Genomic DNA, 90603 nt, shown 5'->3' with positions numbered 1-90603 from the left:
GAGGTCAGCAGGCGCGGTTTGAAGTCAAGGGAGGGCCAATGCATGCGCGGTTTTCAGATCCAGGGTGGAGGGTGATTTTGCTCCCAACGGTTTCAACCGCAATGCCGCTGAATTGGTCGGCGCGCGTCTCCCTGTTGGGTCAACGGTACGTCTGAGGCAGACGCGGGGCGATGCGACCCGATCGGATGTCGTGCAGAACCGGACCCCAGAACAACACGGCCAACAACAGAGCCAGGGGCACGCTCGTGACGTAGCCCCAGGTCTTGAAGCCCACGGCACCGACCACGCCCCCAATGAAGAAGCAGCCCACCAACGTGAGGTGAATGCGCAGCTTTCGGCGGTTTGCCACAATCTTGGTCGGGGCATCCGCCCCGTTGAAATACAGCAGCTTGCCCAATTCGATGCCGATATCGGTCACCAGGCCGGTGACATGGGTGGTGCGGATCTCCGCATTCGATATCTTGGTGATCAGTGCGTTCTGCAGACCCATGATGAAGCACAGCAGCAGCACGGTCAGGGGAATGAAGAGGCCCGATGACAGGTTGATTGCCGCCCCGAACAACCCGAAGACCAGCAACAGTCCTGCTTCGACGACGAGAGGGCGGGCGAAGGCGCTGCGCAATTGCCGCCGCAGGCTCCAGTTGACCATCCACGCGGTGGTGACGGCCCCGCCGACGAAAGCCAGCAAGGCCACCAGCCCCGCCAGTGCCAGCCGGAGTTCGCCCAAGGCGAGATGGTCCGTGATCGACGACAGCATGCCCGTCATGTGTGACGTGTATTGCCCGACGGCCAGAAAACCACCGGCGTTGATGGCACCGGCAACAAAGCTGAGGCTGGCTCCGAGCCGCAAGTTGACCTGGGCGGATCGGTGGCTGTCGGTCCACCAATGGGGGTGATGGGCGGGATGGGGAAAAAGCATGGGTCGGAGCCGCCATTTCTGCTGGGCCGGGGGGCCGGCACACACGGTGGCGAGCCTTGATTCTAGGCCTCGCCCTGACTGCTCGGTCGCGTGGCAACGGGTGGGATCGCCGAATCGATATCAGCCTGTCCTCGCCAGGGAGACTGCTACAGTCGACAAAAAATCAGAGGTCAACGAGTGTGAACATCCTGCGCTTGTGTCTGGTGTTGCTGATGCTGGCGGGTCTGGCGGCGCCTGCCAGCGCGGAGGGTCGCCTCTGGGATTCCGGCGACACGCTCACCGGACAGGTCCTGGTCGACCCTTCGGGACAGATGGGGCCGGATGAAGCCCTGAATCGTCTGCGCGCAGGAGCGGGCCAGAACTATTCCCCGAAGGTCTTTTATCCCACCAGCGGTTCGACGGCAGTGTGGTTTCTGCTGGACGTGCCCGCACAGCAAAGGGCGTCCTCCGTGCTGCTGATTCCGTACCCGGGCCTGAACTCGTTGCGCCTGTACGAGGCGGGCAGCGGCGGCACGCCCTGGCGGGTGCTCGCCGCAGGCGATGACCTGCCCGTGGCGAACTGGGCCGTGCCTCACCTGTTTCCAGCCATGCCGCTTGAAGCGGCAGACGGAGCCGGACGCGCGCTGCTGCTGCGGGTCCAGAACTCGCATCCGGTGACCTTCCCCTGGCGCATCGAGGAGCGAGCGGCGTTCGATGCCCGCCATCAACGCCTGGTGCTGGTGCTGGGCATGTATCTCGGGCTGGTGGCGCTGGTGGTGATCCTGGCTGCGACCAATGCTTACACCCTGCGGGAGCCGGTGCACGCGGTCTACGCCTTCCATGTGCTGACACTGGCGTTGACGCAGAGCACGCTCACCGGCGTCTCCGGCCTGTTTTTCTGGCCGGACAGCCCGCGCTGGAACGATGCCTCGGCCACGGTGCTGCCGATGTTGAGCCTGGCGGCGGCTGCCTGGTTTGTGCGCACCGTGGTGTCTCCGCCGCCGCGGCCCTGGCTGGGCTGGCTGCTGTGGGCTTATGCCGCCGTGGCGGTGATCCTCGCGATCTCGTTCGGCACGCTGGGGCGCGACCCGGTGTTCCGGCTGGCCAACTACTTTTTTCTGGCGGGCATTCCGCTGCTGGTCGGCACGTTGGTCTGGCATGCCCGGTTCCGGTCGGTCCATGGCTGGTGGCTCGTGGCCGGGCTGTCGGCCTTGTTTGCCGGGGCGATCTTCACGGCCATGCGCAATCTCGGCGTGTTGCCGATGAACACGGTCACCCAGTACGGGGCGCAACTGGGCGCCGCGGTCGAGATTCCGCTGCTGATGATCGGCCTGTACCTGCGCAGCCGCGACCGGCGCGATGCGTTGGTGAGGCGCGCTGCGCTGCAGACCCGCGATCCGGTCACCGGGCTGGCCAACGACCGGGTCACCCGCGAGCGCGTCGACCATCTGGTGGAGCGGCTGGCGCTGCAGCCGGGCAGTGCCTGCGTGATGCGGGTGCGGGTGGGCAACCTCAGGGACATTTTCAACGCCCACGGCATCCAGATCATGGCCGGCGCCACCTTGCATGCGGCCTCTTGCCTGGCGTTGATCACCCGCGAGGGCGACACCACCGGGCGGCTGAAGGACGGCGATTTCGTGCTGATCTTGGAGCGGCCCCTGACCGAAGAAAAGGCGATGCAGGAGGCGGCCCGGGTCGTTGCACGGGGATTGGCCTACTCGAAGCGCCTACCGCCGGAGGTCACGATCCGCTTCCACATCGCGCTGAGCCTGACAGCACAGACCGCGGGCCACGGCGACCGGCTGCTGGATGGACTCGGCGCGCTGCTCAACGAGATTGCACGGGCACCGCAACGGGTGATCCGGATCGCGCCGCCGTTCAGTGCACCCGCATCCCGGGCTGGGCTCCCGGCCAAGGGTTGAGCACGTAGATGCCAGGGGCGGTTTTTTCGTCGGCATGGCTGGCGGCCAGCACCATGCCTTCACTGACACCGAACTTCATCTTGCGCGGCGCCAGATTGGCCACCATCACGGTGAGCTTGCCGACCAACTCCTCGGGCTTGTAGGCGCTGGCGATACCCGAGAACACGTTGCGGGTGCGACCCTCGCCGACGTCCAGCGTCAGGCGCAACAGCTTGGTCGAGCCCTCCACCGCCTCGCACGCGACGATCCGGGCGATGCGAAGGTCGATCTTCGCGAAGTCGTCGATGGAGATGACGGGCGCGATTTCCTCGCCGCCCGGCAGGATCTTTTCGGGCTCCGGCGCAGGGGGTGCCTCGAAGAGCGCGTCCAGCTGCTTCTGCTCCACGCGCTGCATCAGGTGTTTGTATTCGCCGATGGCGTGGCCGGCGGGCAGGCGTTGCGTGGCCGAATCAAACGTCAGCGGCGCCACATTCAGAAACGCCTCGACCTGAGCGGCCAGCGCCGGCAGGACCGGCTTCAGGCAGGTCGTCAGCAGCCGGAAGGCCTGGATGCAGGTGGTGCAGACGTCGTGCAGGCGCACCTCCATCCCGGACTGCTTGGCCAGCTCCCAGGGCTTGTTCTGGTCCACGTAGGCGTTCACGCGGTCAGCCAGCAACATGGTCTCACGCAGCGCCTTGCCGTACTCGCGTTCGGCATAGAGCTCGGCAATCGCCGGCAAGGCGTCGTGCAGGTGCTCCAGCAAGGCATCGCCGTCGGCCGACACCTCGCCGAGCAGGCCGCCGAAACGCTTGCTGATGAAGCCGGCCGAGCGCGAGGCAATGTTGATGTACTTGCCCACCAGGTCGGCGTTGACGCGCGCCATGAAATCCTCGGGACTGAACTCCACATCCTCGTTGCGGCTGTTGAGCTTGGCGGCAATGTAGTAGCGCAGCCACTCGGGGTTCATGCCGAGCGCCAGGTACTTCAGCGGATCCAGCCCGGTGCCGCGGCTTTTGCTCATTTTTTCCGCATTGATGGTCAGGAAGCCGTGCACGAAGACCGAATTGGGCGTCTTGCGGCCGCTGAAGTGCAAAAGAGCCGGCCAGAACAGCGTGTGGAAGGTGACGATGTCCTTGCCGATGAAGTGGTACTGCTCGGTGGCGGGGTCGGCCATGAAGGCTTCGTAGTCCAGGCCGATCTTGCCGAAGAGGTTCTTCAGCGAGGCCAGGTAGCCGATCGGCGCGTCCAGCCAGACGTAGAAGTACTTGCCCGGCGCATCGGGAATCTCGATGCCGAAGTAGGGCGCGTCGCGGCTGATGTCCCAATCGGCCATTCCGTGGCCGACCACGCCGTCGGCGTTCTCGGTCGGCAGCAGCCACTCCTTGATCTTGTTGTAGACCTCGGTCTGCAGGTGGCCGCTGCCCTGCGTCCACTGCTCCAGGAATGCCACACAGCGCGGATCGGACAGCTTGAAGAAATAGTGCTCCGAGTGGCGCAGCTGCGGCGTCACGCCGCTGAGCGCCGAGTAGGGGTTTTTGAGTTCCGTCGGGGCATAGACCGCCCCACAGTTCTCGCAGTTGTCGCCATACTGGTCCTTGGCGCCGCACTTGGGGCATTCCCCCTTGATGAAGCGATCGGGCAGGAACATGTTCTTTTCGGGGTCGAAGAACTGCTCGATGGTCTTGGTGGCGATGAGTCCTGCGGCCTTCAGGTCGCGGTAGATGGCCCGGGCCAGTTCATGGTTTTCCACTCCGTCGGTGGAATGCCAGTTGTCAAAGGCAATATGGAACCCGTCCAGGTAGGGCTTGCGGCCGGCGGCGATGTCGGCCACGAACTGCTGAGGTGTCTTGCCGGCCTTTTCGGCGGCAATCATGATCGGCGCGCCGTGCGCATCGTCGGCGCAGACGAAAAACACCGTATGGCCCTGCATGCGCTGGAACCGCACCCAGATGTCGGCCTGGATGTATTCCATGATGTGGCCGATGTGGAAATTGCCGTTGGCGTACGGCAGCGCGGTAGTGACGAAAAGCTGCCGTGCGGCGGGCTTCGGGGGCGTGGGGGACATTGCGTGCTTTTTTCTAGGGGAATCCCGGATTTTATAAGTTGTGGCTAAACTGCGCGCCACTTCCCTCGTTTCTCCGAAAGATCCCTGAATGGCCACACCAGACCAACTGCTGCAAGCCCTGCAAACCGTCGTCGATCCCAACACCGGCACCGATTTCGTCACGACCAAGGCACTCAAGAACCTTCAGGTCTCGGGCGGAGATGTCGCCTTCGACGTGGAGCTTGGCTATCCGGCCAAGAGCCAGATCCCGGCGCTTCGCCGGGCCTTGATCGCCGCAGCCAAAGGCGTCGCCGGCGTGGAGAACGTGTCGGCCAACGTCACCCAGAAGATCGTGGCCCATGCCGCCCAGCGCGGCGTGGCCCTGCTGCCGCAGGTCAAGAACATCATTGCGGTCGCTTCCGGCAAGGGCGGCGTGGGCAAGAGCACGACGGCGGTGAACCTGGCGTTGGCCCTGGCGGCCGAGGGGGCCTCGGTCGGCTTGCTCGACGCGGACATCTACGGCCCCAGCCAGCCCATGATGATGGGCATCGAAGGGCGCCCCGAGTCGTCCGACGGCCAGACCATGGAACCGCTGGAGAACCACGGCGTGCAGGTGATGTCGATCGGATTCCTCGTCGACAAGGATGAGGCCATGATCTGGCGCGGTCCCATGGCCACTCAGGCGCTGGAGCAGCTGCTGCGCCAGACCAACTGGAAAGACCTGGACTATCTCATCGTCGACATGCCCCCCGGCACCGGCGATATCCAGCTCACGCTCTCCCAGCGCGTGCCCATGACCGGCGCCGTGATCGTGACCACCCCCCAGGACATCGCGCTGCTGGACGCCCGCAAGGGCATCAAGATGTTCGAGAAGGTCGGCGTGCCGATCCTGGGCATCGTGGAGAACATGGCCGTGCACGTGTGCAGCCAGTGCGGCCACGTGGAGCACATCTTCGGCGCGGAAGGCGGCAAGAAGATGGCGGCGGAATACAGCATGGACTACCTGGGCGCGCTGCCGCTGGACATCCAGATCCGTCTGCAGGCCGACAGTGGCAAGCCCACGGTGGTGGCGGACCCTGACGGCGAGGTGGCCGGCATTTACAAGGCCGTGGCGCGCCAGGTGGCCATCAAGATCGCCGCCAAGGCCAAAGATTTTTCTTCGAAGTTTCCGGCGATCAAGATTTCGAAGGATACGTAAGGGTTGGAGACTGATTTCTAAGGGAATTTGGCCTCTTCCCAGCGTGGGATGGTCGTTGTTTGCTATCCATTTTTAGTTTTTCTTGAGGCCGGTGGCCGGGTCTCGGCCCGGCGGCCGACTCACTTTTGGCGAAACCCGCCATGCGGGTTTTCTTTGTTGGCCAAAGGCGCGCTGCACGCGCGGGGTTTGCTCACTTTGCGCAGCAAAGTTACGCAAACACCAAAAGTAAGCAAAAGAAAGGCGAGCCGGGCGTCCGGTCCGCTGCGCGGTGCCTTGCGCTGCTCGAAACCGGCGGGAGGCTCAGAAACTCGGGCCTTTGGCCCTCAGACATCTGAGCCTCTTGATCCGCCGGCTTCTGCGCTGCTCAGCCCGGCCGCAACGGCATGGGGAGGAACATCCGGACATCCTGACATCCAGCAGCCAAAAAGCCAGCCGGACACCGGCTCGCGCGGCTTCTAGGGCCAGCGCCTCCAAAGTCGCGTCGTGAGAAATCCGCCCGGTACAGGCGCGCTGCGGCACCCGGTTTTCTTCCCACGCCATTATGCGGAGGCGAGTAGCGCAGATATGGGCGGATCAGGGCTGGCGTTGTCTGAGCGAAGCGAGTTTAGCCAGCCCCCGCACAAATCGAGCAACGCAGCATGCCCGTAGCGCAGCGAAGGGACGACGCATCCGGCTCGCCTTTTCTTTGCCTACTTTCTTTTGGCGAAGCAAAAGACAAGTAGGTCGCCCGCCGGGGCGAGACCCAGCTTGTATCAAAACCCGGCCAGACTACTTAAATAAAAGTAGCAATCCAGGACCATCCCACGCTGGGAATACTCCCAAGAATCTCAATTTCCTCCCGCAGCGGCTGCCCGCCCGGCCGCTCGGGCTCAAAGGCCGGCCGCTTCCTTCTCCCGCAACCTGAACCGCTGAATCTTGCCCGTCGCCGTCTTCGGCAATTCGCTGACGAACTCGATGAAGCGCGGGTATTTGTACGGCGCGAGGTGTTCTTTCACGAAGGCCTTGACCTCGGCCTCGGTCAGCGACTGGCCGGCTTTCAGGACAATGAAGGCCTTGGTCTTGATCAGGCCGTCGGTGTCCTGCTTGCCGACCACCGCGCATTCCAGCACGGCCGGGTGCTGCATCACCGTGGCTTCGACCTCGAACGGCGAGACGTAGATGCCGCTGACCTTGAGCATGTCGTCATTGCGCCCGGCGTAGGTGTAGTAGCCGTCGGCGTCGCGCGTGTACTTGTCGCCGCTTTTGGTCCATTCGCCCTGGAAGGTGTCGCGGGACTTGTCACGGTTGTTCCAGTACATCAGCGCCGAGCTCGGGCCCTTGACGTACAGGTCGCCGATCTGGTTGGGGTGGGTCACCACCGCGTGGTTTTCGTCGCGCAGCTCGATCTCGTAGCCGGGCACGGGCTTGCCGGTGGTGCCATAGCGCACGTCGCCCGGCCGGTTGGACAGGAAGACGTGCAGCATCTCAGTGGAGCCGATGCCATCGATGATCTCGCAGCCGAAGTGGCGGGTCCAGCGCTCGCCGATGTCGCGCGGCAGCGCCTCGCCGGCGGACGAGCACAGACGCAGGCGGACCTGGGATTTCGCGGGCAGATCGGGCGAGGCCAGCATGCCGCCGTAGCCCGTGGGCGCGCCGTAGAACACCGTGGGTTGGTTTTCCGTCAGACGTTTGAAAGTGGCCTGCGGTGTCGGCCGCTCGGCCATCAGCAGCACGCTGGCGCCCACGCTCAGGGGAAAGGTCAGCGCATTGCCCAGGCCGTAGGCGAAGAACAGCTTGGCCGCCGAAAACACCACGTCGGACTCGCGCAGGCCCAGCACGTGGCGCCCGTACAGCTCGGCGGTCCAGTACAGATTGCCCTGGGTGTGGACCGTGCCCTTGGGCTTGCCGGTGGAGCCTGAGGAATAGAGCCAAAAAGCCGCCTCATCAGCCAGGGTGTCGACGGGTTTTGCCAGTGGCGGGTGGCCGCTGACCAGAGCCGCGAAATCCACCGCGCCTTCGGGCAGCGCCGCGGCAGGGCGGGAAACGACCAAGGCCTTGAGTTCGTGCGGCCCCTGCGACATGGCGGCCTGCAGGGTGGGGAGCAACGCGCCTGACACCAACGCAGCCTGGGCGCGGCTGTGGTCCAGCATGAAGGCGTAGTCCTCTGCGGTCAGCAAGGTATTGAGTGCCACTGGCACGACGCCGGCGTACAGGGCGCCGAGAAAGGCCACCACCCAGTCGCAGCTGTCGTGCATGAGCAGGAACACCCGGTCCTCACGGCGCAGGCCCAGGGACTGCAGGCCGGCGGCCATGCGCTGCACCTGCTCGGCCAGCTCGCCGTAGCACAGGCTGCCCAGGTCATCGGTCAGCGCGGTTTTGGCGCTGCGGGCCGCGTTGAGGTCGATCAGGTGCCGGGCGAAGTTGAACCGGGCGGGCGGTGGCAGGACATTGGCGTGCATGGTGTGGGTTCCGGTGCGTTTCAACAGGCGGCTGAGCGGGCTGCATGCATGCTCAGCGGGCATGAACAGGTCAAATAATTCAATCAGAGCAGCCCCAGGCGCCTGACTTCCTTGTATAAATGCATTATTGTGCGTCTTACGATAATATGCATTAAAGTGCATGTCAAGCACAACAAGTGAATGCGAGCCCCGGGGTTTTCCCGGTCGCCAAGGTGGCTGGAGTGCATGCGAGATGACAACAGAGTGGATTGATCAGGGTGAAGTGGCGGCCGAAGCGCAGGCCGATCCGGCCATGGCCGTGGGCGAGCCGCGCAACCCCTTTCTGGTGGCACTGGGCGAGCGGGTGCGCACCCTGCGTTCGCGTCAGGGCATGACCCGCAAGGCGGTGGCGCGAGCGGCGGACGTCTCGGAGCGCCACCTGGCCAACCTCGAATACGGCACCGGCAATGCCTCCATCCTGGTGCTGCTGCAGGTGGCGCAGGCGCTGCACTGCACGCTGGCCGAATTGCTGGGCGACATCACCACCTCCTCGCCCGAGTGGTTGCTGATCCGCGAATTGCTGGAGCACCGCAGCGAAGCCGACCTGCGCCGGGCCCGCCAGGCATTGGCCGAACTGCTGGGCGCCGGCGGCGATGCGCGGGCGCGCCATGCCCGCATTGCCCTGATCGGTTTGCGCGGTGCGGGCAAGAGCACGCTGGGCAAGCGCCTGGCCGATGACCTGGGCTACGCCTTCATCGAACTGAGCCGCGAGATCGAGAAATTTGCCGGATGTGGCATCAGCGAGATCCACAACCTCTACGGCGCGCACGCCTACCGTCGTTACGAGCGACGGGCACTCGAAGAAGCGATCCAGATCTACCCCGAGGTGGTGATCGCCACGCCGGGCGGGCTGGTGTCGGATTCCGCCAACTTCAACCTCATGCTGTCGCACTGCTTCACCGTCTGGCTGCAGGCCGATCCGGCCGACCACATGTCCCGCGTCGCCGCGCAGGGTGACCTGCGCCCCATGGCCGGCAACAAGGAGGCGATGGAAGACCTGAACCGCATCCTGGAAGGGCGATCGGCCTTTTATTCCAAAGCCGATCTGGCCTTCAACACCAGCCAGTACGCGCTGGACGACTGCTTTGCCGCCCTGCGAGCCCAAGTGCGCAAGGAACTGGCGCTGCCCGCCTGACGCGGCCCGGCGAATAAAACTGGAAGATGCATAAAAATGCATTTGACAGGCGAAAGGACATGCATTATTATTCATATCACTGCAGCCCGCTGCACTGATTGAGTCCCCACTTCTTCCCAACCTTTCCCGTCAGGAGCCCGCCATGTCGTCGAACCCGATCGTTGAATACCAGACCAGCCCGTCCCAGTACAAGCACATCAAGCTGGCCTTCGAGGGCGCCATCGCGACCCTGTTCATCGACATTTCCGAAGACGGCGGCATCCGCCCCGGCTACAAGCTCAAGCTCAACTCGTACGACCTCGGTGTCGACATCGAGCTGTATGACGCCCTGAACCGCATCCGCTTCGAGCACCCCGAAGTGCGCACCGTGGTGGTCACCAGCGCGCGTGACCGCACCTTCTGCTCGGGCGCCAACATTTTCATGCTGGGCCTGTCCAGCCACGCCTGGAAGGTCAACTTCTGCAAATTCACGAATGAAACCCGCAACGGCATCGAGGACTCCAGCCGCCATTCCGGCCTGAAGTTCATCGCGGCGGTCAATGGCGCCTGCGCCGGCGGCGGCTACGAACTGGCCCTGGCCTGCGACGACATCGTGCTGGTCGACGACCGCTCCTCCGCTGTTTCGTTGCCCGAGGTGCCGCTGCTGGGTGTGCTGCCGGGCACCGGCGGCCTGACCCGCGTCACCGACAAGCGCCATGTGCGCCATGACCTGGCCGACATCTTCTGCACCACGTCCGAAGGCGTGCGCGGCCAGCGCGCCGTGGACTGGCGCCTGGTCGATGCCATTGCCAAGCCGCAGCAGTTTCAGCAGGTGGTGCGCGAGCGCGCCGAGAAGTTCGCGGCGCAGAGCGACCGCCCGGCCAACGGCAAAGGCGTTGCGCTGACCCCATTGGCGCGCACGCTGGACGGCGACCGCGTGGCCTACGAGCACGTCACGGTCGAGATCGACCGGGCCCGGCGCTCGGCCACCTTCACGGTGCAGGCCCCCGCGGGTGCCCAGCCCGCCGACATTGCCGGCATCGAGGCCGCCGGTGCCGCCTGGTGGCCGCTGCAGATGGCGCGCGAACTCGACGACGCCATCCTGCACATGCGCACCAACGAGCTGGAAATGGGCACCTGGCTGCTCAAGACCAGCGGCGATGCCGCCGCCGTGCTGGCCTCCGACGCCGTGCTGCTGGCCAACAAGGACCACTGGCTGGTGCGTGAAACCATCGGCCTGCTGCGCCGCACGCTGGCCCGCCTGGATGTGTCCTCGCGCAGCCTGTTCGCGCTGATCGAAGAAGGCTCCTGCTTCGCTGGCACGCTGGCTGAACTCGCCTTCTGCGCCGACCGCGCCTACATGCTGGTCCTGCCGGACGACACCGAAAAGGCGCCCCGCTTGACGCTGAGTGAGATGAACTTCGGATTCTTCCCGATGGTCAACGACCAGTCCCGCCTGCAGCGCCGCTTCTACGAAGAAGCTGCACCGCTGGAAGCCGCCCGCGGCGCCATCGGCCAGGCGCTGGATGGCGACGCCGCGCTGGCCCTGGGCCTGGTGACGGCCGCACCGGATGACATCGACTGGGCCGACGAAGTGCGCCTGGTGCTGGAGGAGCGCGCGGCAATGTCGCCGGACGCGCTGACCGGCCTGGAGGCCAACCTGCGCTTCAGCCAGAAGGAAAACATGGCCACTCGCATCTTCGGCCGCCTGACCGCCTGGCAGAACTGGATCTTCCAGCGCCCCAACGCGGTGGGCGAAAAGGGCGCGCTCAAGGTTTACGGCAAGGGCGAGAAGGTCGCCTTTGACATGAACCGGGTCTGATTCAACTGTTGTGCCGCAGGTTTCCCGGTGGAGCCGGCGGCAACCGAACTGGAGTCCACCGTTGATCGTCAACACCTCAACCGACCAGGAAGCCCCATGAGCACCATCAACTACAGCGAGAAGATCCCCAACAACGTCAACCTGAGCGAAGACCGCACCCTGCAGCGCGCGCTCGAGCAGTGGCAGCCGAACTACCTGCAATGGTGGGGCGACATGGGCCCGGACGGCTCGCAGAACTTCGACGTCTACCTGCGCACCGCCGTCAGCGTGGACCCGCAGGGCTGGGCTCAGTTCGGCCACGTGAAGATGCCCGACTACCGCTGGGGCATTTTTCTGAATCCGGGCGAGACGGACCGCAAGATTCATTTCGGCGACCACAAGGGCGAGGCCGCCTGGCAGGACGTGCCCGGCGAACACCGCGCCAACCTGCGCCGCATCATCGTGACCCAGGGCGACACAGAACCCGCCTCCGTCGAGCAGCAGCGCCACCTGGGCCTGACCTGCCCCAGCCAGTACGACCTGCGCAACCTGTTCCAGGTGAACGTGGAAGAGGGCCGCCACCTGTGGGCCATGGTCTACCTGCTGCACAAGTACTTCGGCCGTGACGGCCGTGAGGAGGCCGAAGCGTTGCTGGAGCGCCGCAGCGGCAACGAAGACAACCCGCGCATCCTGCAAGCCTTCAACGAGAAGACGCCGGACTGGCTGAGCTTCTTCATGTTCACTTACTTCACCGACCGCGACGGCAAGTTCCAGCTCTGCGCGCTGGCCGAGAGCAGCTTCGACCCGCTGGCCCGCACCACGAAGTTCATGCTGACCGAGGAGGCGCACCACATGTTCGTCGGCGAATCCGGCGTGGGCCGCGTCATCAGCCGCACCTGCGCGGCGATGAACGAGCTCAAGACCGACGACGTGAACAAGCTGCGCGCCGCCGGCGTGATCGATCTGGCGACGATCCAGCGCTACATCAACTTCCACTTCTCGGTGACGATCGACCTGTTCGGCGCCGACCAGTCGAGCAACGCCGCCGCGTTCTACAGCTCGGGCCTCAAAGGCCGATATGAAGAGGGCAAGCGCACCGACGACCATGTGCTCAAGGGCAACACCTACAAGATCCTGGACGTCGTGAACGGCCAGCTGGTGGAGAAGGACGTGCCGATGCTCAATGCCCTGAACGAAGTGCTGCGCGACGACTACATCAAGGACTCCGTCGGCGGCGTGGACCGCTGGAACCGCCTGATCGAAAAGGCCGGCATTCCGTTCAAGCTGACTGTGCCGCACAAGGCGTTCCACCGCAGCATCGGCACCCTGGCCGGTGTCAAGGTGGCGCCGGATGGCCGTGTGGTCTCCGAGCAGGAGTGGAACGCCAAGGTCGACGAGTGGCTGCCATCCAGTGCAGACCGCGCCTACGTCGCCAGCCTGATGGGCCGCGTGGTCGAGCCGGGCAAGTTTGCCAACTGGATCGCGCCGCCGGTCATGGGCATCAACCGCCAGCCGGTGGATTTTGACTACGTGCGTTTCAACTGAACGGCCGGTTGTCCACGAGCTTTGATCGGTAGCGTGCCCTGATTCCGCTGCAGGGTGTGGGCGTGTGCCGCCGCTCATGTCCCCCGACCTGAGGCATGCGCCTCAGGTCTCCTCCTTGACTTCGCTCTGGCACACGCCCACACCCTGCAGCTGCGAACGTGATGGATTGCAGGTCCATCAATACGCGGCGCAGGATCAGGTGGTTGGGGTGTGCTGCGCAGTGAGGTCAAGGAGGAGGCCGAAGGCCGGGGGACACGAACGAAGCAGTACGCCCCAGCCGCCTGATCCGTCCACCCAGCCAACCGATCCTGCAGTAAAGTAGTCCCAAGAAATGAGAGGCATAACATGACCGAGGCCGTCATCAAGCAGCACCTGATCGACCCTGAAATCTGCATCCGTTGCAACACCTGCGAGTCCATTTGCCCGGTCAGCGCGATCACGCACGATTCGCGCAACTACGTGGTGGACGTGAGCAAATGCAACTGGTGCAACGACTGCATCTCGCCGTGCCCTACCGGCTCCATCGACAACTACCGCAAGGTGCCGCGCGCCAGGGCTTACTCCCTTGAAGAACAATTGGGCTGGGACGAACTGCCGGCCGAACTGTCCGTGGCCGAGCTCGCTGCGCTCGCGGGCGAAGCGGGTGACGACGCGGCGGCGGCTGCGCCGGCCGCCGAGGCCCTGGCGCCCGTGGCCGACCCCACTGGCCAGACCGCCTTCAACTCTGCGCAGTACGGCACCCTGCTGCCGCCCTGGTCTGCGGCGCATGCCTACACCAACCTCTACGGGCCCAAGGCGGCCGAGAAGACTGTCACCGCCACGGTGGCTGGCAACGTGCGCGTCACCGAGGTCGGCAAGGAGTACGACACGCACCACATCGTGCTGGACTTCGGAAGCATGCCCTTCCCGGTGCTGGAGGGCCAGTCGATCGGCATCATCCCGCCGGGCATCGATGCCGAAGGTCGCATGCACCATGCGCGCCAGTATTCGATTGCCAGCCCGCGCAACGGTGAGCGCCCGGGCTACAACAACCTTTCGCTGACCGTCAAACGCGTGCTGGAAGACCACCAGGGACAGCCGGTGCGCGGCGTCGGCTCCAACTACTTGTGCGACCTGAAGGTCGGCGACAAGGTGCAGGTGATCGGCCCGTTTGGCGCGAGCTTCCTGATGCCCAACCACCCGCGCAGCCACATCGTGATGATCTGCACGGGCACCGGCAGCGCGCCCATGCGCGCCATGACCGAGTGGCGCCGCCGCCTGCGTGCCAGCGGCAAATTCGAGAGCGGCAAGCTGATGCTGTTCTTTGGCGCGCGGACCCAGTCAGAGCTGCCGTACTTCGGGCCGCTGCAGAGCCTGCCGAAGGACTTCATCGACATCAACTTCGCCTTCTCGCGCACGCCGGGAAGTCCCAAGCGCTATGTGCAGGACGTGATGCGCGAGCGCGCTGCCGACCTGGCGCCGCTGCTGCAAGACCCCAACGCCTATTTCTACGTCTGCGGTCTGAAGGCCATGGAGGAGGGCGTCGTGATGGCGCTGCATGATGTGGCCCGCAATGCCGGCCTGAACTGGGAAGCGATCGGCCAGGCGCTCAAGCGCGAAGGGCGCCTGCACCTCGAAACTTACTGACCCCGTCGCGGGGCATGTGGCCCGGCCAACCCGGGCGGTGCATGCCCCTCGGCGAGGCATGTCGCCATGACCGCACCCACCATCCCCCTCGTCGAGCAGCCTCTGCGCCCGCTCGGGCGTGCCCGCGCCACACTCAAGGGGCGCCAGAGTGACGAGGCGGCCTTGCGCGAGGTGCGCGTGCTCATTGGCGCGCCACCCGAGGGTGGCCACCGGCGCGACCTGCTGATCGAGCACCTGCACCGCCTCAACGACGGGTTCCACGGCCTGTTCGAGCGCCACCTCGTGGCCCTGGCGGCCGAGATGCGCCTGCCCATGGTGGAAGTGTTCGAGGTGGCCAGCTTCTACCACCACTTTCAGATCCTGAAGGATGGCGCCACCGCCCCCGCACTCACCGTGCGCGTGTGCGTGGGCCTGAGCTGCGAGATGGCCGGCGCGCGCGAGCTGCTGGCGCGCCTGCCGGCGCTGCTGGGCGCCGACGTGCGGGTGGTCGAGGCGCCGTGCATCGGCCGCTGCGAACAGGCGCCCGCCGTGCTGGCCGGTCAGCAGGCCGTGCCGCACGCCACGCCGGCGGCCGTGGTGGCCGCGGTGAAGGCGCTGGGGGATCCGGACGTCCTGCCGGGCACCTCCGAAGGGCTTTCCACTGAGAAAATTGAAAAAATTAGCCATGATCCCAGCGCAGAATGGTCATTGACAGCTATTGAAACGATAGCGTACGACGCCTACCGCGCCGCCGGCGGCTACAGCCTGGCCGCGGCCGTGGTGAACGGCGAGCACGACCCCGAATCGGTGATCCAGGCGTTGGAGCACGCCGGCCTGCGCGGCTTGGGCGGCGCAGGTTTCCCGGCAGGGCGCAAGTGGCGCATCGTGCGCGAGCAGCCCTCCCCGCGCCTGATGGCCGTCAACATCGACGAAGGCGAGCCCGGCACCTTCAAGGACCGTTTCTACCTGGAGCGCGACCCGCACCGCTTTCTCGAAGGCGTGCTGATCGCCGCGCAGGTGGTGGGCACCGAGGCCGTCTACCTCTACCTGCGCGACGAATACCACGACTGCCGCCGCCTGCTGCAGCGCGAGCTGGACGCGCTGCAGGCCAACCCGCCGTGCCCGCTGCCTCACATCGAGCTGCGCCGGGGCGCGGGGGCCTACATCTGCGGCGAAGAGTCGGCCATGATCGAAAGCATCGAGGGCAAGCGCGGCGAGCCGCGCATGCGCCCGCCCTACATCGCGCAGACGGGCCTGTTCGGCCGGCCGACGCTGGAGCACAACTTCGAGACGCTGTACTGGGTCCGCGACCTCGTGGAAAAGGGCCCCGACTCCTTTGCCAATCACGGCCGGCACGGGCGCAAGGGCCTGCGTTCGTTCAGCGTGAGCGGGCGTGTGGCGCAGCCCGGTGTGAAGCTCGCACCCGCCGGCATCACGCTGCGAGAACTGATCGACGAATACTGCGGCGGCATGGCCGAGGGCCACGAACTCTATGCCTACCTGCCCGGCGGCGCCAGCGGCGGCATTCTCCCCGCCAGCCTGGCCGACGTGCCGCTGGATTTCGACACCCTGCAGCCCTATGGCTGCTTCATCGGCTCGGCGGCCGTCATCGTCCTCAGCCAATACGACCGCGCGCGCGACGCCGCACTGAACGTGATGCGTTTCCTGGCGGACGAGAGCTGTGGCCAGTGCACGCCCTGCCGCGTGGGCACGGCCAAGGCTGCGCGGCTCATGGAAGCCGAGCACTGGGATTCCGAGACGCTGGACGACCTGGCGCTCGTGATGGGGGAGGCCTCCATCTGCGGGCTGGGTCAGGCGGCGCCGAATCCGATCCGCTGCATCCACAAATACTTCCGCCACGAGGTGGGCGAAGCGCCCTGGCCCGGCGACCTGCCCAAACCCAAGGGCAAAGGCGCTGCCGCCCCGGTGGCCGCGCCCACCGCCCGACCGGAGCGCGCCCCATGAGCGCCCCAGCCAACGACCCCGGCATCACCTTCGAGCTGGACGACGAACTCGTCACCGCCCAGCCCGGCGAAACCATCTGGTCCGCCGCGCGCCGGCACGGTGTGCTGATTCCGCACCTGTGCCACAGCGACGGCCTGCGCCCCGACGGCAACTGCCGCGCCTGCGTAGTGGAGATCGAAGGCGAGCGCACGCTGGCCCCCAGCTGCTGCCGCACGCCGGCACCGGGTCAGAAGGTCCGCGCGCAAAGCCCGCGCGCCCGCAAGAGCCAGGATCTGGTGCTGGAGCTGCTGCTGGCCGACCTGCCCGAGCGGGGCCACAAATGGAACGACGGCCCGGTGGTCGTCGGCGCGCCAGCGCCGTCTCCGCAGTCCGGCCAACATGGCGAACTCAGCGCCTGGGCTGCGCGACTGGGCGTCAGGGTGCGCCCGGCGCTCACCGCATTGCGACGCGAGTCGCCCGCGCCGGACCTGTCACATCCCGCGATGGCGGTCAACCTCGACGCCTGCATCCAGTGCAACCGCTGTCAGCGCGCCTGCCGCGAAGCGCAGGGCAACGACGTCATCGGCCTGGCGTTTCGCGGCGCGCACACGCAGGTGGTGTTCGACCTGGCCGACCCCATGGGTGCCAGCAGCTGCGTGGCTTGCGGTGAGTGTGTGCAGGCCTGCCCCACCGGTGCGTTGATGCCCAAGTCGCTGAGCGGCTCTCAAAAGGTGGACCGCTCGGTGGACTCGGTTTGCCCCTTCTGCGGCATCGGCTGCCAGATCGCCTACAAAGTGCGTGATGAAAAAATCGTCGCGGTGGACGGCCGCCCCGGCCCGGCCAATGACGGACGCCTCTGCGTCAAGGGCCGCTTCGGCTTCGATTACGCGCACCACCCGGCGCGCCTGACGAAGCCACTGATCCGCAAGGCCGGCGTGACCAAGGACCCCGACCACCTGCACCGCGACCTGCACTGGAGCGAAGTCTTCCGCGAGGCCAGCTGGGACGAGGCATTGGACTTCGCGGCGGGCAAGCTCTTCGCCTTGCGCGACACATACGGCAAGAAGGCGCTGGCGGGTTTCGGCTCCGCCAAGGGCAGCAACGAAGAGGCCTACCTGTTCCAGAAGCTGGTGCGCACCGGCTTTGGCAGCAACAACGTGGACCACTGCACCCGCCTGTGCCATGCCTCCAGTGTGGCCGCGCTGCTCGAAGGCGTGGGCTCCGGCGCGGTGAGCAACCCGGTGCGGGACGTGGAGCATGCCGATTTCATCCTCGTCATCGGCTCCAACCCCACGTCCAACCACCCGGTGGGCGCCACGTGGATCAAGAACGCTGTGCGCCGGGGTGCCCGGCTGGTGCTGGCCGACCCGCGGCGCACCGACATTGCCCGCCACGCCTGGCGGGTGCTGCAGTTCCATGCAGACACCGACGTGGCCCTGCTCAACGCGATGCTGCACGTCATCGTCACCGAGGGCCTGATCGACGAGGCCTTCATCCGTGAGCGCGTGGACGAGTTCGAGGCGCTGAAGGCCAACGTGCAAGGCTACAGCCCCGAGGCCATGGCGCCAATCTGCGGCATTGCGGCTGAGACGATTCGCGAGGTGGCACGCGCCTACGCCACCGCCAAGGCCTCCATGATCCTCTGGGGCATGGGCGTGAGCCAGCATGTGCACGGCACCGACAACGTGCGCTGCCTGATCGCGCTCTCAAGCATCACCGGGCAGATCGGCCGCCCCGGCACCGGCCTGCACCCGCTGCGCGGCCAGAACAACGTGCAGGGCGCCAGCGACGCCGGGCTCATCCCCATGATGTACCCCAACTACCAGCGCGTCACCAACACCGAGGCCCACGACTGGTTCGAAGCCTTCTGGGGCCAGAAGCTGGACGACCAGCCGGGCTACACCGTGGTCGAGATCATGGGCAAGATCCTCGCCCCCGAGGCCGATCCCCACAAGATCCGCGGCATGTACATCATGGGCGAGAACCCCGCCATGAGCGATCCCAACCTGAACCACGCGCGCCATGCGCTGGCCAGCCTGGAGCACCTCGTCGTGCAGGACATCTTCCTGACCGAGACCGCGTGGCTGGCCGACGTGGTGCTGCCCGCCAGCGCCTGGCCCGAGAAGACCGGCACCGTCAGCAACACCGACCGCACGGTGCAGCTGGGGCACCAGGCCTTGACGCCGCCTGGCGACGCGCGCGCCGACCTGTGGATCATCCAGCAGATGGCGCAGCGCTTCGGGCTCGATTGGAACTATGAAGACGAGAGCAATTCAAGACCAGACGGCGCTGGGTATCACGGCGTGGAGCTTGTATTTGAAGAAATGCGCCAGGCCATGCACTCCGCCATCGAAGGCATCACCTGGCCGCGCCTGCTGCGCGAAGGCGCCGTCACCTACCCCTGCCTGAGCGCCGAAGACCCCGGCCAGCCCATCGTCTTTCACGCCCACTTCCCCACGCCCGACGGGCGCGTGAAGCTGGTGCCGGCCGACATCATTCCCGCGAACGAGCGGCCCGACGCCGAGTACCCCATGGTGCTCATCACCGGCCGCCAGCTGGAGCACTGGCACACCGGCAGCATGACCCGGCGCAGCGGCGTGCTCGATGCGCTGGAGCCTGCCGCCACCGCCAGCCTGCACGGCGACGACCTCGCCCGCCTGGGTCTGGCGCCCGGTGATGCGGTGCGCGTGGCCTCGCGACGCGGCGAGGTGGTGCTGACCGCGCGCCAGGACGACGGCACGCCACCGGGCACGGTATTCATCCCCTTCGCCTATGTCGAAGCCGCCGCCAACCTGCTGACCAATGCCGCGCTGGACCCGTTCGGCAAGATTCCGGAGCTGAAGTACTGCGCGGTGCGGGTGGCGCAGGCCTGATTGGTGCTCGTCCGCCCGCGCAACAGGCCTATGCGGCTCGCCTTGCCCCAGCCGAAGGGCTATCCCGGATGGAGAAACGCGCCGGGATGTCGCAGAATCTCCTGCGTTCGGGCACGTTCGTGGCGCATCCGCAGCCCACAGCCCACTGGAGATCCCAATGAAGCTCAAGAAAATCGCCCTTGGCACGCTCGCCGTGTTGGCCATCGCCGGCACGGCCGGCTGGTACAGCCTGGACAAGGAAACCCGGGGCCTGATTGCCACGGTCCCCACCAACAAAGACCTGCTGTTCTGGAGCCAGCCGCAGCGCGACGCGGCCTTCCGCGCCCTGGACCGCATCTCGCTGCTGGCCAAGTGGCACGACATCCCGGCCGGCAACGCGCCGTCGGCCCTGCCGCCGGGGCCGCCGCTGAAGCTGCCGCTGGACGTGGACGCTTACCTGGCCGGCCAGCGCAGCGCCGCGCTGATCGTGCTGCACGATGGCAAGCTGCGTCTGGAGCGCTACGGGCTGGACTTTGACAGCAAAGGGCGCTGGACCAGCTTCTCCGTGGCCAAGTCCATTACATCGACGCTGGTGGGTGCGGCACTGCGCGACGGTTCCATCCGGAGCATGGACGACAAGGTCAGCGACTACATCCCTGAGATGAAGGGCTCGGCCTACGACGACGTCAGCATCCGCCAGTTGCTGACCATGACCTCGGGCGTGAAGTGGAACGAGGATTACGCCGACCCGAAATCCGACGTGGCGCAGTTCAACAACCACAAACCCGAGGAGGGGGTGGACGCGCTGGTGAGCTACATGCGCAAACTCCCGCGTGAGGTGCCCGCCGGAACGCGCTGGCTTTACAGCACCGGCGAGACCAATCTGGTGGGCATTCTGGTCAATCGGGCCACGAAGAAGCCGTTGGCCACCTATCTGTCGGAAAAGATCTGGGTGCCCGCCGGCATGGAACAGAAGGCCACCTGGATTCTGAGCAAGACCGGGCAGGAGATCAGCGGTTGCTGCATCCAGGCCGCGCCGCGCGACTTTGCGCGCTTCGGCCAGTTCATCCTGAACGGCGCGACGGTGGGCGGCAAGCCCATCGTGCCGGAAGGCTGGCTGGAGCAGGCCACCACCAGCCGCACCCCCATCGGCCAGAGCGGGCGCGGCTACGGCTACCAATGGTGGACCTACGACACCGGCGCCTTCACCGCCCGCGGCATCTTCGGCCAGGGCATCTTCATCGACCCCAAGCGCAAGCTGGTGATTGCCTCCAACGGCGACTGGGGCGGCGGTGCCCGCGACCCGTCCGCCAGCGCCGCGCGCGAGGCGTTCTACCTGGCGGTGCAGAAGGCGGTGGATGATGAAGGGGCGGCCGGCGCTGGTGGCGGGGCGGGGAAATAGGCTGACGGGCGCGAGGGTGGGGGGGCTTCGGCCCGTTAACGTGAATCAGGATGCTCGGCGTAGTGCTGGCTCTGCAGCGTTTGTGGCCGTTCGCAGGCTCCTTCGTTGGGCGACAGCGTCAACGCAGACCCACCGGTCAGAGCATTGGCTTGCTCGCCAGAGTCACCAGCCATACAGTTGCACGGACTTCCTCCATCAACTCGCAAGAACATGGTCTCAATCACTCAAGTCGCCGACCCCGTTCAAATTGCTGGCGCGCAAGAGCTTGTGCGCGAGTATTTCTCCTGGTTCTTTGCGCTGGTTCCCGGCAGTGAGGCAGACCCGACGTTTCGTGGGTGGGAAGATGAAGTGGTGGCGATTCCCGGGGATTGCGTCCCTCCACGCGGGAGTTACTTGCTTGCAACGGTAGACGGGCAGCCTGCCGGCTGCGTGACCCTGAAACCTGTGGATCAGAACCGCTGTGAACTGAAACGGCTTTACGTCCGGCCAACTTTTCGCGGCCACAACCTCGGTAAACAATTGGTCGATGCATTCACGCAAACGGCGAGAACCTTGGGCTTCCAATATGCAGTGCTGGATAGCCACAAATCGATGACAGCGGCGCACGACATTTACAAGAATTCGGGCTTCAAGGTCGTGAAATCACCGCCTGACTTTCCCGAAGCATTGAAGCAGTCCGTGATCTTCATGCGATGTGTTCTGTGAGTGACGGCAGTCAGTCTGCTGTCGCGATCGCAGGTCATCGTGAGCCGAAGGGCTTCAGCGGGCCGCTTCCCACCTTTTTCGATTCGCGAATCCACAGGCTCGCCCCACGATGCATCTCACGCCCTTCGTCCAGGTGGACGACCTCCCGTTCAGCACCACCCGCGCTGCGTTGCTGCGGCGCAAGGGCCCACCTTTGCGCCGTTTCATCAATGACGTGGCGCTGGAGGTGTTCGATTACGGCGGGGTGGTGTTCCGTTTTCAGGCGTCGGGCCGGTTGGAGGAGGTGACGCAGCGCGCGCCGGTGATGCATCTGGGCGAGGTGGCGATTCCCTTTCGCGCGCTGCCGGCGTTTGTCGCGGCGCAGGACCCCGATGCTTTCGAGCGCGCCGGTTTTGTGGTCAGCCCGCGCTTCGGCCTGGCCTTTGTGCCGGCCGATCCGGACTGGGTCACCGCGCTGGCGCGACACTGCATCCCGACTTGGCGCGCGTTGGCACCGCCGGCGCCACCCGGGTGACGGCTGGCGAGCGGCGGTCAGCGGGGCTTCAGGCCGGTGGCCCGGACCAGTTCCTTCACCATCATCAGTGACAGGCCCCACAGCCGCGCGCCGCTGACCTCGATGGCAGGAAAAGGCAAGGGCAAGCCGGCCACGCGCCAGATCTGGGTGCGTTGCCGATCGGTGTCGACCAGGGTGGTCAGCGGCTCCCACCAGAGGCGGGCGGCCTCCGCGCCGGGGGCGACGGCGAGGGCGCGCGGCACCTGGTACACGTAGGGCGTCACCACCATTGGGCGCTGGCGGCCATGCTCGCGGGTCAGCAGGTCGGACAGGCGGCCGATGGGCACGAACGATGCGTCCGGCTGCAGCCCGGTTTCTTCGCTCAGCTCCCGCAGCGCCGCAGCGCGGGTGTCCGCGTCCTCCACCTGCACCCGCCCGCCCGGAAACGACACCTGGCCCGACCAGGGGTCCCCCGCGCGCTCAGCGCGGCGCATCATCAGCAGGGCAGGGGCTGCACCGCCGGGGCCTTGCTCGGCGATCAGCAGAACGACGCCGCAGCGCACCATCCAGTGCCGCCCGGGCAGCCGTCGGGCGCGGTGGGACTGCAAGCGGGCGGCGAGGGAATCGAGCCCGGACGGACCGGTACTGGGATCAACCGGCCTGGCCGGCGGACGGGTGGTCGGTTCGGGCATGGCGGCTCGGGGGTTCGTGGGGGGCTGCCTACCGCACCTGCGCCCGCACCACTGCTGCCGTCGCGGCGTCCGCGGCAAACATGTGCTCCACCTTCAGAGAGGCCAGGGTGATGTCCTGGGGCGTGCCGAAGGTGGTGAACATCCTGAAGAACGCCAGCTCACCATGTTCGGTTGCAAACCGCAACGTCAACACGGGGGCCTCCGGAGCGGGATGGGCCGTTGCTGGCAGGTGCCCTGTCAGCCGTTGGCGCAGCAAGGCGTCGAATGCCGAGACCTTGGGGGCCAGGGCGGGCTGCTGCACGGCCTCTGCACGCATCTGTGCCAGAAACGCCGGGCCTGCCTCGCGCAGGTTGATCAGCTTGCGGGTCAGACCCATCGGGTGCACCAGCATGTCCAGCAGGTTGGGCGGCCCGCCGCTTCCCGCCAGAGCCTCCGGTGCCATCAGGGTGGCCGCCAGCCATTCGCCCCCGCGGTTGAGTTGCAGCAGGTTCCATTGCGCGTCGAGCACCAGCGCCGGCATCGGGTCGTGCGCGTTCAACAGTTGTCGGAGCGCCGCCCGCGCCTGGGCCAGATCAGGGTCTTCAAGTGTGCTGGCGCGGAAGGCTGGCGCAAAGCCGGCCTGCAACAGCGCGGCGTTTCGCAGCGCCAGTGGCGCATCCAGTTCACCCAGCCAGCGGGTGAGCAGGTCGCGGCTGGGCCGGGCGCGGCCGTTTTCTACAAAGCTCACATGCCGCTGGGACACGCCGAGCCGCAGCGACAACTCCAGCTGGCTTACGCGGCGCGCCTGCCGCGTGCGCTGCAAGGTTTCCGGCAAGTTGTGAGAGGTCCCGTCCATGGCGCGATTGAATCACAGGCCTGTCTGAACTTGATTACCTCCAAGGTAGTTGCCTCGATAACCTGCGGTCCGGATACTGCCGCCATGCATTCAAAATGAAAGGATTGTTCATGGCGCGCATCCTGTTGGTGGTCACCCTGGTTCTGTTTGGCGCACTCACTTCGGTGGCGGTGTGGCATCACGGCTACCGGGGGATTTTTGAGACGATGTTCCAGAGCTGGGCGGGCGTCCAGGTGCTGGTGGACCTGGTGATTGCGCTGGTGCTCGTGCTGGTCTGGATGTGGCGGGACGCCCAGGTCTTGAAACGCAGCGTGTGGCCGTATGTGCTGATCACATTGGTGGCCGGCTCGTTCGGACCTTTGCTGTATCTGCTGACCCGCAAGACGCCGGGAAACGCCACCTGAGCGCGAACGGATCGATCATTGAGGCGGCGATTTCGGCGCTTCTTGCGCCCCCTTCCCGCTTGGCCCCGCCCCGTTCGACCTCTCGTACCGGCTCGTGACCCACGGGCCTCTGCCAGAGGCCTATTGCTCTCTTGGCGATAGCAAAGTATGACCGTCTCATGCTGGGATCAAGCTGGAATGAGGCAGAAACCGGTGGGCGCGCCGTCGAGCAGGCACCGTCCAGCCTGCGGAAGTGGTAATGTCCGTCAAACATGCGCCTGTTGCTGGTTGAGGATGACGATTTGTTGAGGGAGTCGCTGCGCCGTGATCTGCGGGCGGCGGGCTATGCGGTGGACGCCTGCGCCGATGGTGTCGAGGCGGCGCATCTCGGTGAGGTCGAGCCTTACGAAATGGTCGTGCTCGACCTCGGCCTGCCGCATCGCTCGGGCCTGGATGTGTTGCGTGACTGGCGCGCCAAGGGCATCACGGTGCCTGTGCTGGTGCTCACGGCCCGGGATGCCTGGTACGAGCGGGTTGACGGCTTTCAGGCCGGGGCCGACGACTATCTGGGCAAGCCCTTTCATTTCGAGGAACTCCTGGCCCGGCTGGCCGCGCTGGCCAAGCGCAGCCGGGGCCACGCGCCGGCGCCGCTTTCGGCCGAAGGCTGGCATCTGGACGAAGCGCGTCAGGTGGCCTGCCACCAGGACGGACGTGAGGTGACGCTGACGGCCATCGAGTTCCGCATGTTGCGCTGCTTCCTGCTGCGCCCCGGGCAGGTACTGTCCAAGGCCGTCCTGATCGGGCATGTTTACGAAGGGACGCACGATGCCGACAGCAACGTCATCGAGGTCTTCGTCAACCGCTTGCGCAGCAAGCTGGGGCGCGAACTGATCGCCACGCGGCGCGGCCAGGGCTATGTGCTGGTGACCGGCGCCGGGTCTGGGGGCTGACATGCGCTCGTTACGCCGGCAGTTGCTGCGCACGCTCACCCTGACGCTGCTGGCGGTGTTCATCACACAGGGCTTCGTGCTGTATGGCGCACTCGTGCACCTCGCCAATTCGCAGACCCTCCTGCACCTGTCCCACGACAGTGAAAGCGTGCTGTCCGCGATCGACGTGGACGGGAAGGGCCAGCTGACGCTGGACGAGCAGCGGGTGGAGTCGGTCTACCGGCATCCGGGCTCGGGCCAGTATTTCCTGGTGCTGATCCAGGGCGGTGGCCGCTTGGCTTCGGGCTCGCTGGGCACCCATGGGCTGGAAGCCCGCGTGCCCGGGCCCGGTCAGTCGCTGGACTATGAGGCCCGGGGCCCCGATGGCCACCCGTTGAAGGTGCTGGCCCGCAGCAGCGTGGTGCAGGGCCGCCCGGTGACCTTGCTCGTGGCTGAGGACATGAGCCTCGCGCGCCAGGAGATCTGGGAGACGGGCTTGCTCTCGCTCGCGGTTTTCGCGCCCTTGCTGGCGCTGGCGCTGCTGCTGCAGGGCCTGGCGGTTTCGCGCGCACTGGCACCGCTGCGCCGCGTGCGCGATGAGCTGGCGGAGGTCGGCGCGGGGCACCTGGCCCGCATCCAGGGGCCGGTCCCGCGCGAGGTCCGGCCGCTGGTGGACGAGGTCAATCGCCTGCTGGTGCTGCTGGAGCAGCGGGTGCGCCAGTCGCGCACCGCGGTCGGCAACCTGGCCCATGCGCTGAAGACGCCGCTGGCGGTGCTGTTGCAGGCCGGCGAGGCGCCCGGCGTGCCCGAGACCCTGCGCGAGGCGGTGCGCGCACAGGCCGGCGCCATCCATGAGCGGATCGATCGCGAACTGCGCCGGGCGCGCCTGGCGGGCCCCGGCGGCCATGGCGCCGGCGCGCACTTCAACCCGGGAGCCGAGTTGCCGGCGCTGGTGCGCATGCTCAAGAGCGTGCATCACGAGAAGGCACTCGGCATCGAGGTGCAGGCGCCAGACCGGCGCCTGCCGTTCGACCGCGAGGACATGCTCGAACTGCTGGGCAATCTCGCCGACAACGCCTGCAAATGGGCGCACCAGCGGGTGCGGATCGAACTGTCGGAACGCCCGGTGCGCGGCGAAAGGCCGGTGCTCGCAATCCGCGTCAGCGACGATGGTCCGGGGTGTTCCGACGACGCGCTGGCCAAGCTGCCGGCGCGCGGCGTGCGGCTGGACGAAAGCCGCAGCGGTCATGGCCTGGGACTGACCATCGTGCGCGACATCGCGGAACTGCTCGGCGGCACCTTGGCGTTCGGACGGTCCCAGGAGCTGGGGGGGCTGGAAGTTCGGGTCGATCTGCCGTTTCCAGGTGACGCCTCCCGGCACGCGCCCGGCTGACCGACGGCGCGGGGTGGAGTTGGCCACCTTTTTTGCGCTTGTTTTTCATCATGCGGAAGCGCATTGCGGAAAATCTGATGCAGGTCAGAACGCAGAAAGAAAAATCGGCCAACATGCCGCACGACCGACCGCCCCCTGGCGCAGCCGGCGGTGTTCCCATAAACAATCAATCCCAGGAGATAAACCATGAGCGAGCAGCAACCCACCATCATCTACACCCTGACCGACGAAGCACCGCTGCTGGCAACGAGCGCCTTCCTGCCCATCATCCGTACCTTCACCGCACCGGCCGGCATCAACGTGGACACCGGCGACATCTCGGTGGCCGCGCGCGTGCTGGCCACCTTCCCGGAATGTCTGACCGAGGCGCAGCGCGTGCCTGACACCCTGGCCGAACTGGGCAAGCTGACCCTGAAGCCCGAGGCCAACATCATCAAGCTGCCCAACATCAGCGCGTCGGTGGCCCAGCTCAAGGCCTGCATCAAGGAACTCCAGGGCAAGGGCTACGCCATCCCGGACTATCCGGAAGAGGTCAAGACCGAAGAAGACAAGGCCCTGCGGACGCGCTACGGCAAGTGCATCGGCAGCGCGGTGAATCCGGTGCTGCGCGAAGGCAACTCCGACCGCCGCGCCCCCCGCGCGGTCAAGGAATACGCGCGCAAGAACCCGCACAGCATGGCCGAGTGGAGCCAGGCCTCGCGCACGCACGTATCGCACATGCACCATGGCGACTTCTACCACGGTGAAAAGTCCATGACGCTCGACCGCGCCCGCGACGTGCGCATGGAACTGGTCACCAAGAGCGGCAAGACCATCGTGCTCAAACCCCTGACCAAGCTGCTCGACCGCGAAGTCATCGACAGCATGTTCATGAGCAAGAAGGCCCTGCTGGAGTTCTACGAACAGGAGATCGAAGACGCCCGCAAGACCGGCGTGATGTTCTCGCTTCACGTCAAGGCCACCATGATGAAGGTGTCGCACCCCATCGTGTTCGGCCACTGCGTGAAGATCTTCTACAAGGACGCTTTCGAGAAACACGCCAAGCTGTTCGAAGAACTGGGCATCAATGTCAACAACGGCATGGTGGACCTCTACAACAAGATCGCCACGCTGCCGCAAAGCACGCAGGACGAGATCAAGCGCGACCTGCATGCCTGCCACGAACACCGGCCTGAGCTCGCCATGGTGGACTCGGCCAAGGGCATCACCAACTTCCACTCACCCAATGACATCATCGTGGACGCCTCCATGCCCGCCATGATCCGCAACGGCGGCAAGATGTGGGACGCCAACGGCCGGCTCAAGGAGGTCAAGGCGGTGATGCCGGAGTCCACCTTCGCCCGCATCTACCAGGAGATGATCAACTTCTGCAAATGGCACGGCGCCTTCGACCCGAAGACCATGGGCACCGTGCCCAACGTCGGCCTGATGGCCCAGCAGGCCGAGGAGTACGGCTCGCATGACAAGACCTTCGAGATCGCCGAGGACGGCGTGGCCAACATCGTCGACATCGCCACCGGGGAGGTGCTGCTGAGCCAGGACGTGGGCGAGGGCGACATCTGGCGCATGTGCCAGGTCAAGGACGCCGCCATCCGCGACTGGGTCAAGCTGGCCGTCAACCGCGCCCGCAACTCCGGCATGCCCGTGGTGTTCTGGCTCGACCAGTACCGCCCCCACGAGGCGCAGCTCATCACCAAGGTCAAGATGTACCTGCACGAGCACAACACGGCCGGCCTGGACATCCAGATCATGAGCCAGGTGCGCGCCATGCGCTACACGCTGGAGCGCGTGGTGCGCGGTCTGGACACCATCAGCGCCACCGGCAATATCCTGCGCGACTACCTGACCGACCTGTTCCCGATCATGGAGCTGGGCACCAGCGCCAAGATGCTGTCCATCGTGCCTTTGATGGCCGGTGGCGGCATGTACGAGACGGGCGCCGGCGGCTCGGCGCCCAAGCATGTGCAGCAGCTGGTGGAGGAGAACCACCTGCGCTGGGATTCGCTGGGTGAATTCCTGGCGCTGGCGGTCTCGCTGGAAGACCTCGGCATCAAGACCGGCAACGCCAAGGCCAAGGTGCTGGCGCAGACACTGGACGCGGCCACCGGCAAGCTGCTGGACAACAACAAGGGCCCAAGCCCCAGGACCGGCCAGCTCGACAACCGCGGCAGCCAGTTCTATCTGGCGATGTACTGGGCGCAGGCGCTGGCCGAGCAGACCGACGACGCGGCCCTGGCCGCCCGGTTCGCCCCACTGGCCAAGCAGCTGGCCGAGAACGAAAAAGCCATCGTGGACGAGCTGGCCGCCGTGCAGGGCAAGCCGGTCGATATCGGCGGCTACTACCTGCCCGATTTCGCCAAGCTGGACCAGGTGATGCGACCCAGCGCCACGCTGAACAAGGTGCTGGCGGCAGCGGCCTGAACGCCCGGTTCGGGGCCCCGCCCGTCAAGAGCCCCCGGCATCCGTCGGGGGCTTTTTTTTCACCATCGTGATCACGTTGAACGGGCAGCGGACGGCGCATTTCCGGCACCCGGTGCAGGCCGCCGCGTCGCCCAGTACCGACGATTTTTTCCAGCCTTTGGTTTCCAGGCTCAACAGGTGGAACGGACAGGCTGCGACGCACCAGCCGCAGCCGGTGCAGCGTGCGGCATCAATCTGGGGCAGCAGGTCACGGTGAAGGACGGGCATGCGCGGGGCGTTTCTTTGGAATCGGCGGGGCCTGGGTTCGGCCGCCTCACTCTACCCGCGCTCGGCAAGAAGTTGAACGGCCCGCAGGCGCCCCGCACGCCGTGCAGAGGCCTTTGCGGGCCGCTTTCATGACCGGATGGGCGCTTCCCCAGCGTCCAGCGGTCAGAATGTGCTATCAAAACAGAACCGAATCAACCCACCTGAACCGGCACGAAGATCTTGTTCTCGCCGCGCTGGATCAGCAGGGCGACCGTCTTGCCATTCTTGCCGACCAGTTCACGGACCTGCTCCACGCTGCGCACCGGGGTGTCGTTGACAGCGATCAGCACGTCGCCGGGCTGCACGCCGGCCTTGGCGGAAGGGCCCGCCGCCTGCTCGATCAGCAAGCCGCCGCTGAGGCCGGATGACTGCTTCTCCTGCGGTTGCAGCGGGCGCAGCGCCAGGCCCAGCTTGCCTTTTCCGGGCTCGCCTTCGGCTTTGGCGGTCTGCGTCGCCTTGTCCTTGGCACCGCCCAGGGTCGCCTGGATCACCTCGTTGCGGCCCTGGCGCCAGACGTCGAGCGTGACCTTCTCGCCCGGCGTGGACTGGCCGATCGCGGCAGGCAGGTCACCCGAGGCAATGACGGGCTGGCCGTTGACCTTGCGGATCACGTCGCCGCTCTTGAGGCCGGCCTTCTCGGCCGGGCTTTCCGCCTCCACGCTGGAGATCAGCGCACCTTCGGGCTTGTCGAGCTTGAAGGAGTCGGCAAAGGCCTGGTTGACCTCCTGGATCGACACCCCAAGGCGTGCATGGCTGACCTTGCCGGTGCTCACGATCTGGTCTTTTACCTTGGTGGCGATTTCGATCGGGATCGCAAACGACAGGCCCTGGTAGCCGCCGGTGCGGCTGTAGATCTGCGAGTTGATGCCCACCACCTCCCCGCGCGCATTGAACAGCGGGCCACCGGAGTTGCCGGGGTTCACCGCCACGTCGGTCTGGATGAAGGGCACGAAGCTGTCGTCGGGCAGAGTGCGGCCCTTGGCGCTGACCACGCCGGCGGTTACGGTGTTTTCCAGGCCGAACGGCGAGCCGATGGCCAGCACCCATTCGCCCACGCGCAGGCTGCGGGTACTGCCCAGGGTGACGGTGGGCAAGCCCTTCGCCTCGATCTTGATCACGGCCACGTCGGTGCGCGGGTCGGAGCCCAGCACCTTGGCCTTGAACTCGCGCCGGTCGGTGAGCTTGACCGTCACCTCGGTCGCATCCTGCACCACGTGGGCGTTGGTCAGGATGGTGCCATCGGCGCTGACGATGAAGCCCGAGCCCTGGCCGCGCGTGGGCATGCCTTGCTGCGGGCCGCCGCGGCCGCGCGGGCCGGGGAACTGGCGGAAAAATTCGGAGAAGGGGTCGCTCGGGTCCAGTTCAAGGCCGCCGGCCGAGGCCTTGCTGGTGCCTGCAACGCTGATGTTGACCACGGCCGCGCCATGCTGCGCAGTGATCTGGGCGAAGTCGGGGGTGGTGACGGCCGGTGCGGCAGCAGCGGCGACGGGCGCCGGGGCGGTGGTCGCTGCGGAGCTGGCGTGCGTGCTGCTGAGCGCGCCGAAGCCCGCTGCGCCGATGACGCCAGAGGCCAGCATCGCCAGAACCAGACGGCTGGAGGAGAGCACGGGAGTTTTCATCGGGGATCCTTTCAAAGACAGGTGAATGCACAGGCTCTGAATATCGGGCCCCCGACTTAGGCGGGTCTTAAGTTTCGGGCGGGTCAGGCGGCGGGCAAGAAGCGGACCTCGACGCGCAGGCCGCCCAGGCTGGGCGAGGGCAGCAGGGCGAGTGTTGCGCCGTGCAGGACCGCGACCGCCTTGACGATCGGCAGGCCCAGGCCGCTGCCGCTGGCGTCGCTGCCGGCGATCCGGTAGAAGCGGTCCAGCACCCGCTCGCGTTCGTCGGGCGCGATGCCGGGCCCGCTGTCGTCCACGCGCAGCAGCGGGGCGCCGTCCACGCTGGCGATCTCCAGGTTCACGGTACCCCCCGGCGGGGTGTATTTGATGGCGTTGTCCAACAGGTTGCGCACCAGCATGTCCAGCGCATCGGGGTAGCCGCGGACCAGCGCCTCGTCGACGGATGTCAGGCCCAGGTCGATCTGGCGCGCATGGGCCGCCTCGGCCAGCTCCCCCACGGCCTGGCGGGCGATGGCGGCCAGCGCGACGCGCTGCGGCTGTGTTCCCGATGCGGCCGTGGCCTGTTGGCGCGCCAGCACCATCAGCTGCTCCACCAGGCGGGTGGCACGGTCGATGCCGGCCTCCAGCCGGCTGGCTGCGCGGGCACGGGTCTCGTCGTCGCCCGCGCGGCGCAGGGCCTGTACCTGCAGCTTCAGCGCCGCCAGAGGCGAGCGCAGCTCATGGGCGGCATCGGCCACGAAGCTCTTCTGCGCTTCAAAGGCCTCGCGCACGCGGTCAAAGAGCCCGTTGAGCTCGTGTACCAGCGGTCGGATCTCGTCGGGCAGACCGTCCTCGCTGACCGGCTCCAGGTCGGCACTCTGACGCTGGGCGAGCTGGCGCCGCACCCTCGACACCGGTGCCAGCGAACGGGTGACCACCCACCACACGATGAGCATCAGCAGCGGCGCCATCAGCGCGGTGGGCAACACGGTGCGCAACGCCAGCGTGCGCGCCATCTGGCGGCGCACGGCCAGGTCCTGCGCCACCTGCACCACCTGGCCGCGGGTCTGCACGGACAGCACCCGGTAGCGCGTGCCGCGCGCCTGCACCTCGGAAAACCCCAGCACCGCGCGCTGCGGCAGCGCCGCCCAGGCGCCGGACTGGTAGATGCGCAGGCCGTCGGCGGTCCAGACCTGCACCACGAATTCATCGGCGGCCCCGTCCGAGGCGTCCTCGCCGGGCACGCCCGCGCCGCTGACCGGCAGTCCCGCGCGCAGAGACAGCGCCATCTGCTGCATGTGGTAGTCGAAAATCTGGTCGGCCTCGGCCAGCGCCGTGCGGTAGGCAAACAGGCCTTGTGTGGCCGTGCCCAGAAGGACGGCGGCCAGCAGCAGCCACAGCAGCCGCGCGCGCAGCGAGTGCGAGGGGGAATGAGGCGCGCTCATGCTCGCGGCACCATGTAGCCCACGCCCCGCACGTTGCGGATGACATCGGCGCCCAGCTTCTTGCGCAGGCCATGGATGTAGACCTCCACCGCGTTGCTGCTGATGCCGTCTTTCCAGCCGTAGAGTTTTTCCTCCAGCTGGCTGCGCGACAGCACCATGCCGGGTCGCGCCAGCAGGGGCTCCAGCACGGCCCACTCGCGCGCGGACAGCACCACCGGTTCGCCACCCGCGGTGACCTCGCGCGTGACCGGGTTGATGCTGACCCCCTGGTGCTCGTACACGGGCTCGGCGCGCCCTGCGGCACGGCGCAGCAGCGCGCGGATGCGCGCCAGCAACTCGTCCAGGTCGTAGGGCTTGAGCACATAGTCGTCGGCGCCGGCGTCCAGCCCGGCAATGCGGTCGGGCTTGGCGTCGCGCGCGGTGGCGATCAGCACCGGCGTGCGGTCGAGCCGGGCGCGCAGAGTGCGCAGCACGCTCAGGCCGTCGCGGCGCGGCAGGCCCAGGTCCAGCACCACCAGGTCGTAGGCGTGGTCAAGCAGCGCGGTGTCGGCCATGTCGCCATCACGCACCCAGTCGACGGCGTAATGCTCGGCGCGCAACAGGTCCAGCACGGTCTCGCCGATCATCGGATCGTCTTCCACCAGGAGCAGGCGCATGGGCAGGCGAGTGGGTGCGGGTTCAGCCCGGCTCCATCCCGTTGCGGCGCTTGACTGCATCCATGGCCGGTAACGCCATGAAGGCCAGCAGCGCGCGCACCGCGTCCGGCCGGGCACACGTCACGGACACGGCGGCCGAGAAGGTGGTGATGATCTGGATGTCCTCGGGCAGCGGGCCCAGCACCTCGATGCCGCCCAGGTTCATCAGCTCGCTGAGCTGCTGAAAGCCCAGTTCGACCCGGCCCTCGGCCACCAGCTGGCCCACCGGTACGCCCGGTGGCGCCTGCACGATGCGGTCCTTGATCTGCTCGGCGATGCCCCAGCGCTCGAACTGGCGCGCCAGCTGCACCCCGCTGGGCCCGGTGGAGTAACCCAGTGTCTTTGCGGCGAGCACGGCGCGGCGCACCGCGTCGCCGCTGCCGATGTCAGGCCGCACGGCCCCGGCACGCACGGCAATGGCCACCCCGGAGCGCACCAGATCGACCCGGCTTCTGGGCACGAGGTGGCCGGCCTCGGTGAGCCGCTCGATGGCGTCGCTGGCCAGGGCGACGGCGTCGAAGGCCTCGCCGGCCTGCACGCGTTTGGCGGCATCGACGCCGCCGACGGATTCGACCTGCACCGCCTGTGACGACGTCTTGCGAAATTCGGCCACGAGATCGGCCAGCAGCTGGCGCGTCGCCATGGAGCAAATGATGCGGATCGGTTCAGCCATGCGGGGTCCTGCGAAAGTCGGTGGCAGCGGAGCGCCCGGCTGGCGGGCGCAAGCCGGCATTCTATTGACCCCTTGCGCCGACCTGCTTCGCGGGGGTGCCTTACAGTTCGCACTTTGCGCGTCACGCTCCATGAACCCGTCCGAATCCGCCGATCGTCCCCGCCTGCAGGTCGCGGTGCTCATGCGCCGCGAACGCGTGCCCGGCGCGATGAGCCGCTGGCAGACCTGGCGCTGGGTGGTGGCCGACGTGGTGCCCCATGAGTCCGGTTTCGGGTCTGAGGCGCGCTGCCTGCTGCAGACACCGGATGAGGAGCGCTGGTTGCACCCCGGCTTCACGGTCGAGCTGTTCCGTGACGACGCCGATGGCTATCTGCTGAACGTCTCGACCCCCGCACCCTGCTGGTTTGTCCTGTGGCGCATGGAAGAAGAACCGACCCAGGCCGACGAACCGATGGCCCGCCCGGCCATGGTTTCGCTGAGCTACCACGACGCCGGTCGCTGGCTGGACGCCCAGGAGACGGTGGACCAGGTGCCGGCGCCCCCCGATGTGATCGACTGGCTGCGCGCGTTTGCCGAAGCCCATCACGTGGACGAACCCCGGCGCCGGCAGCGGCCGCAGAGCTTCCGCGGCCTGCAGGACCGCTTCGGCAATCCGGCCGTGGTGAGCACCGGGAAGAAGTTCGGCGGCGGTCATGGTGGCGCGTCATGAGCGATGGTTTTCTGGGGCGCTGGTCGCGCCGCAAGCAGGCGGTGCGCGAAGAGGGGGTGGCGCCGCCAGAGCCCAAGCCTGTGGCCGCAGCGCCGGCCGCCACTGCGGCCCCGCCGGCGGACCCAAGCGCGGCCGGCCCGACGCCAGGCACGGCCGGTGGCACACCGGCGCGCGACGAGGCGCCCGCGCTCACGCTGGAGGATGTCCGATCGCTGGACCCGTCGTCGGACTTCAAACCCTTCATGGCGCGGGGCGTGACCACGGATGTTCGCAACGCCGCCGTCAAGAAGCTTTTTGCCGATCCGCACTTCAATGTGATGGACCGGCTCGACATCTACATTGACGACTACAGCCAGCCCGATCCACTGCCCGCCGCCATGCTGCGCCAGATGGTCAGCGCGCGCTTCCTGAACCTGGTCGAAGACGAGCCCGCAAGCGGCTCGAATGTCCCGGTTGCTGGGGATGATGCCGATAGCCCGCCCGCTGCGGACGTGGCACAGTCCGAGCTCCCGCCCGAATTACCGGCGCCGACCGACGGCGCCCCGACCCCTGGCGCCGAGCCAGGTTCCACGGACCCCGACGATGCCCACACTGATTTGCGATTGCAACCGGACGATGCCGCTGAGCGCCAAGGCGCTGGGCCAGGCCCTGCATGAAGACCTGACGCTGCACTCCACCCTGTGCCGCCGCGAGGCCGGGGCGTTCCAGAAAGCCATTCAGTCTGGCGACGACGTGCTCGTGGCCTGCACCCAGGAAAAGCGCCTGTTCTCCGAACTGGCAGAGCAAACCGAAAGCGCGGTCTCCGTCATCCGATTTGTCAACATCCGCGAGACTGGCGGATGGAGCCGCGATGCCGCGAAGGCCACGCCCAAGATCGCAGCCCTGCTGGCGGCCGCGCGACTGAGCGACCCCGAGCCGGTGCCCACGGTCAGCTTCAAGAGCGCCGGGCGCGTGCTGATCATCGGTGCCCTCGATGCCGCCGAGCGCGCGGCGGCGCTGCTGTCAGACGCGCTGGACATCACGATCTTCGCCACGGGCCCGGGCAGCGCCGGTGGCGCGCAGGCGCGGCAGTTTCCGGTGCTGGGCGGGCGCATCACCGCCCTGAACGGCTGGCTGGGCGCGTTCGACCTGCGCTGGGAGGCGAACAACCCGATCAACCTGGACCTGTGCACCCGCTGCAACGCCTGCGTGGCCGCCTGCCCGGAAGACGCCATCGGCCTGGATTACCAGATCGATCTGGCGGCATGCAAGTCCCACCGCGCTTGCGCCAAGGCCTGCCAGGTGGCTGGCGCCATTGATTTCACGCGCTCACCCGCGCAGCAGTCCGAGCGTTTCGACCTGGTGCTGGACCTGCGCGCCGCCAGCGCCACGCCCACCTTCAACCAGCACGCGCTGCCGCAGGGCTATTTCCGCTGGGACGGCCAGGACCTGCACACGGTGCTCAAGCTGCGCGAGCTGGTCGGCGAGTTCGAGAAGCCGAAGTTCTTCGTCTACAAGCAGAAGCTTTGCGCCCACAGCCGCAACGAAAAAACCGGTTGCAACGCCTGCGTGGACATCTGCTCGGCCGAAGCGATCTCCAGTGAAAAGAGCCGCCAGCAGATCAAGGTCAACCCCAACCTGTGCGTGGGCTGCGGCGCCTGCACCACCGTCTGCCCGACTGGGGCGCTCACCTACGCCTACCCGCGCGCCAACGAGCAGGGCGTGCGGCTCAAGACGCTGCTGAGCACCTACGCCGCCGCGGGCGGAAAGGACGCGGTGATCCTGCTGCACAGCCAGGAGCGCGGAAAGGCGCTGGTCGAGGAACTCGGCCGCGCGGCGCAGCTCAAGGTGGCGCAGGGCGTGCCGGCGAATGTGATCCCGCTGTCCCTGTGGCACACCGCCAGCTTGGGTCTGGACGTCTGGCTCAGCGCCATCGCGTACGGCGCCAGCCAGGTCGTGGTGCTGGTCACGGCCGAGGAAGCGCCGCAGTACCTGGACGGCCTGCAGGCCCAGATGGACGTGGCGCAAGCCATCCTGCACGGACTGGGCTACACCGGCACCCACCTGCAGCTGCTGCGCGCCGCCAGCCCCACCGACCTCGACGCCGGCTTGCAGGCGCTGGCCACTACCATGCAGAAGATAGCCACCGCGCCCGCGCGTTTTGCGGTCATGGCCGACAAGCGCGGCACGCTCGACCTGGCGCTGGACCACCTGATCGCCCAGGCGCCGCTGGCCGAGAGCGCGCGGCCCCAGGCCATCGCGCTGCCGGCGCCCGCCGCTCCTTTCGGCTCGGTCACCGTGGACAAGGACCGCTGCACGCTGTGCCTGAGCTGCGTCAGCGCCTGCCCGGCAGGCGCGCTGCAGGACAACCCGCATCTGCCCCAGCTGCGCTTCATCGAAAGAAACTGTGTGCAGTGCGGCCTGTGCGTGGTCACCTGCCCGGAACAGGCGCTGGCGCTGCAGCCGCGCCTGTTGTTGAGCGACGAACGCAAGGCGGCCCGGGTGCTCAATGAAACGCAACCCTATGCCTGCGTGCGCTGCGGCAAGCCGTTCGGCACGCTGCTGGCGATCGAAGCCATGCTGGGCAAGCTGGCCGGACACAGCATGTTCCAGGGTGCGGCGCTCGAGCGCCTGAAAATGTGCGGCGACTGCCGGGTCATCGACATCTACTCCGCCGACAACGAAACCAGGATCACCGACCTATGAGCCTCCCCCTTGCACCTGCCGGCGCGGACAGCTCCGCACTGGACGAGGAAACCGCCCGCGCCGAGGTCTACGGCCTGCTGGCCGCCTTGTACTACGCACCGCCCTCGTCCGAGCTTCTGGCCCAGCTGCGCGTGGCCGTCACCGAGGCCCCGGCGGCCGGCGGCTTCCTGGAGGAGCCCTGGCGTGCGTTGGTGGGCTCTGCACGTGCGCTGAGCGATGAGGCGATCCAGACCGAATACGACGATCTGTTCGGCGGCGTCGGCAAGCCCGAGATCTTCCTCTACGGCTCCCACTACCTGAGCGGCTTCCTCAACGAGAAGCCCCTGATCAAGCTGCGCGACGACCTGGCCGAACTGGGCCTGGCCCGCGACGAGGCCATGTCCGAGACCGAAGACCACTTCGCCTGCCTGTGCGAGGTCATGCGCTACCTGATCGCGGGCGACGACGTGGCCGTGGCCAACCTGGCCCGCCAGCAGGCTTTCTTTGCCCGCCACATCCAGCCCTGGGCCGGGGAGATGTGCGACGCCATCGCCGCCCATCCTAAGGCCCGCTTCAACGCCGACCTGGCCGGTTTCACCCGCGCCTTCCTCAGCGTGGAGGCGCAGGGCTTCGATCTGCTCGATTCCTGACAAAAATGGGCTGTTCCCAGGGTGGAATGGTCATTGGCTGCTATGCATTGCGAAGCCTTTGTCGCCAACGAGTGGCGTGCCGGAAGCGCGCGATGCCTCTGCCTTGGGCCTCGGCATGCTGGCAGCGAAGGCTGAATCTGTGCCGATTGAATATCAAATCCATAGCGCATCATGACCAATTGACGCTGGGATGAGGCCAATTTGGCTCAATAATGCCCCTGAAATGACCGCCCGAGCCCTCCCATGAGCCAGATCCTGATCAACGACTACCTCAAGCAGCTCGACCTCATCAAGCGGGCCAGCGGCAGCCAGCGCGAGACCATCGTGCGCGAGGCGTTCAAGGACCTGCTCAAGGCTTGGGGCCGCCAGCACGATCTGATCTTCCTGGCCGAGTACCCGCTAAAGACCGCCACCAAAACCAACATCGCCGTCGATGGCGCGCTCTTGCACGAGCTGCGAATGCCGCTGGGCTACTGGGAGGCCAAGGACGCCGCCGACGATCTGGACGAAGAGATCACCAAGAAGTTCAAGAAGGGCTATCCGCAGGACAACATCATCTTCAGCGACGACCGCACCGCCGTGCTCATCCAGCACAAGGAAGAGGTGCTGCGATGCGACATGGCCGACACCGTCCAGCTGGAGAAGCTGCTCAAGCTGTTCTTCGGCTTCGAGCGCAAGGAGATCGCCGATTTCCGCGCCGCGGTGGAGCAGTTCAAGGCAGACCTGCCCACCGTGCTGCAAGCGTTGCGCACCATGATCGACAAGCAGGAGACCGGCAATGCCGACTTCCGCGCGGCGCAGGCCAGGTTTCTCACCCACGCGCAGGAGGCCATCAACCCGGCGCTGGGCGAGGCCGACGTGCGCGAGATGCTGATCCAGCACATCCTGACCGAGGAAATCTTTGCCAACGTCTTCAATGAGAGCGACTTTCACCAGCACAACAACGTCGCCCGCGAGCTGTACGCGCTGGAAGGCGCCTTTTTCACGGGCGCGCTGAAGAAGAACACGCTCAAGGGCCTGGAAACGTACTACGCAGCCATCCGCGCCGCCGCCGCGCAGATCAGCAGCCACGGCGAGAAGCAGACCTTTTTGAAGGTGATCTACGAGAACTTCTACAAGGTCTACAACACCAAAGCCGCCGACCGCCTGGGCGTGGTCTACACGCCCAACGAGATCGTGCGCTTCATGATCGACGGCGCCGACTGGCTCTGTGAAACCCACTTCGGCAAGAACCTGATCGACCGCGACGTGGACATCCTTGACCCGGCCACGGGCACTGGCACCTATATCTGCGAGCTGCTGGAGCACTTCCGCGGCCAGCCCAAAAAGCTGGAGCACAAGTACCGCCACGAGCTGCACGCCAACGAGGTCGCCATCCTGCCGTACTACGTGGCCAACCTGAATATCGAATCGACCTACGCGGCCATCACCGGCCAGTACGCCGAATTTCCCAACCTGTGCTTCGTGGACACGCTGGACAACGTGGGCCTGCACACCGCCGCCAAAGGCACCACGGCCGAGCTGTTTGGCAGCGTCAGCGAGGAAAACGTCGCCCGCATCAGGCGCCAGAACAGCCGCAAGATCAGCGTCGTGATCGGCAACCCGCCCTACAACGCGAACCAGGCCAACGAGAACGACAACAACAAGAACCGCGAGTACCCGCAGATCGACCAGCGCATCAAGGCCACCTACATCGCCGAGAGCACCGCGCAGAAGACCAAGCTCTACGACATGTACGCGCGCTTCTTCCGCTGGGCCAGCGACCGCTTGAATGAGAACGGCGTGCTGGCCTTCGTGACCAACCGTAGCTTCATCGAGAGCCGCACCTTCGACGGCTTCCGCAAGACCGTGGCGCAGGAGTTTGCCGACATCTACGTGGTGGACCTGGGCGGCGACGTGCGCGCCAATCCCAAGCTCAGCGGCACCAGGCACAATGTCTTCGGCATCCAGACCGGCGTGGCGATCAGCTTCATGGTGAAGAAAGTCAGCGCCACCCGCGACAAGCGCCTCGCTCGCGTGCACTACGTGCGCCGGCCCGAGATGGAAACCGCCGAGGAAAAGCTCAGCTTCCTCGCCAGCCACCCGATGCGCGCCCTCGATTTCGACGAGGTACAGCCGGACAAGATGCACAACTGGGTGAACCTGACCAGCAACGACTTCCAGACGCTGATGCCGCTGGCGAGCAAGGCGACGAAAGCGGCGACGACGGCGGGGAAGGAGCGGGCAATTTTCAAGCAGCTTTCGCTTGGCGTCGTGACGAATCGTGACGAATGGGTTTACGACGAGTCCCGCGATGTTCTTCAAGCGAAAGTGCAGCACTTTGTTGACACCTACGAGAGTGAGCGCCTACGGTGGAGCTCTACGAAGAGGCCAGCTAAAACGGGTGAGTTTGTGTCCCGGGAAATCAAGTGGACATCCGAGCTCGAAGCGCACCTCGTGCGCGGAACCGCGCTTGCCATGGACCCGGTGCGAGTCCGGTCGGCCATGTACCGCCCTTTTTTCCGCCGCTGGACTTACTACTCCGACGTCATCACGCACCGGCTTTACCAGCAAGACTCCATTTTCCCTGTCGAGGGTGAGTGGGATAACAGGGCCATTGTCTATACCCAGCCCGGCTCGCAAAAGCCGTTCATGGCGTCTGCCGTTTCCAGCTTGCCGGACCTGCACTTTGTCGGTGCAGCGGCCGGAACCGAGTGTTTGCCGTTTTGGCGTTATGAGTCGGGCGAGCGAGTCGACAACATCACCGACTGGGCTCTCAAGCAGTTCACTGCGCACTACAAACCCCCCGTTCGCCCTGAGCCTCTCGAAGGGCTGGCAGAGCCTTCAGCGGGCTCAGCCCGAGCGGTGACGGGAACGGCGAAGGGCGTTGGAACGGGCGCCGGCAAGCCGAAAAAGATCACCAAGGAAGCCATCTTCCACTACTGTTACGCCGTGCTGCACGACCCCGTGTACCGCGAGAAATACGCGCAGAACCTCAAGCGCGAATTCCCGCGCATCCCGCTCTACGGCACGTCGCCGGCTGACTTCTGGCACTGGGCCGCTTGGGGCGAGGCCCTGATGGCGCTGCACATCGGCTATGAAGCCGTCGCGCCGTTCCCGCTGGCGCGCACCGACACCCCCGACGAAAAGGCCCGCGCCGCCGGCCTGCCCCCCAAAGCGATCCTGCGCGCCGACCCGGCCGCCGGTTGCATCACGCTGGATACTGAGACTACCCTGCGCGGCATCCCGCCCGAGGCCTGGACCTACAAGCTCGGCAACCGTTGCGCGCTGGACTGGGTGCTCGACCAGTACAAGGAAAAGAAACCCAAGGACCCCACCATCCGCGAGAAGTTCGACACCTACCGCTTCGCCGACTACAAGGAAAAGGTCATCGACCTGCTGGCCTGCGTCACGACCGTGAGCGTGGAAACGGTGCGCATCGTGGCGGCGATGAAGGCCGCGGGGCGCTGAGGCCGACTGGACGGGCGCGCCTCGGGACAATTCAGGTGAATAATCGGCAGTTTTCCGTCGGTGAATGGTTGTAGCTAGCTATAAATTTGGAAGCAAGGTGGTTCGAGGTGATCGATCAAATTCAACTCAAGAATGTGAAAGCTTGGCGTGAGAGTGGCGCTGTGACGCTGGCCCCGGTCACGATGCTGCTGGGCACCAACTCGTCAGGCAAGTCCACTTTGCTGCAGAGCCTGTTGCTGCTAAAGCAGACAGTGGCTTCGCCCGACAGGACCATTCACCTGAATCTTGGCGGAGACGAAGCCCATGACTTCTTCAACTTCGGTGATTTCGACAATGTGTTGACGCACGGCGCCAACGCACCGCGCCAGTTTGAGTTGGCTTTCAACTTCCGTCGACCCGGTGACGAACGAGTTCAAGAAGGTCAATTTGCCTGCAGTTATGGACAAACATCCAGCGGGGCCGTTGCTATTCAGGAGTTAACCCTTTCTACCGTTGCACGTCGTTTCCGGGCGATCCGCCGTGACAAAGGTGCGTATTCCCTGATGGTCGACGACGAAGCGCAACCGCGTGCAAAAGGACGCCTTTTGGCTCCGGAAAGATCAATCGCATTGCCGGCGGAGGCCATCGCCCTGCTTGGGGCTGACGGCGCACACTTGCAGGATTTGAGTTTGGCGATTCGTCGCGAGCTAGAGGCCATCGTTTATCTCGGGCCCTTGCGCCGTAAACCTGAGCGGGACTATGTGTGGAACAAATCCAAGCCGGGAGAGGTGGGTAGCGACGGTCACAAGGTGATGGAAGCCTTGCTGGCTAGCGCCCTGCTAAAGGCCGAGGATCAAGGCGAGACGCTTGATGGCGTTTCTCGCTGGTTGAAAAAAATGGGAGTTGCCGAAAAAATCGAAGTCCGGCAAGTGGGTCGCTCTAGCCGCTACGAGTTGGTCATCCACAAGGACGGTGTTGCGGCCAACTTACGGGATGTGGGCATCGGTATTTCTCAGGTATTGCCCGTACTGACCGTCGCTTACTTCGTCCCACGCGGTAGCACGGTATTGCTGGAGGAGCCCGAAATCCATTTGCATCCGCTGGCGCAGTCGGTCCTAGCTGAGATGTTTGTGGAAGTTAGCAAACAACGCGACGTGCAGTTTATTGTTGAAACGCACTCCGAGCATCTGTTCCGGCGCATGCAAACATTAATTGCTCGGCGCAAGACCAACACGCAAAAATGTCGAATGCTGTTCGTTGAGCGGCAAGGTGCCGACGCGGTCTTGCGTCTACTTGACGTTGACGAGTTTGGGACTGTCAAGAATTGGCCGCCAAACTTCTTTGGCGACAGCGTCGGCGAGGCGCGCGAGCAGGCGAAGGCCCGCGCACAGCGCATGCATGAGGTTGCGAATGGCTGAATCGCGAGTGGTGGACACCAATGTGTTGATCGTGGCCAGCGCGGCGGACGATGGATCTCCGTTTCGGCCCGGATCGACGCCTGTACAAGAGGAGGCATTGCGCAAAAGGGTCTTGGAGTGGATGCAGGAATTTGAACAAGATCCAGAGCGGCACGCTGTGCTGGACTGGGATTGGCGTATATGTGGCGAATACCTGAACAAGTTGACTGAGCAGGACTATGGGTGGCTTGCGCTGATGCGGAAAAAGGACAAAAACGAGGTCATTTGGGTTGGGTTGGAACTGGATGTTGATGGTCATGCCGTGCTTGTGCCCTCCCTGGCCGACAGCGTGACCGATCTGGCGGATCGGAAAATGGTGTCCGCTGGTCTTGCTGCAATCAGCGAAGGCCACGTCTGCAAGTTGACGAATGCCTGCGACACTGACTGGCTGGACTGTAAGGCGCCACTGGCGGCGGCGGGGCTGGAGGTAGAGCATTTGCTGGAAGACTGGCTCCGCGCAAAATGGCAAGAAAAACACAATAAATAGCCATGACCGCCTTCTTTCGCTTTCCCCACACACCGCACATCGCTTGGCTGGCTCCGGGGGTTCCGCGCGATGACAAGGTGCTGTCACCCGCCGATGCGGCTGAGGTACTTGCGGGCGAGGTGGTGGTTGAGGAAAAGCTGGATGGCGCGAGCCTGGGTTTTTCTGTCTCGCCGGAAGGGCAGGTGCGGCCGCAAAACAGGGGCCAGTACCTGGCGCCGCCGTTTCACGGACAGTTCGCACGGCTGGGGCCGTGGCTGGCGGCGCATGAAGACCGCCTTTTCGATGCGCTGGGCACGCACCTGATGGCGTTTGGCGAATGGTGCGCGGCGCGTCATTCGCTGGACTACGCGACGCTCCCTGACTGGTGGCTGCTGTTTGACATCTATGACCGCACGGAAGGCCGCTTCTGGAGCACGGTGCGGCGCGATGCATGGGCCAGGTTGCACGGACTGACCGTTGTTCCGCGCCTGCATTCCGGGCGGGTTGGCATGGCGCAGTTACGTCAATGGATTTCGAACGACCAGAGCCGTTTTCGGCCTGGCGCCCTGGAGGGGCTTGTGATTCGCCGGGAAAACGTCGACTGGTTGGAAGCGCGCGCCAAACTGGTTCGACCAGACTTCACTCAAGCGATTGATTCCCACTGGCGCAACCGCCCGCTGGAGTGGAATCAATTGGATCGAAAGGTGTCAATCAAATGGGGCCTACCAGTTGCTTGATGGGCCGAAGTGGGAAGGCCCGATCGTGCAACATCGGCGATAGGTTCGAAAGGTTCTTTGGCCACGGTCCTCTTGGTGCCAGGCGCTGATGGCGCTGCACATCGGCTATGAAGCCGTGGCGCCGGTCTTGCTCGCGCGCACCGACACTCCCGAAGCCAAAGCCCGCGCCGCCGGACTGTCCCCCAAAGCCATCCTGCGCGCCGACCCGGCCGCCGGTTGCATCACGCTCGATAGCGAAACCACCCTGCGCGGCATCCCGCCCGAGGCCTGGACCTACAGACTCGGCAACCGCTGCGCGCTGGACTGGGTGCTTGACCATTACAAGGAAAAGAAGCCCAAGGACCCCACCATTCGCGAGAAGTTTGACACCTACCGCTTTGCCGACCACAAGGAAAAAGTCATCGATCTGCTGGCACGCGTGACCACGGTGAGCGTGGAAACGGTGCGCAGCGTGACGGCGATGAAGGCAGCGGGGCGCTGAGGGCCGCTGGGGGCCTGAGACGGCCCGTTTGGGCTGAATTTCAAGGGAAAATAGCCTCATCCCGTCGTGGAATGGTCATAAATTGCTATGGTTTGTGAAGCGTCGATTCAGGGTAAGCCGGTGCAGGAAGCGCGACGCACCGATGGCACCAGTCGGGCGCGAAGGTCCTGCCTCGCTGCCGTCGTGGGCTTTGGTGGCGGGGATGCCTGAAATTTGACGGATGTCAGATTCGGGCGCTCAATGCGACGGCGGCGGTCCGATTGCAGGCCGTTGCTTCAACAGGAGAATGCGATGGCTCAGACAATGCTTCAGTACGTTTTCGCACCCACACCGGGTGCCGACCTTCCAGCCCTTCTGGGGTTGATCAAGGAGTCCGCCGACCTGTGGCGAAAGCACGGGGCGCAGGTCAGCGTCTGGTCGGTTCAGGTGGGCGAGGTTGGCAACATGGTCTTTGCCTGCCGGTTCGATTCCTCGGCCCAACTGGGAGCGACGCTGGATGCCGTCAATGCCGACCCGGCCTTTGCCGCCTGGCGAGTGAAAAACATCAAGGCGGGACTTGCGTCCTGGGTTCGGAGCAACCAGGCCTACGAGATTCCCATCTGATGCACCCGCTGTAAATTTTCTTGAGACGGCTTCATCACACGCTGGCTCACACGTTCGTTGCGTACCGTCTGAGCGTGGAAACGGTGCGCATCGTGGCGGCGATGAAGGCGGTGGGGCGCTGAGGCCGGCTGGGGGTCGTGGTAGGCCCGTTGGGGCTTGATTTCAAGAGGCGAAATATGCTGTGTACGGCCGGTTTTTCATGCCGGGCGGACTATATTGCGGGTGAACGAAAACCGGAGCCTTGAAATGCGATCAGTTTTGCGAGCCCTGACCGTACTGGTGCTGACCCTGCTGCTCATGGGGTCGGCCTGGTCCCAGGCCACGCCGTCAGCGAAACCCGCCAATGCCGAGCCATCGAGCGATGCGGCCACGCTGGTCATGTTCAACCGGCCCGTGGTGGTGTTTCGATCCAGTCTGCTGGGGGCACCGCCCAAGGCGCGTGTCGACAGGGCGCGTTTTTCGATCAATGAAGCGCTGAACCAGGGTGGCAAGCTCGCCGTGTCCGTCAAGAACAACCCGGAGGGGCAGTTGTTGATGATCGATGAGCGGCTGGCTTTCGTGGTGACGGCCGGCGACGTCGATCCCTTGCGGCAGGACGATGTGAAGGCAACGGCCAGCCAGGCTGCGCGTCAGCTGGAACTGATCATTGCCGAAAATCGCGAAGCGCGGGATCTGCACCTGCTGCTCACGGCGCTGGGTATCTCGGCCATCGCGACATTCGTCTTTGGGCTGATGGTCTGGCTGGTTGTGCGTTTGCGCGTCTGGCTGGACAAGCTCCTGGTTTCGAGCGTGGAGACGCGGGTCAGGAATCTCAAGATCGGCGGCACCCAGATCATCGAGGGGCATCAACTCGTGCCATTTCTTCAGCGTGTGCTGAAGGCGCTGCGCGGGCTGGTGATCCTGCTGTTGACCTATGAATGGGCGAGCTTCCTGCTTTCGCGTTTTCCCTACACCCGAGCCTGGGGTGAGCGGCTGAACGACTACCTGCTGAACGTCATCGGGGTGATCCTGCACAGCATGCTGGAGGCCGTTCCAGGTCTGGGCATTGCGCTGGCGATCTTCATGCTGGCGCGCGTCTTCATCGGGTTTCTGGGCCGCTTCTTCGAGCGCATGGTCCGCGCCGGCACGTCGATCAGCTGGCTGAGCCGCGAGACCATGCCCACCACACGGCGCCTGTTCAGCATCGGCATCTGGCTGTTTGCCATCGCCATGGCCTACCCCTATCTCCCGGGCGCCGAGACGGACGCCTTCAAGGGGCTGTCCGTGCTGCTGGGCGTCATGGTGTCGCTCGGCGCGTCCAGCATCGTGGGTCAGGGCGCGGCCGGACTGATCCTGACCTACACGAGCACGATCCGGCAGGGCGAGTACGTGCGCATTGGCGAGCACGAAGGCACCGTGGTCAAGATGGGCATGTTCACCACCACCATTCGCACCGGGCTGGGCGAGGAGCTGACGCTGCCCAATTCGATGATCACCGGCACGGTGACCAAGAACTATTCGCGCTCCGTGCAAGGCGACGGCTACGTCGTCGATACCACGGTCACCATCGGCTACGACACGCCCTGGCGCCAGGTGGAGGCGATGCTGGTCGAGGCGGCGAAGCGGACCCCCGGCATCCTTCAGTCTCCTGCGCCGACGGTTTTTCAGGTGGCCCTGTCCGACTATTACCCGGAGTACCGTCTGGTCGCGCAGGCCGTGCCCAGCCGGCCGCGTCCCCGCGCGGAAGTAATGAGCATGCTTCACGCCAACATCCAGGATGTCTTCAACGAGTACGGTGTGCAGATCATGTCGCCGCACTACATGGGCGATCCCCACGACGCGAAAGTGGTCAAGCCCGAGGACTGGTTTCCGGCGCCGGTGAAAAGGGATTCGTGAATTTCTGGCCATTCCCCAGCGTGAGAGGGTCGTTTCCTGCTACTGATTCAGGAGTTTCCTCGCGTTGCCGTGGTGCGCCCAGGAGACACGACTTCGCGTAATCCACCCTTGCCCGGATGGAAAGGCCTTGCTATATTGGTTCGCATATGCACAACGGTTCCTACGTGGAGCCCTTCAGGAGACATTGCATGAATCAACCTCCCAGCCCGGTGTCGCGCCGCACCGCCCTTGTCGGAGCGGGCACCGTCGGTGCCCTTGCTGCGGCCGCCAGCCTGTTGCCTGGGGTGCGTGAAGCCACGCCGGCGACCGCCGCGCTTCCCAAAGCGCCCCCCAACGGTGGGGGCTACAGTCTGTCCGATCACGTCCGTCAGTATTACCAGACCGCCCGCATCTAGGCCCGTCGGCCAGGAGTTGTCCATGTTGTTGACCAGAAAGTCCGGCACTTTGCCCGGTGGCACCCCGTCATCGCCCTTTGTGCACAGTCTTCGCCGCGGCCTCTCCGCGGCCTTGCCCACCATGGACCGCCGCAGTTTTCTGCGCCGCTCCGGGCTCGGCGTCGGGGTGGGCCTCGCGGCCGGCCAGCTCAGCCTGGTGCGCAAGGCGGACGCGGCCAGCGCCACTGCGGTGGGCACCGGCAAGGTCGAGGTGCGGCGCACGGTCTGCACCCATTGCTCGGTCGGCTGCGCGGTCGATGCGGTCGTGGAGAACGGTGTCTGGGTGCGCCAGAACCCGGTGTTCGACTCCCCCATCAACATGGGCGGCCTGTGCGCCAAGGGGGCGTCGTTGCGCGAGCACGGCCACGGCGAATACCGCCTGCGCTACCCGATGAAGCTGGTGAACGGCAAGTACCAGCGCATCAGCTGGGATGTCGCGCTCAACGAGATCACCGCGAAGATGATGGAGCTGCGCAAGGCCAGCGGGCCTGACAGCGTCTACTTCGTCGGATCGTCCAAGCACAGCAACGAGCAGGCTTACCTGCTTCGCAAGTTCGTGAGCTTCTGGGGCTCGAACAATTGCGACCACCAGGCGCGCATCTGCCACTCCACCACGGTGGCCGGCGTGGCCAACACCTGGGGTTATGGTGCGATGACCAACTCGTACAACGACATGCAGAACAGCAAGGTCGCCCTGTACATCGGTTCGAACGCCGCCGAGGCGCATCCGGTCAGCATGGTGCACATGCTGCACGCCAAGGAGACCGGCTGCAAGATGATCGTGGTGGACCCGCGCTTCACGCGCACCGCAGCCAAGGCCGACGAGTACGTGCGCATCCGCTCGGGCTCCGACATTCCCTTCCTGTTCGGCCTGCTGTATCACGTCTTCAACAACGGCTGGGAAGACAAGAAATACATCCATGACCGGGTCTACGGCATGGACGCGGTGAAGGCCGAGGTGATGGCCAAGTGGACGCCGGACAAGGTCGAGGAGGCCTGCGGCGTCAAGGAAGCGCAAATGCTGAAGGTCGCCACGATGCTGCACGAGAACAGCCCCGGCACCATCGTCTGGTGCATGGGCCAGACGCAGCACACCACCGGCAACGCGATGGTGCGCGCCTCGTGCATCCTGCAACTGGCGCTGGGCAACGTCGGCAAGAGCGGCGGCGGCACCAACATCTTCCGCGGCCATGACAACGTGCAGGGCGCCACCGACGTCGGCCCCAACCCGGATTCGCTGCCGGGCTACTACGGCATTGTCGAGGGCGCGTGGAAGCACTTCGCCAAGGCCTGGGGTGTCGATTTCGAGTGGATCAAGAAGCAGTTCGCGTCGCCCGCGATGATGTCCAAGCCGGGCATCACGGTGTCGCGCTGGATCGACGGCGTTCTCGAGAAGAACGACCTCATCGACCAGGACTCCAACCTGCGCGGCATCTTCTACTGGGGCCATGCGCCCAATTCGCAGACCCGCGGCCTGGAGATGAAGCGCGCCATGGACAAGCTGGATCTGCTGGTCGTGGTGGACCCGTACCCGTCGGCCACTGCCGCGATGGCGGCCATGCCGGGCAAGCCCGAGGACCTGAATCCCAACCGCGCGGTGTACCTGCTGCCGGCGGCGACCCAGTTCGAGACCACGGGTTCCGCGACCGCATCGAACCGGTCGCTGCAGTGGCGCGAGAAGGTCATCGAGCCGCTGTGGGACAGCCGCAGCGATCACATGATCATGTACCAGTTTGCCGAGAAGCTGGGCTTCGGCAAGGAGCTGGTCAAGAACTACAAGATGCAGAAGGTCAAGGGCCTGGATGAGCCGGTGCCCGAAGAGATCCTGCGCGAGATCAACCGCTCCGTCTGGACCATCGGCTACACCGGCCAGAGCCCCGAGCGGCTGAAGGCCCACATGCGCAACATGAATGTCTTCGACGTGAAGACGCTCAAGGCCAAGGGCGGCAAGGACAAGGAAACCGGCTACGACTTCACGGGCGACTACTTCGGCCTGCCATGGCCGTGTTACGGCACGGCGGAGCTCAAGCATCCGGGCTCGCCCAATCTGTACGACACCTCCAAACACGTGATGGACGGCGGCGGCAACTTCCGGGCGAACTTCGGTGTCGAGCGCGAAGGCGTGAGCCTGCTGGCTGAAGACGGCTCCTGCTCGCTGGGTGCCGACATCACCACCGGGTACCCGGAATTCGATCACATCCTGCTCAAGAAGCTGGGCTGGTGGAACGATCTGACCGATGCGGAAAAGGCAGCCGCCGAGGGCAAGAACTGGAAGACCGACATGTCCGGCGGCATCCAGCGCGTGGTGATGAAGGTCCACGGCTGCCATCCCTTCGGCAATGCCAAGGCGCGCGCCGTGGTCTGGAACTTCCCCGACCAGATTCCCCAGCACCGCGAGCCCCTGTATGGCACCCGGCCCGACCTGGCGGCCAAGTACCCGGCCGCGGCCGACAGGAAGGCGTTCTGGCGGCTGCCGACCCTGTTCAAGAGCCTGCAGGACAAGAACCTTGCGGACAAGCTGTACGAGAAATTCCCGCTGATCATGACCTCGGGGCGCCTGGTCGAGTACGAGGGCGGTGGCGAGGAAACCCGTTCCAACCCCTGGCTGGCCGAGTTGCAGCAGGAGATGTTCGTCGAGATCAACCCGAAGGTCGCTGCCGACCGTGGTGTTGTCAATGGCGGCCGGGTCTGGGTCACCACGCCCACCGGCGGCCGGCTGAACGTGCAGGCCCTGGTGACCGAGCGCGTCGGCCCCGACACCGTGTTCCTGCCCTTCCACTTCTCGGGACACTGGCAGGGCGCAGACCTGCTGGCCTACTACCCGGCCGGCGCGCACCCCATCGTGCGTGGCGAGGCGGTCAACACCGGCACCACCTACGGCTACGACGCCGTGACGATGATGCAGGAAACCAAGACGACGATCTGCAATATCGAGAAGGCATGAGGGGAACACGATGGCAAGAATGAAATTCATCTGTGACTCGCAGCGCTGCATCGAATGCAACGGTTGCGTCACGGCCTGCAAGAACGAGAACGAGGTTCCCTGGGGCGTCAATCGCCGCCGGGTGGTGACGCTTAACGACGGCCAGCCGGGGGAAAAATCGATCTCCGTGGCCTGCATGCACTGCTCCGATGCGCCCTGCATGGCGGTGTGCCCGGTCAACTGCTTCTACCGCACCGACGAAGGTGTCGTGCTGCACGACAAGGATGTCTGCATCGGCTGCGGCTACTGCTCCTATGCCTGCCCATTCGGCGCGCCCCAGTTCCCGTCGCAGGGCACGTTCGGCGTGCGGGGCAAAATGGACAAGTGCACCTTCTGCGCCGGCGGTCCGGAGGCCAATGGATCCGAGGCGCAGTTCGAGAAATACGGACGCAACCGCCTCGCCGAGGGCAAGCTGCCGATCTGCGCTGAGATGTGCTCCACCAAGGCCTTGCTGGCCGGTGACGGTGACGTGCTGGCCGACATCCTGCGCACCCGGGTCGTCCAGCGCGGCAAGGGCGCGGAAGTCTGGGGCTGGGGCACCGCCTACGGTTCCAAGGCCGGGGGCAAGGACGCAGGAGGCAAATCATGAAGGCGCTGTTTCTGGTTCTTTCGGCCGCTCTTCTGCTGGCCGCGTGCGGCGACAAGCCCCAGTCTCTCGGCGAAGGCCGCAAGAGCGTGGCGCCCTGGGCTGGCACCGGAGTGGCCGCGTTCACCGCGCCGGGCTGGAAAGTGGGCGACAAGACCAGCTGGGAAGGCGAGATGCGCGCCCGCACCCAGTATGGCCAGAATGAATACACGCGCGTCGGCAACTGAACCCGGGAGACGATCATGATCCGACCCCTGATTGCCGCCGCACTGCTGGTGCTGGGCCTGGGTGCGCAGGCCCAGGGCAGCCCCGCCGCGCTGCAGCCTGCGGCGGCAGCGCCCGCGGCCGCGGCCGAAGCCGGCGTGAAGAGCGCCAATGTGTTCGAGTTGGCGCCCGATGCCAGCACCGATCCGAATTACGTGAAGCAGAACAACGGCGAGCGCGCCCAGGTGCAGCCCGGCAACAACGCACCGATGTGGCGCCAGGTGGGCAGCGGCGTCACCGGCTACAGCAGCCTGCCCAAGAGCGAGGCGCCCGAGGCGGGCAACCTGATCCAGCCCTTTGTCCAGTACCCTGGCTCGCGCTTGACCAACGCCGGTGAGGCCTGGCGGCAGGTCCGCAACGGCTGGATCATTCCTTATGGTGGTGCCTTGCTGCTGATCGTGCTGGGTGGCCTGGCGCTGGCCTACTGGCGCGCCGGAACCATCAAGCTCAAGGGTGCGCCCACCGGACGCAAGCTGGAGCGCTTCACCCCGTTCGAGCGCTCGGCCCACTGGGCCAATGCCATTGCCTTCTCGATGTTGGCGATTTCCGGTCTGGTCATGGCGTTCGGCCAGTATGTGCTGCTGCCGCTCTTCGGCCACACGCTGTTCGGCTGGCTGGCCTATGCCCTGAAGAATGTGCACAATTTTGCGGGCCCGGTGTTCGCGGTCTCGCTGGTGGTGGTGATCGTGACCTTCGTGCGCGACAACCTGCCGGCCAAGGGTGACCTGACCTGGTTGCTCAAGGGCGGCGGCATGCTGTCCGGGCACGAGATCAAGTCGGGCCGTTTCAATGCCGGCGAAAAAGTGGTGTTCTGGGCCGGCGTGTTCGTGCTGGGCCTGGTGGGCGTGGCGTCGGGCCTGGTGCTCGACAAGCTGATTCCCGGCCTGGTCTACGAGCGCCAGACCATGCAGATCGCGCACATGGTGCACTCCGTTTCGAACATCCTGATGATGGTGATCTTCATGGGGCACATCTACCTGGGCTGGATCACCGAGGGCGCGATGGAAGGCATGAAGACCGGCTACGTGGACGAGACCTGGGCCAGGGAGCACCACGAGGGCTGGCTTGAAGACATCCAGGCGGGGCGCGTTCCGGCGCAACGCTCACAACAGACGGTCGCTGCCCCGACCGTCCAGGTTTGAACCCACACGGGAGTCCGACATGAAGTCCCTGATCATTCTGGCCGCCGCCGGCTTGCTGGCCACCGCGGCCCTGGCCAAGCTACCCCCTCCCACCGACGAGGCCAAGGCCAAGGCGGCCGAAGCCGCGGCCAAGACCGCCTGGAGCGGCAAGGTGGATGCCTGGCAGCTGTGCAAGTCGCAGGACCGCGTGGCGGCCTACTACTACAAGACGGCCAAGGCCGAGGGCAAGCCCACGGCAGCCGCCGCCGAAATGCCTGCGTGCGTCGATCCGGGCCCGTTTGTCTATCCGCCGCCCGCGGCTCCTGGGGTGGCTGCAGCCGCTGCGGCAGCACCGGCTCCCGCGCAGGCGGCCAAGAAACCCTGATTCCCTCGATGTCTGTCACACCGGAGGCCCGTGGGGCGGGCCCCACCGGCACCTTGTCATGCCCCCTTTTGTTGACCACGGCGCCGTGCTGCCGCGTCTGAGTCGCGCCCAGGCGCCCCTGACCCGGGAGGTCCTCGCGGTCAATGAGTTTGGCGAAACCGAGCGCCTGTCCATTCCGGCCGAGCGTGCGCTGACCGTCTACGTGGACAAGCGTGAGCTCGTCACCCTCATGACGCTGGGCGCGCACCCCGAACTGCTGGTGCTGGGCTACCTTCGCAACCAGCGCCTGCTGACGTCGCCTTTTGAAGTCGAATCCATTACCGTGGACTGGGACGTCGGCGCGGCCGCCGTCAAGACCCACCGCGGCATCGACCGGATCGAAGAGAAGACCGCCAGGCGAGTGGTCACCACCGGCTGCGGGCAGGGCAGTGTGTTCGGTGAACTGATGGACGAGATCGACGGGATCGAACTGCCCGCCGCCACGCTGAGCCAGGCCCAGCTGTATGGCATCGTCAACGCGATCCGGCTGCAGGAGTCCACCTACAAGTCGGCCGGCTCGGTGCATGGCTGCGCGCTGTTTCGCGGCGAGGAGATGCTGGTCTTCGTGGAAGACGTGGGCCGGCACAACGCCATCGACACCATAGCGGGCTGGATGTGGATGAGGCAGGAGGCCCCCACGGGGGCCACTGGGTGTGCGGCGCTGCCCCACGAGGGGGTTCTCGCGCCGTCGGGCGACCCTGCGGCGCCCGACGGCTTGTCCGAAATGGCCCTGTCCGGCGCCGACAAGGTGTTCTACACCACGGGCCGGCTGACCAGCGAGATGGTGATCAAGTCCGCGCAGATGGGCGTGCCGATCGTGGTCTCGCGCAGCGGCATCACGCAGATGGGCCACGAGGTGGCCCAGCGCCTGGGCCTGTGCGCCATCGGCCGGGCCACGAACCGGCGCTTCGTCTGCTACGCGGGCGCCGAGCGCCTGCAGCTGCAGCCGGAGCTGGCCGGCCCGCGCCTGCGCGCAGCGGCCTGAACAGCACGCCACGCTCGCCACTGCGGCCGCTTCGGCACCAGCCGATCGTGCAGGTGCTTCGCTGGACGTGCTGGCGCCAGAGGCGCGGCACCCAGCGCTGAAGGGGCCGCAGCCGGCTGGGGGTGGCCCGGCGTCGGCTGGGCGCTTTTGCAGGGGGAGTGCCGGGTCGCCCCATGGGTGCACTCGACATGCGCTAAGGTAGCGCCCATGAACACCCTGCACCGACCCTCGATCTGGGCCCTGAGCTGGCGCAGCCTGTGGCGCGACCTGCGCGCGGGCGACCTGCGCCTGCTGATCGTCGCGGTGGCGCTGGCGGTGGCCGCGCTGACGGCGGTGGGCTTTTTTGCCGACCGGATCAAGGGCGGGCTGCAGCGCGATGCGCGCCAGCTTCTCGGTGGCGACGCGGTGGTGTCCAGCGACAACCCGCCGGCCGCCGCGTTCCAGGAAAAGGCGCGCGCGCTCGGCCTGAGCACGGCCGAGACGGTGGGTTTTCCAACCATGGGGCGGGCGACCGACGTGCAAGGCGGCGCCAGCAAGCTCGTCGCCCTCAAGGCCGTGCCGCCCGGCTATCCGCTGCGGGGCCAGCTGACGGTGGGCCAGCAGCCTGGCGATGCGGGGAGGACCACGCGAGAGATTCCCGCGCCGGGTGAGGCCTGGGTCGATGCGCCGCTGCTGGACGCGCTGAACCTGAAGATGGGGGATGCGCTGCTGCTGGGTGATGCCAGCCTGCGCATCGCACGCCTGATCGTCAACGAGCCCGACCGTGGGGCCGGCTTCATGAACTTCGCGCCGCGGGTGATGATCAATGCGCGCGACGTCGCGGCCACCGGTCTGGTGCAGCCCGCGAGCCGGGTCACCTACCGCGTGGCGGTGGCCGGCGACGACCGGCGGGTGCGCGAGTTCGTGGCCTGGGCCACCGAACAGGTCAAGCAGGGCGAGGTGCGCGGCGTGCGTGTCGAGTCGCTGGAGAGCGGGCGCCCCGAGATGCGCCAGACGCTGGACCGCGCCGAGAAGTTCCTGAACCTGGTGGCCTTGCTGGCCGCCCTGCTCAGCGCCGTGGCGGTGGCGCTGGCCGCGCGGGGCTTCGCGGCCGGACACCTGGACGACTGCGCCATGCTGCGCGTCCTGGGCCAGAGCCAGCGCACGATCGCCCTGAGCTACACGCTGGAGTTCGCCCTGGTCGGGCTGGCCGCGAGCCTGCTGGGCGTGGCGATCGGCTTTGGCGTGCACCATGTGTTCGTGGTCTTGCTGGCGGGCCTGGTGGACAGCGCCTTGCCCGCGCCCAGCCTGTGGCCGGCCGCGTTCGGCCTGGGCATCGGGCTGACGCTGCTGGTGGCCTTCGGCTTGCCGCCGGTGCTGCAGCTGGCCAAGGTGCCGCCCCTGCGCGTGATCCGGCGTGATCTCGGCGGCCTGAAGCCGGCCTCGCTGGCGGTGCTGGGTCTGGGTGTGGCAGGCTTTGCCGCGCTGCTGCTGGCCGTCAGCTCCGACCTGACCCTGGGCCTGATTGCCGTGGGCGGCTTTGCGGGTGCCGTGGCGCTGTTTGCGGCGCTGAGCTGGCTGGCCGTCAAGCTGCTGCGCGCCAGCGTCAACGAGGCCACCGCGCCGCGCTGGCTGGTGCTGGCCACGCGCCAGATCGCCGCCCGGCCGGGTTACACCGTGGTGCAGGTCAGTGCGCTGGCTGTGGGGCTGCTGGCGCTGGTGCTGCTGGTGCTGCTGCGCACCGACCTGGTCGCCAGCTGGCGGCGCACCACGCCGCCCGATGCGTCGAACCGCTTCGTCATCAACGTCATGCCCGAGCAGGCCGATGCCTTCCAGAAGGCGCTGCGCGAGGCGGGCGTGCGCAAGTACGACTGGTACCCGATGATCCGCGGGCGGCTGGTGGCCGTGAACGGCCGCGCCGTCACGCCCGACGACTTCACCGATGACCGCGCCAAGCGCCTGGTGGACCGCGAGTTCAACCTGTCCAACGCTTCCACCCGCCCTGCGCACAACGAGGTGGTCGCCGGGCGCTGGACCGACGGCGAGGCCGGCGCGGTCAGCGTCGAGGAGGGCATCGCCAAGACGCTGAACCTCAAGCTCGGCGACAGCCTGCGCTTCGACATCGGCGGCGTGCCCACCGACGCCCGCATCACCAGCCTGCGCAAGGTGGACTGGGGCTCGATGCGCGCCAACTTCTTCGTGATGTACCCGGTGGCCACCCTGGCGGACGTGCCCGCCACCTACATGGCCTCGTTCCGCGCGCCCGAGGCGGCGGGTTTCGACAACCGCCTGGTGCGCGCCTTTCCCAACATCACCAGCGTGGACATGAGCAGCACCATCAACCAGGTGCAGCGCGTGCTGGACCAGGTGATCCGCGCGGTGGAGTTCCTGTTCGGCTTTGCGCTGCTGGCCGGGCTGATCGTGCTGTTTGCCGCCGTCACGGCCACCCGCGAGGAGCGGGCGCGCGAGTTCGCGATCATGCGCGCCGTGGGCGCGCGCGCCAGCCTGCTGCGCCAGGTGCAGCGCGCGGAGCTGGCCGGCGTCGGCCTGCTGGCCGGCTTCCTGGCCAGCACGGTGGCCGTGGGGGTGGGCTGGGCGCTCGCGCACTACGTGTTCGAGTTCGAGTGGACCGCCACGCCGCTGGTGCCGCTGCTGGGTTCGCTGGCCGGGGCGCTGCTGGCGCTGGCGGCCGGCTGGTGGGGCTTGCGCGACGTGCTGCGCCGCCCGGTGGTGGAGACGCTGCGGCGTGCGGCCGAGTAGCGATCGCAAGGTGCCGGGAGATCAGCGCCCGGAATGCTCCTGAGTTGATAGCTGACTACGACCATTCGACGCTGGGAAGAGGCCAAAATAACAATGGAAACCGAAGAAAACACCCCTGCGCAGACCCCCTTCGAGTGGATCGGCGGCGAAGCGCGTGTGCAAGCCTTGGTCGAACGCTTCTACGACCTGATGGACCTGGAGCCGGCGTACCGCGAATTGCGCGCCGCCCATGGTTCGGACCTGGCCAGTGCGCGCGACAAACTGTTCTGGTTTCTCTGCGGCTGGCTGGGCGGGCCGTCGTACTACACCGACCAGTTCGGCCACCCGCGCTTGAAGATGCGGCACATGCCGTTTTCCATTGGCATCGTGGAGCGCGACCAGTGGCTGGCCTGCATGGACCAGGCCATGGGCGAGACCGGTGTGCCCGACGATCTGCGCGAACGCCTGCGCGGCAGCTTTTTCCAGACGGCGGACTGGATGCGCAACCGGGGTGGGTAGGGCGACGGTGAAATTGGAGTCCAACGCTAATTTCTCCTAATTTCTCCATGTTTCATTCGCTACACCGCCGTACCGGCTTGAATTGTCCTCTTGTTCACCAGCAAATCTCCTTAAAACAACTGCAGATTTTTGGCGCCGCTGCGCAGAATCGTGTACCCTACTTCAGTTAAGGAAACCAGAGGTGGATCAAATGGTACAGGGGATCAGGAGCATCGCAGCTATGGCAGTAATGCTTATTAGTTTAGGCGTGCAAGCTCAGCAGAGTGCGCTGCTCGAAGCGTGCAACGCTATTGATGACAAAGAAAAGAGGCTTGCCTGCCTCAAAGAACTCACCAACTTAAATGCCACCAGAGCCAATGATGCGACTTCGATTAAGCGGGTTAAGGCGGGCTTTTCGGCAATTGCTGGCGCCGTAAATTCTGGATTATCTTATGAAAATTATAAATCAATGATCCTCGAACCGGCGAGAGAGTTGGGAATTTTTAGGCAGGAGAATCCAAACACAAAAACTGCGGCACTGGCGTTGCTTGAAAAATCGGTAGCCGCATACAACGATGCAGAAAGACTGTGGAGGGCATACATTTACAAAAGCCAAGATGGTGGTATTCTATTTGGCCGGATATTGAATTATCAGTTGCTCGGATTGACTGACATAATAAATACGTACAATCTTCCGACGACAGTTGTGTTGTTCAATCCGCATGTCCAAATTAGTACGGCATTACCTATAATTTGGCAATATGCTGAAAATTCGGCAAAGGAAGCTTTTGACATCATTGAAGGAAAAGAAAAGATAAAGAGCATTCCAGAGACCTATAATGGGCCGGTCGCACAAATTGCTCAGGTACGAGATTCGACTCCGGAGGAAATTCTAGTTGAAAATCTTGCCCGCGAAATGCAATGTAATACTCACCCAGTCGCTGCAAAAACTGCTGCGAAGGACGATTACACCGAATACTCTGTATATTGTTCTAAAGGGCATTCGCAACTATTCCATTGCAATAATGGAAGCTGTAAGCCATTAAAAAAATAGGTTTTTCTCTGCGGCTGGCTCGGCGGGCCGTCGTACTACACCGACCGCTTCGGCCACCCCCGGCTCAAGATGCGGCACATGCCGTTTTCCATCGGCATCCTGGAGCGCGACCAGTGGCTGGCCTGCATGGACCAGGCCATGGGCGAGACCGGTGTGCCCGATGATCTGCGCGAGCGCCTGCGCGGCAGCTTCTTCCAGACGGCGGACTGGATGCGCAACCGCGGCGGCTGACGCGGCTGGTGTTGGAGCTATCGAAAACGATAGCAATATATGACCGCTCGACGCTGGCTATTGCCGGTTTTTGTTCAACATTGCATTACCGGAGGCTTGCAGCAGCACCAGCAGCGCCCCGGCGCCGCCTTCGGCCGGCTTGGCCTGCACGAAGGCCAGCACCTCGGTCTTCTGGATCAGCCAGCCTTGCACCCTTGATTTCAGCACCGGTGCCTTGCCCGGTGAGCCCAGGCCCTTGCCATGCACCACGCGCACGCAGCGCAGACCTACCTTGACCGCCTCGCGGATGAAGGTGGCCAGCGCTTCGCGCGCGTCGTCGGTGCGCAGGCCGTGCAGGTCCAGCTCGCGCTGAATGCTCCATTCGCCACGGCGCAGGCGGCGGGTGACGTCCGGGCCGATCCCGGGGCGGCGAAAACTCAGTTGCTCGTCGGCTTCCAGCAATGTGCCGACGTCGAACTCGTCGCTGATGGCTTCGCGCAGCACGGCCTGGTCGTCGCGCTGCTGCTGCACCGCCACCGGCGCGGGCGGCGGCAGCTTCAGCTGTGCCTTGCGCGCATCCGGCAGCGCCTTCACCGCGCCCACCGCGCGGGTGAAAAGGTCGCGCTCGGCCTGCAGGCGTCGCTCGGCCTCACGTCGGGCGGCGTCCTGAGCCGCCGCCTGCGCCTGGGCCTCGGCCAGATGGCGCTGCATCGGTTGCAGGTCTTTCAGGGAGGTGAGTTTCATTGGGGCTTTCAGATCAGGCCGCGCTCGGCCATCGACAGGGCCTGCCCGGGTGCCACGATCACGTGATCGAGCACGCGCACGTCCACCAGCGCCAGGGCGGCCTTCAGCGTCTGGGTCAGCGCCTCGTCGGCGCGGCTCGGCGACACGGTGCCGCTGGGGTGGTTGTGCGCCAGCACCACGGCGGCGGCATGGTGGTGCAGGGCGCGCAGCACCACCTCGCGCGGGTAGACGCTGGTCTGGGTGAGGGTGCCGCGAAACAGTTCTTCCAGGGCGATCAGGCGGTTCTGGCTGTCCAGGAACAGCACCGCAAAGATTTCGTGCTGACGGCGCGCCAGGTGCAGCTGCAGGTAGTGCTTGACGGCATCGGGCGTGCTGAACACCTCGCGCTCGCGTAGCTGCTCGGCCATCGCGCGGCGCGCCAGCTCCAGCACCGCCACCAGCTCGGCGCGCTTGGCCGGGCCCAGGCCCTTGATGCGGTTCAGGTCTTCGGCGCTGGCGTGCAGCAGGCCGGCGATGCCGCCAAACCCTTCGGGTGGCGCGGCCAGCAATTCGGCGGCGAGCTGGAGAACGCCCTTGCCCGCCATGCCCGTGCGCAGCAGCAGCGCCAGCAGCTCGGCGTCGCTGAGCGCGCCGGGGCCGCGGGCCAGCAGCTTCTCGCGCGGCTGCGCGTCGGTGGGAAGGTCTTTGAGTGCCATGGGCGGCCCGGGCGTGGCCGGGTTTCTACAATGGAGGCCAGTTTATCGGGACTTCCATGGCAACTGTTCAACCGGGTTCTTTCCTGACCCTGCATTACCGCCTCGCCGGTCCGGCGGGCGACATCATCAACACCTTCGACGGCAAGCCGGCCACCCTGTCGCTGGGCTCGGGCGAACTGTCGCCGGCGGTCGAGCAGCGGCTGATCGGGCTGGACGAGGGCGTGCGCTCCACCTTCGAGCTGGCGCCGGGCGAGGCCTTTGGCGAGCGCAAGGCGGACATGGTGCAGTGGGTGGCGCGCAAGCTGCTCGATGCGCTGGGCGATCCGCAGGAGCAGTACGCCGTAGGCGAAGTCGTGCAGTTCCCTACGCCCGATGGCCAGGGCCAGTACGCCGGCGCGGTGCGCCAGGTGGGCGACGACGGCTCGGTGCTGTTCGACTTCAACCACCCGCTGGCCAGCCAGCCGGTGACCTTCGAAGTGCTCGTGATCGGGGTGCTGTGATGACAGCGGGATCGGAAATCCTTTTAGCGGAGCCCAGGGGTTTTTGCGCGGGCGTGGACCGAGCCATCGAAATCGTCGAGCGTGCGCTGGCCAAGTTCGGCCGGCCGATCTACGTGCGCCACGAGATCGTGCACAACACCTATGTCGTCAACGAGCTCAAGGGCAAGGGCGCGATCTTCATCGAGGAACTGGACGAGGTGCCGCCCGGCGCCACGCTGGTGTTCAGCGCGCACGGCGTGAGCCAGGCGGTACAGGCCGAGGCGGCGACGCGCGGCTTCCGGGTGTTCGACGCCACCTGCCCGCTGGTGACCAAGGTGCATGTCGAAGTCGCCAAGCTGCACAAGGAAGGCTTTGAATTCATCATGATCGGCCACAAGGGCCATCCCGAGGTGGAAGGCACCATGGGCCAGCTGGAGAGCGGCATCCACCTGGTGGAAGACGTGGCCGACGTGGCGCGCATCGAGCCCACGCAGACGCAGAAGCTGGCCGTCGTGACGCAGACCACGCTGAGTGTGGACGATGCGGCTGACATCGCCGCGGCGGTCAAGGCCCGGTTTCCGTTGGTGCGGGAACCCAAGCAGCAGGACATCTGTTACGCCACCCAGAACCGCCAGGATGCGGTCAAGCTGATGAGCCCCCAGGTGGACATCGTGATCGTGGTCGGCAGCCCGACCAGTTCCAACAGCAACCGCCTGCGTGAAGTGGCACACAAGCTGGGCACCGAGAGCTACATGGTCGACAGCGCTGACGAGCTGTTGCCAGCCTGGTTTGAAGGCAAGCAGCGCGTGGGCCTGACGGCCGGTGCCTCGGCGCCCGACATCCTGGTGCAGCAGGTCATCGAGCGCATCAAGGCGCTGGGCGCGGTGTCGGTGCGCAAGATGCAGGGCATCGAGGAGACCGTGAAGTTCCCGCTGCCCAAGGGCCTGCGGCTGGACGGACCCAACGCGACCCAGCCGGAGCACCTGCGGTGAATCGCTCTGAAATCGAGAGCGCCTCAAGACGCATTGGCGCTGGGAAAAAGGCATTTTTGCGTCAAACCCCGCTCTGGAAGCTGCCGGGCAGCGCCCTGGGCATCCACTGCGCCGAAGTCTGGCTGAAACTGGAGCACCTGCAGGTCGGCGGCAGCTTCAAGGCGCGGGGCATGCTCAATCGCCTGCTGGCCAACCCCATGCCGGACAGCGGCGTGATCGTGGCCTCCGGCGGCAACGCCGGCATCGCCACGGCGGCAGCGGCCCGATCACTCGGGGTGGCTTGCGAGGTGTTCGTGCCCGAGGTCTCGCCCGAGGCCAAGCGCGCGCGCCTGCGCGACCTGGGCGCGACGGTGGTGGTGACCGGCGCCAGTTATGCCGAAGCCTTCGAGGCCTGCGTGGCCCGGCAGCAGCAGACCGGCGCCCTGATGACCCATGCCTACGACCAGCCCGAGGTGGTGGCGGGGGCGGGCACCCTGGCACAGGAGATCGAGGCGCAGGGCGGCCGCGCGCCGGATTCGGCGCTGGTCAGCGTCGGCGGCGGCGGCCTGATCGGCGGCGTGGCGGCCTGGTTCGAGCAGCGATGCCGCGTCGTGGCGCTGGAGCCCGAAGGCGCGCCGACACTGTTCCGCGCCCGCGAGGCGGGGCAGCCGGTGGACGTGGCGGTGGGCGGCATCGCGGCCGATTCGCTGGGGGCGCGGCGCATCGGCGACATTGCCTGGGCCGTGACGCAGCAGCACGTAAAGGATGCACTGCTGCTGCCCGACGACGCCATTGCGGCGGCGCAGCATTGGCTCTGGAAGGAAATGAAGCTCGCAGTGGAGCCAGCCGCCGCGCTGGGGCTGGCGGCGCTGCAGACCGGCGCCTACCGGCCGCGTGCGGACGAAACGGTGGCGCTGATTCTCTGTGGCGCGAACCTGGATCCGGCGAAGCTGGCCTGAGCCCGAGCGGCTCGAAGCCGGTCCGATGGGGCTGGTCCACTAAAATTGGCGGATGCTAGACATCCTCTCCCTCCGTAAAGACCTCGACGCCGTCGTTGCACGCCTTCAACAGCGCAAAAACCCCCAGCCCTACCTCGATGTGGCCGCCTTCACGGCGCTGGAGAACGAGCGCAAGACGCTGCAGACCCGCACCGAAGATCTGCAAAGCCAGCGCAACAGCCTGAGCAAACAGATCGGTGGCCTCAAGGCCAAAGGCGAGAGCGTGGACGCCGTGATGGCGCAGGTGGCCGCGATCAAGGCCGAGCTCGATGGCTCCGCCGCGCGGCTCGAAGTCATCCAGAGCGAACTTGGCTCCTTGCTGCTGGGCGTGCCCAACCTGCCCCACGAGAGCGTGCCGGTGGGCGCCGACGAGTCGGGCAATGTGGAGGTCCGCAAGTGGAGCCCGGCCGGTGGCCTGGGCGGCAGCCCGGCACCGCTGGGCTTTCCGGCCCGCGACCATGTGGACCTGGGCGAAACCATCGGTCTGGACTTCGACACCGGCGTGAAACTGTCCGGCGCGCGCTTCACCTTCATGCGCGGCCCGATCGCACGCCTGCACCGGGCGCTGGCGCAGTTCATGCTGGACGTGCAGACGCAGGAGCACGGCTACACCGAGTGCTACACGCCCTATATCGTCAATGCCGACACCCTGCGTGGCACCGGGCAGCTGCCGAAGTTCGAGGAAGACCTGTTCGCGGTCAAGAAGGGTGGGCAGGAGGGCGAGGGCGAGACCCTGTACCTGATTCCCACCTCCGAAGTCACCATGACCAACCTGGTGCGCGATACCGTGGTGGCCGCCTCCGAGCTTCCCATCAAGCTGACCGCCCACACGCCGTGCTTCCGCTCCGAGGCCGGCAGCGCCGGGCGCGACACGCGCGGCATGATCCGCCAGCACCAGTTCGACAAGGTCGAGATGGTGCAGATCGTGCATCCGGATCAGAGCTATGAGGCGCTGGAGCAGATGACCGGCCACGCCGAGGCGATCCTGCGCAAGCTGGGCCTCCCGTACCGCGTCGTCTCACTGTGCACCGGGGACATGGGTTTTGGCGCATCCAAGACCTATGACCTTGAAGTCTGGCTGCCCGCGCAGAACACCTACCGCGAGATCAGTTCGGTGTCGAACTGCGAAGCCTTCCAGGCCCGCCGCCTGCAGGCCCGCTTCAAGAACGCCCAGGGCAAGAACGAGCTGGTGCACACCCTGAACGGCTCTGGGCTGGCCGTGGGCCGCACCCTGGTGGCGGTGCTGGAAAATGGCCAGAACGCCGACGGATCCATCACCGTTCCGGCCGTCCTGAGGCCCTATATGGGCGGTCTGGACACCCTGCGACCCTGATAGAATCGGCGCTTCGCCCAGTCGAAGCAATTTCAGGAGAGATGGCAGAGTGGTCGAATGTACCTGACTCGAAATCAGGCGTACCGCAAGGTACCGTGGGTTCGAATCCCACTCTCTCCGCCAAAGATGTGTTTTTGACTGTTCAGCACCGTCCTAGAAACATCCCTGAAAGCCCCGTCCCACGGGGCTTTTTTGTTTTCTAACGTCCAACGAGGGGTATTGCAAGCCGACGCCTGCTGGGGGTATCTTTGGGGGCATGGGGGTATTCAATTGGGGGTATCGCCGAAACTGAAGCCTTTGGAGCCCGCCATGCCACTGACCGACACCGCCATCAAGAAGGCCAAACCGGGGGGCAAGCCCGTCAAGCTGAGCGACGGGAAGGGTTTGTATCTGCTCGTCAGCCCGGCCGGCTCGAAGCTGTGGCGCTGGAAGTACCGGGTGCTCGGCAAGGAAAAGGTCATGGCGCTGGGCGCCTACCCAGATGTATCCCTGGCCCAGGCCCGCGAGGGTCTGGACAAGGCCCGCAAAGTACTGGCTGCCGGTAGCGACCCGATGGTCGTCAGGAAGGCCGACAAGGCGGCAACCCGGGCCGCCGCTGAAAACTCGTTCGAGTCCGTGGCCCGGATGTGGTGGGCGCATTGGAAGCCTGCTCGCAGCGAACAACATGCCGGGCAGGTGATTCGGCGCTTTGAAGCCGATGTCTTCCCGCACATCGGCGCGCGCCCGGTGGCAGAGATCCAGGCCCCGGAACTGGTCGCCATGGTCAAGGCCATCGCGGGACGGGGTGTCAATGATCTGGCCAAGCGGGCCCTGCAGACCTCTGGCCAGGTGTTTCGCTATGCCATCGCCCATGGGTTGGCCCAGCGAAACCCGGCAGCCGACATCAGGCCCAGCGATCTGTTGGCATCACGCCAGAAGCAGAACATGGCCAGGATCGACGGCAAGGAACTGCCGGAGTTGATGCGCCGCATCGACGCCTATCAAGGTACGCCGGTCACGCGGTTGGCCATGAAACTGATGGCACTGACCTTTGTCCGCACCTCAGAACTGATTGGCGCGCGGTGGGAAGAATTCGATCTTGACGGCATGCGTTGGGATATACCGGCCAGCCGCATGAAGATGAAGACCCCCCACATTGTGCCGTTGTCCACCCAGGCCGCGAGCGTACTCAGGACCCTGCATCTGGTAACCGGCCACAGCCCCATGCTGTTTCCAGGGGAGCGGGATCACGAAAAGCCCATGAGCAACAACACGATCCTGAAAGCCCTTGAACGCATGGGCTACAAAGGCCGTATGACGGGGCACGGATTCCGGGGCGTCGCATCGACGCTGCTCCACGAAATGGGTTTTGACCACGCCCACATTGAGCTACAGCTTGCACATCAGGAACGCGATGAGGTGAGCGCGGCGTACAACCATGCCACTTATCTCAAGCAGCGGGCCAAAATGATGCAGGATTGGGGGGACTACCTGGAGACTTGCACGTCGGGGAAGATACTATCGTTCCAGCGCAGAATCGCTTGACCTCTGCGACCGAAACGCAGCGGAAGTGGGTACTCGCCGAATCACATGACAGGCTACTCCCGGCCACTAGCAGGCGTCTGCTGGCACCTACCCACCATTCCTTGATGGAAGTACTCCTGATCAGCCGTCAGGGATTCAGCGATGCGATGGCTGCGACGACTTCCGTGACGCTTGGCGACACGAGGATGCGTATGGGAACACTCAACTCGCTGCAAACTGCCTCGGCTTGTGCGCGCTCTGCGCGCATGAATGTTGCAAGCCATTCGGTATCGCGTCGGAGGCCATCCCGGCTCTGAACACGATTTGCGACGACTTTAGGGTCCGCCTCTATCAGCAGAACTGCGCTCAAGTTCAATGTCTTAAAGACCTCTGCGCCCAGCAGGACGAACTCGCCGGCAGTGTTCAAGAGCACAAAATGCCCGTCGAGCAACAGTGCCGTGCCTAAGGCGTTACACCTCGCGACGGCCTTGGTCAATGCCACTTGATTCTTGTCAACGTCCGCCACGCGCTTGTCGGCGTTCCACTCTGGCAGGGCGAGCTCTTCTTTGATCAACTGGCTGGCCGAGGTATGCAGTAGGCCAATGCCTGCGGGCAGCTGGTTGGCCAAATAGGTCTTACCAACGCCGTGGATCCCCGCGACGAAGATATTCATAGATCTACTCCTGACGGAAACATGGCGGTCTTCACGCGCCGGTAGTCCTGTGGGCTCAAGTAAAAAAAGCCTTGGGGCGGAGTGAAGTTTGGAAACAGGTTATTCGGATCGACCGGAATTTCAGCTGGAAGAACACGTCCCAGCATGACGCCATAGGCCAGCTTCTTACTGCCAATGTACTCCTGTAAATCCTCATAGGTGACGCCGCCACCGTGGGCTTGCGAGACTTTCCAAAGCGTGTCGAAGTCGCACTCCCTGATCTCCCTAATCAGGGCGACGCCGGTCAGACGCTGCACAGGTGCTGACGAGTAGATGATCATCACGCCGATGTCGTTGGATGGCCAGCTGCGCCGCAGCTCGACCGTCTTGCTGCCGGCAAGGATCAGGTCGGCGTACTTTGGCTTTATCGACAGAAGGACGGCTCTACCCGTTGGCTGCTGCAAGGATTCTGGAAAAAGACTCATCGGTGATGTGGGTAATGGACTGGATGGAGCCGTTAACGATGCGTGGGTAAGTCATAAGCTGACCAAGCGGCACAGGATTCTCAAAATGCCTGATGAGCCGGAACAGCATGACCTTGGTTTTTTCGCGGGTCATCGACGCGATTTGCGCGTCGGTGTAGACCGTGCGTCGGCTAACCACCCGCGCGATTTTGTCGGCCTCACCCATCCATTCATAGCGCTCGACCACACCAAGTGTGGTGATGGCCTTCTGATCATGGCTTCGATAGAACAACACGAGATCGCCGGGACGTGGCAGCTTGCTGTTCGAGTTCGACAGATAGGCCAGCTTGATGGCGTTGCCAACATGCCGTTGCGGATGGTTGGCCGGTAACGCCTGACCGGGAGCCATCCAATCCGGAAAGAGGATGTCATGGAACACCGGCAGGATCGGGACAATGAACTTCCGTACCTCGAAGTTGTCAAGATAGTGCGGGTAGTAGCGCCGGACGTAATCGAACGGCGCCATCTGCACCGCTGGTGGCCGTACCGGATGTTCCTTCACGAACACTGCGTCGCGCATGTACGTGCCGACAATCCGGAAGCCGAAGTCTTCGATCAGGTTGGTCAGGTGAACTTGCTGTTCTTCATTTGCGTGGAGAAAAATGTGTTCACACTGGTGGTTGGTAGCGAACTGGAAGGCCGCGCGCAGGAATAACTCGCCGATCTTGCGACCTCGGACCGCATCTCCCACCTTAAAAGTGCACAGCTTAAGCGCCAGTCCGCCAAGCACCTTGCCATCGTCAGTGATCCTCTCGTCGGACTGCACCGTGAAGATGCAAATTGCCTGGACGCCATCCTGACCGGGCTCTCGATAGACCCACGCGCGGCGGCCTTCCATGGCGATGCGCTGGAACCATTGGTTGAAGCCAGGATAGTCGTTGCGTATGGTTTGGAAGAAGGCACTGCCGAGTTGTGGCGTAAGCGTGTGAAGCTCAACTTCCTCGATGTTTGGAAGGGTGACATCTGCGGGCTCGTGTAGCCTCTGAAGCCAGTCTTGGGCGGACTGAATGAAATAGACGCGATCGCCGAGTCCGCGATCCCGCGCTTTACGGTGCAGCTTCTGATCTTCGGTGACGAGCGCGTGCGCGGCGTTCTGCTCCAGCGCCCACAGGATCCGGTTGTCGCAGGCGTCGTTAACGGACGAGGCAGGCGTGTTCCAAGGACATGGGCCGCCTTCTTGGAGAAGGGTGTACTGAGGCAGTCGAGCCAGCGTCCGGCTGCGGCGCTCGGCGTTCGCATCGCGCTGGATGTCCTCAATAGAAGCTGGGTGATACAGCAACTGGTGCCCGTACGCGTTGCATAGCCGAACAAAATCCGTGAGGGCGGGTTGCAGCACCGCCATGGAGTCCTGCAATGGGATCAGAATGTTCGTGTCGAGCAGAAAACGAAGGCGAATCGGCACCGAAATCTCCCTAGGCGCGGCTATTGTTGGGCATCTCCACGAGCCGTTCCGTGGTGGCATTGGTCGCGCGCATCTTCAGTATGGACTGTGCCGTGCGGTCGATCGTCAATGGTAAGCGAATTCTGGCTTGATTCGCGTTGGCCAACGACCAAACGCAGGCGCCGGTGTCCGGTGAATAGATTCACGCGATGCTGTTCGATGCCGGAGAGTGCTGGACCGTCGATCCGATCATCCCAAGGGCGCGAGTGCATCTGAAGGCGGAGCGATTGCGTTGCCTGCCGTTCCAGATTCAGTTAGCTATGTTCTAACCGCTCGTAGTTCCGCGTTTATTCGGAAACGCCAGTGCACCTCCGCCGTACTTGTGTCCCAAATATCGTCTCCGGGTCGCGGCGCGCCAGTGATAGAAACGACCCGAACGCCCGATTCCGGTCGAGAGAGTCCTTCAGCGCAGTGAATTTCTGGTTTTCTTATGACAACTTCTGGATGAGGCTTGCCGTCAATAGTTGGCCGAACTAGCCGTGTTAGGCTGACGCCGCCCGCATCTCCCGCATCAACGCCTTCGCAAGCTCGCTGACATCCGGCTGCACCGCCACCTTCTGTGCCCCCAGCCCCCGGATGATCTGCCCCTGGCGGGGACTTTCCACCTGCCCATAGCTCAGAAAGGTCGTCAAGACCTTGTCATGCCCCAGGTTCTGGCTCCACGCCTTGAACTCCTCGGGGGTCTTGCAGACCGCCTGGCCGAGCCGCACCAAGGTGTTCCTGAAGCTGTGCGGGTTGAAGTACGGCAGCCCGGCGCGGGTGAATGCATCCCGGAAGATCGTGCGGATGCGCGCGGCACTGCTCCAGTGCGCCCGTTCCAGCCCGAGGGCCTCAAACTGCCGCGTCGCCCCCAGCCCTATGCGCGTCGCCGGGAACAGCGGATCGTCATTGCCCCACAGCATCTGCTCCCGCAGAAACGCAACCCAGTCCGCCACGATCTGGCGGATGTCATCGCCGACCGGGAAGAAGTAGGTGGTGAAGGTCTTGCTGAACTTCGTCTTGACCTCCCGTGCATCCTGATCCACGCAGCCCGCGATGAGGTTGACGTGCTTCAGCTTCATCGATGCAATCGCGCTGTCCCGCGCGCCGGTCAGCAGCGTGAAGGCGATCAGGGCACGATCGCGCCGCTCGATCTCGCTCTGCCCCGGCATCATGGCGATGACGTGCCTGGCCTGCTCCAGCGTCGGGCCAACCTGTTCCCGCCTGGCCGTCGCCACCCGCACATCCTTCTCCGACAGGTTGAAATAGTCGGCGTCTGAATACTGAAGCCGCGACTTGTAGCCCGGTTGGCCGGCCAGCCAGTGGAAGAACGCTTTGACGGCCGCCAGCGTCGAGTGCAGGGTCGCCTTGCTCAGCTTCTCGCCGGTCTGCTGGTTCTTCTGCTCGGTCAGGCGGCGCTTGAAAGCGATCGCCTGCTCGAAGTGGAACGCCTTGAAATCCCGGTGTTTCGTGTCGTTCTCGAAGCGGTCCAATGCCTTTGCGACCGCGTCTACCGTCGGCTCGCTGTGTCGCTTGGCCTCCTTCAGATAGGCGAAGTACTGGCGCTTGATCCGCTCGTTGTTGGCGTTGTGTGTTGTCATGGTCTGATGCCTCCTATTTCAAGTCACTGTTTACGCAGGGCTTAGTGCTCTCGCCTATGTGTGGCAGGGCTTGCGGCATCGTGATGTCCAGATTCGCGCCAACCTGCACCAGCTTGGCAAGATTGACTCGCCGGTACATCATGGAATCGCAACATGGGCAGATGCCAATCAGGTTCCCTGAGGTGCTGGTGATGGGCTGGTACTCGGCCATATCGCCGGCCGGTCGCTGCGCAGCGCGGCAGCGCATGCAATAGATCTCACCGGGCTGGCACGGGCGCTTGTTCTTCACCCTCCTGGCATGGAGGAACGCCACCAGGTCGCGGCCCAGGATCAGCATCGGGCGCCGGTCGTCGCTGGTCGGCAGGCCGCCCTTGACCCAGTTCCGCACTGAGTTTTTGTGCACGCCAAACAGGTTGGCGATCTCATCCACCGTGTAATTTCGATGGATCTTGGCCAGCCGGGGGTTGGGATGACGCTTGCTCATGGCATGCCTCGGCGCTGCTTATGCCGCCGACTTGCGTGCCGCTTCCAACTTCACGACCAGCGCGCGGATCTCCTCGTCTGTCTTGCCGGCAATGCGGGCAGCGTTCAGCGCCGAGATCTCGCTTGCCGGCCAACCGATGCAGCGCGGCCCCAGGCGGATCTGCTGGGTCCACAGACCCTGGGACATGCGGAGATAGATCGTGGAACGGGAGTAGCCCGACTCCGCTTGTGCGGTGGGAAGCCGCGCGATGGTGTGCGTGCCAGCGTTCGTGTTGGACGTATGACGGCCGGTCGCGGAAGTAACTTTGGACATGTCTGCACCTTGTAGAGGCGTGCGGAACCTCTCCGCACAACACTACGCATGACAAGACATGAAATCCCCCGGAGAGCTAGGCTGGGCGGGGAAAGCACCCATGACGAGCGGTCATGACAAATGCCGGTTTGTCAGGCTCGGGCGTCAGGATCGTTCTCCCTTAGCCAGGCGCTGGCGGCATCATCGTTATCGTCATTGAAGGGGCGCTCTGATCGACCAGAGGTGGCGAACTGATTGCCACGTTCAGTCAGCTCCTCGAACGATTCAGTGCGGCGTTCAGCTTCTCGCTTCGCACGCGCGTCCGCCGCCCCACGTTTGTCGGAGATCCGGAAGTGCGGCACCCATCCCCGACCCTTTCGGTACGCCTCGAAAGGGTCCTTGGCGATGCCCAGATGCACGCGGAAAACGTCTCGCAACCGGGACATTTTTCTCGCGTTCTGGTCGGTGCGCGTCAGAGTCTTCTTTTGCGCCATCCCCAACAGGATCACGCCTTGGCTGTTCAGGCAGCCGCGCCGGCGATCCACCAGATTCAGCCCCGCCAACGCAATGCGCCTGGTCTCACCCCGCGCCGAGATCTCCAGCATGTTGTTGGCGCCCAGACCCGATTCGCCCCGATCGCCCACAAAGGCCATCGTCAACTCGCTCGCCGAAAGGTTCTCCATGGCAAGGAATATTGCGTTGGGCTGCGTGGCGGCGCTGGGGCCACCGTGGCCGACAATATCTTCCGCAGGGTCGTTGATGGGCTGTTCGTTGGGTGTCGATGTCGGACCCCGGTCAACGGGTTTTGCAAAATCCTCGGCCTCAACCTGCTCGGCCTGCGACACCATGAACAAGCCGCTTGTCAGCGGCGGGAAATCATCGTGCTCCTGGAAGGTCCCCCGTGTGCCGCCGAACATGGGGTGGATGTCCAGCAGCCGCGACTCGCGGATCTTGGCCAGGATGAAAGCGTCGGCCTGCAAGCCCGGCTTGTCTTTCCAGCGTTGAATCAGTGCCTCGCCGGTGATGTAGCGTTCGGTCGGCGAGAAATGGGCAATTTCTTCTTCAGAGAACCATGTGGCCATCAACGGCGATACGTAGTCATCGTTCCCGCCAAAGCCGAAGTGAAACCTCGGTGGCGGATCGAGCTCATTGGCATTGACATAGGCGGCTATGCCACCTTGCCCTGGGCCCCAAAATACCCACGCTGCCAATTCCTCCGGGGTCGCGCCCAGCCGTGCGGCCAACTGGTGCATGGCTTTGGGGTAGGCGATATACCGAACAGCTTGGGTTGGCTCGGGCACCGGTGCTTCATCCTTCGCTTCGATCAGATTGCGCTGGGGAAAGTAGTCACCTCGGGCATGGCGTACCTGAGCATCCATCCGGGCCAGTTCTCTCTGAAGCTCCGCAAGGCGCTTTTCCTTCAACGCCAGTTCACCGGCGGTCGGTGTGGCCACCGCATTCCAATCTGTAATCTGAGCCTTGACGGCATCCATGCGCTGAAAGAAGTCCCACCAGTCCTGGCGGTCACTTTCCATGGCTGGGTCGTGCTGATAGTCCAACTGCAACGCCACGCTGCGCCGCTGGTCAGCCGACAGATTGTCCCAAGGCATCGGGAAGAATTCCTGCACGACACGCTTGCGCAGCGCATCGGGTAGATCGGCCAATTGCGTATCGAACCAGTCCTCAAGCGCCAGTGCCAGGGAATCAAAGCCGCTCGTGCCACTTATGCCGCCTTGCGGGCAACTGATGCGCAGACCGCCTGAAGATACCTTTGGCTGGACCATGACGGGTCTTGATTCCCTCTGTCAAATCGGTGTGAAAACGCCACTAGACAGCGCTGGACCTTGCTGTACATTGCAGTATATCCACAGTACAACCGCCGTATAGGGGTCGCAATGGCCACTGCCAAAACCACCACACTGACCTTTCGCATTGAGCCCAAGCTGAAAGAGGCGGTGCGCACCGTTGCCGACCGCGAGCACCGCAGCATTGCCAACATGATCGAAGTGATGATTCGGGATTACTGTGGGCGGGCGAACGTCCAGATTCAGGAGCCAGGCGCGGCTGGCACCGGCGCGGGAAAACGCCATCTGGCCGATGCAAAGCAATCGATGAGTAGCAAGAACCAAAAATGAAAATTGCTCTAGCTCTCAAACGGAATCTGGCTAGTGTTAGCCGGTAGTCTTTCCTCGCTTGGGTTTCCCGCCGCCTCACCGGCGTTGGAGGTATTCGGCCTCAAGTTCTCGTCGGGTGGCGCGCATATCAGCCGGACCATGATGCTGGCTGAGCTTGAGGCGGTCTTGGCGGCGGTTCCTGTTGGCTCCGGTGCAGTCGGCTACCGCGAGGCTATTGTTGATCGAAATGTGTTGGGCAAAAGGACGGACAGCACCCGGCAGAAATCGCTGCGTCACTTGCGCGAGCTTTATGCGATGGATGAAGCTGTCCCCATTTTCGGACTCCTGCGCAGGCTCCACGCCCTTGACACCTCAAGTTTGCCGCTCCTGGCCCTCCAGGTCTCCTGGGCTCGCGATCCTCTTTTCAGGGCCACGACCCCAGTCATCATTGGAGCTTCTGAGGGCGACAGGGTCGAGACAGTCGAACTCGCGCTCGCATTGGAGGCAACGTTTCCAATGCAGTACTCTGAACTGAACCGAAACAAGATCGGTCGGAATGCGGCATCGTCGTGGACCCAAACCGGCCACCTCGCCGGCCGCGCAAACAAGACCCGGCAGCGGATTAAGCCCACAGTCGTGGCAGTTACCATGGCCTTGTTCCTTGGCGAGATCACGGGCTATCACGGCGCCACTGTCTTTTCAAATCCCTGGTGCGGACTGCTTGACCTCAGCGCCGACCGTGCCCGAGCCATGGGCCAGGAGGCGCATAGGGCTGGGCTGCTCAACTTGCGTGCGGTCGGTGAAGTCGTCGAACTGAGCTTCCCGCTACTCGCTGATTTTCAGGGGCAAGCCGCATGAGTTCTATTGACCGTCTTCTTTCCAACTATGCCCGTCAGGTACGCCTGCCCTGGTCGGCTCACACATCGGGCAAGCAGCGCGTCTGGTTCGCGGTGTATCCACCGGCCGAAGAACGCAGGGTGCGGGCACGGCTGCCACAGTTTGAAGCCCTCACGCTGGAAGCCCACCACGGCTGGACCACCATTGACCTCACAGACCTGCTACCCAAATGGATTTCCGGTCATGAGTATCGGGAGGGAATCTTCTCCGAACCCGAGCAGTTCAGTGCCAACAGCGAACTCGAAGATCTCGCCGTTGAACGGGTTCGTTACGGCTGCATGCGTGAGGATGTCGATGCCACCAGCGTCGTGGCCATCATGGGACTTGCGACCTTGTTCGACTTCATGCGCGTGTCCAGCCTGATCGAGCGCGTAGAGGACTGCGTGCGCGGCCGCTTGCTTGTTCTTTTCCCGGGGGAATACGCCGGGAACGTTTATCGCTTCATGGACGCGCGAGACGGCTTCAACTACATGGCCGTCCCCATCACCTCAACCGAGAGTTTCATCACCCCATGACCAATCGCCACGTTTACTTTCGTGATCCCACCACGCTTGAACTGCTCAACAACGGCGTCTCCAAGGTTTCCGAAATCGGCCACGACGAAGGCCAGATCAAAACGCTCCGTTTTGAGTTGCAAAACTTTGTTTGCGACGGCGAATACGCGCTCGGTATGGAACGGATTCTCAAAGCCTACCTGGGCGGGCTGGGAAAATCTGAACAGAACGCCGTCTGGGTCAGCGGTTTCTTTGGCAGCGGCAAGTCCCACCTCGTCAAGGTGCTGCGCTACCTGTGGGAGGACTACCACTTTGCCGACGGTGCCACCGCACGCTCACTGGTCACACTGCCGTCCGAGATCACCGATCTGTTGACCGAACTCAGCAACCGCAGCAAGCCGCTGGGGGGCCTGCGTGCTGCTGCAGGCACGCTCGGCGCTGGCTCCATGGACAACGTCCGCCTCGCCTTCATACAACTGGTGCTGCGTGCCGCCGGCTTGCCGGAAAATCTGGCTCAGGCCAAGTTCATATTGTGGCTGCGCTCCTCCGGGCTGGAGGCCAAGGTTGAGGCCGCACTCAAGCAGCAGAACCGCACGCTTGCCCGTGAAGTGCTCAGCTTGAAGATCTCCATCCCCCTTGCCGAGGCGCTTCTTAATGCCGAGCCGAAATATGCCACCGCCGCCAACGCCCAGGCCTCCATCCGCGACGACTTCAAAGACAACAATTCGCCGACCATTGCCGATACGCTCGATGTGGTGAAGCAGATTTTCGGGCATGGTGGCCATCTCCCTTGCACGCTGCTTGTTGTGGACGAAATCCAGCAGTTCATCGGTGACAAGATCCAGCGTGCCAACGACGTGCAGGAAATCGCAGAGCACGTCTGCACCGATCTGAACAGCCGCCTGCTCCTCATTGGCACGGGCCAGTCCGCCTTGCACAGTGCCACGCCTGCTTTGCAGCGGCTACAGGCGCGTTTCTTGGTCAAGGTGCAGCTATCCGACGCCGATGTCGAAAGCGTCATCCGCAAGACGGTCCTGCGCAAAAAGCCGGAGCAAGAGTCAGCCATTACCGCGTGCATGGGTGCCAACCAGGGCGAACTGGCCCGCCATCTGCAAGGCACCCGCCTGGCCGCCACGCACGAAGACGAAAAGTTCTTCGTCGCCGACTACCCGCTGCTGCCCACCCGTCGCCGGTTCTGGGAAAAAGTGTTGCGCAATACCGACCACTCGGGCACCAAGGCCCAGTTGCGCTCTCAGTTGCAGATCGTCTTTGAGGCCACGCGCCAAACTGCGGCGGCGGCCGTCGGCACGGTGGTGCCGGCCGACTTCATCTACGACCAGATTTCCACCGACCTTCTCAACTCGGGTGAGCTGGAGCGCGAATACGACGAGATCATCCGCAAGCAGCGCGACGGTACCCCCGATGGCGACCTGCGTTCCAGCCTGTGTGCGCTGATTTTCCTGATCGGCAAGCTGCCGCGCACGCCGGGCGCTGACGACGGTGTGCGCGCCAACGCTGAAACGCTGGTCGATCTGCTGGTTTGCGACCTCAAAACCGAACGGGCCAGGCTTGAACAGCAAATTCCCAAACAGCTCAAGCAACTGGTGGAGACCGGCCAGCTCATGGCGGTGGAGACTGAATACCGGCTGCAAACCCGCGAGGGTGCGGTCTGGACGCATGACTTCAACCGTCGCCGCACCGCCGCACTCAATGACGACCCACGCATCAATTCCAAGCGGGTAGAACTGCTGCAGGGGGGCGCCAAACAGGCGCTCAAGCCGGTGACCTTGCAGCAGGGTAGCTCCGGCACATCGCGCAAGCTCGCCTTCGATCTGTCCTCCAGTCGGCCCGCCGCCGCGAGCGACGAGGTCACCCTCTGGCTGCGCGATGGCTGGAGCGACGACGAAAAGGCAGTGCTGAACGACGCCCGCGCCGCTGGGGTCGATAGCCCTATGCTGTTCGGTTACCTGCCGCGCCTCCACCATGAAGAACTGAAACAGGCCATTGCCTCCTGGCTTGCCGCGCAGGAAACACTCGACGCCCACGGCATGACCGGCGGAGCCGAGGCCATCGAGCCGCGCAAGGCCGTCGAAACCCATCTGGCCGTGGCCCAACACCGCATTCAGGAGCTGCTCGGCTACATCATTGGCGGCGCCAAGGTTTTCCTCGGTGGCGGACAGGAAGCCAACGGCATCGAGCTGGCCGACAAGGTTCAGGATTCCGCCAGCAGCGCCCTGGTGCGGCTGTTCCCGCAGTTTGGCGAGGCTGACCATGGCAACTGGGGGCAGGTGGTCACCCGTGCCCGGGGCGGCGATGTGGGAGCGCTCTCGCAGGTTGGCTACCCCGGCAACCCCACTCAACACCCAGTCTGCCGCCGTGTGCTGGAAGCCATCGGCGCTGGCAAGAAGGGCAAGGATCTGCGCGACCTGTTCAAGGCGGCGCCCTTCGGCTGGCCGCAAGACGCTATCGACGGCGCGCTGTTCGTCATGCTTGTGGCGGGCAACCTGCGTGCCACCAACAACGGCCAGCCGGTGCAGGCATCGCTGCCGCAGAACCAGGTTGGCGTGGCCAGTTTCTATGTCGACGTACCGCCGCTCGATGTGGGGCAGCGGCTCGACCTCAAGGCACTGTTCCAGAAAGCGGGCATCACCACGCAGAACGGCAAAGAATCCGAAGCCGCCGCCGAGGCGTTGAAAAGATTGCTCACCCTGGCCGAATCCGCTGGCGGTGCAGCCCCCCGGCCGGAAATATCCGACACGCAGGATTTGCGCGCCCTGCAAATGCTCAGCGGCAATGCCCAACTGCTCAAAATACATGAGCAAAAGGACCACCTCGCCGCCAAACTCGCCGCCTGGAAGAAGAGCACGGAAGCCATCGCCAAACGCTGGCCGGCATGGGAACGTCTGGAGGACTTCCAGTCCTTTGCCACCGGCCTGCCCGAAGCCGACGCCTGCGCCAAATCCATTGCCGCCATCACTGCCGGCCGCAGCCTGCTGGCCGAACCAGACCCGGTGCCCGAGCTGACTAAGCAACTCACCACCGCGCTACGCAATGCGCTTGGCAAATTACAGGACGACCTCGCCACCGCTTTCCAGGCGGGCGATACCAAACTCGCCTCCTCGCCCGTCTGGAACGGCCGTACCGACGAACAGCGCACCGCCATCGTCGCGGCCTGCCAACTTACCCCGCCGCCCAAGGCAGCGATCGGCACCGAAGACGAAATCCTCGCGGCCCTGCGCGCACGCACCCTGACCGACCGGCGCAATCTGCTCGACGCTGTCCCGCAGCGTTTTGCCCGCGCGCTCGAAGAAGCCGCCAAACTGGCCACTCCCGAAGCTGTTCGCGTCGCGCTACCGGGCGCCATCATCAAGACCACCGTTGAACTCGACCAGTGGCTCGCCGGCGTGCGCCTTCAGGTCGAAGACAAACTCAAAGACGGTCCGGTGATCCTGTGAGCAGCCTGCCCACCTCCTTGCGCCGGCAGCTGGAAAAGGCTGTCCAACAGGCGCGCAACCTTGCCGAGGCCGGCGCCCGCCACGCGCTTGAAGCCTTGGCCGTGCATGAGCCCGACCCCTACCCGCACATGAATGAAGCGCAGCGCAGCCTGCGCCGCCAACTGCGCGCCCAGGCGCGGCAATTGGGCGATGGCGAGAGCCGCCAGAGGCCGGGCGCCTACGAAATCAAGCACCTCGCCGAAAAGCTCGCCTACGACCAGTGGCACCGGCTGCTGTTTGCCCGCTATCTACTGGAAAACAACCTGCTGATCTCGCCCGAGCACGGTGTGGCCGTGGCGCTGGACGATTGCGAAGAACTCGCACCCGCGCAGGGCTTGAAAGACGCCTGGGCCGTGGCCGCCCGCTTTGCCGCCAAGGAGCTCCCAGAAATCTTCCGTGCCGACGACCCGGCGGGTGCGGTGGAGTTGTCGGTCAATGACCGCCAGTCGCTCATCGCGCTGGTCACCGGTTTGCCCGTCGAGGTATTCACCGCCACCGACAGCCTCGGCTGGTGCTACCAGTTCTGGCAGGCGGAGAAGAAAGACGCGGTCAACGCCGCCGGCAACAAGATCGGCGCCGACGAACTGCCCGCCGTCACGCAGTTGTTCACCGAAGACTACATGGTGGATTTTCTGCTCGACAACACCCTCGGTGCCTGGCACGCGGGCAAGGTGTTGGCGGCGAATCCCACACTGGCCGAAACCGCACAGAGCGAAGATGAACTCCGTAATGCCGTCGCACTACCCGGCTGCCCATGGAAATACCTTCGTTTCATCCAAGGCGCGGAGGGCAAATGGACCCCCGCCGCCGGCACCTTCGACGGCTGGCCCAAGACCGCGCAAGAACTCACCTGCCTCGACCCCTGCATGGGCAGCGGCCATTTCGTTGTGGCGATGTTCGAGCGACTGGTTGCCTTGCGCCTTGCCGAGGAGTCACTGGACGCCGCAGATGCCGTGGCGGCGGTGATTCGCGACAACCTGTTCGGCCTGGAGATCGACCCACGCTGTACCCAGATCGCCGCGTTCAACCTGGCGCTGGCGGCGTGGCGGCAGGTCGGCCACTGCACGTTGCCGCCGATGCACCTCGCCTGTTCTGGGCTCGCGCCGAATGCGAAGCAGGCCGACTGGCTGGCTCTGGCTGGCGACAACGACCGGCTGCAGCGCGGCATGGCCAAGCTCTACATGCTGTTCAAGGACGCGCCGGTGCTCGGCAGCCTGATCAACCCCCGTCTCGCCAGCGCCGACTTGGTGGATGCGGGGTTCCATGAACTTCAGCCGCTGCTGGAAAAGGCGCTGGCGCAGGAGACCAACGACGATACTGCGCATGAAATGGCCGTGACTGCTCGCGGAATTTCTAAGGCTGCGGAAATTCTCGCTGGGCGGTTCACGCTCGTGGCGACCAACGTGCCCTATCTCGGACGCGGCAAGCAGGATGAAGGTCTCGCCAGATATTGCGAGGATTCATATCCCGAAGCCAAACAGGATTTATCGACATGTTTTGTTGAGCGCTGTCTTGATTTCTGCGGGCCCAGCGGAACCAGCGCTCTAGTTACCCCGCAAAATTGGCTCTTCCTGGGAAGCTATAAGCAACTCCGGCAGAAACTGCTTAAAGAGAGTTCTTGGCGTGCGATTAGCCGCCTCGGTCCGAAGAGCTTTCAAACGCCCATGTGGGATTTCAATATTGCGTTGATAATTTTGGGCGGCGCAAGACCATTGGCGGGACAATCGTTCGCTGGCTTTGACGTGTCACCTTCAGCAAGCCCAGCCGCAAAGGCAGACTCGCTATTGGCTCTCACCCCGGCTGTGATTGGTCAACTGGCCCAACTTGGGAATCCAGACTCTGTCATTACGTTGGAGACCCTAAGTCGCGGATCTCTATTGGCCGACTTCGCGGCTTGCGCGGAAGGGATGTCCACTGGTGATAAGGATCGCCACCTGGTCTGCTTCTGGGAGGTTCACTCCAAAAGTCCAACCTGGGAACCGCTGCAAGTATCGCCGGGTGGGCTAACCTCATACGACGGCTTTCAGTACCTTGTAAGGTGGGAAGAGGGACAAGGCTATCTTGCTCAGTCTGGAGTTGCGCGCATTCAAGGCCAGGCGGCTTGGGGCAAGCGTTGCGTTCTCTTGGGTCGGATAAAGAGCGACACCGCCTCCCTTACTTGCGGGTTCAAGCATGACAAGATGACCGTCGCCATAGTGCCTAAGTCAACGGAATACCTGCCCGCAATCTGGTGTTTTTGTTCGTCACCCGACTTTAACGTCGAGCTTCGAAAGCTTACCCAGCGTCTTGACGCTGCGACAGGTACGTTTGTCAAAGTCCCCTTCGACCTCACCCACTGGCAGAAGGTGGCGGCGGAAGAATATCCGCACGGATTGCCGAAGCCGTTTTCCAGTGACCCGACGCAATGGCTGTTCAACGGCCACCCCAGCGAATCAGACCAACCCTTGCACGCCGCCGTCGCCCGCTTGCTCGGCTACCAATGGCCGCGCCAAACCGGTTCCAGCTTCCCCGATTGCCCGGCTCTAGATCCTGATGGGCTGGAACCACTGGCCGATGAAGACGGCATCGTCTGCCTCTCCGCCACCAAGGGCGAAGCACCCGCCGCCGAGCGGCTGCGCTTGCTGCTGGTGCAGGCGCTGGGCAATTTTGACCCCAGCGCGCTGCTGGCGGGCGCCGGACCCATGGGCAAACCCGGCAAAAACAGCAAGTCCGAAACGCTGGAAGACTGGTTGCGCGATGAGTTCTTCGAGCAGCACTGCGTGCTGTTCCACCATCGCCCCTTCATCTGGCATATCTGGGACGGCCACAAGAGCGGCTTCAGCGCGCTGGTGAATTGTCACAAGCTCGATCACGCCAAACTGGAGAAACTCACTTACGCCCACCTCGGCGACTGGATCCGCCGGCAGCAGGCTGCCGTGGACGCCGGCGAGGCTGGCAGCGACGCCAGACTGGCGGCAGCCAAGACCTTGCAGGCCCGCCTCAAGCTGATCCTTGAAGGCGAACCGCCGTTTGATCTCTTCGTCCGCTGGAAGCCGCTCGCCCGCCAGGCCATCGGCTGGCACCCCGACCTCAACGACGGCGTGCGCCTGAACATCCGCCCCTTCCTCGCCCAGGACATCCCTGGCGGCAAGAAAGGCGCCGGCCTCTTGCGCAGCAAGCCGAACATCAAGTGGGAGAAAGATCGCGGCAAGGAGCCCGTGCGCGCCAAGGCCGAGTTCCCGTGGTTCTGGGGCTGGGACGAAGCAACGCAGGACTTTGCCGGCGTGGGCAAGGAACCGGACGGCAACCGCTGGAACGACTGCCATTACAGCAACGATTTTAAGAAGAGGGCCAAGGCGTGAATCCAACGCAACCAGTTCAGCAAGAGCTACTGCTTCAGTCGAATCATGCCGAACAGGTGAGAGCGCTAGTGCTGGCTATGTTGCGAGCGGGTCGGCAGCCGTCCGCGTGGGAATTGTTGGCTGAAATAGAGACGAAGGCCGGTTTGCTGGCGCGCTGGGACCTGCTACCAATACTGGAAGAACTAGCGAAAGACAAAGCACAGACAGGGGGGCAGCGTACATATTGCGAGTCGATGCGGGCGTCAGACGATCTGCTGGAGGCCTTGCGTGGTGAGGGCGCGCCAAAAAAGGAGATTGCATCCTCGATCGATTCACTGCTGCAAATGAGTAATTCCTATCGAGGCAGCGCAGAGTTCCAGGATATGGTCAGCTTCATGGGTGCGTTCCGCGATTACGCACCGTTCAACAACATGCTGGTGCGGATACAAAATCCATCATGCAGTTTTTATGCAACATCAACTGACTGGGGAAAACGTTTTGAGCGCACGTTGAAGGAAGATGCACGTCCCATGCTGATCCTCGCGCCGAAACACCCGGTGATGCTGGTGTATGACTTGGATCAAACTGAAGGCAAGCCACCGCCCAAGGAGATTACGGAGTTCGCAAAGTTTAAAGGTGAGTGGCGATCCGAATTACTGGCGCGCTTGGTTGAGAACGCAGAGTTGCACGACAAGATTCTTGTGACCTTCAAAACCCTGTCTTCGACGAACGCAGGTTTTGCAACCGTTGCCAGAGAGCAGGGCAATTGGAAGATGCGCATTGCGATTCACGATGTACTTGATGAGCCAAGTAGGTTCGGCGTGCTGTGCCACGAGTTGGCTCACATCTACCTCGGCCATCTAGGTAGCGACAAGGACCATTGGTGGCCGAGCCGTTGTGAATTGAGTCATCACACAGTGGAAATCGAAGCTGAGGCAACAGCCTTCATCGTATCCTCCCGGTTTGGATTGGTTGGCGGCAGTGCACGTTATGTTTCCCGGCACCTCGGTAACGATCCAGTGCCAACCAGCGTTTCATTGGACCTCGTTGCCAAGACTGCCAGTCGATTGGAAAAAATGGCGAAGGAGAAGTTAAAAGTCCGCCGTGATAGTCAACCGGCCGGAGTAAAAAAAGCATGAGTGAAACGCTCGCCCAGCGCCTTGTGGCGACCCTGCGGACGGCTACGCAATCCTACGCCGCTGGCGATCAGGTTGCGCCTTGTGTGGTGCTGTGGACTGACCCGGATCGGCAGTGGGAAAGCGTCATGCCGTCCATGCAGGCCTTGCTGCCGGAGCTATTCATCCTGGGTGGTTACGCTCCCGAAGATCGCACGGGCCCGGCACTTTGGCTGCGGTGCATCGAAGCGCGGCTGGTGGATAGCGCGCCGCTGGCTGGTACCACACCGGTGTTCTACCTGCCGGGCATCAGCCGCGAGCAGTTGCGGGCCGCAGAGGATTGCACGCAGGAACTGGCCGCACTTGTAGAACTGCAATATCGCGGGGCAATGTGGCTTCATGTGAATGGCAAGGAATGGACGCCGTATGGCTTTCTGGTTTCCAGGCACGGCGGTCTCGATCTTGACGTTGCCAAGGATCAGGCGACGCTCGACGCGCTGGCGGGAGCTTTGCCATCGCTGCTGTCGGAACCGGTCACGCAACTGCAGGGCCGGCGGCTGGACTCAGAGTTCTTCAACGGGTTGGTGGCGCCGGATGCGACCGGTTTGCTCCTGCGCTGGCTCAGCGAACCCGAGGTCTTCAAGCAGCGCCGCTCAGATGCCGAGTGGAAGGCATTCTGTCAACAGTGCAAAGCCGAGTCCGGGTTCGATCCGGTTAAGGATGGCCCGCTCAGGGCTGCTGGCTTGCTCGCCGCGCGGATGAATCACTGGAGCAAGGTCTGGCAGCGCTTTGTTGAGGCGCCGGTGAATTACCCTGGCATCGTGGAATGGCTGAAACGGGCGGCACCCAAAGCACCTGGCATGTTTGATTCGGCCGAGGTCTGGCCGAGCGTCAACGAGAGTGAAGAGAGGGCCTTGCAGCAGGCGCTGGAGTCACTGGTTGACCGACCGCAGGACGAGGTGATACGCGGGGTCATGTCGCTGGAAAAGCAACACGGCGACCGGCGAAGTCACCCGTGGCAGAAGCTCGGCCTCAGCCCGCTGGCGACGGCGCTCAAGCCATTGGCGCAACTTGCCACGTTATGCCAGACCACGCCAGGTGCGCCGACTCCCGATGCCTTTGCCGACCTGTATGCGAGCGAGGGCTGGCGCGTGGATGCTGCCGCGCTGGACACCTTGGCAGCCTGCGGCTCACCAGAGCATCACGGTGCGGTGTTGGGGGTGCTAAGGGCTATCTATCTGCCGTGGTTGGAAACTACCGCCCGGCACCTGCAACAACTGATTCATTCCAGTGGCCAGTCGGTTGCCAAGAGAGCTAAACCGATTGAGGCGGCGGCGGGGCGACTCGTCGTATTCGCGGATGGTCTGAGGATGGATGTAGCCCAGCAGTTGGCTGATAGGCTTGGGTCGACTGGTATCGAATCAACTCAAGACTGGGATTGGTCGGCTATTCCGTCGGTCACGGCCACCGCCAAGCCTGCCGCGTCGCCTATCGCCGACCTTGTGCAAGGGGGTGACGCCAGCGATGAGTTCGCTGCGCGGCTGGTCTCCACAGGCCAACTCCTGACGCAGGATCGTTTTGTGACCGCCTTGAAGGAACGTGGCTGGCAGTTTCTTGGCCCGGACGAGACCGGCGACCCGTTGGGGTCAGCCTGGACAGAAGCAGGTGCACTCGACAAGCGAGGGCACACCGAGGGGTGGAAGCTGGCGCGCAGCGTTGAAACGGAGGTCCGCGACCTGGTAAGCAGGATTGGCGCACTGCTCAAAGCTGGCTGGACAGAGGTGGTGGTGGTGACTGATCACGGCTGGCTGCTGGTGCCCAACGGCTTGCCGAAGGTTGAGCTGAAGGCGGTTCTGACGGAAACCCGATGGAGCCGCTGCGCCGCTTTGAAGGCCGAGGCCCAGACCGATGCCCTGGCATACAAGTGGCACTGGAACCCCACCGTGATGATGGCCAGCCCTCCCGGCGCGGGGAGCTTTCGCGCCGGCATTGAGTATTCGCACGGAGGCGTGTCGTTGCAGGAAATGGTGACCCCCATACTTCGGGTGAAGGCCACGCAGCCCGCGGGAGGATCCGCTCGGCTACTGGACGCGAAGTGGACAGGTGCGAAATGCCGGGTCTCGATTGGCGGTCAAAGTGTTGGCGTGCGTGTAGATGTTCGCACCAGTCACGCCGACCCCAAATCCTCACTGCTGACCGATAAACATGCACGCGAGACCAATCCGGACGGCAGGGTGACAGTGTTTCTTGAAGACGACGCGGACATCGGCAAAGAAGCAGAGATAGTCTTGCTGGACTCTTCGGGGCAGGTGATTCATTCGCTGCCCACAACATTGGGACAATGAGTTTATGAGCCAACAACTGGACCCCATCGATACGATTGCGACCAAGGCCTTTGAAGGCTACGTGGTACGCAAGGACTTGGTGCGCAAATTCAAGGGGCAATACCCCGTGCCAACCTATGTGGCGGAGTTTCTTCTGGGCCGCTATTGCGCTTCTGTAGATGAGGAGGAAATCGCCGAGGGCCTCAAGATCGTGGAACGCCAGCTCGGGGAAAAGACCATCCGCGCCGGTGAGCATGAGCTTTTCAAGGCGCGCGCCAAGGAAAAAGGGCACGTGAAGCTGATCGACATCATCACGGCCCGACTCGATGCCGGATCTGACTCCTTCGTGGCCTCCTTGCCCAGCCTTCAATTGAAGGACGTGCGCATCAGCGAAGCGATGGTCCACGGCAACGAGCGCATGCTCACAGGCGGCTTCTATGCAGAAGTCGAACTGGCCTACGACCCGACCATCGCCCAGGAGAAGAACGGCCGCCCCTTCGGCATCGATTCACTGCGAGAGATTCAACTCTCCAAGCGTGAAGTGCTTCCCGCACTTTATCGAGGGCGAGAAGCCTTTGCGACGGAGGAATGGAAGGACTTCCTGATCCGCAGCATCGGCATGGAGCCGGCGCAACTGACCCCCCGGGCCCGGGACATGATGTTGCTTCGCATGGTGCCGTTCGTCGAGCGCAACTACAACCTGGTGGAGCTAGGGCCGCGTGGCACGGGGAAAAGCCACCTGTTCCAGCAGGTCTCGCCTTATGCCCACCTGATCTCGGGCGGCAAGGCGACGGTGGCGCGCATGTTCGTCAATAACCAAAACGGTCAACGCGGCCTGGTCTGCCAATACGACGTGGTTTGCTTCGATGAAATCTCCGGCGTCTCCTTCGACCAGAAGGATGGCGTGAACATCATGAAGGGCTACATGGAGTCCGGCGAGTTCAGTCGTGGCAAAGAGAGCATTCGCGCAGACGGCGGTGTGGTGATGGTGGGTAACTTTGATGTGGACGTGCAGCACCAGCAGCGCGTCGGCCATCTGTTTGGGCCGCTGCCGCCAGAGATGCGCGATGACACAGCCTTCATGGACCGCATTCACGCCTACCTTCCGGGCTGGGATTTGCCAAAGGTCAACCGGGACCTGTTGACCAATCACTTCGGTCTGGTCAGCGACTTTCTGTCTGAATGCTGGAATCAGTTGCGGCGCCAGAGCCGGCAGAACATATTCCAGGGCCGCATTCACCTGGGTGGTGCCCTGAGCGGACGTGATACGACGGGCGTGCAGAAGACAGTCAGCGGGCTCATCAAGCTGGTGTCACCAAATCCGGAGATCCCGGTTTCCGACGAGGTTCTGGAATGGGCGCTTCGTTTGGCGTTGGAATGCCGTCGGCGCGTCAAGGAACAGCAAAAGCGCATCGGCTCTGCCGAGTTTCGAAATACACAGTTCAGTTACTCGATGGGTGAAGACGGGGTGGAGAAGTTTGTAGCCACCCCCGAGCTTTTCAGTGAGAACAGCATCGGCAGCGACCCTTTGCCGCCCGGGCAGATCTGGGTGATTTCAGCCGGTGGTGGCGACGAAAATCCGGGGCTGTACCAGGTGGACATCACCGAAGGTCCGGGCAGCGGCGTGAAGATCTTGAACCAGCCGGCCCCGCCACCGTTCCGGGAAAGCGTGCGCTGCGCCGAGCAGAACCTCTATGCCCGCGCGAAGGAGCTGGTTGGCGACCGCGAGCCGCGCCAGCACGAGTTCTCGGTTCAACTGCGGGCCTTCGATGCCGCAAAGAGCGGCTCGGCCGTCGGCGTCGGCGTGCTGCTGGCGCTTTGCTCGTCACTCCTGCAAAAGAGCATCAAGGGAGGTCTTGCCGTTTCTGGCGGCCTGAACCTGGGTGGCTCCCTCGAAACGATCTTCAATCCCGTCGCTGTCGTCGAAACCGCCATCGAGAAGGGCGCCGCCAGCATCCTCATGCCGATCAGTAGCCGGCGCCAGTTAAACGACCTGCCGGACGACCTAGCGGCCAAGATCACCATTCACTATTACTTGGATGCCCGCGATGCCTTGTTGAAGGCGTTGGCGATATGAGCGCGACCAGACAGCCGGCATGGATGGAGTCTCAAACCCTGCTGTTCCTTTGCCGGAACGCGCCCGGGAGCTTCGTTGCCTCTGTGCGACATGGTGAAATATGTTGGTGTGAGCAACTGAACTGCGATGGCTGCACGATACTTGGCCCGATCACCTGAAATCTCAGAGGGGGTATTATTGGGGGTATTGTGGATTTTCTATATCATAAAGCCTAGCATCCATGCGGGTTGCAGATGAAGATATGAAAGACACTCTCCCGCCAATGCAAAGCCCCGCTGCTACCCGATGGTTAGCTCGGGGCTTTCTTATTGACCACCAAGATGCCCGGGCCATTGCACCCAGGAAGGAGCGTCCCATGAAAGCCACGTTGTCGATTGCCTTGTTGCTTGCCGCCACTCAGGCCTGGTGTCAGGCCCCTGCGCCGCAAGGCGAGATCAAGGGCCAGGCCATCGTACATACGCCGGAATCGACCCGCGCGGCGATTGCAAACGGGGCACTGGTGCTGCCGGCGGCGGCAACGGGTGGCGCCGTGTTCACCGGGGCCTTCAAGGACGCGCCCCGCGAGATGCGGGCCCGGGTGCCGGTGGTGGTCTTCCTGCATGGCTCGTCCGGACTGGGCCTGAAGGCGATCGGCGAGTGGCAACAATGGCTGGCGACGATGGGCATCGCCAGCTTCGCACCCGACTCGTTTGCCCTTCCGGCGCGGGTGACCTACACCTCGCCGGTCGGCAAGGACTTCTACGAAAAGATCCATGCGCTGCGTGGGTCGGAAATCACGTTGGCAGTGCAGGCCCTCAAGGATGCTCCCTGGGCCGATCCGCGCCGCATGGTGCTGGCCGGCACCAGCGAAGGCGCCACCGCGGTGGCCCGCTACGCCGGAGACGCCTTTGCCGCACGCATGATTTTCTCGTGGAGTTGCGAGGACAACTACTTCGTGGAGTCCCACCGCACCGCGGTGCGGACCGAGCAGCCGGTGTTGAACGTGATCAGCGCGACGGATCCCTTCTTCTCGCGTTCCAATGCCTGGCTGGGCCAGCCCGCGGCCGTGGGCCATTGCGCCGCGGCCTTCAAGGATCACCCGAAGGCGAGCATCGTGCTGATCCCGGGGGCACCGCACACCCTGCTGAATCTGCCAGCGGCCCGCCAGGTGGTCGCCGGTTTCCTGCAGGACGTCCTGAAATAGACCGGACGACCTGTTGGCCCAGCGGGCCGGGCGTCGGACCGGCACGATCCCGCAGAATCCGGGCCGTCAGTTGATCAGCAAGCCGTTGACCCGCGCGTAGTGCAGCATCTGGGTGCGGCTGTTGACCCCGATGCGCTTGAACAGGCGCCAGAGGTGAACCTTCACCGTGTGCTCGCTGATGCCGAGCTTTTCGGCGATATCGCGGTTGCTCAGGCCCTGGTCGAGCATGAGGATCAGCTGCTTCTGCCGCTTGGAGAGCTTGGTCTGCGTTCCGTCGACTTCCTCCTGGTCCAGCTCGCTCTCGTCGGTGAGCAGGGTCTTGAGGGCTGCGCTGATCTCGGTGGCGCCGGCTGATTTCTCAATGTAGATGTCGGCACCTGCCTCGATGCACGGGTCTTCGCTGTGGGCGGCGAGTTCCGAGGAGATGACGGCCAAGGGCGTGTGCGGATACCCGGCGCGCACTTCGCGGATGCCGGATACGCCCAGCGTGTCGGGCAGCTTCAGGTCGAGGCAGATCAGATCCGGCTCACCATGCGCCTTCACGGCCGCTGCGAACTTGCCCAGGTGCGAGACCTCCACCACCTCGGCGCCAGGCCGCAGCCGGCGCAGCAGCATGACCATGGCTTCACGCATCAACGGATGGTCGTCGATCACATAGAACGTCATCGCAGGTCTCCTGTCTCGATGGAAAGCGGTTGGGTCTCGTCAGGCGTCGGCGGCGTCGAGCAGGGCCTGCAGGGCCTGTTCGATGTCGGCGGATGTGACGCCATGCACGGGTGCCAGGTTCGGCGCGAGCGCGGTCAGCGCGGCCGGGCCTTCGCCCTGAAGCCGGGCAATCGCCTGGCCCGCATCGCGCGGCGATGCGTAGCCGGTGCTCTGCAGCAGCACGGCTCCCTTCGGATCGACCAGCTTGAAATAGAACTGGCCGTCCTTCTCGCGGTATTGCTTGAAGGCAGGCAGCGCCGTCTTGTCAGCGCGCGCCGCGCGCACACCCGCTTGCTGGTTCAGCGCACGCAAACCGACCGCCTGGCGCAGTTCCCGTATGAAAGGCGCAGAGAGCTGGCGCGCCTTCTCGGCGCCGGCGATCAGGGTGGCCTCGATGCGGTCGGGGTGGGCGATCAGGGCCTCGTAGCGCTCACGCATCGGTGCGACTTCGCGCTCGATGCGCTCGAACAGCATCTGCTTGGCGTCGCCCCAGCCGATGCCCGCGGCGTAGGCGCTGCGCAGCGAGGCCGTTTCCTCGGCGCTGGCGAAGGCCTGGTAGATCTGGAACAGGGCTGAGCCTTCAGTCTCCTTGGGTTCACCTGGCGCGCGCGAGTCGGTGACGATGCCCATGATGAGCTTGCGCAGCTGCTCGCGCGGCGCGAACAGCGGAATCGCGTTGTCATAGCTCTTGCTCATCTTGCGCCCGTCCAGGCCGGGCAGCGTGGCCACGGATTCCTCAATGGCCGCCTCGGGCAGCACGAAATGCTCGCCGTAGAGGTGGTTGAAGCTCGAAGCCATGTCGCGCGCCATCTCGATGTGCTGGATCTGGTCGCGCCCCACCGGGATCTTGTGCGACTTGAACATCAGGATGTCGGCCGCCATCAGCACCGGGTACATGAACAGGCCGGCGGTGACGTCGCTGTCGGGGTCGGTTCCGGCTGCGGTGTTCTTGTCGACGGCCGCCTTGTAGGCATGGGCACGGTTGAGCAGGCCCTTGCCCGTGACGCAGGTCAGCAGCCAGGTCAGCTCGGGGATCTCGGGGATATCGGACTGACGGTAGAAGAAGACCTTCTCCGGATTCAGGCCGGCAGCCAGCCAGCTGGCGGCGATCTCCAGCGTCGAGCGCTGGATGCGCAACGGGTCTTCGCACTTGATCAGCGCGTGGTAGTCGGCCAGGAAGTAGAAGCTCTCGGTGCCGGCATTCAGGCTTGCCGCCACGGCGGGGCGGATGGCGCCGACGTAGTTGCCCAGGTGGGGGGTGCCGGTGGTGGTGATGCCGGTGAGGACGCGCAGGGATGTCATGGGAGCAGGCATTAGAGAAGCAGCATGCGCAGCGGCGTGAGCACGAGTTTGATGAACCCCAGGGTCAGGCCCATCAGGGGCTGCATCCAGAGGGCACTGACCACGCCGGACACCACCAAGGCCATGACGATGAAGAAGCCCCAGGGCTCGACACGCGAGACCAGCATGGCTTGCTTGTAGGGAAGCAGTCCGACCAGGATGCGACCTCCGTCCAGCGGCGGCAGCGGAAACAGGTTGAAGACGAACATCACGATATTGACCAGGACGCCGCCCTGACACATCTTGACGAAGAAGGGCTCGTTGATCCCGATGGCGGCCAGAAGGTAGAGCAACACCATCCAGCCCATGGCCTGCAGGAGGTTGACCCCCGGTCCCGCCAGCGCGACCCAGATCATGTCGCGCTTGGGGTTGCGCAGATTGCCGAAACGCACGGGCACCGGCTTGGCATAGCCGAACAGGAACGCTCCCGAAGTGGCGAAGTACAGCAGCAGCGGCATCAGGATGGTGCCCACCGGATCGATGTGCTTGAGCGGGTTGAGCGTGATGCGCCCCATCATCGCCGCCGTGTTGTCGCCGAAGTGGCGGGCCGCATAGCCGTGCGCGGCCTCGTGCACCGTGATCGCAAAGAGCACGGGCAGGGCGTAGGTCAGGACGGTCTGGATCAGTTCGGTTGGGTCCACGGGTCGATTGTCTCAGACAGGGTTTTTCTATAGGCCCAGGATGGCCGGGTCGCCGCGTCCCTGGCGCACGACGGTGATATCTCCACCGGTCATGTCCACCACGGTGGTCGGCTGGGAGGGGCAGGCGCCGGCGTCGATCACCGCCGCAATGCCGTGGGCAAAGTGCTCAAGGATCATTTCCGCGTCGTTGAGCGGCTCGGTTTCGCCGGGCGGGATCAGGGTGGTGGCCAGCAACGGGGCCCCGTGCAGGGCCAGCAGTTCCTGGAGCACCTTGTGCTCGGGCACGCGCAGCCCGATGGTCTTGCGCTGGGGGTGGCTGAGGCGCCGGGGCACTTCCTTGGTGGCTTCGAGAATGAAGGTAAAGGGGCCGGGCGTGGCCTGCTTGAGCAGGCGAAACTGCTGGTTGTCCACGATGGCGTAGTTGGCCAGCTCGCGCAGGTCGCGGCACAGCAGGGTCAGGTGGTGTTTCTCGTCGACGCCGCGGATGCGCCGCAGCTGGTCGGCCGCCGCCTTGTCGTCGAGGTGGCAGGCCAGTGCGTAGCTTGAGTCGGTCGGAACGGCCACGATGCCGCCTCGATCAAGCAGGGCCGTGGCCTGCTTGAGCAGGCGAATCTGGGGGTTGTCCGGATGGACGCTGAAATGCTGGGCCATGGGGTGAGTTTAAGTTGCCGAGCGCCGCGGCGCAGCCTGGCGTAGGCCGGCGCTTTGCCCGACTCGCCCGACGCTCACTGGATGCGGTCCGCCAGCAGATCCCAGACCGGCGTGAGTTCCGCGGGCAGGCTGGGCAGCGCGCCCAGGTCGATGCGGCTTTCATCCGGGCTGTGGAAGTCGCTGCCGCGCGAGGCGGCCAGACCGAACTCCCGCGCCATGCCGGCGTACGTCACCGCTTCCTGCGAGGAATGACTGCCAGTGACCACCTCGACCCCGCGTCCGCCATGGGCGATGAACTCGGTGAACAGCGCATACTCTTCGTTGGGCGTGAAGCCATAGCGCGCCGGGTGCGCGATGACCGCCAGGCCGCCGGCGTCGCTGATCCAGGTGACCGCGTCACGAAGGTTGGCCCAGCGATGCGGAACGAAGCCGGGCTTGCCTTCGGTCAGAAATTTGCGGAACACCTCGCTGGTGTCCTTGCACACGCCGGTCTCGACCAGGAAGCGGGCAAAGTGGGTGCGAGAGATCAGCTCCGGATTCCCGACGAACTTCAGCGCCCCCTCGTAGGCGTCGCGGATGCCCACCTTGGCCAGCCCGTCGGACATTTCCTGGGCCCGCTCGCCGCGTCCGCCGCGGGTGCGCGCCAGGCCCTGGCGCAAGGCGGCGTTGTCGGCATCGAATCCCAGGCCCACGATGTGCACCGTCTGACCGGCAAAGCTTACCGAGATTTCGGTGCCGGTGAGGTATTTCATGCCTTCGGCCTTGGCCGCAGCCATCGCGCGGTGCTGTCCGCCGATCTCGTCGTGGTCGGTCAGCGCCCACAGCTCGACGCCGTTGGACCGCGCGCGGGCTGCC

73 protein-coding genes, 1 tRNA gene and 2 pseudogenes are annotated in these 90603 nt (G+C 64.5%); 52 read left to right on the top strand and 24 right to left on the bottom strand.

Annotation, left to right across the window (positions count from 1 at the left end; translation table 11 throughout):
* Positions 1 to 139: 139 nt before the first annotated feature.
* A complete protein-coding gene (locus ACMUOY_RS12245; RefSeq protein WP_413893007.1) occupies positions 140 to 919 on the bottom strand; it encodes a YoaK family protein in 780 nt (259 codons plus the stop codon).
* Between the two features lie 179 nt (positions 920 to 1098).
* Between ACMUOY_RS12245 and ACMUOY_RS12240 the strand changes: the two genes are divergently transcribed.
* The gene (locus ACMUOY_RS12240) at positions 1099 to 2820 is read left to right on the top strand and encodes a 7TM diverse intracellular signaling domain-containing protein (RefSeq protein ID WP_413893006.1); all 1722 of its coding nucleotides are present in this window, start codon (positions 1099 to 1101) and stop codon (positions 2818 to 2820) included.
* Here ACMUOY_RS12240 and metG read toward each other — a convergent pair.
* Positions 2777 to 4864 carry a methionine--tRNA ligase gene (metG, locus tag ACMUOY_RS12235; RefSeq protein ID WP_413893005.1) on the bottom strand — a complete coding sequence of 696 codons (2088 nt, stop codon included), beginning with the start codon at positions 4862 to 4864 and terminating at the stop codon, positions 2777 to 2779. The genes ACMUOY_RS12240 and metG overlap by 44 nt on opposite strands.
* Before the next feature lie 88 nt (positions 4865 to 4952).
* Between metG and apbC the strand changes: the two genes are divergently transcribed.
* The gene (gene apbC / locus ACMUOY_RS12230; protein ID WP_413893004.1) at positions 4953 to 6041 is read left to right on the top strand and encodes an iron-sulfur cluster carrier protein ApbC; all 1089 of its coding nucleotides are present in this window, start codon (positions 4953 to 4955) and stop codon (positions 6039 to 6041) included.
* Between the two features lie 869 nt (positions 6042 to 6910).
* Here apbC and ACMUOY_RS12225 read toward each other — a convergent pair.
* Entirely contained in the window at positions 6911 to 8479 is a 1569-nt protein-coding gene (locus ACMUOY_RS12225; RefSeq protein WP_413893003.1) for a benzoate-CoA ligase family protein, read from the bottom strand.
* Between the two features lie 232 nt (positions 8480 to 8711).
* Here ACMUOY_RS12225 and ACMUOY_RS12220 point away from each other — a divergent pair, with 232 nt between their 5' ends.
* From ACMUOY_RS12220 to ACMUOY_RS12180, 9 genes are all read left to right on the top strand, one after another.
* On the top strand, positions 8712 to 9653 hold the full coding sequence (locus tag ACMUOY_RS12220) for a helix-turn-helix transcriptional regulator (RefSeq protein WP_413893002.1): 942 nt from the start codon (positions 8712 to 8714) through the stop codon (positions 9651 to 9653).
* A 142-nt stretch (positions 9654 to 9795) separates the two neighbouring features.
* A complete protein-coding gene (gene boxC / locus ACMUOY_RS12215; RefSeq protein ID WP_413893001.1) occupies positions 9796 to 11454 on the top strand; it encodes a 2,3-epoxybenzoyl-CoA dihydrolase in 1659 nt (552 codons plus the stop codon).
* A gap of 96 nt (positions 11455 to 11550) precedes the next feature.
* Positions 11551 to 12978: a benzoyl-CoA 2,3-epoxidase subunit BoxB gene (gene boxB, locus ACMUOY_RS12210; RefSeq protein ID WP_413893000.1), complete on the top strand. Its 1428-nt coding sequence runs from the start codon at positions 11551 to 11553 to the stop codon at positions 12976 to 12978.
* A gap of 345 nt (positions 12979 to 13323) precedes the next feature.
* Positions 13324 to 14604: a benzoyl-CoA 2,3-epoxidase subunit BoxA gene (gene boxA, locus ACMUOY_RS12205; protein WP_413892999.1), complete on the top strand. Its 1281-nt coding sequence runs from the start codon at positions 13324 to 13326 to the stop codon at positions 14602 to 14604.
* 66 nt (positions 14605 to 14670) lie between these two features.
* Positions 14671 to 16548 (top strand): NADH-ubiquinone oxidoreductase-F iron-sulfur binding region domain-containing protein, encoded by a 1878-nt coding sequence (locus ACMUOY_RS12200; protein WP_413892998.1) that lies wholly within the window; start codon positions 14671 to 14673, stop codon positions 16546 to 16548.
* Positions 16545 to 19400, top strand: a complete 2856-nt coding sequence (fdhF, locus tag ACMUOY_RS12195; protein WP_413892997.1) for a formate dehydrogenase subunit alpha — start codon at positions 16545 to 16547, stop codon at positions 19398 to 19400. Before ACMUOY_RS12200 ends, fdhF begins: the two co-directional genes overlap by 4 nt.
* Positions 19401 to 19557: 157 nt before the next feature.
* On the top strand, positions 19558 to 20781 hold the full coding sequence (locus ACMUOY_RS12190; RefSeq protein ID WP_413892996.1) for a serine hydrolase domain-containing protein: 1224 nt from the start codon (positions 19558 to 19560) through the stop codon (positions 20779 to 20781).
* A 210-nt stretch (positions 20782 to 20991) separates the two neighbouring features.
* Entirely contained in the window at positions 20992 to 21486 is a 495-nt protein-coding gene (locus tag ACMUOY_RS12185) for a GNAT family N-acetyltransferase (protein ID WP_413892995.1), read from the top strand.
* A 109-nt stretch (positions 21487 to 21595) separates the two neighbouring features.
* Entirely contained in the window at positions 21596 to 22000 is a 405-nt protein-coding gene (locus tag ACMUOY_RS12180) for a hypothetical protein (RefSeq protein ID WP_413892994.1), read from the top strand.
* 17 nt (positions 22001 to 22017) lie between these two features.
* Here the strand turns inward: ACMUOY_RS12180 and ACMUOY_RS12175 are convergent, their stop codons facing one another.
* Entirely contained in the window at positions 22018 to 22671 is a 654-nt protein-coding gene (locus tag ACMUOY_RS12175) for an NUDIX hydrolase (protein ID WP_413892993.1), read from the bottom strand.
* A gap of 28 nt (positions 22672 to 22699) precedes the next feature.
* On the bottom strand, positions 22700 to 23506 hold the full coding sequence (locus ACMUOY_RS12170; RefSeq protein ID WP_413892992.1) for a helix-turn-helix domain-containing protein: 807 nt from the start codon (positions 23504 to 23506) through the stop codon (positions 22700 to 22702).
* Between the two features lie 95 nt (positions 23507 to 23601).
* Between ACMUOY_RS12170 and ACMUOY_RS12165 the strand changes: the two genes are divergently transcribed.
* The 4 genes from ACMUOY_RS12165 (at position 23602) to ACMUOY_RS12150 (ending at position 28632) form a co-directional block, all read left to right on the top strand.
* Positions 23602 to 23910 (top strand): DUF2834 domain-containing protein, encoded by a 309-nt coding sequence (locus tag ACMUOY_RS12165; protein ID WP_413892991.1) that lies wholly within the window; start codon positions 23602 to 23604, stop codon positions 23908 to 23910.
* Positions 23911 to 24161: 251 nt separating this feature from the next.
* Positions 24162 to 24839, top strand: coding sequence for a response regulator transcription factor (locus tag ACMUOY_RS12160; RefSeq protein ID WP_413892990.1), 678 nt, complete (start codon positions 24162 to 24164; stop codon positions 24837 to 24839).
* 1 nt (position 24840) lies between these two features.
* Entirely contained in the window at positions 24841 to 26211 is a 1371-nt protein-coding gene (locus ACMUOY_RS12155) for a sensor histidine kinase (protein ID WP_413892989.1), read from the top strand.
* Positions 26212 to 26397: 186 nt separating this feature from the next.
* Positions 26398 to 28632: an NADP-dependent isocitrate dehydrogenase gene (locus ACMUOY_RS12150; protein WP_413892988.1), complete on the top strand. Its 2235-nt coding sequence runs from the start codon at positions 26398 to 26400 to the stop codon at positions 28630 to 28632.
* A 24-nt stretch (positions 28633 to 28656) separates the two neighbouring features.
* On the opposite strand, the gene ACMUOY_RS12145 is transcribed toward ACMUOY_RS12150, so the two are convergent.
* The 5 genes from ACMUOY_RS12145 to ACMUOY_RS12125 all read right to left on the bottom strand — a co-directional run bounded on the left by ACMUOY_RS12145 (position 28657) and on the right by ACMUOY_RS12125 (position 33349).
* The gene (locus tag ACMUOY_RS12145) at positions 28657 to 28899 is read right to left on the bottom strand and encodes a 4Fe-4S binding protein (protein ID WP_413892987.1); all 243 of its coding nucleotides are present in this window, start codon (positions 28897 to 28899) and stop codon (positions 28657 to 28659) included.
* Positions 28900 to 29090: 191 nt separating this feature from the next.
* Entirely contained in the window at positions 29091 to 30557 is a 1467-nt protein-coding gene (locus tag ACMUOY_RS12140) for a DegQ family serine endoprotease (RefSeq protein WP_413892986.1), read from the bottom strand.
* A gap of 83 nt (positions 30558 to 30640) precedes the next feature.
* The gene (locus ACMUOY_RS12135; RefSeq protein ID WP_413892985.1) at positions 30641 to 31981 is read right to left on the bottom strand and encodes an ATP-binding protein; all 1341 of its coding nucleotides are present in this window, start codon (positions 31979 to 31981) and stop codon (positions 30641 to 30643) included.
* A complete protein-coding gene (locus tag ACMUOY_RS12130) occupies positions 31978 to 32637 on the bottom strand; it encodes a response regulator transcription factor (RefSeq protein ID WP_413892984.1) in 660 nt (219 codons plus the stop codon). Before ACMUOY_RS12130 ends, ACMUOY_RS12135 begins: the two co-directional genes overlap by 4 nt.
* A gap of 22 nt (positions 32638 to 32659) precedes the next feature.
* Positions 32660 to 33349 carry a substrate-binding domain-containing protein gene (locus ACMUOY_RS12125; RefSeq protein WP_413892983.1) on the bottom strand — a complete coding sequence of 230 codons (690 nt, stop codon included), beginning with the start codon at positions 33347 to 33349 and terminating at the stop codon, positions 32660 to 32662.
* A 130-nt stretch (positions 33350 to 33479) separates the two neighbouring features.
* On the opposite strand from ACMUOY_RS12125, the gene ACMUOY_RS12120 reads away from it, so the two are divergent.
* The 22 genes and pseudogenes from ACMUOY_RS12120 to ACMUOY_RS12015 form a co-directional block, all read left to right on the top strand.
* Positions 33480 to 34058, top strand: coding sequence for a DUF3305 domain-containing protein (locus tag ACMUOY_RS12120; RefSeq protein ID WP_413892982.1), 579 nt, complete (start codon positions 33480 to 33482; stop codon positions 34056 to 34058).
* The gene (locus tag ACMUOY_RS12115; protein WP_413892981.1) at positions 34055 to 34714 is read left to right on the top strand and encodes a DUF3306 domain-containing protein; all 660 of its coding nucleotides are present in this window, start codon (positions 34055 to 34057) and stop codon (positions 34712 to 34714) included. Before ACMUOY_RS12120 ends, ACMUOY_RS12115 begins: the two co-directional genes overlap by 4 nt.
* Entirely contained in the window at positions 34674 to 36743 is a 2070-nt protein-coding gene (locus ACMUOY_RS12110) for a 4Fe-4S binding protein (protein WP_413893008.1), read from the top strand. The genes ACMUOY_RS12115 and ACMUOY_RS12110 overlap by 41 nt, the downstream gene beginning before the upstream one ends.
* Positions 36740 to 37372 carry a molecular chaperone gene (locus tag ACMUOY_RS12105; protein WP_413892980.1) on the top strand — a complete coding sequence of 211 codons (633 nt, stop codon included), beginning with the start codon at positions 36740 to 36742 and terminating at the stop codon, positions 37370 to 37372. Before ACMUOY_RS12110 ends, ACMUOY_RS12105 begins: the two co-directional genes overlap by 4 nt.
* Before the next feature lie 243 nt (positions 37373 to 37615).
* On the top strand, positions 37616 to 40822 hold the full coding sequence (locus tag ACMUOY_RS12100) for a type ISP restriction/modification enzyme (RefSeq protein ID WP_413892979.1): 3207 nt from the start codon (positions 37616 to 37618) through the stop codon (positions 40820 to 40822).
* Between the two features lie 107 nt (positions 40823 to 40929).
* Positions 40930 to 42219, top strand: a complete 1290-nt coding sequence (locus ACMUOY_RS12095) for an AAA family ATPase (protein ID WP_413892978.1) — start codon at positions 40930 to 40932, stop codon at positions 42217 to 42219.
* Positions 42212 to 42745, top strand: a complete 534-nt coding sequence (locus tag ACMUOY_RS12090) for a hypothetical protein (protein WP_413892977.1) — start codon at positions 42212 to 42214, stop codon at positions 42743 to 42745. The genes ACMUOY_RS12095 and ACMUOY_RS12090 overlap by 8 nt, the downstream gene beginning before the upstream one ends.
* Positions 42746 to 42747: 2 nt before the next feature.
* Positions 42748 to 43461, top strand: a complete 714-nt coding sequence (locus tag ACMUOY_RS12085; RefSeq protein ID WP_413892976.1) for an RNA ligase family protein — start codon at positions 42748 to 42750, stop codon at positions 43459 to 43461.
* An 82-nt stretch (positions 43462 to 43543) separates the two neighbouring features.
* A pseudogene (locus tag ACMUOY_RS12080) lies at positions 43544 to 43942 on the top strand (type ISP restriction/modification enzyme); the annotation flags it as partial.
* A 291-nt stretch (positions 43943 to 44233) separates the two neighbouring features.
* On the top strand, positions 44234 to 44545 hold the full coding sequence (locus tag ACMUOY_RS12075) for a hypothetical protein (protein WP_413892975.1): 312 nt from the start codon (positions 44234 to 44236) through the stop codon (positions 44543 to 44545).
* A 246-nt stretch (positions 44546 to 44791) separates the two neighbouring features.
* The gene (locus tag ACMUOY_RS12070) at positions 44792 to 46420 is read left to right on the top strand and encodes a mechanosensitive ion channel family protein (protein ID WP_413892974.1); all 1629 of its coding nucleotides are present in this window, start codon (positions 44792 to 44794) and stop codon (positions 46418 to 46420) included.
* 188 nt (positions 46421 to 46608) lie between these two features.
* A complete protein-coding gene (locus ACMUOY_RS12065) occupies positions 46609 to 46815 on the top strand; it encodes a formate dehydrogenase (RefSeq protein WP_413892973.1) in 207 nt (68 codons plus the stop codon).
* A gap of 22 nt (positions 46816 to 46837) precedes the next feature.
* A complete protein-coding gene (locus ACMUOY_RS12060) occupies positions 46838 to 49798 on the top strand; it encodes a formate dehydrogenase subunit alpha (protein ID WP_413892972.1) in 2961 nt (986 codons plus the stop codon).
* A 10-nt stretch (positions 49799 to 49808) separates the two neighbouring features.
* Positions 49809 to 50426: a formate dehydrogenase FDH3 subunit beta gene (gene fdh3B / locus ACMUOY_RS12055; protein ID WP_413892971.1), complete on the top strand. Its 618-nt coding sequence runs from the start codon at positions 49809 to 49811 to the stop codon at positions 50424 to 50426.
* Positions 50423 to 50650, top strand: coding sequence for a hypothetical protein (locus tag ACMUOY_RS12050; RefSeq protein WP_413892970.1), 228 nt, complete (start codon positions 50423 to 50425; stop codon positions 50648 to 50650). The genes fdh3B and ACMUOY_RS12050 overlap by 4 nt, the downstream gene beginning before the upstream one ends.
* Before the next feature lie 15 nt (positions 50651 to 50665).
* A complete protein-coding gene (locus ACMUOY_RS12045) occupies positions 50666 to 51829 on the top strand; it encodes a formate dehydrogenase subunit gamma (protein WP_413892969.1) in 1164 nt (387 codons plus the stop codon).
* A 19-nt stretch (positions 51830 to 51848) separates the two neighbouring features.
* Entirely contained in the window at positions 51849 to 52193 is a 345-nt protein-coding gene (locus ACMUOY_RS12040) for a hypothetical protein (RefSeq protein WP_413892968.1), read from the top strand.
* Between the two features lie 58 nt (positions 52194 to 52251).
* Complete coding sequence (locus ACMUOY_RS12035) at positions 52252 to 53217, top strand: formate dehydrogenase accessory sulfurtransferase FdhD (RefSeq protein ID WP_413892967.1); 966 nt, start codon at positions 52252 to 52254, stop codon at positions 53215 to 53217.
* Positions 53218 to 53424: 207 nt separating this feature from the next.
* On the top strand, positions 53425 to 55956 hold the full coding sequence (locus tag ACMUOY_RS12030) for an ABC transporter permease (protein ID WP_413892966.1): 2532 nt from the start codon (positions 53425 to 53427) through the stop codon (positions 55954 to 55956).
* Between the two features lie 93 nt (positions 55957 to 56049).
* Positions 56050 to 56454, top strand: a complete 405-nt coding sequence (locus ACMUOY_RS12025) for a group II truncated hemoglobin (protein ID WP_413892965.1) — start codon at positions 56050 to 56052, stop codon at positions 56452 to 56454.
* A gap of 220 nt (positions 56455 to 56674) precedes the next feature.
* Positions 56675 to 57487, top strand: a complete 813-nt coding sequence (locus ACMUOY_RS12020) for a hypothetical protein (RefSeq protein ID WP_413892964.1) — start codon at positions 56675 to 56677, stop codon at positions 57485 to 57487.
* Between the two features lie 3 nt (positions 57488 to 57490).
* Positions 57491 to 57718: pseudogene (locus ACMUOY_RS12015) on the top strand (globin); the annotation flags it as partial.
* Between the two features lie 57 nt (positions 57719 to 57775).
* Here the strand turns inward: ACMUOY_RS12015 and ACMUOY_RS12010 are convergent.
* Both ACMUOY_RS12010 and radC read right to left on the bottom strand, forming a co-directional pair.
* Positions 57776 to 58441 (bottom strand): Smr/MutS family protein, encoded by a 666-nt coding sequence (locus ACMUOY_RS12010; protein ID WP_413892963.1) that lies wholly within the window; start codon positions 58439 to 58441, stop codon positions 57776 to 57778.
* An 8-nt stretch (positions 58442 to 58449) separates the two neighbouring features.
* Positions 58450 to 59136: a RadC family protein gene (gene radC / locus ACMUOY_RS12005; RefSeq protein WP_413892962.1), complete on the bottom strand. Its 687-nt coding sequence runs from the start codon at positions 59134 to 59136 to the stop codon at positions 58450 to 58452.
* 56 nt (positions 59137 to 59192) lie between these two features.
* On the opposite strand from radC, the gene ACMUOY_RS12000 reads away from it, so the two are divergent.
* The 6 genes from ACMUOY_RS12000 (at position 59193) to ACMUOY_RS11975 (ending at position 64441) form a co-directional block, all read left to right on the top strand.
* On the top strand, positions 59193 to 59636 hold the full coding sequence (locus tag ACMUOY_RS12000) for an FKBP-type peptidyl-prolyl cis-trans isomerase (RefSeq protein ID WP_413892961.1): 444 nt from the start codon (positions 59193 to 59195) through the stop codon (positions 59634 to 59636).
* Positions 59636 to 60607, top strand: a complete 972-nt coding sequence (gene ispH, locus ACMUOY_RS11995) for a 4-hydroxy-3-methylbut-2-enyl diphosphate reductase (RefSeq protein WP_413892960.1) — start codon at positions 59636 to 59638, stop codon at positions 60605 to 60607. The genes ACMUOY_RS12000 and ispH overlap by 1 nt, the downstream gene beginning before the upstream one ends.
* Complete coding sequence (locus ACMUOY_RS11990) at positions 60604 to 61545, top strand: threonine/serine dehydratase (protein ID WP_413892959.1); 942 nt, start codon at positions 60604 to 60606, stop codon at positions 61543 to 61545. Before ispH ends, ACMUOY_RS11990 begins: the two co-directional genes overlap by 4 nt.
* 52 nt (positions 61546 to 61597) lie before the next feature.
* Positions 61598 to 62917: a serine--tRNA ligase gene (gene serS, locus ACMUOY_RS11985; protein WP_413892958.1), complete on the top strand. Its 1320-nt coding sequence runs from the start codon at positions 61598 to 61600 to the stop codon at positions 62915 to 62917.
* 35 nt (positions 62918 to 62952) lie between these two features.
* Positions 62953 to 63040, top strand: a tRNA-Ser gene (locus tag ACMUOY_RS11980).
* A gap of 186 nt (positions 63041 to 63226) precedes the next feature.
* Complete coding sequence (locus tag ACMUOY_RS11975) at positions 63227 to 64441, top strand: tyrosine-type recombinase/integrase (protein ID WP_413892957.1); 1215 nt, start codon at positions 63227 to 63229, stop codon at positions 64439 to 64441.
* Positions 64442 to 64568: 127 nt separating this feature from the next.
* Here ACMUOY_RS11975 and ACMUOY_RS11970 read toward each other — a convergent pair whose 3' ends face one another.
* The 7 genes from ACMUOY_RS11970 to ACMUOY_RS11940 all read right to left on the bottom strand — a co-directional run bounded on the left by ACMUOY_RS11970 (position 64569) and on the right by ACMUOY_RS11940 (position 71176).
* Positions 64569 to 65093 (bottom strand): ATP-binding protein, encoded by a 525-nt coding sequence (locus tag ACMUOY_RS11970; protein ID WP_413892956.1) that lies wholly within the window; start codon positions 65091 to 65093, stop codon positions 64569 to 64571.
* Complete coding sequence (locus ACMUOY_RS11965; protein ID WP_413892955.1) at positions 65090 to 65557, bottom strand: ASCH domain-containing protein; 468 nt, start codon at positions 65555 to 65557, stop codon at positions 65090 to 65092. Before ACMUOY_RS11965 ends, ACMUOY_RS11970 begins: the two co-directional genes overlap by 4 nt.
* Complete coding sequence (locus tag ACMUOY_RS11960; protein WP_413892954.1) at positions 65517 to 66998, bottom strand: N-acetyltransferase; 1482 nt, start codon at positions 66996 to 66998, stop codon at positions 65517 to 65519. The genes ACMUOY_RS11965 and ACMUOY_RS11960 overlap by 41 nt, the downstream gene beginning before the upstream one ends.
* A 521-nt stretch (positions 66999 to 67519) precedes the next feature.
* On the bottom strand, positions 67520 to 68617 hold the full coding sequence (xerC, locus tag ACMUOY_RS11955) for a site-specific integrase (RefSeq protein WP_413892953.1): 1098 nt from the start codon (positions 68615 to 68617) through the stop codon (positions 67520 to 67522).
* A gap of 13 nt (positions 68618 to 68630) precedes the next feature.
* Positions 68631 to 69101 carry a helix-turn-helix domain-containing protein gene (locus ACMUOY_RS11950; protein WP_413892952.1) on the bottom strand — a complete coding sequence of 157 codons (471 nt, stop codon included), beginning with the start codon at positions 69099 to 69101 and terminating at the stop codon, positions 68631 to 68633.
* Positions 69102 to 69119: 18 nt separating this feature from the next.
* A complete protein-coding gene (locus tag ACMUOY_RS11945; RefSeq protein ID WP_413892951.1) occupies positions 69120 to 69413 on the bottom strand; it encodes a helix-turn-helix transcriptional regulator in 294 nt (97 codons plus the stop codon).
* 131 nt (positions 69414 to 69544) lie between these two features.
* Positions 69545 to 71176 (bottom strand): hypothetical protein, encoded by a 1632-nt coding sequence (locus ACMUOY_RS11940; protein ID WP_413892950.1) that lies wholly within the window; start codon positions 71174 to 71176, stop codon positions 69545 to 69547.
* Between the two features lie 111 nt (positions 71177 to 71287).
* On the opposite strand from ACMUOY_RS11940, the gene ACMUOY_RS11935 reads away from it, so the two are divergent.
* From ACMUOY_RS11935 to ACMUOY_RS11895, 9 genes are all read left to right on the top strand, one after another.
* A complete protein-coding gene (locus ACMUOY_RS11935; RefSeq protein WP_413892949.1) occupies positions 71288 to 71527 on the top strand; it encodes a ribbon-helix-helix protein, CopG family in 240 nt (79 codons plus the stop codon).
* A gap of 33 nt (positions 71528 to 71560) precedes the next feature.
* The gene (locus ACMUOY_RS11930) at positions 71561 to 72364 is read left to right on the top strand and encodes a hypothetical protein (protein WP_413892948.1); all 804 of its coding nucleotides are present in this window, start codon (positions 71561 to 71563) and stop codon (positions 72362 to 72364) included.
* Positions 72361 to 72918 carry a hypothetical protein gene (locus tag ACMUOY_RS11925; protein ID WP_413892947.1) on the top strand — a complete coding sequence of 186 codons (558 nt, stop codon included), beginning with the start codon at positions 72361 to 72363 and terminating at the stop codon, positions 72916 to 72918. The genes ACMUOY_RS11930 and ACMUOY_RS11925 overlap by 4 nt, the downstream gene beginning before the upstream one ends.
* Positions 72915 to 76352 (top strand): BREX system P-loop protein BrxC, encoded by a 3438-nt coding sequence (gene brxC, locus ACMUOY_RS11920; RefSeq protein WP_413892946.1) that lies wholly within the window; start codon positions 72915 to 72917, stop codon positions 76350 to 76352. The genes ACMUOY_RS11925 and brxC overlap by 4 nt, the downstream gene beginning before the upstream one ends.
* The gene (locus ACMUOY_RS11915) at positions 76349 to 79732 is read left to right on the top strand and encodes an Eco57I restriction-modification methylase domain-containing protein (protein ID WP_413892945.1); all 3384 of its coding nucleotides are present in this window, start codon (positions 76349 to 76351) and stop codon (positions 79730 to 79732) included. Before brxC ends, ACMUOY_RS11915 begins: the two co-directional genes overlap by 4 nt.
* Positions 79729 to 80850, top strand: a complete 1122-nt coding sequence (locus ACMUOY_RS11910; protein ID WP_413892944.1) for a hypothetical protein — start codon at positions 79729 to 79731, stop codon at positions 80848 to 80850. Before ACMUOY_RS11915 ends, ACMUOY_RS11910 begins: the two co-directional genes overlap by 4 nt.
* Positions 80847 to 83171 carry a BREX-1 system phosphatase PglZ type B gene (gene pglZ / locus ACMUOY_RS11905; protein WP_413892943.1) on the top strand — a complete coding sequence of 775 codons (2325 nt, stop codon included), beginning with the start codon at positions 80847 to 80849 and terminating at the stop codon, positions 83169 to 83171. The genes ACMUOY_RS11910 and pglZ overlap by 4 nt, the downstream gene beginning before the upstream one ends.
* A 4-nt stretch (positions 83172 to 83175) precedes the next feature.
* Positions 83176 to 85227, top strand: coding sequence for a BREX system Lon protease-like protein BrxL (gene brxL / locus ACMUOY_RS11900; protein ID WP_413892942.1), 2052 nt, complete (start codon positions 83176 to 83178; stop codon positions 85225 to 85227).
* 355 nt (positions 85228 to 85582) lie between these two features.
* Positions 85583 to 86410 (top strand): dienelactone hydrolase family protein, encoded by an 828-nt coding sequence (locus ACMUOY_RS11895; protein ID WP_413892941.1) that lies wholly within the window; start codon positions 85583 to 85585, stop codon positions 86408 to 86410.
* A 66-nt stretch (positions 86411 to 86476) separates the two neighbouring features.
* On the opposite strand, the gene ACMUOY_RS11890 is transcribed toward ACMUOY_RS11895, so the two are convergent.
* From ACMUOY_RS11890 to ACMUOY_RS11870, 5 genes are all read right to left on the bottom strand, one after another.
* On the bottom strand, positions 86477 to 87076 hold the full coding sequence (locus ACMUOY_RS11890; protein WP_413892940.1) for a response regulator transcription factor: 600 nt from the start codon (positions 87074 to 87076) through the stop codon (positions 86477 to 86479).
* Between the two features lie 39 nt (positions 87077 to 87115).
* On the bottom strand, positions 87116 to 88417 hold the full coding sequence (locus ACMUOY_RS11885) for a tryptophan--tRNA ligase (protein ID WP_413892939.1): 1302 nt from the start codon (positions 88415 to 88417) through the stop codon (positions 87116 to 87118).
* Positions 88418 to 88428: 11 nt separating this feature from the next.
* Positions 88429 to 89097 (bottom strand): site-2 protease family protein, encoded by a 669-nt coding sequence (locus ACMUOY_RS11880; protein WP_413892938.1) that lies wholly within the window; start codon positions 89095 to 89097, stop codon positions 88429 to 88431.
* Between the two features lie 27 nt (positions 89098 to 89124).
* Entirely contained in the window at positions 89125 to 89748 is a 624-nt protein-coding gene (locus tag ACMUOY_RS11875; RefSeq protein ID WP_413892937.1) for an L-threonylcarbamoyladenylate synthase, read from the bottom strand.
* Between the two features lie 74 nt (positions 89749 to 89822).
* Positions 89823 to 90603 (bottom strand): phosphatase (locus ACMUOY_RS11870; RefSeq protein WP_413892936.1); only part of this gene is annotated, 781 nt, incomplete at its 5' end.

The sequence above is a fragment of the Candidatus Skiveiella danica genome (assembly GCF_022705245.1).
Classification (GTDB): Bacteria; Pseudomonadota; Gammaproteobacteria; order Burkholderiales; family Burkholderiaceae_C; genus Skiveiella; species Skiveiella danica.
Note: the sequence above shows the minus strand (reverse complement) of the source record. Positions and strands in the feature narration are given on the sequence as shown.

Bases quoted from the DNA above. Each gene is read 5' to 3' on its own strand.
- brxC (WP_413892946.1), top strand. From the start codon at position 72,915: ATGACCAATCGCCACGTTTACTTTCGTGATCCCACCACGCTTGAACTG.
- ACMUOY_RS12090 (WP_413892977.1), top strand. From the start codon at position 42,212: ATGGCTGAATCGCGAGTGGTGGACACCAATGTGTTGATCGTGGCCAGC.
- ACMUOY_RS12060 (WP_413892972.1), top strand. From the start codon at position 46,838: ATGTTGTTGACCAGAAAGTCCGGCACTTTGCCCGGTGGCACCCCGTCA.
- ACMUOY_RS11950 (WP_413892952.1), bottom strand. From the start codon at position 69,101: ATGAGCAAGCGTCATCCCAACCCCCGGCTGGCCAAGATCCATCGAAAT.
- ACMUOY_RS12010 (WP_413892963.1), bottom strand. From the start codon at position 58,441: ATGAAACTCACCTCCCTGAAAGACCTGCAACCGATGCAGCGCCATCTG.
- boxA (WP_413892999.1), top strand. From the start codon at position 13,324: ATGACCGAGGCCGTCATCAAGCAGCACCTGATCGACCCTGAAATCTGC.
- ACMUOY_RS11970 (WP_413892956.1), bottom strand. From the start codon at position 65,093: ATGAATATCTTCGTCGCGGGGATCCACGGCGTTGGTAAGACCTATTTG.
- ACMUOY_RS12200 (WP_413892998.1), top strand. From the start codon at position 14,671: ATGACCGCACCCACCATCCCCCTCGTCGAGCAGCCTCTGCGCCCGCTC.
- ACMUOY_RS11975 (WP_413892957.1), top strand. From the start codon at position 63,227: ATGCCACTGACCGACACCGCCATCAAGAAGGCCAAACCGGGGGGCAAG.
- ACMUOY_RS12170 (WP_413892992.1), bottom strand. From the start codon at position 23,506: ATGGACGGGACCTCTCACAACTTGCCGGAAACCTTGCAGCGCACGCGG.
- ACMUOY_RS12155 (WP_413892989.1), top strand. From the start codon at position 24,841: ATGCGCTCGTTACGCCGGCAGTTGCTGCGCACGCTCACCCTGACGCTG.
- fdh3B (WP_413892971.1), top strand. From the start codon at position 49,809: ATGGCAAGAATGAAATTCATCTGTGACTCGCAGCGCTGCATCGAATGC.
- ACMUOY_RS12070 (WP_413892974.1), top strand. From the start codon at position 44,792: ATGCGATCAGTTTTGCGAGCCCTGACCGTACTGGTGCTGACCCTGCTG.
- ACMUOY_RS12030 (WP_413892966.1), top strand. From the start codon at position 53,425: ATGAACACCCTGCACCGACCCTCGATCTGGGCCCTGAGCTGGCGCAGC.
- ACMUOY_RS12160 (WP_413892990.1), top strand. From the start codon at position 24,162: ATGCGCCTGTTGCTGGTTGAGGATGACGATTTGTTGAGGGAGTCGCTG.
- ACMUOY_RS11895 (WP_413892941.1), top strand. From the start codon at position 85,583: ATGAAAGCCACGTTGTCGATTGCCTTGTTGCTTGCCGCCACTCAGGCC.
- ACMUOY_RS12165 (WP_413892991.1), top strand. From the start codon at position 23,602: ATGAAAGGATTGTTCATGGCGCGCATCCTGTTGGTGGTCACCCTGGTT.
- pglZ (WP_413892943.1), top strand. From the start codon at position 80,847: ATGAGTGAAACGCTCGCCCAGCGCCTTGTGGCGACCCTGCGGACGGCT.
- boxB (WP_413893000.1), top strand. From the start codon at position 11,551: ATGAGCACCATCAACTACAGCGAGAAGATCCCCAACAACGTCAACCTG.
- ACMUOY_RS12130 (WP_413892984.1), bottom strand. From the start codon at position 32,637: ATGCGCCTGCTCCTGGTGGAAGACGATCCGATGATCGGCGAGACCGTG.
- ACMUOY_RS12075 (WP_413892975.1), top strand. From the start codon at position 44,234: ATGGCTCAGACAATGCTTCAGTACGTTTTCGCACCCACACCGGGTGCC.
- ACMUOY_RS12140 (WP_413892986.1), bottom strand. From the start codon at position 30,557: ATGAAAACTCCCGTGCTCTCCTCCAGCCGTCTGGTTCTGGCGATGCTG.
- ACMUOY_RS11945 (WP_413892951.1), bottom strand. From the start codon at position 69,413: ATGTCCAAAGTTACTTCCGCGACCGGCCGTCATACGTCCAACACGAAC.
- ACMUOY_RS12120 (WP_413892982.1), top strand. From the start codon at position 33,480: ATGAACCCGTCCGAATCCGCCGATCGTCCCCGCCTGCAGGTCGCGGTG.
- ACMUOY_RS12050 (WP_413892970.1), top strand. From the start codon at position 50,423: ATGAAGGCGCTGTTTCTGGTTCTTTCGGCCGCTCTTCTGCTGGCCGCG.
- ACMUOY_RS11885 (WP_413892939.1), bottom strand. From the start codon at position 88,417: ATGACATCCCTGCGCGTCCTCACCGGCATCACCACCACCGGCACCCCC.
- ACMUOY_RS11875 (WP_413892937.1), bottom strand. From the start codon at position 89,748: ATGGCCCAGCATTTCAGCGTCCATCCGGACAACCCCCAGATTCGCCTG.
- ACMUOY_RS12105 (WP_413892980.1), top strand. From the start codon at position 36,740: ATGAGCCTCCCCCTTGCACCTGCCGGCGCGGACAGCTCCGCACTGGAC.
- ACMUOY_RS12150 (WP_413892988.1), top strand. From the start codon at position 26,398: ATGAGCGAGCAGCAACCCACCATCATCTACACCCTGACCGACGAAGCA.
- serS (WP_413892958.1), top strand. From the start codon at position 61,598: ATGCTAGACATCCTCTCCCTCCGTAAAGACCTCGACGCCGTCGTTGCA.
- fdhF (WP_413892997.1), top strand. From the start codon at position 16,545: ATGAGCGCCCCAGCCAACGACCCCGGCATCACCTTCGAGCTGGACGAC.
- ACMUOY_RS11965 (WP_413892955.1), bottom strand. From the start codon at position 65,557: ATGAGTCTTTTTCCAGAATCCTTGCAGCAGCCAACGGGTAGAGCCGTC.
- metG (WP_413893005.1), bottom strand. From the start codon at position 4,864: ATGTCCCCCACGCCCCCGAAGCCCGCCGCACGGCAGCTTTTCGTCACT.
- ACMUOY_RS12175 (WP_413892993.1), bottom strand. From the start codon at position 22,671: ATGCCCGAACCGACCACCCGTCCGCCGGCCAGGCCGGTTGATCCCAGT.
- ACMUOY_RS12220 (WP_413893002.1), top strand. From the start codon at position 8,712: ATGACAACAGAGTGGATTGATCAGGGTGAAGTGGCGGCCGAAGCGCAG.
- radC (WP_413892962.1), bottom strand. From the start codon at position 59,136: ATGGCACTCAAAGACCTTCCCACCGACGCGCAGCCGCGCGAGAAGCTG.
- ACMUOY_RS12040 (WP_413892968.1), top strand. From the start codon at position 51,849: ATGAAGTCCCTGATCATTCTGGCCGCCGCCGGCTTGCTGGCCACCGCG.
- ACMUOY_RS12145 (WP_413892987.1), bottom strand. From the start codon at position 28,899: ATGCCCGTCCTTCACCGTGACCTGCTGCCCCAGATTGATGCCGCACGC.
- ACMUOY_RS12085 (WP_413892976.1), top strand. From the start codon at position 42,748: ATGACCGCCTTCTTTCGCTTTCCCCACACACCGCACATCGCTTGGCTG.
- ACMUOY_RS11925 (WP_413892947.1), top strand. From the start codon at position 72,361: ATGAGTTCTATTGACCGTCTTCTTTCCAACTATGCCCGTCAGGTACGC.
- boxC (WP_413893001.1), top strand. From the start codon at position 9,796: ATGTCGTCGAACCCGATCGTTGAATACCAGACCAGCCCGTCCCAGTAC.
- ACMUOY_RS12190 (WP_413892996.1), top strand. From the start codon at position 19,558: ATGAAGCTCAAGAAAATCGCCCTTGGCACGCTCGCCGTGTTGGCCATC.
- apbC (WP_413893004.1), top strand. From the start codon at position 4,953: ATGGCCACACCAGACCAACTGCTGCAAGCCCTGCAAACCGTCGTCGAT.
- ACMUOY_RS12035 (WP_413892967.1), top strand. From the start codon at position 52,252: ATGCCCCCTTTTGTTGACCACGGCGCCGTGCTGCCGCGTCTGAGTCGC.
- ACMUOY_RS12225 (WP_413893003.1), bottom strand. From the start codon at position 8,479: ATGCACGCCAATGTCCTGCCACCGCCCGCCCGGTTCAACTTCGCCCGG.
- ACMUOY_RS12125 (WP_413892983.1), bottom strand. From the start codon at position 33,349: ATGGCTGAACCGATCCGCATCATTTGCTCCATGGCGACGCGCCAGCTG.
- ACMUOY_RS11890 (WP_413892940.1), bottom strand. From the start codon at position 87,076: ATGACGTTCTATGTGATCGACGACCATCCGTTGATGCGTGAAGCCATG.
- xerC (WP_413892953.1), bottom strand. From the start codon at position 68,617: ATGACAACACACAACGCCAACAACGAGCGGATCAAGCGCCAGTACTTC.
- brxL (WP_413892942.1), top strand. From the start codon at position 83,176: ATGAGCCAACAACTGGACCCCATCGATACGATTGCGACCAAGGCCTTT.
- ACMUOY_RS12020 (WP_413892964.1), top strand. From the start codon at position 56,675: ATGGCAGTAATGCTTATTAGTTTAGGCGTGCAAGCTCAGCAGAGTGCG.
- ispH (WP_413892960.1), top strand. From the start codon at position 59,636: ATGACAGCGGGATCGGAAATCCTTTTAGCGGAGCCCAGGGGTTTTTGC.
- ACMUOY_RS11935 (WP_413892949.1), top strand. From the start codon at position 71,288: ATGGCCACTGCCAAAACCACCACACTGACCTTTCGCATTGAGCCCAAG.
- ACMUOY_RS12065 (WP_413892973.1), top strand. From the start codon at position 46,609: ATGAATCAACCTCCCAGCCCGGTGTCGCGCCGCACCGCCCTTGTCGGA.
- ACMUOY_RS12180 (WP_413892994.1), top strand. From the start codon at position 21,596: ATGCATCTCACGCCCTTCGTCCAGGTGGACGACCTCCCGTTCAGCACC.
- ACMUOY_RS12115 (WP_413892981.1), top strand. From the start codon at position 34,055: ATGAGCGATGGTTTTCTGGGGCGCTGGTCGCGCCGCAAGCAGGCGGTG.
- ACMUOY_RS12000 (WP_413892961.1), top strand. From the start codon at position 59,193: ATGGCAACTGTTCAACCGGGTTCTTTCCTGACCCTGCATTACCGCCTC.
- ACMUOY_RS12185 (WP_413892995.1), top strand. From the start codon at position 20,992: ATGGTCTCAATCACTCAAGTCGCCGACCCCGTTCAAATTGCTGGCGCG.
- ACMUOY_RS12025 (WP_413892965.1), top strand. From the start codon at position 56,050: ATGGAAACCGAAGAAAACACCCCTGCGCAGACCCCCTTCGAGTGGATC.
- ACMUOY_RS12135 (WP_413892985.1), bottom strand. From the start codon at position 31,981: ATGAGCGCGCCTCATTCCCCCTCGCACTCGCTGCGCGCGCGGCTGCTG.
- ACMUOY_RS12045 (WP_413892969.1), top strand. From the start codon at position 50,666: ATGATCCGACCCCTGATTGCCGCCGCACTGCTGGTGCTGGGCCTGGGT.
- ACMUOY_RS11940 (WP_413892950.1), bottom strand. From the start codon at position 71,176: ATGGTCCAGCCAAAGGTATCTTCAGGCGGTCTGCGCATCAGTTGCCCG.
- ACMUOY_RS12100 (WP_413892979.1), top strand. From the start codon at position 37,616: ATGAGCCAGATCCTGATCAACGACTACCTCAAGCAGCTCGACCTCATC.
- ACMUOY_RS12110 (WP_413893008.1), top strand. From the start codon at position 34,674: ATGCCGCTGAGCGCCAAGGCGCTGGGCCAGGCCCTGCATGAAGACCTG.
- ACMUOY_RS12245 (WP_413893007.1), bottom strand. From the start codon at position 919: ATGCTTTTTCCCCATCCCGCCCATCACCCCCATTGGTGGACCGACAGC.